The sequence below is a fragment of the Rhodoferax sp. genome, from assembly GCF_013297935.1.
Taxonomy (GTDB): Bacteria; Pseudomonadota; Gammaproteobacteria; order Burkholderiales; family Burkholderiaceae_C; genus Allorhodoferax.
The window spans coordinates 452,334-564,346 of the sequence record NZ_JAAFIX010000001.1 but is presented as its reverse complement, the minus strand read 5'-3'; the positions used below and the strand labels follow the sequence as shown (position 1 = coordinate 564,346).

Here is a 112,013-nt window from a genome sequence, read left to right as displayed (position 1 = left end):
ATCGACCGCCCCATCCGTCCTCTGTTCCCCGAAGGTTTCTTCAACGAAGTGCATGTGGTGATCCACACCGTGTCGTTGAACCCTGAAGTGGATGCTGACATTGCCGCCATGATCGCGGTGAGCGCGGCATTGTCCATCTCCGGTATCCCGTTCAATGGCCCGATCGGCGCTGCGCGCGTGGGTTATGTCAACGGCGAATACGTGTTGAACCCCGGCCAGACTGCCCGCAAAGACTCCATCATGGATCTGGTAGTGGCTGGCACCGAAGCTGCTGTGTTGATGGTGGAGTCCGAAGCTCAGCAGTTGTCCGAAGAAGTGATGTTGGGTGCTGTGGTCTACGGCCACGAGCAAGGCAAGATCGCTATCAACGCCATCCACGAACTGGTGCGCGACGCCGGCAAGCCCGTGTGGGATTGGAAGGCTCCTGCCCGTGACGAAGCGCTGATTGCCAAGGTCGAAGCCCACGGCAAAGACAAGCTGGTTGCTGCTTACCAGATCCGCAACAAGCAAGCCCGTACCCAAGCCTGCCGCACTGCCTACGCTGAAGTGTTCGCCGGCCTGAAGGCTGACGGCGCTGAGTTTGACAGCGTCAAGGTCGAAGGCATGCTGTTCGACATCGAAGCCAAGATCGTGCGCGGCCAGATTCTGGCAGGCGAGCCCCGTATTGACGGTCGCGACACACGCACTGTGCGCGCCATTGAGATCCGCAACGGCGTGCTGCCTCGCACCCACGGTTCTTCTTTGTTCACCCGTGGCGAAACCCAGGCTTTGGTGATCGCCACCTTGGGCACCGAGCGTGATGCACAGCGTATCGACGCCTTGAGCGGCGAGTACGAAGACCGTTTCATGCTGCACTACAACATGCCTCCGTTCGCCACCGGCGAAACCGGTCGCGTGGGTACGCCCAAGCGCCGCGAAATCGGCCACGGCCGTTTGGCTAAGCGCGCTCTGGTTGCTGTGTTGCCGACCAAAGAAGAGTTCCCTTACTCCCTGCGTGTGGTGTCGGAAATCACCGAGTCCAACGGCTCGTCTTCCATGGCTTCCGTGTGCGGCGGCTGCTTGTCCCTGATGGACGCCGGCGTGCCGTTGAAAGCTCACGTGGCCGGTATTGCCATGGGCCTGATCAAGGAAGAAAACCGCTTTGCGGTGTTGACCGACATCTTGGGTGACGAAGATCACCTGGGCGACATGGACTTCAAGGTTGCGGGTACCACCAACGGTATCACCGCCCTGCAGATGGACATCAAGATCCAAGGCATCACCAAGGAAATCATGCAAGTGGCGTTGGCACAGGCCAAGGAAGCGCGCGTGCATATCCTTGGCGAAATGCAAAAGTCCATGGCAGAAGCCCGCACCGAAGTGTCTAACTTCGCGCCACGTTTGTTCAGCTTCAAGATCAACCCCGAGAAGATCCGTGACGTGATCGGCAAGGGCGGCTCCGTGATCCGTGCGCTGACCGAAGAAACCGGCACCCAGATCAACATCGACGAAGACGGCACCATCACCATCGCGTCCAGCGATCCTGAAAAAGCCGAACTGGCCAAGAAGCGCATCGAGCAAATCACCGCTGAAGTCGAAATCGGCAAGGTGTACGAAGGCCCGATCACCAAGATTTTGGACTTCGGTGCTTTGGTGAACCTGTTGCCCGGCAAAGATGGCTTGTTGCACATCAGCCAGATCGCTCACGAGCGCGTCGAAAAGGTCACCGACTACCTGTCCGAAGGCCAGATCGTCAAGGTCAAGGTTCTGGAGACCGACGAGAAGGGCCGTATCAAGCTGTCCATGAAGGCTTTGATCGAGCGTCCTGCCCAGGAGTAATGAGCGTCTGCTATTAATTTGGTAGCTACTTGCGCATATTGCACGGGGGCTACCGGTTGATTTTGTATGCGAGCTTTTGAAATTGTCACTCCCGGTGCGCCGGACGTTTTGCGTCTGGTGGATCGCCCTGCGCCATCGCCGGGGGTAGGGGAGTTGCTGATTCGTGTAGCGGCCAGTGGGGTGAATCGCCCCGATGTGTTGCAGCGAATGGGTAAGTACCCTGCGCCTGCCGGAGCCTCGGATATTCCGGGTCTGGAAGTGGCCGGACACATCGTCGATGGAGACCGTCAGGCCTTGGCGCTGGCAGGTTTATCGGTCGGTGACCCGGTCTGTGCATTGGTGACAGGGGGGGGCTACGCGGAATGCTGTGTAGCACCGGTTTCGCAATGTCTTCCGGTGCCTGATGGATGGACGATGGTCGAGGCGGCCAGCTTGCCCGAAACACTCTTTACGGTATGGTCCAACGTGTTCGAGCGCGGGGCTTTGTTGTCAGGAGAGACCTTGTTGATCCAAGGTGGCAGCAGCGGGATCGGGGTGACAGCCATTCAACTGGCCAAAGCTCGCGGCGCCCTGGTGATAGTCACTGCCGGTTCGGACGAAAAATGCGCAGCCTGTCTTGCTTTGGGTGCTGACCATGCCATCAATTACCGGACAGCTGACTTCGAGGCGCAGGTGTCTGCCTTGACCCAAGGTCGAGGCGTGGATGTGATTTTGGACATGGTGGCGGGTCCCTACATTGCCAAAGAACTGAATTGCCTGGCAGACGACGGGCGCTTGGTCTTGATTGCAGTGCAGGGCGGGGTGCAGGCGGAGATCAATGCCGGCGCTGTCTTGCGTCGGCGATTGACGATTACAGGCTCCACGCTTCGGGCGCGTCCCGAAGCATTCAAGGCTGCCATAGCGCGCGCTCTGCGTCGTGAAGTCTGGCCTCTGTTGCGGCAAAAAGCCATCCGGCCCGTGGTGTACCGGGAGTTCGCTGTTGCAGGGAGCACTGCGGCTCGTGCAGCAGCATCGGCCCATGAGCTGATGGAAAGCAACGCGCATGTCGGGAAACTTGTATTGAATTGGGAATCTGCATGAAAAAGAAACTGATTGCCGGTAACTGGAAAATGAATGGCAGCTTGGCTGCCAATGTGGCGCTTTTGCAGGCGCTGCAGGCAGGTGGCGCGAATGCGTCGTCTGATATGGCGGTCTGTGTGCCGGGGGTGTATCTGTCTCAGGTCGCCCAGCTTTTGCAAGGGTCGACGATCAGCTTGGGAGCCCAAGACGTTTCCAGCTTTGACTCGGGGGCCTACACCGGCGAAACATCGGCGGGTATGTTGCGGGAGTTTGGTGTTCGCTATGCGATCGTGGGGCACTCCGAGCGACGCCAGTACCACGGGGAAACGGATGCCGTGGTCGCTATGAAGACGCAGAAAGCGCTGGCCGCTGGCATAACGCCCATCGTCTGTGTGGGAGAAACGCTTGCCGAGCGTGAAGCAGGTAAGACGGAAGAGGTCGTAAAGCGGCAACTTGCGGCTGTGATTCATGCCAACGGCCACTGCATCAGTGAAATAGTGGTCGCTTACGAACCGGTCTGGGCTATTGGAACCGGCAAAACCGCGACGCCTGCGCAGGCGCAGGAAGTGCATGCAGTGTTGCGTGCCCAGCTCCTGGCAGCAACACCCCAGGCGGACCGGGTCCACATTCTCTATGGCGGAAGCATGAACGCAGCGAACGCCGCAGAGTTGCTCGCCCAGAAAGACATCGATGGCGGCTTGGTGGGTGGCGCTTCATTGAAGGCACCGGACTTCCTCGCGATAGCCGCTGCTGCCTGAACTATTGATTGAATTTGATTTAAGGAGAGATTTATGAACGTTGTGATTACTATTGTGTTGACGATCCAGTTGTTGTCGGCAGTTGCCATGATTGGCTTGATTTTGGTTCAGCACGGCAAGGGCGCTGATATGGGTGCGGCTTTCGGCAGCGGTGGCTCTGGCAGCTTGTTCGGAGCCAGCGGAAGTGCCAACTTTTTGTCGCGCACTACTGCGGTCCTTGCCACTGTATTTTTTGTTGCAACATTGGCGCTGGCCTACTTCGGCAATCTACGTCCATCGAGCTCAGGCTCCGTGCTGGAAGCTGTTCCAGCTGTTGCACCCGCTGCTCCTGCAGCTGACGCAGCGCCTGCTGCACCCGCCTCCGGCGCGGCACAAATCCCTGCAAAATAAACCTGAGTTAATTCCCCGTTTGCGACCGCAAGCGGTTTAATTTCAGGGTAAACTCTAGGGCTGATGAACGAGCAAATGCCGCAAGGCTCCTCACGCAAATTCATCGGCTGAGAGCCGCCGTCGTGGTGAAATTGGTAGACACGCTATCTTGAGGGGGTAGTGGCGAAAGCTGTGCGAGTTCGAGTCTCGCCGACGGCACCAAAAAAAACAGTTTGCGCAGGTTCTACCCCTGTGGCAGGCATTTATGGTGATCAGAATCTCAAGATGAACCTCGACCAATATCTCCCCGTTTTGCTGTTCATCTTGGTCGGTATCGGCATTGGCGTTGTGCCTCAAGTGCTTGGATACATTCTCGGGCCCAACAAGCCCGATGCAGCCAAAAACTCCCCTTATGAATGTGGTTTCGAAGCGTTTGAAGACGCTCGAATGAAGTTTGACGTACGGTACTACCTCGTCGCTATCTTGTTTATTTTGTTTGACTTGGAAACCGCATTCCTGTTTCCTTGGGCGGTAGCCCTCAAGGACCTCGGGATGTTCGGGTTCTTGCTCGGTGTCGAATTTGTGGTCATTTTGACTATTGGATTCGTCTACATGTGGAAAAAAGGCGCATTGGACTGGGAGTAACGCAATGATTGAAGGCGTTTTGAAGGAAGGCTTCGTCACGACGAGTTACGACTCTGTAGTGAACTGGGCAAAGACCGGTTCTATCTGGCCAATGACATTCGGTTTGGCATGCTGTGCAGTCGAGATGATGCACGCTGCTGCGGCGCGCTATGACATCAGTCGGTTCGGGTCCGAGGTGTTTCGCGCCAGTCCCCGGCAGTCCGATCTCATGATTGTGGCGGGCACACTCTGCAACAAAATGGCCCCTGCTTTGCGCAAGGTTTACGATCAGATGTCAGAGCCGCGTTGGGTGATCAGCATGGGCTCCTGTGCCAACGGTGGTGGTTACTACCATTACAGTTATTCAGTGGTGCGCGGCTGTGATCGGATTGTTCCGGTAGACGTCTATGTTCCTGGCTGTCCACCCACTGCAGAGGCTCTGGTGTACGGAATTTTGCAGTTGCAGCACAAAATCCGCCGCACTGAAACGATTGCTAGGGCATAAGCGTTATGACAATTTACTCGGTTACCCCCGAAGCTACGCAAGCTGCAGTTCAGGCAGCGCTCGGTGACAAAGTTAAACACATTGCCATAGCTCTGGATGAGGTCACTGTACAAGTGGCGCCTGCCGATTACCTGGAAGCTGCCCAGCTGCTCCGTGACTCTGTGGGCTGTCAGTTCGAGCAGTTGATTGATCTCTGCGGCGTTGACTACTCGGAATACAAAGACGGTGCTTATGAAGGCCCCCGTTATGCGGTGGTTTGCCATTTGCTGTCGATTGCTTTGAATCAACGGCTTCGTCTTAAGGTTATGGCGTTAAGCGATGACATGCCTGTGGTCTCTTCGGTGAACTCGGTCTGGAACTCTGCCAACTGGTTCGAGCGCGAAGCTTTTGACCTGTTTGGTATTCTTTTTGATGGGCATGACGACTTGCGTCGTATCTTGACTGACTACGGATTTATCGGGCACCCCTTCCGCAAGGACTTCCCATTGAGTGGGCACGTTGAAATGCGTTACGACGCGGAGCAATCCCGCGTGGTGTACCAGCCAGTGACGATCGAAACCCGTGAAATCACGCCCCGCATCATCCGTGAAGACAATTACGGAGGCCTGCAATAAGCAGATCCAGCATGGCTGAAATTAAAAACTACACATTGAACTTCGGTCCGCAGCACCCTGCGGCGCACGGAGTTTTGCGCCTGGTCCTTGAGTTGGACGGAGAAGTGATCCAGCGCGCTGATCCTCACATCGGCTTGTTGCATCGTGCAACAGAGAAACTTGCCGAGAGCAAAACGTACATTCAATCTTTGCCGTATATGGATCGTCTGGACTATGTGTCCATGATGTGTAACGAGCATGCGTATTGCCTCGCCATCGAGAAGCTGCTGGGTATTGAGGTGCCAATCCGCGCACAGTACATCCGTGTGATGTATTCGGAAATCACGCGATTGCTGAATCACCTGATGTGGCTGGGATCGCACGGTAACGATTGCGGTAGCTCGACGATTCTCATCTACACCTTCCGTGAACGTGAAGATTTGTTCGACATGTACGAGGCAGCCAGTGGCGCCCGTATGCATGCAGCCTATTTCCGTCCCGGCGGTGTGTACCGTGATTTGCCGGACTCCATGCCGCAATTCAAGGCTAGTAAGGTTCGCAATGCCAAGGGAGTGGAGGAGCTGAATGCCAATCGCAAGGGCTCACTCCTTGATTTCATTGACGACTTCTCTCAGCGCTTTCCCGCTTGTTTGGAGGAGTACCACACACTCCTTACCGAGAACCGCATCTGGAAGCAACGTACCGTCAATATCGGGATCGTTTCTCCTGAACGTGCCCTGAATCTCGGTTTCTCCGGACCTATGTTGCGTGGCTCCGGCATTGCATGGGATCTGCGCAAGAAGCAGCCTTATGACGCCTACGACAAGGTCGACTTCGATATTCCTGTTGGCAAGACCGGTGATGTTTACGACCGTTACTTGGTGCGCATGGAAGAGATGAAGCAGTCCAATCGCATCATCAAGCAATGCGTGGATTGGTTGAAGGCCAATCCTGGCCCGGTTATCACGGATAACCACAAGGTTGCTCCTCCTTCCCGTGAGGCTATGAAGTCGAGCATGGAAGAGCTGATTCACCACTTCAAGCTGTTCACCGAAGGCTTCAGAGTTCCTGAAGGTGAGGCGTATGCCGCAGTTGAACATCCAAAGGGAGAGTTTGGTATTTACATTGTCAGTGATGGTGCTAACAAGCCTTATCGACTAAAGATACGGCCGCCAGGTTTTGTGCATCTGGCCAGTTTGAATGAGATGTCAAAGGGTCACATGATCGCTGACGCAGTTTCCATCATTGGGACCATGGACATTGTTTTTGGAGAGATTGATCGATGATCTCCGCTGAAATTAAATCGCGCTTTGATCGCGAAGTTGCGAAATACCCCGCGGAACAAAAACAGTCTGCGGTAATGGCTTGTTTGGCAATCGTCCAACAGGAGCTCGGTTTTGTAAATGCTGAGAGCGAGAAAGTAATCGCTGAACACCTCGCCATGGCCCCGATGGCGGTGCACGAAGTTACGACGTTTTACAACATGTACAACCAGCGCCCGGTTGGCAAGTTCAAGTTGAACGTGTGCACCAATTTGCCTTGCCAATTGCGTGATGGCCAAAAAGCGCTTCATCACTTGGAGGCCAAGCTCGGAATCCATATGGGGGAAACGACCCCGGACGGACTCTTCACACTCCAACAAAGCGAATGCCTAGGTGCGTGTGCTGATTCTCCTGTAATGCTGGTCAATGATCGTGCGATGTGTAGTTTCATGTCGAACGACAAGTTGGACCAGTTGGTTGACGAACTGCGTGCCTCGGAAGGACAAGCATGAGCGCAGATAGCATCCTGGCGAAATTCAGCGCGTCAGGCGTTGAAACCTGTTTCCACGATCGGCACATTGAGCCGCAAATCTACGCTGGCTTGAACGGCTCCAATTGGAGTCTGCAGGACTATGTGGCCCGTGGAGGTTATCAAGCACTGCGGAAGATTCTCGGTAAAGACGGTGGCGAAGGATTGACGCAAGATCAAGTCATCGCGACCGTCAAAGAGTCTGGCCTGCGGGGTCGGGGCGGCGCGGGATTCCCCACCGGTCTGAAGTGGAGTTTCATGCCACGTCAGTTTCCCGGTCAAAAGTATTTGGTTTGCAATTCTGACGAGGGCGAGCCCGGAACTTGCAAAGACCGCGATATTTTGCAATTTAACCCGCATATCGTGATTGAGGGCATGGCGATCGCTGCTTATGCCATGGGTATTTCTGTTGGGTACAACTACATCCACGGAGAAATCTTCGCGTCTTACGATCGATTCGAGGCTGCGCTTGAAGAGGCCCGTGCAGCGGGTTTCCTTGGCGACAGCATCATGGGCAGCGCCTTTAACTTCCAGCTGCATGCAGCCCATGGATTTGGTGCATATATCTGCGGCGAAGAAACTGCACTTCTTGAATCGCTGGAGGGCAAAAAAGGCCAGCCCCGTTTCAAGCCGCCATTCCCAGCTAGTTTCGGTCTTTACGGTAAGCCGACAACGATCAACAACACAGAGACTTTTGCGGCGGTACCTTGGATCATCCGAAATGGCGGCCAAGCGTATCTCGAATGCGGAAAGCCAAATAACGGTGGTACGAAAATTTACTCTGTGAGCGGAGATGTAGAGCGCCCAGGTAATTACGAAGTACCAATGGGGACTCCATTTGCCAAGCTACTCGAGCTTGCCGGTGGAGTACGCGCGGGACGGCAGCTTAAAGCGGTTATTCCCGGTGGATCTTCGTCGCCAGTACTGCCCGCTGCGATCATGATGGAATGCACGATGGACTACGACTCCATCGCTAAAGCGGGTTCCATGTTGGGTTCTGGCGCGGTGATTGTGTTGGATGACAGTCGTTGCATGGTGAAGGCGCTCCAGCGCTTGAGCTATTTCTATATGCATGAGTCCTGCGGTCAATGCACACCTTGCCGCGAAGGCACCGGTTGGCTTTCACGGATGGTGGATCGCATTGAGGGCGGCCAAGGGCGCCCTAGTGACATGGATTTGCTGGATAACGTGGCAGAAAACATTCAGGGTCGCACCATTTGCGCCCTGGGTGATGCCGCAGCCATGCCAGTGCGGGCCATGATCAAACATTTCAGGCATGAATTTGAATACCACGTAGCGAACAAGACCTGTATGGTCCCCGCTTACGTTTGAGCGAGTCCATAAGATGATTGAAATCGAACTCGACGGCAAAAAAGTTGAAATAGCAGAAGGCAGCATGGTGATGCATGCCGCTGACAAGGCCGGCACTTACATCCCTCACTTTTGTTATCACAAGAAACTAAGTATTGCGGCAAACTGCCGTATGTGCCTGGTCGATGTGGAGAAAATGCCTAAGCCGATGCCGGCGTGTGCAACACCGGTGACGAACGGCATGATCGTTCGCACAAAGAGCGACAAAGCCATCAAGGCGCAAAAATCCGTTATGGAATTTTTGCTGATCAATCACCCTTTGGACTGTCCAATCTGCGACCAGGGCGGCGAGTGCCAGTTGCAAGATCTTGCAGTTGGTTATGGTGGCTCGTCTTCACGTTATGAAGAAGAGAAACGCGTCGTCTTTCACAAAGATGTAGGCCCTCTGGTGTCCATGGAGGAAATGAGCCGTTGCATTCACTGCACACGGTGCGTACGTTTCGGACAAGAAGTTGCAGGCGTGATGGAGCTTGGCATGTCGCATCGCGGCGAACACGCTGAAATCGAAACCTTCATTGGTCAAAGCGTGGACTCTGAGCTTTCCGGCAACATGATCGACATCTGCCCCGTAGGTGCTCTGACTAGTAAGCCGTTCCGTTACAGTGCTCGCACTTGGGAGCTGTCACGTCGCAAGTCGGTCAGCCCCCATGACTCCACCGGCGCCAATTTGATTGTGCAAGTGAAAAACAATCAGGTGTTGCGCGTCGTTCCGTTGGAAAACGAAGCCGTCAACGAGTGCTGGATTGCCGACCGCGACCGTTTCTCCTATGAAGCATTGAACGGACCCGAGCGCTTGACGTCCCCCATGATTAAACAGGGTGGCGAGTGGAAGACGGTCGATTGGCAGACGGCGCTCGAATACGTCGCCAACGGATTGAAGCAAATCAAGACAAACCATGGCCCCAACTCTATAGGAGCATTGGTCAGCCCGCACAGCACCTTGGAAGAGATGGCACTTGCCAAAAAGCTCTTTGAAGGCCTTGGTTCTGGAAGTATGGACTTCCGTTTGCGCAACGCCGAGTTTTCGACAAGCGATAAGGTGCCCTATCTGGGGACCACAATCGCTTCCTTGAGCACTCTGCAAAGGGTGCTGGTTGTGGGATCGAACTTGCGTAAAGACCACCCTCTCTTTGCTCAGCGAATTCGCCAGGCAACCAAGACCGGTGCAAAGGTCCATGCGATTTCTGATTTCGAGCCGGACTGGGCTTTCCCGCTTGCCAGCCGACAGGTGATTGAGTCCTCCGTTTGGGTTCAATCCCTTGCTGATATCGCTGCTGCGATCGCCGAGATGAATGAGGTGGCTCCGCCGGCGAAAGGTAATGCCACAGAATTTGCGAAGAACGTTGCTAAATCACTCTTGACCGGTGAGAGAAAAGCAATTTTGCTGGGTAATGCGGCAGCCCACCACGCAAAAGCTGCAAGTCTGGTTTCCATTGCATCTTGGATTGCTGGGCAAACCGGTGCGACGCTCGGCTATCTGACGGAAGCCGCAAACACTGTTGGTGCCCATGCTGTCGGTGTGCTTCCCGGTGATGGAGGCTTCAACGCCGGCCAGATGTTGACAGGTGCACTCAAGGCGGCGATCTTGGTGAATGTTGAGCCCGAGTTCGATTCGGCGGTCGGAGCGGCGTCGAAGCAGGGCTTGATGAGCTCTGAAATGGTCGTGACACTAAGCCCGTTTAAATGCAACTTGGCGTTTAGCGACGTGCTGCTACCGATCGCACCATTCACTGAAACATCCGGATCTTTTGTCAATGCGGAAGGTCGGGTTCAAAGTTTTCACGCGGTTGTGAAACCACTCGGCGAAACGCGCCCCGCTTGGAAAATTTTACGGGTTTTGGGAAATCTCTTATCGATACCCGGTATGGAGTTCGAATCTAGCAACGAAATTCTCGCATCGCTCAAGGTGATTGGTATTGAAAACGGTGTAGTAGCGCAGGACAAGCTTGGGACCACTTCCAGTTCTACGATCGATCTGTCTCCTGCGGAGGTGCGGCCTGTGGTTGCTAGTATTTATCAGTTGGACGGACTCGTGCGTCGTTCTAGTGCGTTGCAGTTGACTGCAGATGCCCGCGCGGTACAGGGGGTGGCAGCATGATTGACACTATTTATGGCGCGGGGCTCGGACTTTTCACAGCGCCTATGTGGGCATCTGTTTTTTGGCCGGTGATTTGGACTCTTTTGAAAATTGTGGTTGTAGTCCTTCCCCTCATGGGGGCCGTCGCTTACCTGACACTGTGGGAGCGTAAGTTCCTTGGTTGGATGCAGGTTCGGGTGGGTCCGAACCGTGTCGGTCCTTGGGGTTTGCTTCAGCCTATCGCCGATGCATTGAAGTTGCTGACGAAGGAAATTTTGGTGCCCACGGCTGCCAACCGAGGTCTATTCTTCGTCGGTCCGATTTTGACAATCATGCCTGCGATGGCCGCATGGGCCGTGGTTCCATTCGGTCCCGACGTGGCACTGGCCAATATCAATGCGGGCTTGCTTTTCGTAATGGCCATCACCTCGATGGAGGTTTATGGTGTTGTGATCGCCGGTTGGGCTTCGAACTCGAAATATGCCTTCCTTGGGGCACTGCGTGCCTCTGCCCAGATGGTGAGTTATGAAATCGCCATGGGATTTTGCTTGGTGATTGTGTTGATGGTTTCATCCAGCATGAATCTGTCCGACATCGTTGCAGGCCAGGCTTCTGGGCAGTTCGCTGCTGCGGGTTTGAACTTCTTGTCGTGGAACTGGCTGCCACTTCTTCCGATTTTTGTCGTCTACATCATCTCCGGCCTCGCCGAGACCAATCGCCATCCATTTGATGTGGTGGAAGGTGAGGCGGAGATTGTTGCTGGTCACATGGTGGAGTATTCCGGCATGTCCTACGCGATGTTCTACCTGGCGGAATACGCGAATATGTGGCTTATCTCCATACTCGCAGCTCTCATGTTCCTCGGCGGATGGCTCTCGCCGTTCGACCATGCCTTGGTGAATTGGATTCCTGGCTGGATCTGGCTGGGTATCAAGACGTTTGCTATCGTGAGTTTGTTTATCTGGGTTCGTGCGACTTTCCCCCGCTTCCGATATGACCAGATCATGCGTTTGGGCTGGAAAGTATTTATTCCAGTAACGTTGGTTTGGTTGTTGGTGGTCGGTTTGTGGATGCAAACACCCCTGAATATTTGGAAATAAGGGGCAGCGCAATGTCTACTAACACTACTGTTCGCCAGCCTATCGCTTTTTCGCTCAAAGATTTCCTGTATAGCTTCCTCTTGGTCGAGTTGTTCAAGGGCATGGCCCTCACTGGTCGGTACCTGTTCCGGAAAAAGGTCACCGTCCAATTCCCTGAGGAGAAGACGCCTCTTTCGCCGCGTTTCCGGGGTCTGCATGCTTTACGCCGTTACGAAAACGGCGAAGAGCGATGCATCGCTTGTAAGCTCTGTGAAGCTGTTTGTCCCGCCATGGCAATCACGATTGAATCCGATGTGCGTGACGACGGCTCACGCAGGACTACGCGTTACGACATCGATCTGACCAAATGTATTTTCTGCGGTTTCTGTGAAGAGAGCTGCCCTGTTGACTCCATCGTAGAAACTCATATTTTGGAGTATCACGGCGAGAAGCGTGGAGATTTGTATTTCACCAAAGACATGTTGCTTGCAGTCGGTGACCGTTATGAAACTGAAATTGCCGCAAACAAGCAGGCGGACGCTAAGTACCGATGAATTGCAGTAAGAAAGCCCTTGAATCATGAATGTAACGACCGGACTTTTTTACGTCTTTGCCGCAGTACTTCTATTTGCAGCATTCCGTGTGATCACGGCGCGTAACCCTGTACACGCAGCCCTCTATTTGGTGCTGACCTTCTTTCAGGCAGCCATGATCTGGATGCTCCTGAAGGCTGAGTTCTTATCAATCACCCTGGTGCTTGTTTATGTGGGCGCTGTGATGGTTTTGTTCTTGTTCGTTGTGATGATGATGGACATTAATGTCGAGAATCTCCGGGTGGGCTTTTGGAAGCACTTTCCTCTAGCGGCAGTGGTGGGGGTAGTCATTGCTTTGGAAATGGCTGCGGTATTGATGGGCGGCTTTCGTGTAATGGATGACCCTGCAGCACTCGCGGCATCGGCCGCCGCCGAGCCAAGCAATGCCAAAGCATTGGGCAAATTGCTATTCACGCAGTACATAGTGCAACTTGAAGTAGCGGCCGCCATTTTGTTAGTCGCCATGATCGCGGCTATTGCACTTACGCTTCGTGCCCGAAAAGACAGCAAGTACGTATCTCCGGGTGATCAGGTTCGTGTGAAGTCCATAGACCGTATGACAGTTCTCAAGATGGATGCCACTAAAGCTGCACCTGAGACCGAACCAGTAGCTTCGGAGCAAAAAGTATGACTTTGACACTTGGACATTTCTTATCGTTAGGTGCGATGTTGTTCGCACTCTCGGTAGTCGGTATCTTTCTGAATCGCCGCAACCTGATTGTTTTATTGATGGCGATTGAATTGATGCTTTTGGCGGTGAATACCAACTTCGTTGCGTTCTCTCATTATCTGAACGACATGCACGGCCAAATCTTTGTTTTCTTTATCCTCACGGTTGCCGCCGCGGAGGCTGCAATTGGTCTCGCGATTTTGGTGCTGTTGTTCCGCAACAAGTCCAGCATCAGCGTGGATGAGCTCAATACTTTGAAGGGTTAATCTCATGAGTCAGACCCTTTCCGCGTCGACTTTGTTGGCGATACCGTTGGCTCCTTTGGCTGGCGCAATCCTCGCAGGCGTGTTTGGTACAAAGTTCGGTGGCAATTGGTTTGGCCGAAAAGCCAGCCATACACTGACCATTCTCGGTGTCTTGATTTCGTTTGTTCTGTCGGCCATGACATTGATGTCAGTCGTGAACGATGGTGCCCGTTTCAACGAAACCATTTACACATGGATGGTGGTTGGTGGTTTAAAGATGGAGGTCGGCTTCCTTGTGGACTCCCTGACCGCCATGATGATGTGCGTTGTGACCTTCGTTTCTTTGATGGTTCACTTGTACACCGTGGGCTATATGGAAGAGGATGAAGGCTACAACCGTTTCTTTGCCTATATCTCGCTCTTCACTTTCTCAATGTTGATGCTGGTCATGAGCAACAACTTGCTTCAGCTGTTCTTCGGCTGGGAAGCTGTAGGCCTTGTCTCTTACTTGCTAATCGGGTTCTGGTTTAACAAGCCAACGGCAATTTTTGCCAATATGAAGGCTTTCCTGGTTAACCGCGTCGGAGACTTTGGATTTATTTTGGGCATTGGGTTGATTGGTGCCTACACCGGTAGCTTGAACTACACAGAAATATTCGCCAAAAGTACTGATCTGTCTGCTTTGGTGTTTCCCGGCACAGATTGGATGCTTGTTACGGTTATCTGTATTTGCCTGTTCATCGGTGCGATGGGTAAATCTGCTCAGTTTCCATTGCACGTGTGGTTGCCGGATTCTATGGAAGGTCCCACCCCCATTTCCGCCCTGATTCATGCTGCCACTATGGTGACTGCAGGAATTTTTATGGTGTCGCGGATGTCGCCGTTGTTTGAATTGAGTGATACCGCGCTCAATCTGATCTTGGTGGTGGGTGCCATTACTGCTTTGTTCATGGGATTCCTTGGGATCATTCAGAACGATATCAAGCGGGTGGTCGCGTACTCCACACTTTCCCAACTTGGGTATATGACGGTTGCATTGGGCGTGTCAGCCTACTCGGTCGCGGTATTCCATTTGATGACGCACGCCTTCTTTAAAGCTCTGCTTTTCCTCGGTGCCGGTTCCGTAATCATGGGTGTTCATCACAACCAGGATATCCGTTGGATGGGTGGGCTGCGTAAGTACATGCCCATTACCTGGATCACATCGCTGTTGGGTTCTTTGGCGCTCATCGGCACACCTTTGTTTTCCGGTTTTTACTCCAAGGACAGCATTATTGAAGCTGTTCACGCCAGTAACCTCCCTGCGGCTGGCTTCGCGAATTTCGCGGTACTCGCTGGAGTTTTCGTGACTGCGTTTTACTCGTTCCGGATGTACTTTCTGGTATTCCACGGGAAAGAACGCTTCGATCAAAATCCAGACGCTCACCACGGCGACCACGGCGACCATGGCCATGGCGATGCACATCATGATTCGCACCCGCACGAGTCTCCATGGGTGGTGTGGGTACCCCTGGTACTCCTGGCAATCCCGTCTGTGTTGATTGGTTACTTCACCATTGGCCCGATGCTGCACGGCGACTTCTTCAAGGACGTGATCTACGTGAACCACGCATTGCACCCCGCCATGGAAGAAATTTCTTCTGCTTACCATGGTGCAGGCGCTATGGCTCTGCACTCACTGTCGACATTACCCCTGTGGTTGGCAGTGGCCGGCGTGGTTTCCTCTTATGTGCTTTACATGATGTTTCCAAGCATCCCTGCTGCGATTAAGCGGGTTGCTCAGCCAATTTATACGCTGCTCGAGAACAAGTACTACTTGGACTGGTTCAACGAGAACGTTCTTGCACGCGGTGCTCGTTTACTGGGTTCCGGCCTCTGGAAGGTCGGTGACCAAGCCATTATCGACGGCGCAGTGGTAAACGGCTCCTGGAAGCTCGTAGGCCTGTTTTCGGGACTTGTGCGGAAAGCACAATCCGGGTACCTCTATCACTATGCGTTGGTCATGATCCTTGGGGTCTTTGTACTGATGACGTATTTTGTTTGGCTCAAGTAGGAGAAAAATAATATGGGTTTGTTGAGCCTTTCTATCTGGGTGCCTATAGCGTTTGGTTGCCTACTTCTCGCTTTGGGGCGGGATGAGCAAGCTACCGCTGTCCGCTGGGTGGCTTTGGTCGGAGCGTTAGTCAGCTTTTTGCTGACTCTACCTCTGTACAGCCAGTTCGATAACGCGACTGCTGCTATGCAGTTTGTGGAGAATGTTCCTTGGATCGAGCGATTCAATGTGAACTACCACCTTGGCCTAGATGGCATTTCGTTTTGGTTTGTCCCCTTGACTGCTTTCATCACCGTGATCGTTGTTATCGCTGCGTGGGAAGTGATCACCGAGCGGGTAAACCAATACATGGGTGCCTTCCTCATCTTGAGTGGTCTCATGATCGGTGTGTTCTCAGCCCTTGATGGCATGCTCTTCTATGTGTTTTTTGAAGCAACCCTGATTCCGATGTACCTCATCATCGGCATATGGGGTGGCCCCAACAAGATTTATGCAGCGTTCAAGTTCTTCTTGTATACATTGCTGGGTTCCTTGCTGATGCTGGTAGCTTTGATCTACCTATATACGCAATCGGGAGGGAGCTTCGACCTTGCTAAGTGGCACGCTCTGCCCTTGGGTGAGACAGCCCAGACACTGCTCTTCTTTGCTTTTTTCGCAGCTTTTGCCGTCAAGGTACCAATGTGGCCGGTACACACTTGGTTGCCCGATGTGCACGTTGAAGCTCCTACGGGTGGGTCCGCTGTACTTGCTGCCATCATGTTGAAGCTAGGTGCTTACGGATTCTTGCGGTTTTCCATGCCTATCGCTCCCGACGCCGCCCATACATGGGGTAGTCTGATGGTGGGCTTGTCTCTAGTGGCGGTGGTCTATGTCGGGTTGGTCGCCATGGTGCAGCAAGACATGAAAAAGCTGGTGGCCTACTCGTCGGTGGCCCACATGGGATTCGTGACTTTGGGCTTCTTCATCTTTAACGACCTCGGTGTGTCCGGTGGCCTCGTTCAAATGATTGCGCATGGTTTTGTGTCGGGTGCGATGTTCCTGTCTATCGGTGTTTTGTATGACCGCGTGCATTCGCGTGAAATATCGAGCTATGGCGGCGTTGTTAACACCATGCCCAAGTTCGCTGCTTTCGGTCTGTTTTTTGCCATGGCAAATTGCGGCCTCCCGGGAACCGCAGGTTTTGTCGGTGAATGGATGGTTATCTTGGGTGCGGTGAAATTCAATTTCTGGGTGGGATTCGCTTCCGCTAGTGCCTTGATTTTTGGAGCCGCCTACACCTTGTGGATGTTCAAGCGCGTTTATCTCGGTCCGGTTGCGAACGATGATGTTAAGGGGCTGCAGGACATCAACGCACGTGAGTTTTTGATGTTGGGTTTGTTGGCTATTGCGGTCCTCGCCATGGGCTTGTACCCCAAGCCTTTCACAGATGTCATGGATGTCTCTGTCGCAGAGCTCTTGAAGCACGTAGCCATTACAAAATTGAACTGATCGAACTGAATTGAGAGAATGATGATGATTGACACAATCAGTTGGATCACGGTCTTTCCGGAAATTATCTTGATGGTGGCAGCCTGTGCCATCTTGTTGATAGACCTTGGTGTGAAAACGCCACTCCGGAATCTGACCTACGTGCTCACCATGCTGGCACTTGCGGTTGTGGCCTACGCGCAAGCCCAACTAGCTTTGGCGGGGCACACTTATTACGGCTTCGGGAACATGGTCGTGAGCGACGCCATGGGAAATTGGCTCAAATGTTTCGCTGCCATAGCCGTCATGGTTTCACTGGTCTACGCAAGGCCTTATGCCGGCCACCGTGACATGCTTCGCGGTGGTGAATTGTTTACATTGAACATGTTGGCCCTGCTGGGCATGTTCGTGATGATTTCCTCCAACAACCTGCTTCTCACCTACATGGGGCTGGAGTTGCTCACCTTGTCGAGCTATGCCTTGGTTGCACTTCGTCGTGACAATGCTTCTGCGACAGAAGCTGCCATGAAGTACTTTGTACTTGGAGCGATGGCGTCAGGATTTTTGCTCTACGGCATGTCCATGTTGTACGGAGCCACAGGTACCCTGGACATTACTCAATTGTTTAAATCGATTTCGAGTGGTCAAGTCCGGCCTGATGTCTTGGTTTTCGGTTTGGTGTTTATTGTTGCTGGCTTGGCGTTTAAGTTGGGAGTCGTGCCATTCCATATGTGGATCCCTGACGTCTACCAGGGTGCACCGACAGCGGTCACTTTGATGATCGGTGGAGCGCCCAAGCTGGCTGCCTTCGCCATCTGCATCCGCTTGTTGGTGGAAGGTTTGCGCCCCCTGGCCAGTGACTGGCAGCAAATGTTGATGGTTCTGTCTGTCGGCTCCCTGTTGATCGGGAATCTGGCAGCCATTGCCCAAACCAACCTCAAGCGCATGTTGGCGTTCTCCACCATTTCCCAAATGGGATTTGTACTTTTGGGTCTGATGTCCGGTGTTGTGCAAGGTGATGCTGTTACTTTCGCTGCGAACGCCTACAGCTCAGCCATGTTTTATGTCGTTACCTACGTTTTGACGACGCTTGCGACCTTCGGTGTGATTTTGTTGCTGTCGCGTGAAGGCTTCGAGAGTGAAGAGATCTCTGACTTCGCAGGCCTGAATCAGCGCAGCCCTTTGTACGCTGCAGTAATGGCTATCTGTGCTTTTTCCCTGGCCGGCATTCCACCGATGGTCGGGTTCTATGCAAAACTTTCCGTATTGCAGGCGTTGATCGTGCCTGGTGAGCCGGTCTACTTGGGTATGGCGATCTTCGCCGTACTGATGTCGTTGATCGGTGCGTTCTACTACTTGCGCCTGGTTAAGGTGATGTATTTCGATCAACCAATTACTGCGACCACGGTCACTGCCCCTGCTGACGTGCGTGTGGTCTTGTCGATTAACGGTGCGCTTGTGTTGCTCCTCGGACTGGCACCAGGCGGATTGATGGCGCTCTGTGCTGCCTCTGTTCGTCAAATGCTGGGAATGTGAGCCTAGGCGCTCCTGCTTTGGCAATGCTAAATGGGTAACTCTTCGGGTGTGTTTGCGCTGCTTCTCCTGGCAGTGGCAGCGGCAAACTTTCCATTCGTGACTCGCAAGCTCTTTGGGTTTATCGGGTCGCAGGAAAAAACATTGCCACTCCGCTTCATTGAGTTGGTGATCCTTTATTTTGTGGTGGGTGGGCTGGGTCTTTTTCTGGAGCGCAGTGTCGGCCAGATCGCGCCGCAAGGTTGGGAGTTTTACGCAGTCACCGGCACTTTGTTTGTGACCCTTGCTTTCCCGGGCTTTGTTTTCCGCTACCTCCTTAAGCGCCATGAGTGAGTGTGAGGCCGATGGGCACTTGCGTGAAGAGCTTCTCTCCAGTGCGCAGTGCTTTCAAGGCTCCTTTCTGAAGGTCTTGCGAGACACCGTGGCGCTGCCAGATGGGCAAGCAGCTACCCGGGAATATGTCGTTCATCCTGGCGCGGTGATGGTGATTCCCCTGCTGGAGTCAACCGATCGACCTGCAAGGGTTGTTTTAGAGCGTCAGTTCCGGTATCCAGTCCACTCTGTCATGGTGGAGTTTCCAGCCGGAAAACTTGATGCTGGTGAGTCAACTTTGGCGTGTGCTCAGCGCGAGCTGGCCGAAGAGACTGGCTATCAAGCTACAGAGTGGGCGCGTGCGGGTGTTATTCATCCTGTAATCGCTTATTCCACTGAGTTCATTGAGGTCTGGTTTGCACGCGGTTTGAAGCCCGGCCCACGGCAGTTAGATTCCGGCGAGTTTCTGGATGTCTTTGATTTGCCTGTTTCCGAGCTATTGCAATGGTGTCTGGATGGTCGGGTTACCGATGCGAAAACGATGGCGGGGGCGTTTTGGTTGCAGCACTTCACGTCAGGTGCGTGGTCGCCTGAGTGGCAGTCGGCTCGTTGATTGCGACTCCAGAGCTTTGGTATGAAAGTCTTGGATCTGTCCTGTGTCTCCGGCCATGTGTTTGAGGGTTGGTTTGCCTCAGAGGGTGCCTACCAAGAACAGCTGGAGAGGGGCCTCGTCGCTTGCCCTACTTGCTCTTCCATTCAAGTACACAAGAAATTGAGCGCTCCGCGGCTGAACCTCTCCGGGGCGTCCGCTCCCGTATCTGAGGTGACTCCAATGGCGGGTGAGTCCGGTAGCAAGAAGATGGCAGACTTGTCCAGAGAGAAGCCCTTGCCTGAGAGCGTTCACGCTGAATTGCAGAAGGTCATTTCTAAGGTCGTTGAGCATGTGCTCGCTCACACAGACGACGTTGGTGATCGCTTTGCCGAGGAAGCCCGTAGGATTCACTACGGAGAAACCCAGGAGCGAGCAATCCGCGGGCAGGCCACTATGGACGAGGCCAAAGAGCTGGTAGAGGAGGGGATCGAACTGGTGGCGATTCCCCTGCCTGCCCGGCGCAAGACAACGCTTCAATAAGTCCGCGCGTCCAGTTTCAGGGCCTGTTAAGGGTAAAGTCCGCGCAACTCACGGGCATGCAGAATGCGCTTGCAGGCAACAATAAAAGTAGCGGTGCGCAAGCTGACGCGGTGCTCACTCGCTACCTCCCAGACCGTTGCGAATGCGTCTTTCATGATGCGCACTAAGCGGGCATTGATTTCATCTTCACTCCAGAAGAAGCTGGAGAAATCCTGAACCCATTCAAAGTAGCTCACGGTCACGCCGCCCGCATTGGCAATCACATCCGGTACGACCAGGATATTGCGGTCCCGCAAAATATCATCGGCGGCTGGTGTCGTGGGGCCGTTGGCACCTTCAATGATTAACTTCGCCTGAATGCGGTGGGCGTTTGCTGCGGTGATCTGCTGTTCCAGTGCCGCCGGAATCAGGATGTCGCAAGGGACGTCCCAAAAAGCATTTGCGTCAATCGTCTCCACTCCGGCAAATCCCGCAACACTTCCCTGTCGTGCCACATGGGCGAGTAGGGCATTGGCGTCTATGCCGGCTTCCTGGTAGATCGTACCGCCGTGGTCCTGTACCGCCACAACCCGAGCGCCTGCTTGCGCAAACAATTTGGCAGCAATCCCGCCTACATTACCAAAGCCCTGTACTGCCACCCGAGCCTTGCTGATATCGAGGCCCAGGTGCTGAGCGGCTTCTACGCCTACGGTATAGACGCCACGGCCTGTTGCCTCACGCCGCCCCAGAGAGCCACCTAGATCAATCGGCTTGCCTGTCACCACGCCCGTCGCTGTGGCGCCCTCGTTCATGGAATAGGTGTCCATCATCCAGGCCATGATCTGCTCGTTCGTATTGACGTCAGGTGCCGGAATGTCTTTGGACGGTCCGATGATGATGCCGATCTCGCTGGTGTACCGACGGGTCAGTCGCTCAAGTTCGCCCATGGACAAAGTCTTGGGGTCTACGCGGATACCGCCTTTGGCGCCGCCATATGGCACGTTGACAGCGGCATTTTTCACCGACATCCAGGCCGAAAGAGCCATCACCTCGGAAAGGGTCACATCTTGGTGAAAGCGAACTCCCCCTTTGCCCGGGCCGCGTGATGTGTTGTGCTGGACGCGATAGCCCTCGAAGTGAGCCACAGTGCCGTTGTCCAGTTGGATGGGCACATCCACGATCAGCGCCCGCTTGGGGCGCTTGAGGGTTTCCGCCCAACGTGCCAAGTGGCCCAGATACGGGGTTACCCGGTCTACTTGCTGAAGATAAATGCCCCAAGGGCCAAGGTGGTCTGCTTGGAGATACGAAGGCAGCGCATGGGTAGGGGCTGCGGATTGGGCGGTGGGCGTCTGTTGAACGCCGGGCTGTTGCGACATGATTGCTCCTTGTAGTCGTCGTCAAGGTCCGCAATGTAGGCTGACCCCGCCCGCCTGTCCAAGGCCACTTAATATGCTAACTATGCAAAAAATTTATAGTTTCTCAGGCGGTGAGATCCACGATGCGCCCTGTCGATTGGCCCATGGTGTTGATGAATGGTCGGGCATTCAGGTTGTCGCGCAAGGCGTTGCCACTGGCGGCAAACTTCGCTGAGGTGGCGCTGTACATCCGCACCAGAAAGTCTTGGGTGGCAGGTGCTACCAAGGCCTTTGCTGCTCGGAGTTGGCCGATGTAGGTAGTATCTTCTTGAGTTTTACGGGACGTAAGCGCCTGTACTGCAGTTTGGCGGGTCTGCAGTTCCTGCTCAGCCTGCTCGGTCTGTTGCTGAAGAGTCTCGACTTTGCTCTCTGCGTTTTCAGCTTCCCGTTTGGCTTGTTCAAGGCGTGCGCGATTCAGCGTCGATTGAATCGACGGCGTTGCACTGTTGGTTGCACCGATAGCCACAGCCCGTTCCTGAGAGTCAGGCGCTCACATTGAGTCGGGTGCCGATGACCTGTCCTTGCCCGTTTACCACAGGCTTCTTCTCGGCTTCTTGTGCTTTGGGAGGCTTCAGCTCGGTCGCCGCTGCTTGGCGGACGGCTTCGCGCTGAATCGCTTCAGCGCGTTTAGTGGCTTGTACCTGCTCCGGCTGACGGACCTTGGTGCGACTGATTTCCATACAAGCCTCCGGAAGTGAAGGCTTGATTTTAGGTGTTTAGGTGCCTTTATTCAATCAACTGGCGCGCCGGAACACGGCTAGGGTTTTGGGGCAAATTGGTCTCAGGCATTGAATTGCAGGGCAGCCAGTCCTGCGTAGACACCGCCTTTGGCAACCAATTCCGCATGGGTGCCTTGCTCCACGAGGGTGCCGTGGTCAAGCACTACGATCAAATCCGCTTTCTGCACAGTTGCCAGCCGGTGCGCGATGACCAGCGTAGTGCGGTCACGCATTGCCGACTCCAGCGCTGCCTGCACCATGCGTTCGCTTTCAGCGTCCAAGGCGCTGGTGGCCTCGTCCAGCAAAAGCAGCGGCGGATTCTTCAGCATGGCGCGTGCAATGGCGATGCGTTGGCGCTGCCCCCCGGAGAGGCGCACTCCGCGTTCCCCGAGAAAAGTGTCGTAGCCCTCGGGCAATGCCTCAATAAACTCATGGGCAAAGGCAGCCCGTGCCGCGGCATGGACCTCTGCATCTGTAGCCTCTGGCTTTCCGTAGCGAATGTTTTCCAGGGCGCTGCTGGAGAAAATTACGGCATCCTGCGGAACAATGCCCACCCGCTGCCGCAGCCCGGCCAAAGCTTGTTGCCGTGTCTCCACGCCGTCCAGAACAATGCTGCCGCTCTGTGGATCGTAGTACCGCAGCAGCAACTGGAACACCGTGCTTTTGCCTGCGCCGCTCGGCCCGACGATCGCCACTGTTTGCCCCGGCAACACCTTCAGGCTGAAGTTGTTGAGCGCAAGCTGTTGGGGGCGTGAAGGATAGTGAAAATTCACTGCTTCAAAATGAATAGCACTCCCCGCAAGTGGCATAGCGGCTAGCACGGGATTTGATGGTGAAGTGATGGGCGACTGGGTGCCGAGCAGCTCCATCAAACGCTCTGTGGCGCCGGCAGCGCGCAGTAAATCGCCGTACACCTCACCCAAGACCGCAAAGGCGCTGGCCAGAATAATCACGTACACCACCGTCTGCCCCAAATGCCCGGCGGTAATCCGCCCTTCAGCAACGGCTTGGGTCCCTTGGTACAGGCCCCACAGCAGGGCGGCACTGGTAGCAATGATGATGAAGGCCACCAACGCAGAGCGCATCAGGCTGCGCTTGGTGGCGACGGCAAAGGCGTTGTCGGTGGAGTCGACAAACCTTTGAGTCTCCCGGCCTTCACCGTTGTAGCTTTGAACGACCGGAATGGCATTGAGCACCTCCGCCGCAATGGCGCTCGAATCCGCCACCCGGTCCTGTGAGGCGCGTGAGAGTTTGCGCACGCGGCGGCCGAACCACAAGCTCGGCAGAACAATCAGCACCAACACCACGAGCACCTGCAACATGACGACCGGGTTGGTCCAGACCAGAACCGCCAGTGCGCCCACACCCATGACCGCATTGCGCAGCCCCATCGACAACGAAGACCCGACGACGGTTTGCACCAGCGTCGTATCCGCCGACAGGCGAGACAGCACTTCGCCGGTCTGGGTGGTCTCAAAAAACTCCGGGCTCTGCTGAAGCACATGGCTGTACACCGCGTTGCGCAAGTCTGCGGTGACACGCTCGCCCAGCCAACTCACCATGTAAAAACGCGCTGCCGAAAACATTCCCAGCGCCACCGCCACGGCAAACAAGGCTGCAAAGTGATCCCGCAAAGCCATGACCTGCGCGCCCTTGTCGCTTTGCACCAGGCCCCCGTCAATCAGGCTGCGCAATGCCACTGGAAAAGCCAAGGTAGCCCCGGCAGCTAACACCAGAAACAGCAGCGCCATCGCGATCCGGCCCCGATAAGGCCTCAGAAAAGGCAAAAGCCCGCTCAGCGACTTGGGGTTGGTGGACTTGGGGCGATCGGATGTACTCATGAGAACTCAGGTGAGGGTAAGGGCCAAGGCTGCAAGGAGCGTGCGCGAAATAAACTCACCCGCCTGTGCTGGTTGCAAGTATTGCGCAAGCAGCTATGGGTTTGATAGCACCGTGTTTTCGATTTGTTTCATTTTGTTGCATTCCAGACGCTGTAAGCTCTCCAGAAAATCAGGAGGAACCATGCAGACCCGAAAAATGCCTATTCAAGGCATGGAGGTACAACTAGAAGGGCGTGGCTCGCGCACGGTGCTCATGCTGCACGGCTGGCCGGACACCCTGGACGTGTGGGACGGCACGGTCAAAGCCCTTCAGAATCAATACCGGTGCGTGCGCATGACGCTACCGGGCTTCGGCCCCGGGCAAGCTGAGCCGCCTGTCGTTCCTCGTCTCGACGATGTGGTGGACGCCCTGGTGGCCGTGATTCAAACCGTGAGCCCCGGCGCTCCCGTCACTTTGATGCTCCATGACTGGGGTTGCATCTTCGGCTATGAACTGGCCATGCGTCACCCGCAGCGGGTCGAAGCGGTGGTGGCAGTCGATATCGGCGATCACAATGCCGGCGCCTACCTGCAGTCCCTCACGGGGCGACAAAAAATGGCCATTGCCGGCTACCAGCTGTGGCTGGCCCAAGCCTGGTGGGTGGGGCGCTATGTGCATGCAGGGCTGGCCAACCGCATGACCCGCTGGATGTCACGCGTCATGCGCTGCCCCGTGACCCCGGACAAACTCAGCTGGACCATGAACTTTCCCTACGCCATGCGATGGCTGGGCATCCGCGGCGGTCTGTCCACGCAGCCCGTGCGTCTGGACTGCCCCGTGCTCTATGTCTACGGTGAGCGCAAGCCCTTCATGTTTCATTCGCCCCGCTGGCTTCACACCTTGCGCGCGTCTGAAGAGGGTGCTGCACACGGTTTACGTTGCGGCCACTGGGTCATGCTGGAGCAGCCGGAGGCATTTCATGCGCTGGTCTTGCGCTGGCTGGCAGGTCGCGAGCGGCGCAAGGTCAATAGGGCCTGAAGCCCTGGTTGAATATGCGCTATGCGCTCACAAATTAATAGCAATTGCTTCACATTTTGAGTGCACTGGCGTAGCCGGTCATTTCCAAGTAGCCCCTTCCTACCGGCCGGTTGCTGCTGTCAAAAACCTCGCACAGGCCCTCCCAGTAGATGGCGCCTGTGGAGCCACGGCTGTCGAGCTCCTGGTTGTCCAACAGCGCCCGCACGGTGTAAAAGTCCGCAGGTGTGCGCACGATCCACTCCACCGGATAGCTGGCTTTGCTCAGTGCACTGACCCAGCGCCGTGTGGGTTTAAACAGCACCTCGCCCCGGCTGAACACGTAGCGCTGCCCGGTCCCGCTGCGGAAAGAGCCGCCATCCCAAAGTGCTTGTCCGTTGGCTTCTCGCAGTTGGAAGGCCGTGAGTGCGCTGCCGTCAAAGAAGTTAATGCCTATCCAGTCCCAGCCCACCGCCTGGGGGTGCAGCACTTCCTGGCTCCACTCGTGATCCAGCCAGGCTGTGCTGCCCTTCGCAAGCGTGTGCTGCTGGTCCCGCAGGCGGATGCTGCCACTCACCCGCAGCTGGGGGAGGCTGTAGTAATAGCTCGCCTGGCGGCTATCCGGCCCTTTGCGGGACAGACCGTCTACCCCCTGGAGCAGGACCGGCTGGCTGGCTTGCAGCGTCAGGTCCAGCTTGAAATCGGCGGCTTGCACTGTGGCTTGCAGATGCGGGCCAGTGCGTTGTAGCGACCAGTCCCGCAGCACCACGCCGGTATCCGTGGTGTCGGCAAACCCCACATCGGCCGGGTTGCGGCCGCCGGGCTCGCCGGACCACCGGGCTATGCGCTGGTCGTGCCAGAGTTTGCGGCCCTCCACATCGGTGACAGCCGCATGGGCAAACAAAAGCTGGCGCGCAGCCAGGCGGGACTGCATGCCTTGGGTTGCGTCTACCCGGCTGCGGAAAAAGGTCACCTGAAAGCCGAGTAAGCGTGTGCCACTTGCGGTGGCGGCCGGCACCTCGGCATACCCGGTGACGTACCACCACTCCGTTTTGAAGTCGTTATGGCTGCCCGCATCCCGTGGAAACCTCAAGCGGGCAGGGGGCAGGGCCCAGGCGGTGGGTGCACAGGCCGCAGCCGCAGAGGCCAGCAGCAGACGGCGCTTCAGCGTGACGGGTGTCAACGGTGCCGTGCCTCAGCGCCCCACGCCGCGTGCGAGGCGCTGGGCGATAGTGAGAGACGGCGCGCCGCTGAAGGCGTCAAGCCGCTGTCCCATGGCTTGCTCCAGCTGCTCCAGGCGCACCTCGGTGGGCGGGTGGGTGCTGATTTGCAGGCTGAACATCGGGTTGTCCGGGGCTGCGGTGCGCAAGCCCTGCAGTACGGCCACCAGACCATAGGGATCAAAGCCCGCCCGTGCAGCCAAAGCCACACCGGTCCGGTCAGCCTCAAGCTCGTCCGACTGGTCCAGGCCCTTGGCGTACATGTCTTTGCCGACCAGGAGCAGCTGCCCCTGCAGTGCCCCTTGGGTTCGATCACTCAAACGTGCCGCTATGACGCTGGTGAGCAGCCCCGCTTGCGCCGTTTTGCGCATGGCCTTGAGGTGGTGCTTGCCCACCACGTGTTGAATTTCGTGCGCAAGAATACCCGCCAGCTCCGACTCGTCTTTCACCGCGTCTAACAGTCCTTTTGTGATGAACACATAGCCGCCCGGGGCCGCGAAGGCGTTGAACCCGGCGTCCTCCAGCACCCCGAAAGTCCATGGCAAATCAGGCCGGGTCGATTGCTGGGCCAGCCAGCGGCCCAGCCGGTTGACGTAGCGCTGCAAGGCCATATTGGGCGACAGAGGTTTGGCACCCAGCAAAATGGCAGCCAACTGCCTGCCGAGTTCCAGCTCCTTGGGCTCATCCACAGTGTCCAGCGATTGGTTGAGCAGGCTCAGCAAGTCGTTGGCTGACCCGGGCGCTGCGGCGTTGCCCGGCGTCATGGTCGCGCCACCGGCGCCCTTCATCAGGTTTTGTAGCAAGTTGCCCAGCGCTTTGGCAGGCTCGTCAGCGCGGGTTTGCAGCGGGAAACAGCTCAGGAGCGCGCAGAGGCTGAGCCATGTGGTGAGCCGGGCAACAACGTGGGCGGTCATCAGTTGCTCCCTTCTGCATTGCGCCTTCCGGGGGCCGGAGGGGGCGATGGCGGGGCGGGAACGGGCAAGGGCTCAACCTGCCGCACCTGTAATGCGGCACTGTCTGCAAAACGGCGGGCCTGGCTGGCATCCTGTCGCTGGCTTTCCATTTGCGCGAGTGCGGCAGGGTTGGGTTGGGCATTGGCAATGTCTTCTGCCCCCAATCCCCGGATGCCCACGGTCGTAGCGGCCGTGCTGTGGCTGGCCGGCGCTGTGCCGCGGCCGAAAAGGTTGCTCAATCCGCGCAAGGCCCCGGTAGCCGTGGCCGCCAGCGAGCTTTGTTCAGCCGGTGCAGCCAAATCAAACATATGCACCCAACCGCTTGCACCTTGTGCGGTGCGGACTTGCACATAGGCACCTTGCCGGGCAGGCAAGCGGGTGAGAGGTGTTTGGGCCGGCAACTGGGCCAGCGTGCTGGCTTGGTCCGTGGGCGATTCCCGCAGGCTGCTGGTGCGCTTGGTCACCATGGCATCGCTCTGGGCGAGGGCCGTTGTCGCCATGCCAGCCAGGGCCGCAGAAAGAAACAGGGCACGAATGAAGGGTGTGTGTGACATGCTGGCCATTGTCAGGCAAGGCCCCCGTGGCTGCAACGCAGCCGGCGTGTGCATCAGTCGGGGTGGGCCTGCAGGTCGGTGTCAGGCACTTCGCCGGTTGCTTGGCGGGTAATGGCAGCTTGCGCCTGCAGCCAATCGCAAAAGGCCCGGATTTCCGGCCGGTTGCTGTTTCGCGCCCCCACGAGCAGCCAGTACACCATGGGCGTATCGATACGCCCGCCGGGCAGCACTTCGACCAAGTCACCGCTGGCCAGACTATCGGCCACCAGGGGCATGCGCGCCAAGGCAATGCCTTGCCCGGTGAGGGCGGCTTGGGCGATCTGGTGGGCGTAGTTGAAGTACATCCAGCGCTTGGGCTCCAGACGGGGCTGCTGGTTGAGCTCCAGCCAGCGCCGCCACGTCAGCCACTCGATGTGCTGCACCCGGTGGGTGTCGCTGGCTTCCAGCAACGCAAAGCGGGCCAGGTCTGCGGGCTTGCGCAAGGGGGCTCCGCTTTTCAGCAGCCAAGGACTGGCCACTGGAGTGAGCTGCTCGCCAAACAGGCGCACCGCGTCCTGGCTCACGCTACCGGGTTGGGTGTAGCGGATTGCCAGGTCCACATCGCTGGTGTCCAGGTCCACCGGGTTGTCGGTGGCGTCGATGCGGATGTCGATATCGGGGTATTCGGCTTGAAAGGCCTCCAGCCGGGGTATCAGCCACATGGACGCGAACGAGGCCCAGGTTGAAATAGCCACACTTTTGCGCCCGGCCGTTCGCCGGATTTGCCGCACGGCCGCATCAATCCTTTCGAGGGACGGCAAGGCGGCGCGTAGCAAAATCCCCCCCGCTCCGGTGAGCTCGACGGCGCGGGTGTGGCGCAAAAACAGGGGCACACCGACTTCTTCTTCCAGCGACTGAATCTGCCGGCTGACTGCGCTTTGGGTCAATGCCAACTCCTCAGCTGCGGCGCGGAAGTTGAGGTGGCGGGCTACGGCCTCCAAGGCGCGCAAGTGCCCCATGGAAATCGGGCGCGTGCGCAAGCGGATCTCGGTGTTCGGCGCGATGGCATCAGACATGAGCTTGTAAGGACGGTAGTTTTAATTCATGCGAAAACGGAATGAATAGCATAGCCCGAAATCATTGGACGGTACAAGAGCGCAGGTGGATCATTCAAAGGCCCAACCACCACAAACTGGAGTTTTTATATGCCGTCCCGTCAGCTTGTTTCATCGTCGTCACCCCTGCAGTCCTGGTCCTTGCTACGGGGCCACGTTGTCACCATGACACCACGTACTGCCGGCGTACTGCAGGTGATAAGCGGCCGGGCCTGGGCCACGTTTGATGTGTCCCGGCATATGCCGGTCGCTGAGGCCGGTGACCATTTCGTGGCCTTGGGGCACGACCTCAGGCTACGCGCGGTGCAGCGAGTGGTGGTGGAGGCCTGGCCCTACCACGGGCAGGATGGAATTCGCTTGCAATGGGTGCCCCTGCCGGAGTGCACTACGGCCAGCCGTTGGCAGGCAACGGTGGCGGAGCCTGCCCGGGACATGGGCCACGGGCTGGCGCTTGTAGCGCGGTCGCTGGTGCGTTTGCTGGCGGGGCTTGCGGGCTATTCAGATTACCTGACTGCCGGGCGCGGCAAGGTGCTGCAGGGCCTGGAATCCAACGCCCCCTGAGCACTGCTGCGGCACACGCCGCTCAGGTGCTGTGCCGCACCTGGAGGGTGTAGCCGAGGTCCATGGCATCGCTCTCCAAAGGTTCTCCCTGCATGAGCCCGATCAGCATGCGGGCCGCAGCGTGACCGATTTCGGCACGCGGCGTGCGCACGGTGGTCAGGGGCGGCACCATCTGGTCGCTCCCGGTCAGGTCGTTAAACCCTGCGATGGCCACCCGCTGGGGCACCGCTACACCGGTGCGCATGGCCGCCAGTAGCGCACCCTGTGCCAGGTCATCGTTACAGAAAAAGATGGCGTCTACCGGGGGCGTTTGCCCCATGATTTGCTCAAACATGCGCGCGCCGAGCCCCAGGGAGGAGGGGGCAGGGTGGAGCCACTCCAGCACCTCGTCGTACATGCCCAGTTCCTGCAGTGCGCTGCGCCAACCGGCCAGACGCTGGAGGGTGCGCGGGTCCAGCTGAGCTGCGGCAAACGCGATCCGCCGGTAACCCCGGTCGAGCAGATGGCGGGTCATATCGCGCCCGGCATCGAACTGGGAGAAACCCACGCAGTGCCCGCCGGAGGGGGCATCGGTCGTCATTAGGTGCACGCAGGGCACGCCACTCTGCGCGATCAACTGGCGCGTCGCCTCATGGCGTTCCAGCCCGGTCACGATCAGGCCGGCCGGCCGGTGCAGCAACTGTTCGCGCAGCAGCGTTTCTTCTTCACTGGCGTCGTAATGGGTAATGCCGATCAGGGTCTGAAAACCCGACTGGCGCAGGGTGTGTTGCAGGGCCTCCAGCAAATCGACAAACAAGGCGTTGGACAACATGGGAATCAACACCGCCACATGGCTGCTCTGGCCGGACGCCAGGGCCCGCGCAGCCGGGTTGGGCACGTAGCCCAGCGTGTCCGCGGCTGCGCGCACCTTGGCGACAAGGTCTGACGCGACAGCGCGCTCGCCGCGCAGTGCCCGCGACACAGTAATCGGACTGACACCGGCTAATTTGGCCACGTCGGACAAGGTCACACGACCGGTGGCCCGGGGGCGGATAGGGGAGTTCATGGGCTAGGGGAAACTACTGAATGGCGAATTGAAATCTTCTCATAGGATAGCGCTATCCGACGATGTGGGGGCAAGGTAGTAACCCGTATCGCTAGTTGCCGCAGCCAGAAACTAAAAATTTGTTCTGTGCGGCCATTTTTTTAAGAAGTTTGGATAGCGCTATCCAAGCAACAGAGTTGTATGAATTCAATTGTCATCATGGGAGTCGCCGGTTGCGGTAAGTCCAGTGTCGGGGCCCGGGTTGCCGGTGCCATGGGCTGGGCCTTGGTGGAGGGCGATGACCACCACAGCGAAGCCAACCGCCAGAAAATGCAAGCCGGTGTCGCGCTGACCGATGCCGACCGCCAAGGTTGGCTCGCCACCCTGGCACTGCAGATTGCCGGGCTGCCCCAAGGCAGTGTGGTGACCTGCAGTGCCCTCAAACGCAGCTATCGCGACCGGTTGCGGCAAGCCAGCCCGGGCTTGCGCTTTGCCTTTTTGCAGATTTCCCCCGCCGAAGCCCAGGCCCGCGTCACGGCCCGGGCGGCCCACCATTTTTTCAACACCTCGCTGGTGGACAACCAATTTGCCACCTTGGAGTCGCCAGATGGTGAGCCCGGCGTCCTGACCCAGGATGCCACCCTGTCGCTGGATGCGCTGCAAGCTGACATCTGTGCGTGGCTCACTTCGACCAAGGAGCCGGCATGACACAGCCCCGCGACGACGCGCGCCCAGTGCGCCCCTCCGCCTTTGTACGGCTGACCCAAGTCCTTATGGCCACCTGCCTCGGGGTCATGGCGATCTCTGTTTTTGTGAACGTGGTGCTGCGCTATGGCTTCGGTAGCGGCGTGGCTGCCAGCGAGGAGTTGTCCAGGCTGTTGTTTGTCTGGATGGTGTTCATTGGCGCAACGGCGGCCTATCCTGCCGGCGAGCACATGGCGTTCACCAGCGTGGTGGCCCTCTTGAAAGACCACCCGGTGCGCCTGGGCCTGGCTACCGCGTTCATCCGCCTGCTGGTGCTGCTGGCCTGCGGCCTGTTGGCGTGGGGCGCATGGCAACAAATCGTGGTGGGCTTGGACAGCTACTCCGTGGTCTTGCGCTACCCGACCGCCTTGCTCCCCATGCCCGCTTTCTTGTGCTCCTTGTCCATCGGTTCGATGGCGTTGTGGGAGTTGATTCATCGCACACCGCTGGACCTGGGTCACGCGGCAGACGTGGAGTAAGGCCATGAGTAACGAAGCCTTGGCATTTATTGTTTTTTCTGTGGGAATGCTCACCCTGATGGGCATTGGCATGAATATGGGCCTGGCATTGGTGCTCACCGGCGCCGGCATGGCCTGGGTGCTGGACTTCTGGGACACCCAGTTACTGGCCCAGAACCTGGTGGCGGGGGTGGATAGCTTTCCCCTGCTGGCGGTGCCATTTTTTATACTGGCCGGTGAGTTGATGAACTCTGGTGGTATCAGCCGCCGCATCATCACCATGGCGCAGGCTTGGGTCGGGCACATTCGCGGGGGCCTCGGGTTTGTGGCCATTGGCGCGGCGGTGCTCATGGCCAGCATGAGCGGCTCGGCGCTGGCAGATACCGCCGCGTTGGCCACCATCCTCATGCCCATGATGCGCCAACAGGGCTACCCCATGCACACCTCGGCCGGGCTCATTGCGTCGGGCGGCATTATTGCCCCCATCATTCCCCCCAGCATGCCGTTTGTGATTTACGGCGTCACCACCAACACCTCCATCTCGGCCTTGTTTTTGTCGGGCATCGTGCCGGGCCTCATCATGGGTGCCGGGCTGATCGTGGCCTGGAAGCTGGTGTTGCGCAACCTCGATTTGCCCGAGGGGCAACCCCTGCCGATGCGGGATCGCCTGCAGGCCACCGTGAAGGCTTTCTGGGCCATGTTGATGCCCGTGATCATCATCGGCGGCATGAAAACCGGGGTGTTCACCCCCACCGAGGCCGCAGTGGTTGCCGCCTTCTATGCGCTGGTCGTAGCCTTGTTCATCCACCGTGAAATGCCCGTCTCTGCGGTCTACGGGGTGCTGGTCCGCGCGGCCAAAACCACGGCCATCGTCATGTTCTTGTGTGCCGGTGCTCAGGTCGCCAGCTACATGATCACGCTGGCTGATTTGCCCAGTGTGCTGACCGGATGGCTCGGGCCATTGGTCGAGAGCCCCCGCCTGCTGATGTTGGTGATGATGCTGGTCCTGGTGCTGGTAGGTACCGCGCTGGACCTCACCCCCACTATTTTGATTTTTGCCCCGGTGATGCTGCCTATTGCTGTGAAGGCAGGCATCGACCCGGTCTACTTCGGGCTGATGTTTGTGCTCAATGGCGCCATTGGCCTGATCACGCCGCCCGTCGGCACCGTGCTCAACGTGGTGGCCGGCGTGGGGCGCTTGCCGCTGCACCGCGTGATTAAGGGCGTGAACCCGTTCCTCATCACCTACACGCTGATTCTGTTTCTCTTCGTCCTGTTTCCGCAGATCGTGACCGCGCCGGTGGCGTGGATGCGGTGAGCCCTTCTTGCGACCTTTCCCATTTTTAACAACAAGCCTTTAACCGGAGACACACCATGAAAGCTTCTTCCACCCTCATCCGCCGCGCCGTCCTGGCCCTGGCCGGAGCCGCCGTGTTCAGCGCTGCATTGCCAGCGCTGGCGCAAGATATCAAGCCCCGCCTGATCCGCTTCGGCTACGGCCTCAACGAACAGAGCAACCAGGGCCGGGCCGCCAAAGTATTTGCCGAGGCCGTTGACAAAGCATCGGGCGGCAAAATGAAGGTGCGCGCCATTGGTGCCGCAGCCTTGGGCCCCGATGTGCAGATGCAAAACTCCCTGATCGGTGGCGCCCAGGAAATGATGGTCGGATCCACCGCCACCCTGGTGGGCATCACCAAAGAAATGGCCCTCTGGGATACCCCTTTCCTGATCAGCAATACCCGCGAAGCAGACGCGATGCTCGACGGCCCCGTGGGCGACAAAATCCGCAACAAGCTGCAAGAAAAAGGGCTGGTCGGCTTGGTGTACTGGGAAAACGGTTTCCGCAACCTGACCAATAGCAAGCGCGCGATCAACAAGGTGGAAGACATGGAAGGCATCAAGCTGCGCGTGATGCAAAACAATGTCTACCTCAACAGCTTCAAGACCCTGGGCGCCAATGCCGTGCCTATGGCGTTCTCGGAGTTGTTCAGTGCGCTGGAAACCAATACGGTCGATGGTCAGGAGAACCCCTTCAACACTATCTTGTCGAGCAAGTTTTACGAAGTCCAGAAATACGTCACCGTGACCAACCACGTGTATGCGCCCTGGATCGTGCTGGTGAGCAAGAAGTGGTGGGACCAACTGTCCAAAGACGAGCAGAAAATCCTGAGTGACGCCGCCAAGCTGAGCCGCGACTTTGAGCGCAAAGACACCCGCGAAGAGGCCGCCCGCGCCTTGGCCGACCTCAAGGCCAAAGGCATGCAGATCAACGAGCTGCCACCGGCTGAAGCGGCCCGCATGCGCGACAAGCTGACCCGTGTGTATGCCTCGATCGGTGCGGATATCGGTATGGACTTGTGGAACGAAGCGCAGGCCGAGTTGGCCAAAATCCGCGCTAAAAAGTAAGCCCGGCGGCCTGAGGGGGCTGGCTTACCAGTCTTCCTTCACCGCCATCACGGCATCGCGCCCGGCGGCCGCCCGACCTGCGAGCCACGCGGTCACGGTGCCTGCCAGCACCACGGCGGCGGCAAGCGCTGCCAGCCTGGTCCATGGCAGGGCAAGCTCCATGGTCCAGTGGAAGCTTTGCGGGTTGACCACATGCACCAACACCACCGCGACCGCCAACCCGAGCGCAACACCGGCCAGTGCGCCCAAACTGGTCCACGCCGCACCTTCTAAGGCCAGCACCCGCAGAATTTGCCGTCGCGTCAGCCCCAGGTGCACCAGCAGCCCGAACTCTTTGCGCCGCGCCAGCACCTGCGCACTGAAGCTGGCCGCGACCCCGAACAGGCCGATCCCGATGGCCACAGCCTGCAACCAGTACGTGACCGCAAAGCTGCGGTCAAAAATTCTCAGGCTGGTGGCCCGTATCTCACGTGCCGAGCCGAATTCAAGTAGTCCCCCAGCCTCGCCCCCGGGCGTGCCGGCGAGCTGGTCGGCCACGGCGCGCATGCGGGTTTGCAGGAGGGTGGCGTCGGCACCTTCCTCGAGCCAGAATGCCATGTCGTTGACACGCGTGTCGCCGCTCAGGGTCACAAAATCTGCCTGGTCGAGGGTGATGGCACCGGTTTGGCGCGCATAGTCGCGCCACACGCCTGCTATAAAAAAAGGAGCTGCTTGCGCAGACTTTACCTGGGCTAGAGGCTCATTTGACCTAAAAACCTGCGACAAGGCCGGAAAAGTAGCCCCGACCCGCGCGCCATACAGGTCGACCATGGCCTCGCTCACATACACCCCGATGTGACCGGCTGGCACCTCCCGTAGCTCACCCACCAAGGGCAGGTTCAGGTTGCCGCCAGGTGTGTCGCGCAGTGGCCGCGCAATCAGGGTCACTGGGGGCAGGGTGGCACTGAGCGACAGGCTCAAGGTCCGCTGGGTGGTGGCCCGTGCCACCCCGGAAAGGGCGGCTGCCTGGCTGGCAAAGGCCGGGTCCAGGAAGGCGGTTTCCATGGCGCTGCCACTCCCGGCGGTGCGCAAGTACAAGTCGGCAGGGAGAACTTGGTCCAGCCAATCCATGACCGAGCCCCGGAAGCTGGCCACCATGACGGTGAGTGCCACCGCCAGACTCAGCGCCGCCACCACGCCACTCACGGCGACTGCCGCGCTCTCCCGCACGCGGCGGGCCCGTTCCACCGCCAGCAAGGGCAGTAGATGGTCTGCCACATGCGGTGCAACCCGGTTCAGCACGCCGCCCACCAGGGCCGGCAAGGCCAATATGCCGCCCAGCAACAGCGCTGCCACACTGAAGTAGGCCGCCAGTGGCATCCCCGCAATAGGGGGCAAAAGTGCCAGCCCGACGCCGGACACCATCAACACACCTCCCCAGCGCACGGCGTGGCTGCGGGCGCTGGCATGGCCCAGACCTTTGAGGGTTTGGGAGGGCGGCAGGTGCCGGGCCAGACGCGCGGGTCCCCAGGCTCCCGACAGAGCGGCGACCGTGCCCAAGCCACCAAAAATCAGTGCCGCGAGCGGGCTCCATTGCAGAGCCGGCGCGGCACCGCTGAAATAGCCGCCACCTAAGTCGCCCCCCAGTAGCCGCAGCGCCAGCGCTGCCAGGCCGGTACCCAGCAACAAGCCCAGAGCACTGCCCACCAAGCCCAGCACCGCAGCCTCGGCCAGCACGAGGCGTAAGCGCTGGTTCCCGGTCAGGCCGAGCACTGCGAGCAGGGCAAACTGCTGCGACCGCCGGCTCACGCTGAGCGCCAACACCGAATACACCAGGAACCCCCCGGTGAACAAGGCCACCAGCGCCAGCACGGTCAAATTGACCCGGTAGGCGCGCGACAGGTTGCTGATGCGGCTGACCGCATCGCCGGGCTCCCGCAGGCTCAGCCCGGCAGGCCAGTCGGCGGCAGCTTGCAGCCGCTGCTGCACGGCTTGGCGGTTGGCGCCGGTGCGCAGCCGCAGGTCCACCCGGCTGATGCGTTCGCCCACCCCGAACAGGTCTTGGACTGCGGCGATGTCCATCACCGCCAGCGGCCCACCCCCGGCCTGCACCTGGCCTGCCACCCGCACCGGGCGCAGCCGCAGGCCCAGTTGCAGTTGCACGGTGTCACCGGGGAGTTGTTGCTGCGCCGCGGGGTTCAAGAACACTGCATCCGGAGCAAAAAACGCGAGCCGCTCCGGTGCGGAGTCATCTCTTTGGGCGTCATTGCGCCCGGCCGGTGCCTGCGGCCGGGGCAGCAAGTCCGGAGCCACGGCTGCTACCTGCAAGGTGTCTACCCCCACCACACGCAGCAACACGCGGGGTTTGCCACTCGTCGAGTTGGGGATGATGGCGTAAGTGCTGAGCTCCAGCACCGGGGAGGCCAGCGCAATGTCCGGGTCACGCAGCAAGCGGCCCCACAGCGCCAGGGGCACACCGGTTTGCGGGTTGGCAGCGCGCAGCTCCAGGTCCGGCTGCCCCCCCACAGAGCGCACGGCCTGCGAAAACTCGTCCAATGCCGACGCGTTGATCAGGTGCACCGAAAACGCCAGTGCCACGCCCAGCATCACCGACACCACGGCCGCGGCATTGCGCCACGGGTGGTGGCGCAGCTCCTGCCACGAGAAGCTGCGGAGCAAGGGCCACAGGGGCCCAGTGGGGCGTTGGGTGGTTTGGGGCATGGGGGGATTGTGCTTGCGCCGGTGCACGGTTGCCTGCGCCCTTTACAATCACCACTTCCACCGGGGGTGTCCGTCACAGGACTGAGAAATACCCCATGTACCTGATCTGGGTTATGCCAGCGTAGGAAGCGTGAGAAGCCTGATCCCGTTGTGCGGGTGCCGGTTTTTGAATGCGACCTTTGCCGGCGCATTGAAAGAAAGCGCACCATGCCACACGGGATTTTTTCGTTTCTCAAGACCAATCTGGGCACCGCCCTGCTGGCCGCCGGCCTGAGCGCCGCCCACGCGGCCGACTTGCGGGTACTCACCCACAGCTCGTTTTCTGTGCCCAAGCCTTTGCTGGCCCAGTTTGAAAAGGACAACGGGGTCAAACTCCGCATCACCAAAGGCGGCGACGCCGGTGAAATGCTCAACAAGCTGATTCTGACCAAAGCCGATCCGATTGCCGATGTGGTCTACGGTATCGACAACGCGCTCGCTCCCAAGGCGCTGGCAGCCGGTGTGCTCGACACCAGCAGCGCTGCCTCCGCCGGTCGCAAACCGGTGGCTGAGTTGCCGGCGCCGCTGGTTCCGGTGGACTACGGTTTTGTCACCCTGAATTACGACAAAGCCTGGTTCGCCAAGAGCGGCCTGGCCTTGCCTAAAACACTGGAAGACTTGGCCCAGCCGGCCTATGCCAAATTACTGGTCGTGCAAAACCCCGCTACTAGCAGCCCGGGCTATGCGTTTTTGCTCTCCACTATCGGCGCCATGGGCGAAGAAAAAGCCTTTGATTTCTGGGCCAAGTTGCGCGCCAACGGCCTGAAGGTCGCCAAGGGCTGGACCGAGGCCTACTACACCGAGTTCAGCCAGAACGGCGGCAAGCACCCCATCGTGGTCAGCTACGCCACCAGCCCTGCGGCCGAAGTTTTCTACAGCAAAACCAAGCTGGGCGAGCCGCCCACCGGCTCCCTGAGCCTTCCCGGTGCAGTGTTCCGCCAAGTGGAAGGCGTGGCTTTGGTCAAGGGCGGCAAAGAGCGCGCTGCAGCGGAAAAGTTTGTGGACTTCATGCGCTCGGCCGCCGTGCAAACCGCCATGCAGACCGAGATGTGGATGTACCCCGCGGAGGCCGGTGTGGCCAAAGTAGACGCCTTCCGCTTCGCCCCCGAGCCGACCGCCTTCAGCGCCCCGAGCGAAGCAGACATCGCGGCCAAGGGCGCCGACTGGGTGGCCCGCTGGACCAAGGTGGTACTGAAGTAAACGGCAGCTTTGTCGGTGGTGCTCGGCATCGTGCGTTGTACCCAGTCACGCTCCTTTTTGGGAGGGCGCTGGGCGCTGGGCGCGGTGCCGCTTTTGTTTTTGCTGGTGATGCTGGTCGCGCCCGCAGTGCGCCTGTTGATGGAAGGCGGGAGCGCTGATCCGTGGGCACCGTGGCAAGACGCCTACCTGCGAGGGCGTTTGCTGTGGTCGTTGGCGCAGGCCTTCATCACCTGCGCGCTGGTCTTGCTCATGGGGTTGCCCATGGCGTGGGTGCTGGCGCGCTTGGAGTTTCCGGGGCGCGGGCTGCTGTTGCGCAGCTTGATGCTGCCTTTTGTGGTGCCCACACTGGTGGCCGCCATGGGGGTAATGGCGCTCATGGGGCCACGCGGTTTGTTGGCCCAGTGGGGTGGACCGGACTTGCAAGGCACGCCTTGGCTGCTGCTGTATGGCAATCTTTTTTTCAACCTCTGCGTGTTGGTGCGGGCTGCGGTAGATGCCCTTTCCCAGGTGAGTGCTGCGCGGGTTGCCGCCGCGCGCAGTTTGGGGGCCACGCCCTGGCGGGCCTTCTGGCGGGTGGAGTGGCCCGCTATTGCCCCATGGTTGGCATCGGCCCTGTGCCTGGTTTTTTTGTACTGCTTTTCCGGCTTTGGTCTGGCCCTGGTGCTGGGCGGGCAGGACTACGCCACGGTGGAGGTAGAAATCTACACCCTGGTCGCCCACGAGCTGCAGTTGGGGCAGGCGGGGGTGCTCTCGGTGTGGATGTTGGTGCTGACCGGCACAGTGGCATGGGCCTACGCTGCGGTGGAGCGGCGTATGGCAGCGCCGGCGCGCGCTGACACTGTGCCGCGCAAGCCCGTGCAGGGCCTGCGGGCCTGGTCTGCTGTGTTGCTCACAGCCTGTGTTTGGGTGCTTATTTGTGCTGCGCCCCTTGTAGCTATTGCGCATGGCGCTATGGTTTCAGGAGCGACTGCCTGGCGTGTCCTCGGCGAAGAAGACACCTTGCTGGCCCTCTACAACACGGCACGCTTTTCGTGCGCAGCATTGGTGGTGGCCACTGGCTTGGGCGTGGCCCATGCCCTGGCGGCGCAGCGGGTGTTGTGGCTGCGCACGCTGGTTTTTTTGCCGTTCATCGTGTCACCGGTCATGGTGGCGTTTGGCTTGCTATTGCTCTATCCGCAGGCCAGTGGCAGCTTCTGGGTATTGGTGGGGGCGTATGCCTTGTTGGCCTACCCTTTTGTTGCCAAAAGTGTGGCGGCCCGGCTCGACAGTTTGCCTGCCCACTACCAGGAGGCTGCCCGTAGCCTGGGTGCCAGCCCTTGGCGGAGTTTCTGGCGGGTGACCCTGCCTCTGCTGGCGCCCGCGCTGCGCCGGGGCATGGCGTTTGCCGCAGCCACGGCAGTCGGTGAGTTTGCAGCGAGTCTGTTTTTATCGCGACCCGAGTGGGTCACACTCACCACCCTGATGTACCAGCATCTGGGTAAGCCGGGGGCCGCCAATCTGGCTGCGGCCCATGTGCTGGCCTGTGTGTTGATGGGCTTGGCTTTGTTGGCGTTTCTATTGATCGAGTGGCCGGCCCGAGAGGAAGATTCCCGTGCTTGAGTTGTGCAATATTTCTAAACAATGGACACCGCTCCACGGCAGCCCCAAAGCCTTGCTGCGCGATGTGTCGGTGGCCGTGGCAGCGGGGGAAACCGTGGCCTTGTTGGGTTCGAGCGGCAGTGGGAAAAGCACCTTGCTGCGCATTGCGGCCGGCCTTGAGCCCGCGGATGCAGGGCGGGTGTGCATGGACGGGGCCGATATCTCGCAACTCCCGCCCGAGCGGCGCGGGTTCGCGCTGATGTTTCAAGACTTTGCCCTGTTTCCACATCTCCATGTGCAGGACAACGTGGCCTTTGGTCTGGTGGAGCAAGGCGTAGCCCGGCAAGCCGCCCGCGAGCAGGCTAGCGCCATGCTCGCGCGCTTCGGGTTGGCGGCTTACGCCGGCTCCAAGGTCTGGCAACTCTCCGGCGGCGAGCAGCAACGGGTGGCGCTGGCCCGCGCCCTCATTACCCGGCCGCGCGCCTTGCTGTTGGATGAACCGTTTTCCGCCCTGGATGCGGACTTGCGCCTCCAACTCCGGGAAGAGTTCAAAGCCCACATTGCCGAACACCGCATGGCCACCCTCTGGGTCACCCACGACGAAGCCGAAGCCCGCGCCATGGCGATGCGCGGTTACCGCTTGCAAAACGGTGATTTATTGCAGATTTGGTGAAAAAAGTCACATTGCCTAGTCCAACCGGCCTATCGCACGAGTCGCGCAACCCCTGTATCTTCCAGTTACAAATTATCGGGAGTGATTCATGTCATTTTTTTCATTGAAAACCTGCGCCGCGGCGCTGTTGGTTTTTTCCGGTTTGACGGCCCAGGCGACGTCGGTCACCGTACTGTCCAAGCCCAACACGTTTGACACTATTTACGGTGTGAATTTTGGTACAGGATCCAGCTACCACACCAGTTTTCTGGGCGGCGTGACTGCAGATTTTTCTGCTTTGGTAGAGAAAAATTCCACATACACACCCGGCAAATTCACATTCAAGAACCCCCAAGACGGTTACCAAGGGGTAGGCGTGTCGCCTAAATCGGGTGGTGAGCGCACCCCGGGAGAAATCGACATCGGCGAGGTCATCAAAGGTTCTTTCTCTCAAGCCGTTCAGGTCAAAAGCTTCAGCCTCGGCTTGCTGTTCAATGGCCCAGAGTACGACGACGTGAAAGAAAAGGCGATTGTGTCGGTGGTCTATGCTGACAATTCCAAAGCGTCTTTCAGCTTGATTGCGAGCGGGGACACCACCGCGACTTGGAGTACAGGCGGCGTCACCGTGAACAACCTCAGCCCTGCGACCTACGGCATGGGAGGTGCTTGGTCTGTCCTGAACCCGTTTGGCAACAAACTGGTCAAGAGTATTGCTTTCGGTGCCGCCACAGGCGAAAAAGGTCTGGGCAAGGGAACCAACCAGTCGGACTACACCTTGATGAGCATCACCGCTGCAGTTCCTGAGCCAGAGACCTATGCCATGCTGTTGGCAGGCTTGGCGGCCATTGGTGCCGTAGCGCGGCGCAAGAAGAAAGCTTGAGTCTTAGCGCTTGAGCTCAGGCCCCTGTGTTGCACAGGGGCTTTTTTTATGGGCCTTTGCCGAGCGGCTTGATGCTGTCCTTGAGCAGCGCAGTCGGGTAGTGGGCCAAGAAACCTTTGTGAACGGTGGCGCTTTGGCCGGCACGCAGCAGCGAAGTCTGCAGGAATTGGAACAGCGCCGGCTCCAGAGATGACTTAGAGAGATAAACGCCGCTCTCGCCCCAAGGAATGTCATCTAGAGGTTCTACACGCAAGCGGTCGAGTTGATCTACCAGACGAGGGTCTTCTTGAACGGCGGTGTAAAAAATCGTGGGCACCATGATGGTGACGTTCCCTGGATGGGCCTTCATCAGCCGAGCTACAGCGCTCGGATCTGACTCCATGAGCAAACGATTGTCTTTGCCCATAGCTTCGATGAGTGCGAAGTAGGCGCTGCCGTAGTCATAGCCGCGCACCACGACCAGTCTGGTGTCCTTGCTCCCGAGCAATTCTTGGGTGGTTTTGAAGGGTGTCCGTTCTGCGTCGTCCAGCGCGATGAGCGTGGCACGGCTGCGTACCATCGGAATGAAGATGCCGAACTCATCACGCCGCACGGAGCGGGTGCTGGCCACAATCATGTCGGCCTTGCCGGTCTCAAAGAGCTTCTCCAGCCGTGCTCGTGGAACCTCTGTGAATACGAAGCGGCATTTTTCCTTGGCGCCCAATGCGCGCAGCATGTCCGGGTAGATTCCGATGATGCTGTTGCCTTTGATCAACACACTGTGGCCGGTGGCTGAGACCGGAACCTGCACTGGCCGGTTGCAGTGCGCATGCGCCGCCGGAACAGCGGCGAGGCAAGTGGAGATTGCCAAGACGTGAAGGGCAAGCCGCCGGTGGGGCTTCACTGTGGCTTCTCCGGAGAGGGGTTTGCGTGCATGCAGATCAGTCTAGCCCAGCTGCACCGGTTTGTCAGTCCCTCGCGGCGCGCATGCCGTCGTGGTGCAGGTGGAGCACCCGGTCCGCCTGTTCGGTCGCGGCCAGCGAGTGGGTGACCAGCACCAGTGCGCTACCGTGCTGCCGCGCCTGCGTGACGAGGGCCTGCATGACCTTGGCGGCTGTGGCGGGGTCGAGGTTGCCGGTGGGTTCGTCGGCCAATATCAAAGCTGGTTGGTGGACCAGGGCGCGGGCAATAGCGACCCGTTGCAATTGCCCGCCGCTGAGCTGCTGCGGCAAGCGCGTGCCCAGGGAGCCCAGCCCCACGGCCTCCAGCAGGGCCTGAACCCGCTCGGGTTCACGGCGGCCCAGCAACATCAGGGGCAGGGCCACGTTTTGGTTCACGTCGAGATGCGGCAACACATGGAAGGCCTGAAACACGAAGCCCACCTTGTCGCGGCGGAGCAGGGCGCGCTCGTCGTCGCTCAGGCGGCTCAGGTCTTGCCCGGCCAGGTGCACGGCACCCGTGTCCCAGGTGTCCAGCCCGGCCATGCAGTTCAGCAGGGTGGACTTGCCGACACCCGACTCCCCGACGATGGCCACAAACTCACCCGCCGCCACGTCCAGCGAGACATTGGAAAAGACCGGTGTAATGCCATAGTGTTTGCCAAGGCCTTGCAGGTGCAGTGTCATCAGGCAACTCTCTGGTGGAGGGTGGTACGCACGGCCTGCAGCAAGGCATCTTGCGCGCCGGGCTGGTCGCAGGCAATGACCTGGCGCTGGGGCATGGAGCGCAACCAGGTGATCTGGCGTTTGGCCAGTTGGCGCGTGGCAAAAATTCCTTTGTCGCGCAGCTCGGTCAGGGGTGCGGTGCCGGCCAGCGCCTCCCACGCTTGCCGGTAGCCCACGCAGCGCATGCTGGGCAGGTCGGGGTGCAGGTCGCCGCGGGCCATCAGGGCTTTGACTTCGTCCAGAAAACCGCCTTGCAGCATCAGGTCAAAGCGCTGGGCGATGCGGCCATGTAGCCAGAGGCGGTCGGCTGGTTCTAAGGAAAAAATGGCGCTAGCCCCCGTATTATCTGCGCGAGCAGCTTCTTTTTTGATAGCGTCTTGCTGCGCGTGAAAGTACGACATGGGCTTGCCGGACACCCGGTACACCTCCAGCGCACGCTGGATGCGCTGGCTGTCTGCCGGTGCCAGCCGCGCTGCGGTGACCGGGTCTACGGCGGCCAGTTGGGCGTGCATAGCCGGCCAGCCCAGCGAGGCGGCTTCGGCCTCCAAGGCGGCCCGAATGTTGGGGCTGGCTGCGGGCATGTCGTCGAGCCCGTCGAACAAGGCCTTGAAATACAGCATGGTTCCGCCCACCAGCAGGGGGAGCTTGCCGCGTGCGCTGATGTCGGTGATCAGCGCCTTGGCGTCTTTAACAAACTCCGCCGCGCTGTAGGTGTGCAGCGGGTCGCGGATGTTGATGAGGTGGTGCGGCACCGCGGCCAGCTCGTGCGCCTCGGGTTTGGCCGTGCCGATGTCCATGCCCCGGTACACCAAGGCGGAGTCGACACTGATGATTTCGGCCGAGTGCTCCGCAGCAATAGCCAGTGCGGCGGCGGTTTTACCCGCAGCGGTGGGGCCGGCCAGGCACAGGTAAAAAGGCAGTGCGGTGCTCATGGGTGCGCTCCGGCGTGCAGGTGCGTGCGGGTGACCCGGCGCAAGAGGAGCAGCAGCCCCGCCGCGGCGACCGTGAGCCCGACCACCAACGCGATCCAGAAACCCTGTGCGCCCATGCCTTGCGCCGGGCGCCATGGCAGCCACTCCGGGGCCAGACCGAGCACGCAGCCCAGCGGCAGCGAGAAACCCCAGAACGCCGTCAGGTGGATCACCATGGGGCTGCGGGTGACCTTGTAGCCCCGGATGGCGCTGCTGATGACCACCTGCGCCGAATCCGACAGCTGAAACACCGCTGCCAGAAACAGTAGCTGTGCCGCCACAGCGGCTACTGCCGCGTCGTTGGTGTAGAGCCAGGCGATCTGGTGCGCGCCCGCGGCCATGCCGATGGCCGACAAGAGGCCGAACCCCAGCCCGGCCTTCACGCCCACCCAGGCCCTGAAACGGGCGGCCACCGGGTCTCCGGCTCCCAGGCTTTGGCCCACCCGGGTGAGCAAGGCAATGCCCATGCTCAGCGGAATCATGAACACCAGGGACGTGAAGTTGAGCGCAATCTGGTGGGCGGCAACTTCGCGGCTGCCGAAACCGGCAATCAGCAGGGCGATCAGCCCGAAAGCGCTGGTTTCTGCAAAATAGGTCACGCCGATCGGAAAGCCCAGCTTCCACAGTGCCATCAACTTGGCCGGGTGGGGGCCTTCCCACTCCGCAAACGGCCAGGTGCAGCGGTAGGCGGGCGCGAAGCGCATCCACAGCAGCAAGCCCAGAAAGTTGAACCACACGCAAATCAGCGTGGCCCAGGCACAACCCAGGCCCCCTAAGCGAGGAAAGGGCCCCACGCCAAACACCAGCAGCCAGTTCACCACGATGTTGAGCAGCAGGGCGGCTACCGACATCACCATCAGCGGCTTGGTCTGGTTCAGGCTGGCGCTGTAGCCATAGAGCACGCGGTAGCAGGCAAACGCGGGCAGCGCGAAGCTGATGATCAGCACAAAACCGGTCGCCACCTCGTGTACATGGGGCTCAATGTCCATGTGGTCAAACACTTTGGTCGACAACTGGGCCAGCAGCATGGCGACCAAGCCAACGCCCAATGCCTTCCACATGCCTTGGCGGACCAGGTGTGGCACTCGGCTGAACTCACGGGCCCCCACATGGTGGGCGACCAGGGGTGCGACCGACATCATCAGCCCCATGAGGGTGATGATGATGATGTTCCAGATCGACACCCCGAGCGAAATGCCTGCCAGGTCGTGCGCCGAGGCGTGACCGGCCATGGCCACATCGACCACCGACATGCCCACATTGGCGAGCTGCCCGATCAGGATGGGCCAGGCCAGCGCCCACAGGGCGGCCAATTCGGTGCGGGTGTTGGTGCGGTGGAGGGCCGAGGATGGCGGAAGGGGGCTTGCAGCAGGAGCGGTCATGTGGCGCCCATTTTACGGGCCACCCCCTGCTACGGTGCGGCCACACTAAGTGGCCTTGCGGCCCGTTGGCCCCGGTTGTGACAGTGCCAAAAAAAACAGCGCCTAAGCGCTGTTTTTGGCAAAGGCAGGAGCCTTTTACTTGCTGTCGCGGGCGGCTACGGCGGTGTCGGGGAAGTCGCTGAACAAGCCATCTACACCCAAAGCATAGAAACGCTTGTATTCAGCTTTGGGGTCGCCTTTGTAGTCCGACAGCAGGCCGGGAGCCTCGCTGCGGAAGGTGTAGGCGTGCACAAACAGGCCGGCGGCGTGGGCGTTTTTCACCACGTCGGTCGGGGGCAGGGCTACGCGGTCGTTGTCGGTGATTTTGCCGTCGCCATTCAGATCGCGCGGCTTGCCGTCAGCACCGAGCATATGGGCGGCGCTGGCGAGGTAGGGCTTCCAGGGGCCGATGCCGTCGGCATAGGTTTTAACTTCTGCCAGGCCCTTGGGGGTCAGCAGGTCGGGGAAGGTGCGGCTGTCTTTGGCTACCGCAAAGTCATAAGGCTTGTCGAACGGAGCCACCAGGGTCACATTGCCTTTGGAGTCCACATCGTCCGCGTCCACCAACTGCACCAGGCGCACCTGGGTGAGCTTGCGCAGGGCTTTGAGGTTGGACACTTCAAACGACTGGATGATGACCGGGGAATCTTTGTTGGTGTACCCGTATTCGGCCAGCAGGGCGAGCAAGCGCGGCTCAATGGGCAGGCCGGCATCTACGTGGTAGGTGGGGTGCTTGGTTTCGGGGTACACGCCGATGGTGCGACCGGTGCGGGCGGACTCGGTCTTGGCAAGGTCCAGAATTTCGCGGAAGGTGGGGACTTGGAACTGGCCGTCAAACGACTTGTCGCGCGCGGCATTGGGCTGCTTGGCGCGCAAGGTGCGCAGCTCGGCCAGGGTGAAGTCGGTGGCGAACCAGCCGGTCTCGTTCACACCGTCGACTTTGCGGGTGGTTTTGCGGCTGGCGAACTCGGCGCGTGTGGAGACGTCGGTGGTGGCAGTGATGTTGGGTTCGTGGCGGGCGACCAGTTCCCCGTCTTTGGTGACCACCAAATCAGGCTCAATGAAATCGGCACCCATTTCAATGGCCTTTTTGTAAGACGCCAGTGTGTGCTCGGGCAGGTAGCCGCTGGCACCGCGGTGGCCAATGACCAAGGGCTTGGCGCCATTCAGGGTGGGGTAGGCCGAGGTTGGGGTGCCGAGCGTGCTGCAAGCAGCGAGCAAGGTTGCAATCGAAACAGCCACCGCAGTGGAAGCAAAACGCATGATTTTCATAAGGTCCCTCATGGTGAAAATAAGCAACCCGTGATCATGGTGAGCCTGGATGACTGTTACGTGACAACATTCAGGGTTTGGTATTGGCCAGGTCGAGCCAGCGTTGCAGGGGGTTGAAGCCGGTAATGAGTGCGCTGGCCAGCAACACTAGGCTGCCGCCCACCAGCAAGCCGTGGCCCAGCTCTTCGCCCAAAAACAAGTGCCCCCACAGCACCCCGAACACGGGCACCATAAAGATGGGGCTCATGGCGGCCACGGGCGTCACATGGCGCAAGATGCGCAGGTGGGCCCAGTAGGCCAAGCCCGAGGTCACGATGCCCATGGCAGCCACGGCCGCGAGCGCGCCCCAGGTGAAGTGCGCCGAGGGCACGCTGTAAACCGCTCCCGGGAGCACCATCAGCAGGGACATGGCGTGAATGCCGGCTGCAATTTGCACCGGTTGCAATTGGCCCACTGCCCGCTTGGTGATGGGAGCTGACAAGCCATAGCAGGCTGAGGCTGCAACGCAGGCCATCACGGCCATCACTACCTTGAAAGAAGGCTCCACCGGCCCCAGGCTCACGATAAGTGCCACCCCGGCAAAGCCGCACGCGCAACCTAGAAGCTTTTTGAAAGTGATGGTGTCTTCGCCCATGCGGGCCGAGGCAAACATGCCAAAAATGACCGCAGTGGAGTTGAGCAAAGCGCTGTAGCCCGCCGGCAGCTGCAGGCCGGCCCAGGCGAACAATAAAAACGGCATCGCCACCGACAGGGCGCCAATCACCACCAGGGTGCGCCACTGGCGCCATGCCCAGCGCTGCCCCAAAGCCCGCATCAACACGGCCAGGGTCAGGGTCGCCAAGGTCACCCGCAAAAAGGCCAGCACATTGGGCCCGAACACCGGACTGGCAATGCGGATGAACAAAAACGAAGCGCCCCACAAAGCAGAGAGTCCGACAAGTTGAATGAAATAAGTGGCTAGCATGGATGCGGTGATCGTGAATCTGTTGATGTGGGTCAAATGCGCTGCACGCGACATCCCGACCCTCGCCAAGATAATTTCCGCATGACCCTTGCTGCACCTGTTTCCCCTCATCATCGCACCCCTGAGTTGCTGGCGCCTGCGGGCTCGCTGGCGATGTTGCGCACTGCCTTGGCATTCGGCGCGACCGCCGTGTACGCCGGCCAACCGCGCTACAGCCTGCGCGTGCGCAACAACGACTTCGGCAGCCTCGAGGTGCTGCGCGCCGGCATTGAGCACACCCACGCGCAGGGCAAAAAGTTTTACCTGGTGTCCAACATCTTCCCGCACGGCAACAAGACGCAGAGCTATGTGAAGAACATGCAGCCGGTGATTGACCTGAAGCCCGACGCGATGATCATGTCCGACCCCGGCCTCATCATGCTGGCGCGCCAGGCCTGGCCGGAGATTGAGATTCACCTCTCGGTGCAGGCCAACACAGTGAATGCCGCGGCGGTGAAGTTCTGGAGCCGGGTGGGCATTAGCCGCGTGATCTTGTCGCGTGAGTTGTCGCTGGACCAGGTGGCGCAAATCCGCCAGGACTGCCCGGACACCGAGCTGGAGGTGTTTGTGCACGGCGCGCTGTGCATAGCCTACTCGGGCCGCTGCCTGCTGTCGGGCTATTTCAACCACCGCGATGCCAACCAGGGCAGCTGCACCAACTCCTGCCGCTGGGACTACGAGACCCACACCGCGCAGTTGGATGCGAGTGGCGATGTGCTGTCGCCCACCCACAGCAGCCACGCCTGCGGGCAGGGAAGCCAGGTGCCCGCCGAGGCCCACCCATCCATAGCCTACCTGCTCGAAGAAAGCCAGCGGCCCGGAGAGTACATGCCGATTGAAGAAGACGAGCACGGCACCTACGTGATGAACTCCAAGGACCTGCGCGCCATCGAGCATGTGCAGCGCCTGGTGGAAATCGGGGTGGACTCGCTCAAGATCGAAGGCCGCACCAAAAGCCCGTATTACGTGGCTCGTACCGCGCAGGCCTACCGCGCAGCCATTGACGACGCCGTGGCCGGCCGCGCGCTCAACCCGGAGCTGCTGGGCCAGCTCGAGGGCCTGGCCAACCGGGGCTACACCAGTGGCTTCTTCCAGCGCCATACGCCCGAGGCGACCCAAAACTACCTGCGCGGATACTCCGAGAGCGGGCGCAGCCTGTATGTGGGCGATGTGCTGGCCTTTGATGCAGCGCGCGGCTTGGCGCAGGTGAATGTGCGCAACAAGTTTGCTGTGGGCGACCGGCTGGAAATCATCCACCCCGCAGGCAATGTCGACGTGACCCTGACCCGCATGGAAAACGCAGAAGGTGCCGCGATGGACGTGGCCCCCGGCAGCGGGCACACAGTGTGGGTGAGCCTGCCTGAGACTGCCGTGGGTGGGTTTGTTGCGCGCTATGTGGCTGACGCTGTGCCAGCTGCAACGGATCGGGCGGGTGCGACGTTGCACGGATAGCCGCAGTTTAAAAGGGACCTAGCCCTCTCTGAGTCAGGCAGGGCATGTGGTCATATGGCAGAGGTCAAGACATCATCCGCTTAGCAAACTGCGGGAGGTCGAGGTGCTGAAAAGTATTCTAGGTCGATGGGAATCGAACGGTAATTTGTTGGGCTACATTTGTGCCCGGCGCGGAGAGATGGCTGCAATTTGTGGCTGATCCGTTGCTGATTTTTTCCATCAAGGGAGTGAGTCATTAATGAATAAGATGATTTTTTTGCCGGTAGCGCTTGCCGTTTTGGCTACGCTGGGCGGCTGTGTGCAAGAGGGGGCCCGCACCCTGCCCATTCAGAAAGTGGAGTCGGCCGCGCAAACCTACAGCGGCAAGCGCACTCCGGTGTCGATCGGTAAGTTTGACAACCGCTCGTCCTTTATGCGCGGTGTATTTTCGGACAATGTGGACCGCTTGGGCAGCCAAGCGCAGACCATCTTGGTCACGCATTTGCAGCAGAGCAACCGCTTCAGTGTGCTGGACCGTTCCAACATGAGCGAGATCAAGGAAGAAGCTGCGCTGAAGAAACAGGTTCAAACACTCAAAGGTGCCGACTATGTGGTCACCGGTGATGTGACCGAGTTTGGCCGCAAGGAAGTGGGCGACAAGCAGCTATTTGGAATATTGGGGCGTGGCAGAACGCAGATTGCTTACGCCAAAGTCAACCTCAACATCGTCAACACGCTGACATCGGAAGTGGTTTTTTCGTCCCAAGGGGCTGGTGAGTACAGCTTGTCGGAGCGCGAAGTCATCGGTTTCGGCGGTGCATCCGGCTATGACTCTACCCTCAACGGCAAGGTGCTGGACTTGGCGATCCGTGACGCGGTGAACAACCTGGTGTCAGGTATTGACGGTGGCGCATGGCGCCCCAACCCCTGATTTTCCACTTCATTCCTTAAGAGTTTTTTATGACTATTCGATGGATGTCGGTCGCTGCTGCGGCCGCGTTAGGTTTAGCCCTGTCAGGGTGCGCCACCAAGCCCACAACCCTCTATCAGTGGCAGGCTTACCAAGCCAACGTAGACCAGTACTTCCGTGGAGACGGCCAGAGCTTGGATGCGCAAGTGCAATCCATGGAGACGGATCTGCAGAAGATCCGAGCCAGCGGCGCTGCGGTACCCCCGGGCTACCACGCCCATTTGGGCTTGCTCTACGGCAAGCAAGGCAAGCCTGACCAGTTCATGGCGCAAGTGCAGACCGAGAAGAAGCTGTTTCCCGAGTCGGAAACCTATGTCGACTTTTTGCTGCGCAATTTCAAGAAATAAGGGGGAGAACGTATGCAATGGAAACTAACCTACCGCTTGCTGGCGGTTGCCTGTGCAGCTGTGGTGATGGCTGGCTGTGCAACAGCGCCTCCTTTTGACTACACCGCGTACAAGGAAAGCCGTCCACGCTCCATTTTGGTGTTACCGCCGCTGAACAGCACGCCGGAGGTCTATGCGCCTTACAGCGTTTTGTCGCAAGCGACATTCCCATTGGCAGAGTCTGGCTATTACGTCTTGCCGGTGACCTTGGTAACTGAAACATTCCGTGAAAACGGCATGACCCAACCTGCTGAAATGCATGGCGTTTCGCGTGAAAAGCTGAGGCAAATATTCGGCGCGGATGCTGCGCTTTACGTCAACATCAGCAAATACGGGTCAAGTTTTCAAGTCGTCAACAGTGTGACGGTGGTCACAGCTGATGCGAAGTTAGTAGACTTGAAAACCGGCAAGCAGCTTTGGACGGGAAGCGCCACTGCTTCCAGTGAGGAGGGGCAGAACAACCAGCAACAAGGCGGCCTGGCCGGTTTGTTGATCGCTGCCATCGTCAAGCAAGTGATTGCAAGCACTACGGACCAAAGCCACAAGATTGCCGGAATGGCGGCCAATCGACTGATGTCTGCGGGCCAGAAAAATGGCATGCTGTACGGTCCCCGTTCGCCGAACTACGGCAAGGACTGAGCCAGGCTTTGTTCAATGCATCGGAAAGTCACCCTTGAGCAATGCGCTGCGCTGCTGGGGGGTGAACTTTTCAATCGCGTAGCGCAGCGTGGTGCGGGGCAGGTCGGCATAGTGGGTTTCCAGAAACGCCAATAGCCGTGCCGTATCGCGCTTGCCCAGCTCGCGCAGCATCCAGCCGCAGGCCTTGTGCATGAGTTCGTGCGGGTCGGAGAGTAGCTGGGCGTAGAGCTTGAGCGCGTCATCAAAATCACCCGCGCGAATAAAGGCAAAAGTGCTGAGCACGGCCAAGCGGCGGTCCCACAACACCGGGGATTTCGCCAGCTCCCAGATCACGCTGCGATCGCGCTGCAGAAGGTAGGGGCCGGTGATGTAAGGCCCCACGCCATCCACCAGGTTCCAGTTATTGATGCGGTCGCGGTGCTGCAGCACGCAGTCAACCACCGCGGTCTGCACATCCGCCTTGCCCTTGGCAAAGCGGCGTGTGAGGATGTCGAGCGCCAGCAGGCGCACCTCGTTGTAGGGAGATTGCAGCAGGGCCGCGCAATCACCAAGGGTCAGGGTGTTGAACTGCCTGGCCGTTTCGCGGATGTCCGGCACGCGGATGCCCAAAAATTGATCGCCTTCTCCGTACTGCCCAGGGCCGCTTTGGAAATAGCGGGCTGCGGTGGCGGCTTTGGCTGGGTTAGCTTTGGCGAACAAGGCCTGCTCGGCCTCGCGCGCTTCGCGACTGAGATCGGGCAGGCACAGGTGAGCTGCAGGTGGCATGGCGCTCAGCGCCCGCGCAGAAACAGCCCATCCAGCTCTTTGAGTGTCACCTGGCGCCAGGTGGGGCGGCCGTGGTTGCACTGGTCGCTGCGCTCGGTGGCTTCCATGTCGCGCAAGAGCGCGTTCATTTCTTCGAGGGTGAGTTTGCGGTTGGCGCGCACGGCGCCATGGCAGGCCATGGTGCCCAGAATCTCGTTTTGTGCGCGCTGGATGACGGTGCTGGCGTCGTGTTGCGCCAGCTCGGCCAGCACGCTGCGGGCCAGTTCCACCGCGTCGCCTTGTGCCAGGGTGGTGGGCACGGCGCGCACGGCCAGGGTTTTGGGGGAGAAGGGGCTGATTTCCAGGCCCAGGGTGTTGAGGGTCGCGACGTGAGCCTCGGCGGTGGCGACTTCGTCGGGGGTGGCGGCAAAGGTGGCGGGGATCAGCAGGGGCTGGCTGGCCAGTGGGTGCACGCTGCCGTCGGGGGCGGTGAGGTTGATTTGGTTTTTCAGCCGTTCGTAGACGATGCGTTCGTGGGCGGCGTGCATGTCGACGACGACTAGGCCTTGGGCGTTTTCGGCCAGGATGTAGACGCCTTGCAGCTGGGCAATCGCGCGGCCCAGGGGCCAAGCGTTTTCGTTGCCATCGCGGCCGGTAGGCCAGGCTTCTTCGCTGGCTAGACGGCTGAGTGGCTGCGCGCTCTGCTCCGTGTCCTCCGCCCGCTGCGCGGGCTCCCCCTTGACCTGCGCAGAGCCCGCAGCCACCCAGCCGTCTTGGGTGGCTGGGTTGCGCTGCCAGAGCTGGCTCATGTCGTTGACGCGGTGGCCTATCAGGCCCTCGTTTGATTCAAATTTAATAGCGGGTTGCGCACTGTACATGGGGGCTACAGGCCTATTTGGCACATAAATGCCGGGGGAGGGCAGTGCGCCGGTTTCGCTGGTGGTGCCAAACAGGCTGGGCGCTTGGGCTTGGCCGGCCACGGTGCCGGCGGCGGTAATGGCGCGGGGGGCGGCCAGGGTGTCTTCTACGGCGTGGCGCACGGCTTGGTGGACTTCGCGGCTGTCGCGGAAGCGCACTTCGATTTTGGTGGGGTGCACGTTCACGTCCACCCGCGTGGGGTCCATGGCCACATACAGGGCGTAGACCGGCTGGCGGTTGCCGTGCAGCACGTCTTCATAGGCGCTGCGGGCGGCGTGGGTCAGCACTTTGTCGCGCACAAAGCGGCCGTTCACGTAGCAAAACTGTTGGTCGCCGCGCGAGCGGGCAGCGTCGGGCACGCCGGCGCGGCCCCAGACCCGCAGGGCGGGTTGGCCGAATTCATTGGCTTGGCTGCTGTGCCAGTCCACCCGCACGCTCTGGGCTAGAAACTCGGGGCCCAGCACGTCGCTGAGGCGCTGGTCCAGTGCGGCGAGAGCTGCGTCCAGGGGGGCGTCTGCCAAGGGCATGTCGAGGCAGCGGCGCCATTGCTCTATCAACTTGCCTTCGTGCCAGATGGCAAAGCCCACGTCAGGGCGGGCCAGCGCGTGGCGGCGCACGGATTCGATGCAGTGCGCGAGCTCGGTGGCGTCCGTTTTGAGGAACTTGCGGCGCGCGGGGGTGCTGTAGAACAGCTCTTTCACTTCTACCGTGGTGCCGGTGTTGCGGGCCACCGGGCGCAGCTCGCCGGTGCGGCCGTCGAGCAAATAGGCATCATTCAGGCCGCTAGCCCTCGACAATATCGCGCAGTCAGCTATTGAATTGATAGCGGCTAGCGCCTCACCCCGAAAGCCCATAGTGCCCACGCTCTCCAGGTCGCGCAGGTTGCCGATCTTGCTGGTGGCGTGGCGTTTGAAGGCAATGGGCAGCTCGTCGCGCAAGATACCTTGGCCGTCGTCTTCCACGCTGATGAGGCGCACACCACCGGCCAGCAAGCGCAGGGTGACTTGGGTGGCACCGGCGTCGAGCGCGTTGTCCACCAGCTCGCGCACCACACTGGCGGGGCGCTCCACAACCTCACCGGCCGCAATCTGGCTGATGAGTTCGTCGGGGAGTTCACGGATGGGGCGGCGGGGGGCGGGGGAGAGTGGTGCGTTCACAAAAGCATTTTAGGCGGGCAGCATAATCTCACCCATGGAACTAATTGCTGTACTCATCGATTTCATTTTGCACGTGGACAAGCACCTTGAAGTGTTTGTCCAGACCTACGGGGCCTGGGTTTATGCCCTGCTGTTCGTGATTATTTTTGTGGAAACCGGCGTGGTGGTTATGCCGTTTTTGCCGGGGGATTCGCTCCTGTTTGTCGTTGGCGCCATGTGCGGTGCCGGCTTGATGAGCTACCCCCTCGCGGTGGGTTTGCTGCTGGTGGCGGCTGTGTTGGGAGACCAGTGCAACTACAGCATCGGGCGCTACTTCGGGCCCAAAGTGTTTCAGTGGGAGCAGAGCCGTTTTTTCAACAAAGCTGCTTTTGACAAGGCCCACAACTTTTACGAAACCTACGGCGGATTCACCATCATCGCAGCGCGCTTCATGCCGTTTTTGCGCACCTTTGTTCCCTTCGTGGGAGGAGTAGCCCAGATGAACCGCGCCAAGTTCACCCTGTTCAATGTGATCGGCGCGGTTTTGTGGGTGGTGGGTATTTGTTCCGCCGGTTACTTTTTGGGCAGTATTCCGTGGGTGAAAATGAATTTGGACAAGATTATTTGGGCGATGATCCTGATCCCCGGCTTGATCGTCGTGGCGGGAGCACTGAAGAGCCGAACCAAGCGGCCAGCTTAAAGATTTACTTCCTGTGCAAAAAATTGTTGGAACCCTGCTGGAGCGACTGACGACTTTTGTTTTTCCGGTCGCTGCACTTCTACTGACACTGGGTCTATGGTGGGGTTTTCAGAATACAGCGCCACTGGCTAGCGGAACCGCGCTTTCACTCAAGGTGTGGGAGCAGGCCGACGCGGTGGCGTATGCAGGGCCTAAGCCGCCGAACGATCGTTTGATTTTTCGGGGTGAGGCCAACATCATCGACACACAGCGGTCGACGGCGCCTTTCTGGATGGAGTTTTCGGCACCTTCCAGCGCACAGGGGCAAGCCATGGTGGTTGACTTTCCTTCCCGGCACTCCATGGGCATGGCGTGTTGGGCAGCAGACTCGGGGCAAGCGCTCGGCAGCGCAGACCTGAGTGGTGCCCACGGGTTTATGGCCAAAAGCCGTGGCGGGTTTGCATTGCAGGTTCCTGCCGCATTGGCGCAGGCGCGTGTGGCTTGCCGTGCGACCTTCAGAGGCCCAGCCAAATTTACTGCGAACGCATGGAGCAGTGAAGCCTTGAGTCAGGCGCAGCTCTTGCACAAAAAGACAGGAGTGGCCATAGAAGCGGCTATCGGGGTGTTGGCAGTGTTCATGCTCTTGACAGCCTTTGTCAATTTCAATGCACTCTATTTGGCATTTGTAGGAGGGCTGATCCTCAATATGCGTATGGCCGCGCTATCGGTTGGTACCGACTTCAGCTTTCTAGGCCTGCAGATCCCGCCGGAGTATTTGATTCCGATGCGGCAGTGGACGCTGTGCCTTTATTTCGCAAACAGCGTTGGTTTGTTTTGTGTATTGTTCAAAAAAGAGCTGTTCGGAATCAAACGACAGTGGCCACTGGTGGCGCTTCAGGTGCTGTCTTTGGGCTTTTTGTTTGCCGCACTGTTTGTTTCCTATGAGAGCTTGCTGCCGTCACTGTGGGTAGGTACGTTTTTAGGCTCACTCGTTATCGCTGCCTATCTGGGATGTTTCTTGTGGAAAACAGAATCCCGTGTTGCCGCATGGTACGGCGCGTCGACGTTTCTGACCTTGATAGCTACCTTGAATGAAGTGCTGATCGCCTCCACTGGGCAACGGTTTTTTGAGTACGGGTTGAACAGTGTGACCGCGGCCATTGGTTCTGCTCTCCTGGCATCAGCAGCGGTTGCCGAGCATATGCGGACCCATCGTCTGCAAAATGTGAAGGCCCAGCTTTTGCTGGAGGCGGCTTACCAAGACTCTCCTATTGGATTGTTTTCGGTAACCGAGGGTACTCACATATCAAAAACGAACCCGGCCTTTGAGGGAATGCTCGCTCCCCTGGGTAAACAGGGCACATCGGAGCTGGCTGATCTTTTTGATCTGACAGTTCAAAGGCGAATCTTCGCGTTGCGGGCAGCGCGACAGGCCGGAATTCTGGAGTTGCAGACACGCGTCGAGTCGGCAAATCAATCCGATTACCGGTGGTTTGCTGTGCGGGCATCCACGGCGGATGGCGCCATTGTGGAGTGCTCCTTGCAAGACATTACTGCGCAGGTGTTGGCGACGGCGAGTTTGGAAGAGCTCGCGAGCCACGACCCGCTGACTGGTTGTTTGAACTTGCGGGGCCTTGGACTTGAAACTGAGCGTAGTTCGAGACGGCCCTCCGCACTTGCGTACTTTGATCTGGACCGTTTTAAGCTGATCAACGACCTCTATGGTCACAGTGCCGGTGATGAGGTGCTGAAGCAAGTGACACAGCGGATGCGAAGCGTCTTGCGCCCGGCGGATGTTTTGGCCCGTATTGGTGGCGATGAGTTTGTCATTGTTTTCTACGACGGTGCGATATCGGAGTGTGAACATCTTTGCAATACGATCACAACGCTGATCGGTGCGGCTCCGTTTCAGATTGAAACTCAGAGTTTCGCGCTCGATATATCTACAGGACTCGTCGGCGCTGACCAATGCCAAGCGATGGATTTAAAAGGGCTGATATCTGCGGCAGACATGCTGTGCCGCATGGCAAAGAAGCGCCCGCAACAGAGGATGTTCGTTATGACATCCGGTGACCGATTTTTGCAGCAGCATCAGGACGAGTTGGAACTGATCGATTGTTTTGAGCGAGGCCAAACACCCGAGGGTTTGTTTTTGCTGATGCAACCCGAGGTGTCTCTCAGTAGACCGTTTGATTCATTGAATTTCGAAGTGCTGATCCGACTCCTCAAGGCGAATGGCGAGGTGGTGGGGGCGGGGACCATTATTGAAGCTGCAGAGGCACACGGAAAAACCGCCATCATCGACCGCTGGGTGCTTGGCACCACAGTCCGTTGGATTGAGGAGAACGCCGACAAGCTTCAGGCTACGCGGTTTGTGGGGGTGAACCTGTCCGGTGGCTCGTTGAATGACGAAGCATTCACGCAAGAGCTTTTCACCTTGTTTGAGCAGCATCCGGTAGCACTGGAAAAACTGTGTATTGAAATCACAGAGACAGTCGCGATCACCGACATGAAGAATATGCAGCACTTCATTGATCGGGTCCGGTCCATGGGCGGCAAAGTTGCGCTCGACGATTTCGGGGCCGGGTATTCCTCGTTCGGCTACCTCAAACAACTGTCAGTGGACTCACTGAAGTTGGATGGTTCATTGGTCCGGGATGCCGTGCGCATTTATGCCGGCCAAGCCATCATCGTTGCTATTGGTGGCTTGGTGCGCAGCCTGGGTATGAAGTCCGTCGGCGAGTTTGCAGAAGACTTGCCAACCATCAAGGTCTTGTTCGATGCGGGTATTGACTACGCGCAGGGCTATGGCATCAGCAGGCCGGTGACACCGGAGCAAATTCTGGCCGCTTCGAGTGGTGCAGATTTCATTCAAGACCCTGAGATCCGCGCATTTTTCGAAGCTATTCAAGAGGAGGGGTCGGTCTCCATGCCCTTATTCCGCGACTCTCGTCGCGATTGAGCCAAGAAGGCTGACCCGGCAATTTCAAGCGCGCAGTCAGCCTGTTGGCTGCCCACTGCACAGTTACTTCAAAGACATGGCGGCGGCACTTGTGGGGGCTGGTGCCTTCCAGTTTCCTGGCTGATGATCTGGGCACATCCAAAGGGACTCCGCAAGGTGCTTGGCCCCGGAGATATCGATGTCCGGATGAACTTTTTCAAAGAAGAAATCAGTGTGGGGGTGCTGGGCGCCCACATAGAGTCTCTGCGCCCGTTGCGGGTCCAGGTACATCACGCGATGTGGCACACCGCCTGTAAACGTCATGGGATAGAAAACTCCTGCCGGCCCGACGTCGGTAAAGAGCAAGCTGTCATAAATCCGGTCTACAGGCCGTCGACCGGTCGCCATCATGAAATCTACGTTCTGTGCCAGGCAGTAGCGATGAAAAGCCTTGAACAATGCGGCCCGCACGAGGGACGAGCCCGAAGTGCCCTTGATGCACAGCCGCGTAGATTCCACCATTCGTTGGCCCTGAAAATCGCTGGAGAGCGCCAAAGACATTTGCAGCGGCAACGGCTCCATCACATTGGAATGGGTCCTTAAGGTCCCTAGCACGGTGCCGTCGAGCTTAGAGGTGGCAACAAACACTTCGCACCCATAGGCAAAGTCGGCGGCTTCAGGCTCTCGCAGCTTGGCACCCAGTTCCGGCAGGTGTTTGCCATAGGAGGCAGCGCGTAGCTGGATCACGCCGTCCATCTGCGCCTCGGTGGCAACTTCTACCTTGAATGGCAGTATTTCGGTGCGTGCAACCGCTGCTTGAATTCTCTCCACCAGAGCCATGACAACCTCCTTCCAGTCCGTGAATGAAAGGACCAGTCTAGGGTTGCTACCTAGTTCTAATGGATCAATGAGGCCGGGTTTGGGCCTGCATTTCCACGCCAAAAACACAAATATCGGCTTCGGCAAAACCGAATATGGCGTTTTAGCTGGTGGTGCGGTTGCGGGCCAGCGGCGGGTTTTTGGCGAAGTAGCTTTCAATACCGCGCATCAGGGCGTCGGCCAGCTGGTTCTGGTAGGCCTCGCTATTGAGCTTGGCCTCTTCGCTGGGGTTGCTGATGAAGGCTGCCTCCACCAGCACGCTCGGAATATCGGGCGCCTTGAGCACCGCAAAAGCGGCTTGCTCAACCCGTGGTTTGTGCAGCTTGCCCACGCGCTTGATTTCGCCCAGCAGGTTGCCACCCAGTTTCAAGCTGTCGTTAATTTGAGCCGTGGTGCTCATGTCGAGCAAAGCCCGCTGGACGGTGGCATCTTTGGCTTTGACATTGAGGCCGCCAATCAAATCGGCCTTGTTTTCTTTGGCTGCCATCCAGCGCGCCGCACTGCTGGTGGCTCCGCCCTGGCTCAGCGCAAAGACGCTGGCACCCTGGGGGTCGGGCGTAAAAAATGCATCGGCATGGATGCTGATGAACAAGTCTGCTTGCACCCGCCGCGCCTTTTGAACCCGGGTGCCGAGGGGCACAAAAAAGTCCGCATCCCGCGTCAGGAACGCCCGCATGGCATTGCCATTCACACTGGCGGCATTGATGCGCTCGCGCAGCAGGTGCGCCAGCTTCAGGACCACATCTTTTTCACGGGTGCCGCCGGGGCCGATGGCGCCGGGGTCCTCGCCGCCGTGGCCGGGGTCCAGGGCAATGATGATCAGCCGGTCGGTGCTGGTGCCCGATTTATCCGGTGTTTGAGCATCTTTTGTGCCGCTAGCCCCTGCAGAATCTGCGCGAGCAGCTCCTGTTTTGATAGCGTCACCCGGCCGGACACTGGCGCTGGCCGCAGGGGCCGGAGCGGCAGGGCGCTGCGTGTGCTGTGCGATCAGCGCCTCCAGCGGGTCTTGCGCCACCGGCTTAGCGGGCTGGGCCGCTTTGGCTTCGTTGGCGCGATCGGCAATCAGGGTGTCGAGCGGGTCGACTTCGGCCACCGGGTAGAGGTCCAGAACCAACCGGTGCTGGTAGGCCGCCACGGGTGCCAGGCTAAACACCTGCGGCCGGATGGGGTGCTTCAGGTCCACCACCAGGCGCACGATGTCCGGGGTGAACTGCCCGACCCGGATGCCCGCAATATTCGGGTCATCAGCCTTGACCTTGGCCACCAGCTCTTTGAGCGCAGGGTTCAGGGTAATGCCCTGAATATCCACCGCCAGCCGGGGCGGGTTGGGCACAAACAGCTGCTTGGCGCTGAGCGCGGAGTCGGACTCAATGGTCACCCGCGAATACTCAGGCGCAGGCCACACTCGCACGGTCATGATGGCAGCGCCCTTGGCCAGCTCGGCAGCACCCAGCGTCAACACCAGGCTACCAGCTTGCAGCAGGGTGCGGCGCTTCAAGCCCCGGCTCCTTGGGCCGCTTCCACGAGTTGCTGGCCCGCAGGCGTGGTGGCGACGAGGCGTACCCGGCGCCGGTGGTCGTCCAGGGTGTGCAAATACAGGTTCACATCGGCGGGCGGCAACATGCCGGCGGCCTTCTCGGGCCACTCGGCCAGCTTGAGACCGGGGCTGGCAAAAATGTCGCGGAAACCGGCTTCCTCCCACTCGCGCGGGTCGTTGAAGCGGTAAAAGTCAAAGTGCCAGATATTCAGCGCGGGCAGTTCGTAGGGCTCCACCACCGCATAGGTCGGGCTTTTGATGCGGCCCGTCACGCCCAAGGCTTGGAGCAGATGCCGCACCAGGGTGGTCTTGCCGGCTCCGAGGTCGCCATGCAGGGCCACGAAGGCATTGGCCAGGGCTGGCGTGCCGGCCCACCGGGCCGCAAAGGCGGCGGTGTCAGATTCATCGGCCCACTCCAGCAAGATGCCGGGGGCCGCGCTTTCTACAATCGGGTCGTGACGATCAACAGCACTCAAATCAAAGCTCAATTCGATGGCGACCACATGGTCGCTCAGATACAGGGCTGGGCCCGGGAACTCGGATTCTCCCAAATTGGCGTGGCCGGTGTGGATTTGTCCTCTGCCGAGGCCGGTTTATTGGCCTGGTTGTCGCACGGTTTCCACGGTGGCATGGGCTACATGGCCCACCACGGCCTCAAACGGGCCCGCCCGGCAGAGCTGGTGCCCGGCACCGTGAGCGTGATTACGGCGCGCATGGACTACCTGCCGCGCGGCACCGAAGACGGTTGGGCCGACGCCGAGCTGGCGCGACTGCAACGCCCGGGCGAGGGCATTGTGTCTGTCTACGCGCGCGGCCGGGATTACCACAAGGTGCTGCGAAACCGGTTGCAGCAACTGGCAGACCGCATGTCAGCGCACATGGGGCCGCTGGGCTACCGGGTGTTTACTGACAGTGCGCCGGTGCTGGAGGCGGAGCTGGCCAGCCGCAGTGGTCAGGGCTGGCGGGGCAAGCACACGCTGCTGCTCAACCGCGAGGCGGGCTCCATGTTTTTTCTGGGCGAGGTCTATCTCGACGTTGCCTTGCCGCACAGTGCGCCGGTGGAGGCGCATTGCGGCAGCTGCAGTGCTTGCATCAGCGCCTGCCCGACGCAGGCCATCATTGCTCCGCACCGTCTGGATGCAAGGCGCTGTGTGTCGTATCTCACGATCGAGCACGACGGCCCGATTCCCCTTGAGATGCGCCCCCTGATCGGCAACCGCATTTACGGCTGCGACGACTGTCAGCTCGTCTGCCCGTGGAACAAGTTTGCCAAGCGCAGCACCTTGCCCGATTTCGATGCGCGCCACGGGCTCGCCGGCAGCGCGCTCGCCACCCTGATGGACTGGACCGAAGATACGTTTTTGCGCCACACCGAGGGCAGCCCGATACGGCGCATCGGCCATGTGCGCTGGTTGCGCAACCTTGCGGTCGCCATGGGCAATGCACTGCATGGCCAGGCGCTGGACGCTACGGAGCGTGGGCTCTTGGTCCAATCCTTGCAACGCCGCGCCACCCATACCGACCCGCTGGTGCAAGAGCATGTGCTGTGGGCACTGCAGCCACCGGCTCCCCTCTGACACCCTCCAAGGCTTCACCATGAACCTGTACGACCTGCTCATCATCGATCCGCAAAACGATTTTCTGGATATTCCCGGCGCTGCGTTGCCGGTGCCCGGTGCCGCTGCCGATATGCAGCGTCTGGCCGATTGGCTGGTGCCGCATGCCGCCCAGGTGCGCAGCATCACGGTGACTCTGGATTCTCACGCCAGTGTGGGCGTGGAGCGCACCACGTTCTGGCTGCGGGCTGACGGCGCGGCGGTGGCGCCGTTCACCGTCATCACGGCAGCGGAGCTGGCGCGCGGCGACTACCGGCCCCGCAACCCGGCTTTGCTTGGCGAAGTGCACGCCTATTTGCAGGCCCTGGAGGCGAGCGGTCAGCGCCAGTTGGTGGTCTGGCCGGTGCACTGTGTGCTGGGGACTTGGGGCCACAACATTCACAGCGGTTTGAGCGAGGCGCTGGCCGCTTGGGAGCTCGCGACTGGCCAAATAGTGAACAAGGTGCTCAAAGGCCAGAACCCGTTGACCGAGCAGTACAGCGCCTTCAAAGCCGAGGTACCGCGTGCGGATGATGCCCGTTCATTGCTCAATAAGCCCTTGATCCAAGCTTTATCTGCGCAAGGCGCTACTCTTTTGATAGCGGGCGAGGCCTCCAGTCACTGCGTGGCAGCCTCGGTCGCGGACCTGATCGACACGCTGCCTGCAGCCCGCCTGCAGGGTACCGTGCTGTTGACCGATTGCATGAGCCCGGTGACGGGTTTCGAAACCGCAGTACAAGAGTTTCTGGCCCGCGCCAGTGCGGCGGGTATCAAGGCGGGCCGTGTGGCCAGCCTAGCCTGACTCAGCGCGGCAGGCCGTCGAATACATCCATCGGCGTCCATGCTGCGGGGAGGCGGATGTTGACGCCGTCTGCCTCGCCTTGCTGCCGCAGAAAGTCCATCGACGTTTCAAAGTCATCCAGGGGGCGGGGCATGGGCTGCATGGGCAGGGTAGACGGTATCCAGAAGTCGTCCCAGTGAAGGGGGATCACCCGCCGGGCGCCTACGGTGTGCACGGTTTCATTCCAGTAGCGGAGCTTGTGTTCGGCGCTGCGAGGTCCCATGGCGCCGATGCCGAGCAGCACCACGTCCGCCTTCACACCCTGTAGCGCGCCGGGCACAAAGCCTGCCGTTCCGGTTATCAGGAGGGTGCGGTTCCCGTGCGCGATGTGCATGGCGTAGCTCTGGCCTTCCAGATAGTCGGTGGCCCGCACGGGTGGAACCAGAGGCTGCGCGATGACCCCGCCAGTAAAACCAGTGGGCGTGTGCAGGGCCGGGTACAGGGTGACGGTGAACCGGCCGAAGCGATAGGGTGTGCGCAACTGCGCCAGCTGCATGCGCTCCGGCGGCAAGCCCCAGCCTTGCCCCACCATCAGGGTGGAGCTGGAGCCCAGCAGCAGGGCGCCGGTTTGACGGGCCACCTCGGGCGCGTCCATGGCATGGTCGTAATGGGAGTGCAAGGGAATCACCGCTGCCAGTCGGCTGGCTCCGGGCTGGGATCCGGCGCGTTGCAGGCCTTGGGTGATGGCCGGCACATCAGGCGCCACTTTGCGCAAGAACACGGTGAGTTTGTCGGGCCGGGAGAAAAAGCCGTCGGTCATCAGGGCGGTCTCCCCGTCGTCGAGCACCACGGTGGACACGCCCAGAAACCGGACGGTGATGTCTGTCGCCCGGCCGGCCTCGGCAGGCCAGCGCAAGGTTTGCACACCCTCCATTCCCGGCGGGTGGGTCAGCCACCAGGCAAGTGTGCCCACACCGGCAGCCAGTGCCAGCAGCAAGGTGCGAATGATCCAGGTAATGCGCATGCGCACAGTCTAGGCGCGCTGCGCCGTGAACTCTATCGGGGGTTTCGCTGCAAGGCCCACCATTCAGCAGCGCCTTGGAAGGCGGCGACCGTCAAGGCGAACCCAAACATCGCACGCCGGCGCCAGGCGGAGGTGCCGCGCATTGTCATAGCTCGACCAGCGCGATGGGGGCCAGCCACTCATCGTCAAACAAGTCGTCTAAAAGTCGTTGCAAACCCAGCAGTTTGAGAATCATGACAGCTCCCGGTTACGTTTTGCTGAAATGACTTTAGGCCCCCTGTGTGACGGTTTGATGGCACTGTGGCGGCCTCGCTGCAGGGCTTTGAAACCGCCTCCGGGAGCGCTAAGCTGGCTGAAAACTGGAGACTCTGTGCCCTTCACTGCCTTGCCTGCGTTGGCTGAACTTGAGCGGATATTGCAACTTGCCGGAGACCGCGTTGAGGCGCGTGTGGTGCATGAAGTCGGCACTGAGGGCGGCGTGCTGCCGGTGTATGCCATTGCCATGGGCAACCCCGCTCCCGACGTGCCTGCGATCGGTTTTTTCGGGGGTGTGCACGGCCTGGAGCGCATCGGTACCGAGGTAGTGCTGGCCTTTCTGGGCAGCTTGGTGCAGCGCATGGCGTGGGACCACACCTTGCACCAGCAACTGCAAACCATGCGCATGGTGTTCATGCCCCTGGTCAACCCCGGCGGCATGCAGCGCGGCACACGCGCCAACCCGCAGGGGGTGGATCTGATGCGCAATGCACCGATTGACGCGCAGGAGCCGGTGCCCCCCTGGGTGGGCGGGCAGCGGGTGAGTGCCCGCATCCCGTGGTACCGTGGTGCGGTCGATTCACCGATGCAGCCGGAGTCGCAAGCGCTGTGCGACGTGGTGGAGGCTGAACTCACCCACCGGGCCTTCAGCATCTCCGTGGACTGTCATTCAGGCTTCGGCGTGCGGGACCGGCTGTGGTTTCCTTATGCGCACACGCGCCAACCCATATGCCATTTGGCGGAGATGTATGTGCTGCGGCGCATGTACCGGCAGAGCTACAGCCACCACCCTTATCTTTTTGAGCCCCAGAGCTTGCAGTACCTGACCCATGGTGACTTGTGGGATTACCTGCATACGCGTCTGCAGGATCCGGCCCGCCAGGTTTTCTTGCCCCTGACACTGGAGATGGGCTCGTGGCTCTGGATCAAGAAAAATCCGAGGCAGCTGTTCAGCCGCTACGGCATCTTCAACCCGCTGATCGGGCACCGCCAGGAGCGGGTGTTGCGGCGTCACATCACCTTGTTGGACTTCGTCTCACGGGCCGCGTGCAGTGCGACCAGCTGGCTGCCGCAGGGTGCCTACCGGCACGCTATGCACGCAGAGGCATTGGAGCGCTGGTACGGCTAGTTAGAGGCTGCGCAACAGCCCCAAGGCAAACGGCAGGCTCACGACTCCCAGCACGGTCGACAGGGTGACCAGCCCTGCGACGTAGGCTCCGTCGTACCCCATGCGGGCCGCCAGCACATAGCAGCTGGAGGCAGTGGGCAAGGCAGAAAACGCGAGAAGGACGGTGGTCTGGGCAGGGTCCAGACCGAAAACCCGCGACACCCCCCACGCGATGGCCGGTGCAATGGCATGGCGGATGGCCAGTACCGACACGGCCAGCGTCTTGGCGCGGGCGAGTGCCCCGAACTGCATGCCGGCGCCGGCTGCCATCAGCCCCATGGCGAGGGATGCCGCGCCCAACCGGGACACCGTGGGCTCCAGCCACACAGGTACCTGAAAGCCCAGCAGGTTGCTGGTGAGGCCGGCGACGGTGGCAATGATGAGCGGATTGCGGATCAACTCCCCCAAAAAGCCCCGCTGCGCATGCCGTGCCATAGGCCAAACGGCGGCCACGTTGAACAGCGGAACGCACACACCGATGAGCACCGCAATGTGTTGCAGCCCTTGGGGGCCAGCGATCCGCTCCGCGATGGCCAGGCCGATGAAGGAATTAAAACGGAAGGCCACCTGCGCACTGGCCGCGTGATCTCGCCCGTCGATGTAACGCCGCAGGCCCGGGAGGTAAGGCAACACATAAGCCAGGCCGATAGTCGCCAGGCCCAGCACCCACCCGGCACCAATGAGTCGCGAGGCGAGTTGCAGGTCCAGAGGGCTTTTCACAATGGAGTGAAACAGCAAGACCGGAAACAGCAGGTAATACACCAGAGCCTCGACCTTCTCCCAGAGGGGGCGGTTGAGCTGGGTGTAACGGCACACCAGGTAGCCGAGAAGAATGAGCGAAAAGTCGGGGAAGAGAAGCTGGGCGTAATTCACGCCGGTGAGCATATCAGCAGCCTTATGGTTCCTCCGCATAGACCGGGCGTCGTTTCACGCATTACCATGCGGTCAAGGCAAGCCTGTCGGATTTGCTTTGTTATTTTTGGAGACAACATGATGAAACGTCGTTTGATTCTGGCCTGCAGCCTGGTGGCGGCCTCCGGTGTGAGCATGGCGCAGACCTATCCCAACAAGCTGATCAAGTTGCAGGTGCCGTTTGCGCCCGGCGGTACCACCGACATCATTGCCCGCATCATTGCCGACCCTTTGGGCAAAGTGCTAGGGCAGAGCGTGGTGGTGGAAAACAAAGCGGGTGGCGGTGGCGTTGTCGGTGCTAACGAGACCGCCAAAGCCGTACCGGATGGCTATTCCCTGGGCATTGCCACGGTGTCCACGGTGGCCGCCAACCCGGCCATCAACCCGAAAAACCCCTACAATCCGCTCACCGACTTTTCGCCCATCATCAACATTGCAGCCACGCCCAACGTGATCGCGGTACACCCTAGTTTTCCCGCCAAGGATTACAAGGAATTTCTGGCCGAAATCAAGAAAAGTCCGGGCAAATACTCCTACGCCTCATCGGGCACCGGCGGTATCGGACACATGCAGACCGAGTTGTTCAAAAACCTGACGGGCGTGTTTATCACCCACATCCCCTACCGGGGTGCGGGTCCTGCACTGAACGACACCGTAGGCGGGCAGGTGCCTTTGATTTTTGACAACTTGCCCTCGGCATTGCCGTTCATCAATTCCAGCAAGCTGGTGCCCATTGTGGTGGCGGCGCCGCAGCGTTTGAGCCAGATGCCCAACGTGCCCACTTTCAAAGAGGTGGGGCTGGAGCCGGTGAACCGCATGGCGTTTTATGGCATTTACGGTCCCAAGGGCTTGCCCAAAGAGGTTGTCGACAAAATCAATGCGGGTGTGCGCAAGGTCTTGGAAGATCCCGCAGTCCGCAAGCGCATTGAAGACACGGGCTCCCTGGTCGTAGGCAACACGCCTGAGCAGTTCACGGCACAAATCAAAGCGGAGTTCGAGGTCTACAAAAAAGTGGTTGATTCCGCGAAGCTTCGCCTCGACTGATGGAGGGGGACGTTGCATCGGTAGATGCGTTTATCGATGCTTTGTGGCTGGAGGAGGGGCTCTCCAAGAATACCTTGGAGGCCTACCGCCGGGACCTGACCCTGTTCGCAGCGTCTTTGCCCGGCCGACCGTTGACGGACGCGCGCGAGTTGGACCTGCAGTCGTACTTTGCGGCGACCCACGCGCAAACCAAAGCCAGCACGGCGAACCGCCGCCTGACCGTTTTCAAAAGATACTTCCGCTGGGCGCTGCGTGAGAGATACATCGATCAGGACCCTACGCTGAAGCTGCAGCCTGCCAAGCAGGCGCTCAGGGTTCCCAAGACCCTCACGGAAGCACAAGTGGAAGCCCTCTTGAATGCGCCGGATGCCAACACTCCTTTGGGCGTGCGGGACAGAGCCATGTTGGAACTGATGTACGCCAGCGGCCTGCGGGTGAGCGAACTAGTGACCTTGCGGATGGTTCAATTGGGCCTGAACGAAGGGGTGCTAAGGGTCTCCGGAAAGGGCGGAAAAGAGCGCCTGGTTCCTTTTGGTGAGGTGGCGGGGCTATGGTTGCAGCGCTATCTGACGGGGTCCCGTGCCGAGCTTCTGGCCGGGCGACAGAGTGACGATGTCTTTGTGACTGTGCGTGGTGCCAAGTCGGGGAGTGCCATGTCACGCATCATGTTTTGGGGCATCGTCAAGCGCTATGCCTTGCAGGCTGGCGTGCGGGTTCCACTGTCTCCCCACACCTTGCGGCACGCGTTTGCCACGCATTTGTTGAACCATGGCGCCGACTTGCGTTCGGTGCAGATGCTGCTCGGGCATGCCGACATTTCGACCACCACGATTTACACCCATATCGCAAGGGACCGACTGGCAGCTTTGCATGCCAGGCACCACCCGCGCGGTTAGTGGGCGGGCTAGACGCTGCCCAAGGTGTCTGCCCACGCCATAGCTTGCAGGTGGGCCCAATTGATTTGTTTCTCCGTGAGTTGCAGTGTTTGCGCACAACGCGCAAAAGTGGCGTCGTCTCCGGTCTCGCAAGCCAGCACAAGCTGCAGGTAATCCGCCATGGGGCCCGATTGCTTGAGCAGCGCATCGGTCACGGATTCGGGTAAAGACAGGTTGGCCAGCGCTGAGTGCATAGGCATTCCCAGCAAGCTGTCCAGCAGGGAAAAAATCCCAATCACGAAGGCGTTGTCGCAGTCCTCCGGCGGTAGGGTTTCTGCCGCCAGCAATTCCATGAGCCGACCGCGAATGACTGCCGTGGTGCCGATAGCAGGAGCCTGTCCATTGCCTGTGGAGGTCGTCATCAGCAGGGCGGCCCATTTGAAAAGCCGATTGAGGCCCAGCAACATCACCGCGTGCTTGAACGAGGTGACCTCGGTGCGCAGTCCAAAACCTGCGGAGTTGATAAAACGCAATAGATTGAACGAGAGGGATGGATCCCGCTTCAAAACGTCTTCAATCTCGGCGGTGCTGGCTTGCTTGCGCACCAGATTGATCAATTGAAGGATGGCCGCCTGACCCGGCCGCATGCTCTGCCCTTCGATGAGAGTGGGCCTTGCGAACCAGTAGCCTTGAAAGAGGCCGACGCCCATTTCTTTGAGTTGTAAGTACTGTGACTCTGTCTCCACTTTTTCTGCAATTAGTTTCACCTTCGGGTTCTTGGCTTGCGCCAGACGCACAAAAGATTGAATGGAGGAAGGCTTCAGAGTGCTCAGGTCGAATTTGATATACGTGGCAAGCGGTAGCCATTCTTGATAGGAGTGGGTCAGTACCGAGTAGTCAAAAGCGAGTTTGAAGCCCCGCGCGTGCAGGCTTTGTAAGGTGGGTAATCGAAGCGATATCTGGTTCAACTGCGATGCTGGAATAGAAGGAATCTCCAGGACACAGTGCTCCGGCGCCACGAGATCTAAATGGCCGCCGGCCAGACTATCGTGGGTGCAATTGATGAAGAGCAGAGTTTTTCCAACCCATGTTTCGCCTTCTGCGAGAGACAACAGATTGAACAACATCTGGGCATCTGACGAAGCGGTGTGTTCCCTGTTGTGCACGCTGCGATCAAAGAGCTCATACCCTGCGATGGATCGGCTGATGTCGACGATGGCCTGTCGGGCTAGCGAAATCGTTGCAGTTCCGGCAGAAACGAGAGTTTGATCAGTGGAATGCATGGGTGAGTCTCTTGGCAGTCGTATAGGCAGAAAAGTCCATTCTAGGTGGGCTGCAGGCGGTGGGCTGGAGGGAAATTGAGGCCCGCATCATGGTCCAGCTTCTGGAGCTCTGCGGCGGTAAAGCCGGCGGCTTTGCGCGCTACATAGTTGAAGGGGGGCTTGGGGCGCGGTGCGGCATATTGCAACGCTGCCTGTGCGTAGAAGGCGTCTGCATCGAGCTGATCACGGGTGCACAGCCAGCGGTACCAATGGTTGCCAATGGCCACATGGCCGACTTCTTCGCTCAGGATGATGTCGAGAATGGCGTACGCCTCTAAGGCCGCGGTTGTACCTACTTTTTTGAGTTTGGCTTGCACCAATGGAGTGGCATCCAGGCCACGGGCTTCCATGGTGCGGGGCACCAGTGCCATGCGGGCCACGATGTCTTCCGCCGTGTTGCGACAGACGGTCCACAGGCCTGTATGGGCCGGAAAATCTCCATAACGGTGGCCGAGGCCTTCCAAGTGCCCGGAAAGCAGCGTGAAGTGTCGGGCCTCTTCTGCGGCGACCTTAGCCCAGTCCAGGTAAAACTGTTCCGGCATCCGGGGGTAGCGCCATATGCAGTCCAATGCGAGGTTGATGGCGTTGAACTCAATGTGCGCAATCGAGTGCATCAGGGCCGCATGCCCCAAGGGCGTGAATGGCGAACGTCGCGGAACTTCTTTGGGGTCCACCAGGTCCGGTCGCTCCGGTCGGCCCGGCTGATCGGGCGCGACGAATTGCCGTTCCGGATCCACCTGCATGGCGGTTTGCGATGACTGCAGCGCTAATGCAAGTTGCGCTTTTTGCTTCGGCAAGTCCGCCTGAAAGGCCTTGAGGGCGCGTTCTCTGAGTTCCATACTTACAATTCTAGTTTTTTGCAGAGTGAGGTTCCGGATGGCGGTCTATGAGCTCGAAGGCAAATCGCCTGCGCTTTCCACGGGTGTCTGGATCGCCGACAGTGCCGAAGTGATCGGCGCAGTTGAAATTGGCGAAGATGCCAATATATGGTTTGGTGCGGTGGTGCGGGGCGACACGGAAACTATCCGTATCGGCGCTGGCACCAACATCCAGGATGCCAGCGTATTGCATGCCGACGTGGGCAAGCCGCTCAAGATCGGTGACAACGTCACCGTAGGACATCAGGTGATGTTGCATGGTTGCACTATCGGCGATGGATCCCTCATCGGAATCGGTGCAGTCGTGCTGAATGGAGCCCGTATCGGCAAAGGTTGCCTGGTGGGGGCTGGCGCGCTCGTCACGGAAGGCAAGGAATTTCCTGACGGCAGCATGATTATTGGTAGCCCGGCCAAAGCGGTGCGGGAGTTGACGCAAGAACAGCAGCAAGGGCTGGTGGCCAGCGCCAAACACTACGTCGAAAATGCGCGACGTTTCAGGAACAGCCTGAAGAAAATCGCCTAGTGACCTGCCCCGCAAGGGGCTTATTTTTTTGGAGAAGGTGCATGTCTGAACTGCACAAGTTTTTATTTGATGGTTTGCCGGTGCGCGGAGCCATTGTGCGTCTGACAGATACCTGGCAGGAGATATTGCGTCGTCGCGCCTCAAGCACCGAGCACGGGGCTTATCCAGAGCCGGTGCAGCGCTTGTTAGGCGAGATCACCGCTGCAGCGACACTGATGCAATCCAACATCAAATTCGATGGTGCCTTGATTTTGCAGATTTTTGGCGATGGCCCGGTGAAGCTGGCTGTCACAGAAATCCAGCCTGATTTCAAAATCCGCTCGACCGCCACCGTCGCGGGGGAGATTGCCCCCGGCTTGCCATTGAGCCAGATGGTGAACGCCCACAACGAGGGGCGTTGCGCAATTACCTTGGACCCTACGACCAAGTTCCCCGGTCAGCAGCCCTACCAGGGTGTAGTTCCCCTGTTTGACGATACCGGCAAACCGCTTGAACACATCAGCGAAGTGCTGGAGCACTACATGCTGCAAAGTGAACAGCTAGACACCACGCTGGTGCTGGCTGCCAATGACAAGTTGGCGGCGGGTTTATTGATTCAGCGCCTGCCGATGCAAGGCGAGGGCAATCTTTCCGGAAGCATGGTGTCCAGAGAAAATGAAGATGAAATCGGGCTCAACGAGCACTACAACCGCATCGCTATTCTGGCCAAGAGCTTGAAGACCGAAGAGCTGCTGGAGCTGGATGTCGACACCATTTTGCGCCGCCTTTTCTGGGAAGAAACCATAGTCCGATTTGAGCCACTGAGTGGTGAGACTGCCCCACGCTTCAGCTGCAACTGCAGCCGCGAGCGTGTCGGCAAAATGATTGTCGGGCTCGGACGTGAAGAGGCCGAGAGCATTCTCGCGGAACGCAGCGATATTGAGGTCGCTTGTGAGTTTTGTGGCGTGCAGTACCGGTTTGACCCTGTGGACGCTGCGCAATTGTTCACAGAGGCCGTGCATCTGCAGCACGGCCCCGCCGGGTCGCACTAGCCGGCCAGCAGCGACCTGAAGAGTTGGTGCTCGCAGGTCGCGTCAGAGCATTTTTCGCAGCGCCCCAGCCAGCGGGCGTATTGCTCTGCGGCTTGCCCATCGTCTGCCTTGTGGTCGGGGTGCACGATCCGCAAGGCTGCCTCTAAGCGCAAGGGTCCGGTGCCCCACACCATGGAGTATCGGATGTTGTGCTCCTGAAGCACGGATTGCAGCCGCTGATGAAACGCTTGTTGACCTTCGGGGCTATCACGTTGGTGGCCATCGGCAACCCATGGCAAGTCCAAGCCCGTGACGAGCACATGGGTGAAAGTGCGGAGGTCATCCAGTGCATCCGGATACAAGCTGGTGTCTTGGAACAGCAGGTCGCTGTAGATGGCGGTTATCAGCGCGGTGGTGTCTGTCACGACCACTGGGCCGCTGGCCGCGCCAATGCGCCGAGTTTGCTCATGGGCAATTCGGGCTTGCTCATCTGGCCGCGGCGTCCTTTGGTGCAGATCGCACCATTCCCGTAAAAATTCAGAGATGGCAATGCAAGGTGTCCCGGCTGCTTGTAGTGCCTGGGTCAGGCTTTGCACGAGGGTGCTCTTGCCGGTGGATTCTGCGCCGAGAACCGCTATCTTCATACCCATGACCTTCCGGTTCATCGGGCGATTTGAACGTAGATTTCGTTCGTTTTGACCATGCCCAATTCAGACCGGGCTTTTTCTTCCACGATTTCCAGACCCTCTTTCAGGTCGTGGATTTCAGCTTCCAGCCGCTCATTGGCTTGCGAGGCCTGGGCATTGAGCTGCTTTTGCTCTTCAAGTTGCTTGGATAGACGGGCTACGTCCGGAATGCTTCCACGACCGAACCACAGCTGTCCATGCAGGATCAGCAGAAGTGAAATCAACATGACAGGGACCCAGCGGTTTCCCATGGCGGTGGTTCGGTCGCAGAGAGCTGCTTAGCGCAGGTTATAGAACGCAGCGCGGCCGGGGTACACGGCAACATCACCCAAGTCTTCTTCGATCCGAAGCAATTGGTTGTACTTGGCCATGCGGTCGGAACGGCTCAGGGAGCCGGTCTTGATTTGACCCGCATTGGTGCCCACAGCGATGTCAGAGATGGTGGAGTCTTCTGTCTCACCGGAGCGGTGGCTGATGACGGCGGTGTAACCGGCGCGCTTTGCCATTTCGATGGCCGCAAAGGTTTCAGACAAAGTGCCGATCTGGTTGATCTTGATCAGGATCGAGTTGGCAATGCCTTTGTCGATGCCTTCTTTCAAAATCTTGGTGTTGGTCACGAACAAGTCGTCACCCACGATCTGAACCTTGGCGCCCAAGCGGTCGGTCAGAACTTTCCAGCCATCCCAGTCGCCTTCGGCCATGCCGTCTTCTATGCTGATGATGGGGTACTTGTCGACCCAGGTAGCCAGCATGTCGGTCCATTCCTGGGCGGTCAGGCTCAGGCCTTCGCCTTCCAGCTCGTACTTGCCGTCTTTGTAGAACTCGGAAGCTGCGCAGTCCAGACCCAGAGCGATTTGTTCACCTGCGACATAGCCGGCTTTGTCGATCGCTTGCAGGATCATCTGGATGGCTGCTTCGTGGTTGGCTACGTTGGGAGCAAAGCCGCCTTCGTCGCCCACCGCAGTGCTGATGCCCTGGTCGTGCAGAATTTTCTTCAGCGCGTGGAACACTTCGGCACCCCAGCGCAGGGCTTCGCGGAAGCTGGGCGCGCCTACGGGGATGATCATCAACTCTTGCAAGTCCAAGTTGTTGTTAGCGTGTTCGCCGCCGTTCATGACGTTCATCATCGGAACGGGCATCTGAACGCTGCCCATGCCGCCGAAATAGCGGTACAAAGGCAGGCCGGCTTCTTCCGCGGCTGCGCGGGCAACCGCCATGGAGACTGCCAGCATCGCGTTCGCGCCGAGGCGGGACTTGTTTTCAGTACCGTCCAAGTCAATCAATGTTTTGTCGAGGAAGGCTTGTTCAGAAGCATCCAGGCCCAAAACGGCCTCAGAGATTTCGGTATTGATGTGTTCAACAGCCTTGAGCACGCCCTTGCCGAGATAGCGCTTTTTGTCGCCATCACGCAGCTCAATCGCTTCGCGGGATCCGGTGGAAGCGCCGGATGGCACGGCCGCGCGGCCCATGGTGCCGGATTCCAGCAGAACGTCGCACTCAACGGTGGGGTTGCCGCGGGAGTCCAGAATTTCCCGGCCGACGATGTCAACAATTGCGCTCATTAGTTTCTTTCCAGTTCAAAAACACACAAACAAAAAACGTCAAATCCCATCTTGCCGCCAATTACTCAAAATTGGCTTCGAGTAATGGGGTTTTTTTGGTTACGGAATCCAACGCCACCAAGGTTTCCAGCAACGCTTTCATGTGCCGCAAGGGCACTGCATTGGGGCCATCGGACCATGCTTCGGCCGGGCGCGGATGGGTTTCCATAAACAGACCGGCAACACCGGCTGCAACACCGGCACGCGCCAGCACCGGCACCATGTCGCGCGCACCACCACTGCTGCCACCGAGACCGCCCGGTTTTTGGACCGAATGCGTAACGTCGAAAACCACGGGGGCGCCGGACTTGCGCATCTCGGCCAGGCTGGTCATATCTGCTACCAGATTGTTGTATCCGAAGCTCACGCCCCGTTCACAGGCCAGAAAGCTGTCGGGCGACAATCCGGCTTCTTCTGCGGCAGCGCGGGCTTTGTCGATCACGTTCTTCATGTCCCAAGGGGCCAAGAACTGGCCCTTCTTGATATTGACGGGCTTGCCGGACTGGGCCACAGCCCGAATGAAATCCGTCTGGCGGCACAGAAATGCCGGCGTTTGCAACACGTCTACCACGCTAGCGACTTCTGCAATGTGGGATTCATCGTGGACATCGGTCAAAATGGGCAACTGGAGTTGCTTGCGGACCTCATCCAGAATCTTCAAACCTGCGTCGATTCCGACACCGCGTTTACTGGTGCCGGAGGAGCGATTGGCCTTGTCGAACGAGCCCTTGTAGATCAAGGGAATGCCGAGGCCGGAGCACGCTTCCTTGAGCTTGCCTGCCACCTCGATGGACATTTCCAGCCCTTCAATCGAGCAAGTGCCCGCAATCAAAAAGAATGGCCGGTCTAGACCGATTTCAAAGCCGCAGAGTTTCATTAAGCAACCGCTTTCAAATTCTTACCGCCGTTCTGATGCTCCACCGCTGCTTTGATAAATGCATTGAACAAAGGATGACCGTCCCACGGTGTGGACTTGAACTCGGGGTGGAACTGAACGCCCACGTACCAAGGGTGAACGTTTTGCGGCAACTCCACAATTTCGGTCAACTGCTCACGCTGGGTCAGCGCGGAGATCACGAGTCCGGAGGCCCGCAATGCGTCGAGGTAGTTCACGTTGGCTTCATAACGGTGGCGATGGCGCTCGGTCACCACGTCTCCGTAGATCTTGTGTGCCAGCGTGTTTTGCGCCACGTCGGAGCTTTGAGCTCCCAAACGCATGGTTCCGCCGAGGTCTGAGTTGGCATCCCTAGTTTTGATGGTGCCGTCGGCGTCTTTCCACTCGGTAATCAGGGCGATCACTGGATAGGGGCAGTCGGGCTCAAACTCGGTGCTGTTGGCTTCTTTCAAGCCAGCGACATGACGGGCAAATTCAATCGTAGCGACCTGCATTCCCAAGCAAATGCCGAGGTAGGGCACTTTGTTTTCGCGGGCAAAGCGTGCGGTGCTGATCTTGCCTTCAATACCGCGCTTACCGAAGCCTCCGGGGACCAGAATCGCGTCGTACTTGGCTAGTTGGTTGGCAGTGCTGGACTCGATGGTTTCTGAGTCCACGTGCTCGATCTTGACTCGCACGTGGTTCTTCATGCCCGCGTGGCGCAAGGCTTCGTTGACAGACTTGTAGCTGTCCGTGAGGTCCACGTACTTACCCACCATGGCAATGGTGACTTCGCCTTGTGGATTCGCAGTTTCGTGGACAAGGTCGTCCCAGCGCTTGAGGTTGGCCGGTGGGGTGTTCAGGCGCAGCTTGTCACAAATGAGGCCATCCAAGCCTTGTTCGTGCAGCATGCGGGGGACTTTGTAGATGGTGTCTACGTCCCACATGGAGATCACGCCCCACTCTGGTACGTTGGAGAACAGGGAGATTTTGGCGCGTTCTTCGTCGGGAATGGGCCGGTCAGCACGGCACAGCAAGGCATCTGCCTGGATGCCGATTTCACGCAATTGCTTGGCAGTGTGCTGGGTAGGTTTGGTTTTCAGCTCGCCAGCTGCCGCAATCCAAGGCAAGTAGCTCAGGTGCACAAAGGCGCTGTTGTTCGGGCCGAGTTTCAAACTCATTTGGCGAACGGCTTCCAAGAACGGCAGGGATTCAATGTCGCCGACGGTGCCGCCGATTTCGACAATGGCTACATCCACCGCGTCGGGTTCTCCGAAGCGCGCGCCACGTTTGACGAACTCTTGGATCTCGTTGGTGACGTGCGGAATGACCTGCACTGTTTTGCCGAGGTAGTCGCCGCGCCGCTCTTTGTCGAGCACGCTCTTGTAAATCTGACCGGTGGTGAAGTTGTTGGTCTTGCGCATGCGCGTTTCAATGAAACGCTCATAGTGGCCGAGATCCAAGTCCGTTTCCGCGCCGTCGTCGGTGACGAACACCTCGCCGTGTTGCAGGGGAGACATGGTCCCGGGGTCAACGTTGAGGTAGGGGTCCAGCTTGATGAGGGTGACTGTCAGGCCCCGCGATTCCAAGATCGCAGCAAGGGAGGCTGAGGCGATTCCCTTTCCAAGGGAAGACACCACACCGCCGGTGACGAAGACAAATTTGGTCATGTCAGGGGCGAACTCGAGGGTTCGATGAGGTGGTAAAGCGAGATTATAGGCGTCTGCTACATTGCGGCGGTCTGCGACAGTGCCGTTGTGCTGTGCGCCATCAAGAAATGAGTACGACATGGACCTTACCGGTAAGCATATTGTTCTGGGTTTGACCGGCGGAATCGCCTGCTACAAGGCGGCTGAACTTTGCCGTGCGCTGATTAAGCAAGGCGCGACGGTGCAGGTCGTAATGACCGAGGCTGCGGCGCAATTCATCACGCCGGTGACCATGCAGGCGCTGAGCAACCGCCCGGTGTTTGATTCGCAGTGGGATGCCCGCGAACGCAACAACATGCCGCACATCAATTTAAGCCGCGAGGCGGATGCGATTCTGATAGCCCCTTGCAGTGCCGACTTTATGGCCAAACTCTTGCATGGGCGTGCCGACGATTTGCTAAGCTTGATGTGCCTAGCCAGACCCATAGACATTGTCCCACTCATCGTCGCTCCCGCCATGAACCGGGAGATGTGGAGCCACCCGGCCACACAACGCAACTTAAAGCAGCTTCGCGAAGATGGAACCCATGTTCTCGGGGTCGGCAATGGAGACCAAGCCTGCGGAGAGACGGGCGATGGTCGGATGCTGGAGCCGGAAGAATTGCTGCAAGATGTGATTGCATTTTTCCAACCCAAACTCCTGGCAGGGCACAAGGTCGTAGTGACTGCGGGTCCTACGTTTGAGGCTATCGATCCGGTGCGGGGCATCACCAATCTATCGAGTGGAAAAATGGGGTTCGCGATTGCCCGTGCAGCACAGGAAGCCGGTGCGGAGGTAACACTTGTAGCGGGACCGGTTGCTCAGGCAACACCGCGCGGTGTTGCGCGTGTCGATGTGAGATCTGCATTAAATATGCGTTCAGCCCTTATGGAAATTGCGAATGATGCTACTATTTTTATAGCAACCGCTGCCGTTGCGGACTGGCGGCCTGCGACAGCCGCTGATCAGAAACTCAAGAAAGACGGCTCGGGGACTACCCCGCAGTTGGAGTTTGTCGAGAACCCGGACATCTTGGCAGAGGTGGCCTCCAGCGCGCGCGCGGTGGATGGGGCTTTGTTTTGCGTGGGGTTTGCTGCTGAGAGTCACGACCTGTTGGCCCATGCAAGCGCGAAGCGCCTGCGTAAAAAAGTGCCTCTGCTGGTGGGCAACATCGGCCCCGCAACCTTCGGCCAGGACGACAATGCGCTGCTGCTGGTAGATGCCGAAGGCGCTACCGAACTACCGCGAAATAACAAACTTCAGCTGGCGCGCCAGTTGGTGGCAGAAATTGCCAAGCGCCTTCATTCCCATTGAAAGACTTTCATGAAAATCGACGTCAAGATCATTGACTCCCGCTTGCAGGACAACCTGCCTACTTACGCGACACCCGGCAGCGCCGGCCTTGATTTGCGAGCCTGCCTGGATGCGCCTCTGACGCTTGCGCCTAACGCTTGGCAACTCGTGCCGACCGGCATGGCTATTTATCTTGAAGATCCGGCCTATGCCGCTTTAATCTTGCCTCGCTCCGGCTTGGGGCATAAGCACGGTATCGTGCTGGGCAATCTGGTGGGTTTGATCGATAGCGATTACCAAGGGCAGCTCATGGTGAGTGCCTGGAATCGCAGCGAAGTGCCATTTACGATCGAGCCGATGGAGCGCATCGCCCAGCTCATGATCGTCCCGGTAGTGCAGGCCCAATTCAATGTGGTGACCGAATTCCCCGCGTCACAGCGCGGGGAGGGCGGCTACGGTTCTACCGGAAAAGCTTGATCGACTCAGTGCAGGTGTCCGCTCCCGGGCCCTTGCTCGTGCAGGGGCTGAATGCGGAAAAAGCCGGTACCCAGCGTTCCGGAACCGATTTCTTCCTCAGTGGCTTCGCGCACTGACTCCACCTTCATCTGGATGCGGATGGCGATGCCTGCCAGCGGGTGATTGCCGTCCAGTACCACGTGCTCAGGGTAAATGTCGGTGATGGTATAGAGCGCATCTTTGGGGGCATCAGGGTTGCAGCCCTCAGGCAAGGCATAGCCCTCCAATGTCAGGCCCTCCTGCAAGTCGGCCGGGAAGAGTGTCCTTGGCTCCAGAAAAATCAGTTGGTCATTGAAGTCGCCAAACGCTTGTTCAGGCTCAATTTGCAATTGCAGCTTGTCCCCGGCAACATGGCCTTGGAGCGCCTCTTCGATCGGAGGCAGCAAATCGTTTCCGCCCAACAAAAACTCAACCGGCTCGTCCAAAACGTCCAGCTCTTCGCCCAAAGTGTCTTTCAGCGTCCATGTCAGGGCAACGACGCATTGTGTGGTGATTTCCATAGGCGAGAATTGTCCCATGAACATCCAAACCCCTCTCCAGCTGCTAGGCGGCATCAGCCCGGAAACCTTTATGCAGCGCTACTGGCACAAAAAGCCGCTGGTGATCCGTCAGGCAATACCCGGTTTTGAGCCATTGCTCGAACGTATTGAGTTACTGGAACTCGCCGCCCAGGAAGAAGTGGAGTCGCGTCTGGTCGTTCAGGGTGCCCCGGGGAAAAGTGACGCCTGGAAATTCAAGCATGGTCCCTTTGCCCGCAAGTCCCTCCCTCCTCTCAAACAAGCCGGCTGGACCCTGCTGGTTCAGGGTGTCGATGCCCATGACGAGCGGGTGCATGCCTTGATCAACCAATTCCGTTTCGTGCCGGATGCCCGCCTGGACGACCTGATGATCAGTTACGCCACCGACCAAGGCGGCGTCGGGCCCCATTTCGATAGCTACGACGTGTTTCTGTTGCAGGCTCAGGGTCGTCGCCGGTGGAGGATCGGTCGACAAAAAGACCTGTCCCTGGTGCCGGATATGCCACTCAAAATTCTTGCTAACTTTGAACCTGAGGAGGAGTTCGTGCTGGAGCCTGGGGACATGTTGTACCTGCCGCCAAAATACGCCCACGATGGCATAGCCGAAGTGGAGTGCATGACGTATTCCATCGGTTTTCGCTCACCATCTCAGGCTGAGTTAGCTCAAGAGGTTTTGCAGCGTATTGCAGAGCAGGCCATGGATGACCTTCCGGCCAGCCTCTACGCCGACCCGAAGCAGGCCGCGGTTGAGGCTCATGGTGAGCTGCCACCGGCCATGCTCGACTTTGCCCAAGCCGCTGTGCAGTCTGCGCTAAAAGACCCGAAAGCCATCTCCAGGGCCTTAGGGGAATACCTCAGTGAGCCCAAGTCCAACGTGTGGTTCGATGGCGAAGGCCAGGAGGTCGAAGCTGCAGTGCGCCTAGACCGGCGTACACGCATGCTCTACGACGAACACCACGTCTTTATCAACGGCGAGAGCTTCAATGCAGCAGGGCGTGATGCCCAGCTCATGAAGCGGCTGGCCGATACACGACTGCTTGACTGGAAGGATGTACAGCGCTTGAGCGAAGGCGCGCGCGACCTCGTGCAAGAGTGGTGCGATGCGGGTTGGCTGCATGTTGAGTCATGAAGGCGCATTCCCTCTGGAGGGGCGCTTTGAAGGTCCCTCGGAGTTTGCGCAAGCCTTGCGCGGCGGCATCCAGCTTGCCCGGGCCCAGCAATGGAAGCACATGGTCTGGTGCGATGTGGATTTTGTGAATTGGCCACTGCGCGAAAAGGCCGTGGTGGAAGCGCTGCACGAATGGGCGGGCGCGGGGCGTACCCTGACACTTTTGGCCAAGCGCTACCAGCAGGTCACACTGCTTCACCCGCGTTTTGTGCAGTGGCGGGTCACCTGGAGTCATTTGGTGGACGCGCGGGTGGTCAAGCATCTTGATGATGCGGAACTCCCCAGCGCTTTCTTGGGCCCGCAGTGGTATTTGCACCGGAGAGACCCTGTCCGATCAGTAGGGGTTTGGGGGCAGGAGCCCCGCAGCCGGGTCGAATTGAAAGAAACGTTAGACGAGTGCTTTCGCCAAAGTTCGCCGGGGTTTCCTGCAAGCACTTTAGGGCTTTGAGTTCAAAGAGGGTTTACCCGAGTGCACTGTTTTGGGTCTTGTATAATTTCAAGCTCTGATGGAAAGAGACCGAATGCTTTACGTCAGGGCTGGGTGGCTTGCCACTCAGACAATTTCCGGAAATTGTTTCGTTAACTCACTGAAGTCTTTAAAAATGAACAAGTCTCTCGTTTTGGCAGCTCTGATCGCTGCTGCTGCCCTGGCTGCTTGCGGTAAGAAAGAAGAAGCTCCTGCTGCTGCTCCTGCCGCCGCTCCTGCTGCTGTTGAAGCTCCTGCTGCTGCTGCATCCGCTCCAGCTGCCGAAGCTCCTGCTGCTGCTCCTGCAGCCGCTGCTTCCGAGCCAGCTAAGCAGTAATCTGCTTGCAGACGAAAAAAAACCACCTTCCGGTGGTTTTTTTTCGTCTGTACATCGCCTCGCGACGATGTACTTGACTATTACTTGATGTCGTCAGCAATGACTTTCACAATCTTCTGCGCCACACCCGAAGTTTCCGGGTTACCACTGGCATCCAGCACACTGACGGTCGACTTTTCGCCGGTGCTACGTACTGCAATTTGATACTTCACGGCGTCAATGGCCTTCTTGGAGCCGCTGAACATTTTTGCAAAAAAGCCAGGTTCTGCCTTGTCGGAAGTCAGCTCTTGGTAGCGGACAAAGTAAATGCCTTGCTTGCGGTCACGGTCCTCTACCGTGAATCCGGTACGGTCCAATGCCAAGCCGGTACGGCGCCATGCGCGGTCAAAACCCTCGTCCAGTTGGACCACGGCTTGACCGTTCAGGTTGCTCACCGTCGCAATTTGTTTGGGCGCGCTGTTAGCCACCAAAGCCTTGGATTGCTCTTGCGAAACACCCAGCTTTACCATCAGGCGGCGCAAGAACTCCGCTTCCAGTTCGGGGTCCGCAGCGCGAGGTTGCCAGACCGTTTCACTGGTGCGGTCTGTGGTGTAGACCTCCACCATGCCGCGGTGGCTGATGAAAATTTCTGTGTTGCCGTTGGCATCGCGCTCCAGGCGTGTACGGAATTTGTCCCGCTCCGGGGTGGAGTAGAAGGAGTCCAGCAGTTTGCCCAATGAAGCACGGATGATGTCTTGTGGGATCTTGGCGCGATTTTCAGCCCAATCCGTTTCCATGATGCCCAGCTTGTCCTGGTCCATCGCCAGCAAAAAACCGTTGTCCTGCCAGAAATCTTTTACCGGCTCCCACAACTTCTCGGCAGGCCGGTTGACGACCAGCCAACGCTGATTTCCTGAGCGCTCAATGCGCACATCACCCACCGCAGTCGCAGCAATGGCAGTTTTTGACGTCTCAGTCGGGACGACCTTTGAAGCGTTCGCAGAAACTGCGCCGCCCACCACGGTGTAAGGCGTGTCTTTGCTCAGCTGGGTCAAGTCCGGCGGAACGTCGAGCTTGGGGGCCTTGGCGGCAGAGCGGTAGTCCACTTTGTCGGTTTCAAGCGATGAGCAAGCACCCAAACCCAGGGTTGCACTCAGCAGAATAACTTTAGAAATGGAATTCACGAAAATCCTCAAAAATAGCAACGCGCTTAAATCAGGCCGACGGTCTGCATGGCCTTTTCAAGGGCGGGTTGACTTGCTTCTGTCAACGGTGTCAGGGGCAATCGCAATGCGGGTTTGCTCAGTCCCATGCGGGAAACTGCCCACTTCACCGGAATCGGATTCGACTCGATGAATAGAGCCTTGTGCACCGGCAAAAGTTTCAACTGAATTTCCATGGCCCGTGCGACATCGCCGGCAATGGCTGCTTGGCAGAGTTCATGCATGAGGCGTGGTGCCACGTTGGCTGTCACACTCACATTGCCATGACCACCGCACAGCATGAGTGCGACTGCGGTCGGGTCATCTCCACTGTAGATCGAGAACTCTTTGGGGGCATCTTTGATGAGCCACTGGGCCCGCTCGATGTTTCCGGTGGCTTCCTTGATGCCGACAATGCCGGGAACTTGTGTCAAGCGCAACACGGTGTCGTGGGCCATATCAGCCACCGAGCGTCCGGGCACGTTGTACAAAATAACGGGCAGATCCACGGCTTCCGCAATTGCCTTGAAGTGTTGGAACTGGCCTTCTTGGGTCGGCTTGTTGTAGTAAGGCACCACTTGCAGTTGGCAGTCTGCGCCCACGTTTTTGGCGAACTTGGCCAACGCAATGGCTTCACGGGTGGAGTTGCCACCGCAGCCGGCCATGATCGGCACCCGCCCAGCGGCTTGCTCGACGGACACGCGGATGATCTCGCAATGCTCTTCCACGCTCACCGTGGGGGACTCGCCAGTGGTGCCTACGACGCCAATGCAATCAGTACCTTCGGCAATATGCCAATCGATAAGTTTTCGCAGCGCCGGGTAGTCCACGGAACCATCGTCAAGCATCGGAGTGATAAGGGCTACGATGCTGCCCCGGATTGGACCTTTAGAAGCGTTCATGTCGAGTGTTGAATCTGTAAACGAACATTTTAACTAGAGTGCATAGCGCGTCGGAGCGCCATTGTGTGCACCGGGGGTAAAGAAATTCACCGCGGCAATCCGCTGCACAAACCGGGCGGGTGCGTCCAGAAAGCCGTTTTCATAGGCTACGGTGTGTAAACCACTGCACATATGCAGCAATTCGTGCGCTTGCAACAAAAAATCGGGCCGGGCTGGCCGGCCTACGGTTTCGTTGCCTGCGGCAAAAGTTTCATACAAGAGCAGTCCGCCGGGTGCCAGACTCGCCAGCAGGGTGGGCATCAGCGGTCGCCAGAGATAGTTGGTGACCACCACCACATCAAACTGCGTTGGTTCTCCACTGGCCTGACGCAGCGGCCAAGGCCCGTTTTCAATATCAGCTTGCACGAGGTGGGCTGTAGGCACCGCCTGGGCTGCGGCGCGGGTGTCGATATCCACCCCCGTGACCGCACAGCCCCGCTCTGCAAACCAGTGCAAATGGCGCCCATTGCCGCAGGCCACGTCTAACACGGTGGCACCGGGGGCGATCAGGTGAGACCAGCGAGCGATCCAACCCGACGGGCCGGATAGGGTTGCGTGGGTTGGCGGCATCAGCGGGGTTTCACTTCATCTTTGAGCGCAGCGAGGGCCATGCGCTCCACGAGCCCGGGCAGCACAAGCTTCAAAAAGCGGCCGAGCTTGCCTTGGGCTGTCATCACTACTTCACGCTGGCGCTTTTGCATTCCGGTGGCGATGAGATAGGCACACTCCGCCACGGTCATGGCTTTGTCCTCCTTGAGGCCGCTGGAACCAGCGACTTTCCCTTGCGCATTGAGACCATGTGCCCGGATGTCCGTCAACACCACGCCTGGATAGGCCGTGGTCACGCTCACGCCCGTGGGTTTCAGTTCTGCCCGGAGCGCCTCAAAGAAGCCCGTCATGGCGAATTTGGAGGCGCTGTAGGCAGTGCGTCCGGGCACGCCAATCAGCCCCGCCAGCGAGGAGATCGCCACAATTCGCCCCCTGCTCGCCTTGAGGTGGGGCAGTGCTGCGTGGGTGCACCACACGCTGCCCCACAGGTTGACACGCATCAGGTCTTCGTACCAATGAAGGTCCGCGGCCTCTACGTCTTGCAGCAGCGCTTGGGCCGAAATGCCGGCGTTATTCACCAGTGTGTCAATGCGGCCGAAATGCTCCATGGTGGTGTCTACCAAAGCGCGGCATTGGCCTGGGTCAGAGACATCGGTCGCCACGACCAGCACCTCCGCACCGCGTGCCCGGCACTGAATGGCCACGGCTTCCAGGGCGTCGAGTTTGCGTGCTGCCAGCACCAGGCGCAGGCCTGCGCCATAGCGCGCTGCCAGTTGGCGTGCCAACTCGGCGCCAATGCCTTCTGAAGCGCCGGTGATGATGGTGACAGAGGTAGTCTCAGTCATGTCAGTTCATATTTAGAAGCAGGCCCAGACCTGGTTGGCCATCTGGACCATGAAATCCGGTTGGGCGTAGAGCGCGAACACGCCGCCCAGCGTCAGACAGACAGCAACCGTGAGCAGAGTCTTTTGCAGCATGCTGAGGCGTCAGGCCGCTTGGGGCAGGGGCTGGCCCCGGTGAATAGGTGCCTCGCGCACCGGCAGATTTACCAAGCCGGCAAACACCCCCAGCGCTATCGCGATGTACCAAACCATGTCGTAGCTGCCCGTCTTGTCATACAGGTAGCCACCCAGCCAAACGCCCATGAAAGAGCCGATCTGGTGGCTGAAAAACACAAAGCCTCCCAGCATGGATAAATGCGCCACACCAAAAATCTGCGCGATGGTGGCATTGGTCGGCGGCACCGTGGAGAGCCACAAGAACCCCATAACCGACGAAAACACATACACGCTGACGGGCGACAGAGGCACGATCAAGAAAACACTGATGGCAACCGCCCGGGCAAAGTAAATGAACGCGAGGATGTGCTTCTTCGCCATCTTCTGCCCCAGTGCTCCGGCCGCGTAGGTGCCGAACACATTGAACAGCCCGATCAGGGCCAAGGCGTAGCTCGCCACTTGCGGGGAGAGCCCGTTGTCTTTCAGGTAGCTGGGCATGTGCACGCCGATAAATACAACCTGAAAACCGCATACAAAGTAGCCGGCCATCAGAAGCTGAAAGCTCGGGTATTTAAAAGCCTCACGCAGCGCCTGCCCAATGCTTTGTTTGTGGGTGCCTGGGGCTGCGTGGCCCAAGGAGTGCTCTTTGAGGCCCCGAGCCAACGGCATCATCAGCAGCGATGCTGCAGCTAGGATCAGTAGTGCCTCTTGCCAGCCGAAGTGGCTGATTAAAAAGCCCTCGGTGGGCACCATCAAAAACTGCCCGAACGAACCCGCCGCTGCCGCGACGCCCATGGCCCATGAGCGCTTTTCAGCGGGCACATTGCGGCCAATGACGCCGTAAATCACAGCGTAGGTGGTACCCGCCTGGGCCATGCCGATCAAGGCGCCGGTTGCGAGGGTAAAGGTCAGCGGCGTGGTCGCCAGTGCCATGCCGGCCAGGCCCAGCGCATACAGCACCGCGCCGATCAAAATCACCCGGAAGGCGCCAAAGCGGTCCGCCGCCATGCCGGCAAAAATGCCGCTGACACCCCAGGCAAGGTTTTGAATGGCAATGGCAAACGCAAAAGTCTCGCGGGTCCAGTCTTGGGCCTGGGTAATAGGCTGAAGCCACAGTCCGAAGCCATGGCGAATGCCCATGGACAAGGTCACGATGGTGGCGCCACAGACCAAAACCTGGGCCATGGAAAGAGGGCGGTGTTGAGAACTCATCCACCAACTGTAGCCCGATTCGGCGCGGGGCGCGGCCACAGGTGGGACACGGCGGCAAGCTTGCCGGGGCAAAGGGGCTTAAGCCTGTATGTATGCATATACAGTGGATTGCCCTGTTTCCCCTACAATCCGCCGCTATGGCTGTCAAACCCACCCCCGAATATTCCGAATCATCGATCCGCGTGCTCAAGGGCCTGGAGCCCGTCAAACAGCGCCCGGGCATGTACACCCGCACCGACAACCCGCTGCACATCATTCAAGAAGTGCTGGACAACGCCGCTGACGAAGCGCTGGCCGGTCATGGCAAAAAAATCAAGGTCATCCTGCACGCCGACGGCTCGGTGAGCATTGAGGACGACGGCCGCGGCATTCCCTTCGGCATGCACCCGGAAGAAAAAGCCCCAGTGATTGAGCTGGTGTTCACCCGCTTGCACGCGGGTGGCAAGTTCGACAAGGGCAAGGGCGGCGCCTACAGCTTCTCCGGCGGCCTGCACGGCGTAGGCGTGTCGGTGACCAACGCCCTGGGCAAGCGCCTGGAAGCCACCAGCTACCGCGAAGGCTCCGTGGCGCACTTGGTGTTTGAAGGCGGCGACGTGACCGAGGCCCTTCAAGTGCGCAAGGCCGGTGAGGGCGACCGCAAGCAAGGCACGACCGTGCGCGTGTGGCCGGACGCCAAGTATTTTGAATCCGCCGTCCTGCCCATGGGCGAGCTGACCCACCTGCTGCGCAGCAAAGCGGTGCTGATGCCCGGCGTGAGCGTGACGCTGGTGAACGAAAAAACCAGGGAAAGCCAGAACTGGCTCTACAAGGGCGGCCTAAAAGATTACTTGGGTCAAACGCTCAATGCAGACCCGGTTATCCCCATGTTTGATGGCGAAGGTTTTGCCGACGGCAACAACGACACCTTCGCCGAAGGCGAGGGAGCCACCTGGTGCGTGGCGTTTACCGAAGACGGCGCTCCGGTGCGCGAGAGCTATGTGAACCTGATTCCCACCAGCGCGGGCGGCACCCACGAAAGCGGCTTGCGCGATGGCTTGTTTCAGGCGGTCAAAAGCTTTATCGAGTTTCACAGCCTGTTGCCCAAGGGCGTGAAGCTCATGCCCGAAGACGTGTTCGCCCGCGCCAGCTATGTGCTGAGCGCCAAGGTGCTGGACCCGCAGTTTCAAGGCCAAATCAAAGAGCGGCTGAACTCGCGCGACGCGGTGCGCCTCGTCAGCAGCTTTGTGCGCCCCGCGCTGGAGCTTTGGCTGAACCAGCACGTGGACTATGGCAAAAAGCTGGCCGAGCTGGCCATCAAGGCTGCGCAAACCCGCCAGAAGGCCGGCCAGAAGGTTGAAAAGCGCAAGAGCAGCGGCGTGGCCGTGCTGCCCGGCAAGCTCACCGACTGCGAGAGCCGCGATATTGCCTACAACGAGGTGTTTCTGGTTGAGGGCGATTCCGCAGGCGGCAGCGCCAAAATGGGCCGCGACAAAGAAAACCAGGCCATCCTGCCCCTGCGCGGCAAGGTGCTCAACACCTGGGAGGTGGACCGCGACCGCCTGTTTGCCAACACCGAAATCCACGACATCTCAGTCGCCATCGGTGTGGATCCGCATGGCCCCAACGACACGCCCGACTTGAGTGGCCTGCGCTACGGCAAGGTCTGCATTTTGAGTGATGCGGATGTGGACGGCTCGCACATTCAAGTGCTGCTGCTCACGCTCTTCTTTCGCCATTTCCCCAAGCTCATTGAGACCGGCCATGTGTTTGTGGCGCGCCCACCGCTGTTCCGGGTAGATGCGCCGGCCCGTGGCAAAAAGCCGGCGAGTAAGGCCTACGCGCTGGACGAAGGCGAGCTCACCGCGATTCTGGACAAGCTGCGCAAAGAGGGTGTGCGCGAAGGCGCTTGGTCCATCAGCCGCTTCAAAGGCTTGGGCGAGATGAACGCCGAGCAGCTGTGGGACACCACGCTCAACCCCGACACCCGCCGCCTGTTGCCGGTGGAGCTGGGCGCGGTGGACTTTAGTGCCACCGAGGCGCTCATTACCAAGCTCATGGGCAAGGGCGAGGCCGCGTCCCGGCGCGAGCTGATGGAGCTGCATGGCGATTCGGTGGAGATCGACGTTTAACCATGTCGTCTCGCGCCCGGTTTTCTTTTGCTATGAAAATAGTAGCTGCTTGCGCAATATTGGCGGGGGCTACTGCTGCTTTTGATGCAAAAGCAGACGTCTGGGTGTATGTGGACCCGCAGGGGCAGACGCATTTTTCCGCCGAGCAAACTGACGAGCGCTACACCCTGTTTTTTCGCGCCTCTATCCGTGGCTTGAGGTCAGGGGCCGAGGCCGCTGCCCCGCAAGCAGCGGCACCCGAGGCAGCGGAGGTGTCGCCCGAGCTGTCCCCCAAGTTGGCAGCTTTTTTTGACAACTCGTCGCGCTACCGCAAAGCCCATCCCTTGCTGCAAGAGGCCGCGCGCAAATACCGGTTGGACTACGAGCTGCTCAAGGCGCTGGTCACCACCGAGTCCGGCTTTGAGCCTACCGCAGTGTCGCCCAAAGGCGCTATCGGGCTCATGCAGGTCATGCCCGACACGGCCCGCCGCTTCGGTGTGGACAGCGACCGCTGGATGTCGGTAGAAGCCAAGCTGGCGGACCCCAAGATCAACGTCGGCATTGGTGCGCGCTATCTGCGCTTGTTGCTCGACATGTTCCCCGGCCGCACCGATTTGGCACTTGCGGCTTACAACGCAGGCGAGGGTGCGGTGCAAAAGGCGGGCAACAAAGTGCCCAACTACAAAGAAACCCAGAACTACGTGGCTACCGTTACCGAGCTCTACGCCGCGCTCAAACCACCGGTGCCCGCCAAACCGTTCACATCGCAAGCAGCGGGCCCCAAGCCGGTGCTCAAGCCCTATGGCGATGGCTATGTGCTGTCCGGCGCCCGCACGGCCTATGTGCTGGCGCCTGGCGCCATGCCCGGCGGGGCGCTCGGCCGCGGCAACATGATCACCCCGGCCCTGCCGGTGGCCCTCCAAGAAACCCGGATTGCAGTGGACTGAACTGAAGAAACATGACTGACCAAACCACGCTCGACCTGATCCCCGAACCCGTTGACCCGGTGGGCCCGACCCCACCCGGAGACGACAGCGAACTCAACCTCGCCACCTACGCCCAGCGCGCTTACTTGGAGTACGCCCTGAGCGTGGTCAAAGGCCGTGCTTTGCCCGACGTGTGCGATGGCCTCAAGCCCGTGCAGCGCCGCATTTTGTACAGCATGGGCCGCATGGGCCTGAGCTTTGGCGGTGCCAACGGCAACGCCGGGGCCAAGCCGGTCAAGAGCGCCCGTGTGGTGGGCGATGTGCTGGGCCGCTTTCACCCGCACGGCGACCAGTCGGCCTACGACGCGCTGGTGCGCATGGCGCAAGACTTTTCGCAGCGCTACCCGCTGGTCGACGGCCAAGGCAACTTCGGCAGCCGGGACGGCGACGGCGCCGCCGCCATGCGCTACACCGAAGCCCGCTTGGCCAAAATCACCACGCTGCTGCTCGATGAGATCGACATGGGCACCGTGGACTTTCAGCCCAACTACGACGGTTCCACCGAAGAGCCCCGCCAGCTGCCCGCGCGCCTGCCGTTCAGTTTGCTCAACGGCGCCAGCGGCATTGCCGTGGGTTTGGCCACTGAGATTCCCAGCCACAACCTGCGCGAAGTGGCCGATGCCTGCGTGGCGCTCATCAAGAACGACAAGCTCTCCGACGACGAGTTGTTTGCCTTGGTGCCCGGCCCCGACTTCCCCGGTGGCGGCCAGATCATCAGCAGCGCCAGCGATATTGCCGACGCTTATCGCAGCGGCCGCGGCAGCCTCAAGGTGCGCGCCCGCTGGAAGATTGAAGACCTGGCTCGCGGCCAATGGCAGCTGGTCGTCACCGAGCTGCCACCCGGCGTGAGCAGCCAGCGCGTGCTGGAAGAAATTGAAGAACTCACCAACCCCAAGGTCAAGGCCGGCAAAAAAGCCTTGAGCCAAGACCAGACCCAACTCAAGGCCAGCATCCTGAGCGTGCTCGATGTGGTGCGCGATGAGTCCAACAAAGACGCCCTGGTGCGCCTGGTGTTCGAGCCCAAGAGCCGCACCGTGGAGCAGCAGGAGCTGATCACCGCGCTCCTGGCCCACACCAGCCTGGAAACCTCGTCGCCCATCAACCTCACCATGGTGGGGCTGGACGGAAAGCCGGTGCAAAAGTCGCTGCGCCAGATGTTTGTTGAGTGGATTGCCTTCCGCCAGACCACCATCGAGCGCCGCAGCCGCCACCGCCTGAACAAGGTGCTGGACCGCATCCATATTCTTGAAGGCCGCCAGACGGTGTTGCTCAACATTGACGAGGTGATTGCCATCATCCGCAACAGCGACGAGCCCAAGGCCGCGCTGATCGAACGCTTCAAACTCAGCGACCGTCAAGCTGAAGATATTTTGGAAATCCGCCTGCGCCAACTGGCGCGGCTGGAGGCTATCAAGATCGAGCAAGAGCTCTCTGAGCTGCGCACCGAGCAAGGCAAGCTGGAAGAAATTCTGGGCAGCCCCGCTGCGCTGCGCCGTCTGATGGTGAAAGAAATTGAGGCGGACGCCAAAGTGTTTGCCGATGCGCGCCGCACCCTGATCCAGGCAGAGAAAAAGGCGGTTGCTGAGGTGAAGGTGGTGGACGAGCCGGTGACCGTGGTGGTGTCCGAAAAAGGCTGGGTGCGAGCCCGCACCGGCCATGGGCACGAGGCGTCTACCTTTGCCTTCAAGGCGGGGGACGGCCTGTACGGCACCTTTGAGTGCCGCACGGTGGACACGCTGCTGGTGTTCGGCTCCAACGGGCGCATCTACACCGTGCCGGTGTCCGCGCTGCCCGGAGGGCGGGGCGACGGCCAACCGGTCACCACGCTCTTGGAGCTGGAGAGCGGCACCCAAATCTTGTATTACTTCGCCGGCCCGGCCAGCGCGCAGTTGCTGCTATCGGGCAGCGGCGGCTACGGCTTTATAGCCAGCGTCGAGAACATGACCTCGCGCCAGAAAGCCGGCAAGGCCTTTGTGGGCGTGGGCGAGGGCGAAACCCTGTGCGCGCCGTCTGTCGTGTCAGGCGCGCAAGGCAAGGTCACCGTGGCGGGCACGCCTGCCGCAGTGGTGGCCCCTGCGACTCACGTGGCCTGCGCGTCCACCGGCGGCCGCATCCTGACCTTTGAGATCACTGAACTCAAAACCATGACCAACGGCGGCCGTGGCCTGATGCTGATTGACCTGGAAGATAAAGACGCCCTGGCAGGCGCTGCCGCCTACACCCGCAGCATCCGCATCGACGGCATAGGCCGCGGCGGCAAAGAGCGTGATGAAACCCTGGAAATCCGCAGCCTCAACAACGCCCGCGCAGCCCGTGGCCGCAAGGGCAAGGCGGCGGACTTGGGCTTCAAGCCGAACCGGATTACGCGGGTGGAGTGATGGAATTGGATTCACTTCTCCCAGATTGGGAGTAAAATTAATGCGTGTGATTGCGAAAAGTACGCTGGTCAATTTTTGGAGTCAACCCGGGCGGGCTGATTCCAAAGGCGCATTGCAAAGTTGGCATGACGAAGCGCTGAAAGCGGATTGGCAGACCCCGCAAGACATTAAGGACCAGTACAGCAGTGCAAGCATCTGCGGCAACAACCGGGTGGTGTTCAATATCGCAGGAAACAAGTACCGCTTGGTCGTGGAAATGCAATACCGGGCGGGTATCGCGTGGGTGAAGTTCGTTGGAACCCATGCCCAGTACGACCAGATCAACGTGGAGACCGTCAATGACTATAAAGCCGATTCGCAACGACGATGACTTGCGTGCTGCGTTCAAGCAGCTGGAACTGGTGTTTCAGGCCCCTGAGGGCTCGGAGCAAGCCGATGAAATGGAAATATGGGTCACGCTCATTGAGGCCTATGAGCGCAAGCACTTTCCAATTGGCCCGGCAGACCCGGTAGAGGCTATCAAGTTCAGGATGGAGCAGCAAAACCTGACGCCCAAAGATTTGGAGCCTTTTTTGGGTTCTAGCGGCAGGGTTTCTGAAATTCTCAACCGCAAACGCCGCTTGAGTTTGCAGATGGTGCGCAAGCTACACGATGGGTTGCATATTCCTTTTGAGAGCTTGCTGTCTGGGACCTAGGATTGGAGCCACTGCTGATTGCATTGCCGATCCAGAAGACACTGCGTAAACGTGCAGAGTCGCCATTTACATATTCCACCCATAAACAAAAACAGCTCCTAAATTAGGAGCTGTTTGCGCAGTATCTACGGGGGCTAGGCCCCGATTTGACTATTATTTTGGCTCTGCAGCTGTTTCCGTCCACCCGCCACCCAGCACCTTGTACAGGGTCACCAGGTTCTGCAGTTGCTGGGTTTGCACCTGCACTTGTGCCTGTTGGGCTGCGAACAAAGAGCGTTGAGCCTCCAGCACATCAAACGAGCTGGCTGCACCGGCTTTGAAGCGCAGGTCGGTCAGTTGCATGGTGGTCTGGGTAGCGGCGAGCTGGGCGGTCTGGGCTTGCAGTTGGTCGCCCAGGGTGGCGCGGCCGGCCAGTGCATCGGCCACTTCCTTGAAGCCGGTTTGAATGGCCTTTTCGTACTGGGCGATGGCAATGTCTTTGTTCACCTTGGCTGCTTCCAAGTTGGCTTTGTTGCGGCCCGCATCGAAGATGGGCATCAGCAACTGGGGCACAAAGGTCCAGGCGCTGGTGCCGTTGCTAAACAGTTGCTCCAGGTCGTTGCTGGCAACCCCTGCGCTGGCGGTGAGCGTGATGCGCGGGAAGAAGGCCGCACGTGCTGCACCGATGTTGGCGTTCAGAGCCAGCAGGTTTTGCTCGGCCTGGCGCACATCAGGGCGGCGCACCAGCAACTCCGACGGCACACCGGCGGGCAAGTCGCTCAAAAAGCCTTGTTCCGCGAGGCTCAGGCCGGCAGGCAGATCGGCCGGCAAAGCCTGACCCACCAGCAGCCCCAGCGAGCTCTCGTCTTGTGCGCGTTGGCGGGTTTGCTGGGCCAGCGATACCTTGGCAGCTTCAAGCTGGCTCTGGGCGGTGCTCAGGTCCAGTTTGGAGGCGGCTTCGTTGTCGTACTTGAGCTGCATCAGGCGCAGGCTCTCTTGCCGAGTCTTGAGGGTCTCGCGGGTCACGCGCAGCAGCTCGTCGTCGGCCAAGAGCGTGAGGTAGGTGTTGGCTACCGACGCAATCAGGCTGATCTGCACGGTCTTGCGGGCTTCTTCGGTCGCCAGCAGTTGCGACTGGGCCGCTTGGCTGAGCGCGCGCACACGGCCAAAAAAGTCCAGCTCATAGGAGGTCACGCTCAGGCCTGCGGTGTAGCTGCTGGTGATGGCGCCGCTGGCAGCCGGGCCACGGCTGCCGTTGATGCCGGCGTTCACCGTGGGCAGCTGGTCGGCGCGCGCCACTTGCAGTTTGGCGCGGGTGGCGTCGATGTTGAGGGCCGCCACGCGCAGGTCGCGGTTGTTTTCCAAAGACAGTTCAATCAGGCGCTTGAGGCGCGCGTCTTTGAAGAAGCTTTGCCACTCAATATCTGCAGCAGCGCGCGCGCCGGCCGGCGCTGCCGGCACATCGGCAAAGGTAGCGGGCACCGGCGCCGCCGGGCGGCTCATGGTCGGGATAAAACTGCAACCCACCAGCCACAGGGCCGCCGACAGGGTGGCCAGGCGCAGGGCCGGGCGTGCAAAAGAGTGCTTACTCATGGGATTCGGCTCCGATCTGGTGTCCGTGTTGTACGTCGAACTGGTGTTGGCGTTCGCTGCCTTTGAAGATGCTGCGCACCACCACAAAGAAGATGGGCACAAAGAACACCGCGAGGATGGTGCCCGCCACCATGCCGCCGATCACGCCGGTGCCGATGGCACGTTGGCTGGCCGAGCCGGCGCCGCTGGAAATGGCCAAGGGCAGCACGCCCAAGATGAAGGCCAGCGAGGTCATGACGATGGGGCGGAAGCGCAGATGCGCTGCCATCAAAGCGGCCTGAACGGCCGTCTTACCCTGAGCTTGCAAGTCTTTGGCGAACTCGATAATCAAGATCGCGTTCTTGGCCGACAAGCCGATGATGGTGATCAGGCCCACCTGGAAATACACATCATTGGCGTAGCCGCGGAACAGGGTTGCGAGTACCACACCGAGCACGCCCAGTGGCACCACCAGAATCACCGACAGCGGGATCGACCAGCTCTCGTAGAGCGCGGCCAGGCACAAGAAGACCGCCAGGATGGCAAACGCATAAAGAATAGTGGCTTGCGAGCCAGCCAGCTTTTCTTCGCGGGACTGGCCGGTCCACTCAAAGCCAAAGCCCGGGGGCAGCTGGCTGGCGAGTTTTTCCATCTCGGCCATGGCCTCACCCGTGCTGAAGCCGGGCGCTGCACTGCCGCTGATGCGGATGGCCGAGTAGCCGTTGTAGCGCACGGTCTGCATGGCACCGTTGGCCCAACGGGTGGAGGCAAATGCCGACAAAGGCACGGCCTTGCCGCTGGTGTTGATGACGTTGAACTTCAAGATGTCATCGGGCTGCATACGCGCGGTGGCGTCGGCTTGCACCACCACCCGTTGCAGACGGCCCTGGTTGGGGAAGTCGTTCACGTAGCTGGAGCCCAGCGCGGTCGAAATCGTGTTGTTGATCGCGCTAAAGCTCACGCCCAAGGCACTGGCTTTGTCGCGGTCAATGTCGATTTGCAGTTGCGGCGCGTCTTCCAGGCCGTCCGGGCGCACCTGGGTGAGCACCTTGCTCTTCGACGCCATGCCCAGCATTTGGTTGCGAGCGGCCAACAGGGCGTCGCGGCCCTTGCCGGAGCGGTCTTGCAGGCGGAAGGTAAAGCCCGATGCATTGCCCAGCTCAGGGATGGGGGGCGGGCTCAAGGGGAAAATGAACGCATCGCGAATACCCATCAGCGCGCCGAACGCGCGGCCGGCTAAGGCTTGAGCCGATTGGCCGGGGCCCTGGCGCTCAGACCAGTCTTTCAGCGTCACAAAGCCTAGCGCAGCGTTCTGGCCCTGGCCGGAGAAGCTGAAGCCAATCACGGCCACCATGCTCTCCACATCGGGCTGCTTGAGGATGAAGCCTTCGACCTGCTCCATCACGCTGGTGGTGCGCTGCTGGGTAGCACCGGGTGGCAACTGCACGTTGACGATGATGTTGCCCTGGTCTTCTGCCGGCAAAAACGAGGTGGGCAAGCGCATGTACACCACGGCCACAGCGCCGATGATGGCGACATACACCACCAGATAGCGGCCTGCCTTTTTCAGCAAGCGCTGGACCACGCTTTCATAGCCCTTGGCGGTGCTAGTGAAGCGGCGGTTGAACCAGCCGAAGAAGCCTGTGCTGGCGTGGGCATGGCCGGCCACCACCGGTTTGAGCAGGGTTGCGCACAGTGCCGGGGTGAGCGACAGGGCCAGGAAGGCCGAGAACGCGATCGACGCCACCATGACCGTGGAGAACTGGCGGTAGATGTTGCCCACCGAGCCGGCAAAGAATGCCAGCGGCACAAACACGGCAATCAGCACCACGGTCACACCGATGATGGCGCCCGAAATCTGGCCCATGGCCTTTTTGGTGGCTTCCAGCGGCGGCAAGCCTTCTTCGCTCATGATGCGTTCGACGTTTTCGACCACCACAATGGCGTCATCCACCACGATACCGATCACCAGCACCATGCCGAACATGGTGAGCACGTTGATGGACATGCCCAGCGCCAACAGCGTGCCGAAGGTACCGAGCAGCGCGATAGGCACCACGATGGTCGGGATCACGGTGTAGCGCCAGTTCTGCAAGAACAGGAACATCACCAAAAACACCAGCACCACGGCCTCGACCAGCGTCTGCGCCACTTGCTTGATAGAGATATTGACGAAGCGCGAGCTGTCATAAGGAATGCTCCACTTCATGCCCTGCGGGAAGTAGGCTTCCAGCTCGGTCATGCGGGCACGCACCGCCTTGGCAGCAGCCATGGCGTTACCGCTGGGAGACAACTGCACGCCGATACCAATGGCGGGCTTGCCGTTCAGGCGGGCGGAGGTGCTGTAGGCCTGGGCACCCAATTCGATGCGGGCCACGTCTTTCAGGCGCACGGCCGAGCCGTCTGCGTTGGAGCGCAGGGCAATATTGCCGAACTGCGCCACGCTGCCGAGCTGGCCGCTCACCACCACCGTGGCAGCAATGCCTTGGCCGGTGATGTTGGGCAGGTCGCCAATGGCGCCTGCAGACACTTGCGCGTTTTGCGCGCTGATGGCGGCATTCACTTCAGCCGTCGATAAGTTGAACGAGGCCAGCTTGGCCGGGTCCAGCCAGATGCGCATGGCACGCTCGGTACCAAACAGCTGAGCTTGGCCGATGCCGGGCAGGCGTTGCAGCTCGGGCACGATGTTGCGCGACGCATAGTCACCCAGCTCGATGGTGCTGGTGTCCGGGTTGTCGGTGGCCAGCATGGTAAAGAGCAAGAAGTTGGAGCGCGACTTGTCAACCCGCACGCCTTGCTGCGTCACAGCCGCAGGCAGGCGCGGTGTGGCGCGCGCCAAGCGGTTTTGCACATCCACCTGGGCCAGGTCGGCATTGGTGCCGGTCTCAAAGGTCAGGGTAAGGGTGCCGGAGCCGTTGGCCTGCGACACCGATTCCATGTAGATCAGGCCGGAGGCTCCATTCATTTCGCGCTCGATCACGCTCAGCACACTGTCTTCCAGTGCCTGGGCCGAAGCGCCGGGATAGGCTACGTTGACCACAATGGCCGGTGGAGCCACCGGCGGGTATTGCGAGATGGGCAGCTGGGTAATAGCGACGCCGCCCATCACCATGATGAACAGCGAAAGCACCCACGCGAAGATGGGGCGGTTGATAAAAAACTGAGCCATAAGGGGTTGCCTCGTAATGATTTACTTGCCGGCCGCCGAGGCGGCTGCAGCGGGGGCGGGGGCGGCAGCAGGCGCACCACCATTCCAAGGCACGGGCTTCACAGGTGCGCCGGGCACCATCATTTTCTGGAAGCCGTCCACAATGACCTGGTCGCCTTCTTTCAGGCCGTCCAGAATCACCCACTGGTTGTCCTGCGCGTTGCCCACCTTGACCGGGCGTGGGCCGGGCTTGCCGCCTTCACCCACCACCAGCACGGTGTCGCCCTGGTTGGTGCGGGTCACGGCTTGCTGTGGCAACAAAATGCCCGATGGCAGCTCGGCTTGCGACAGGCGCACGCGCACATACTGGCCGGGCAAGAGCAGGCCATCGCCATTGGGCACTTCAGCGCGCAGGGTGATATGGCCGCTGGTGGCGTCTACCGTCAGGTCGCTAAACAGCAACTTGCCGGCTTTGGGCAGCTCGCTGCCGTCTTCCAGCACGATGCGCACCGGCACCGAGCCATCGCCCGAGGCGCGCAGTTGTTTGGAGGCAATAGCTTTGCGCAGGCGCAGCACTTCGGTGCTGGACTGGGTGAAGTTCACATACACCGAGCCGGTTTGCTGAATCGTGGCCAACGCGGCTGCGTCTGCCGCACCCACCAAGGCACCTTCGGTCACCGAAGACTGGCCGATACGGCCCGAAATCGGGGCGGTAATAGTGGCGTAGGCCAGATTGATGCGGACCGTTTCTGCGGCAGCTTTGGCCACACCGACATCGGCTTCAGCTTGGCGCTGGGTGGTCTGCAGGGTGGTGAATTCTTGTTTGCTGATGGCGTTGGCCTCTGCCAGGGGCTTGTTGCGCTCCACTTGCGCGGTGGCCTGAGCCAGGGTGGCCTGGGCTTTGCCGACTGTGGCCTGGGCGCTCTCAAAGGCGGCGCGGTAGGGGGCAGCGTCCAGCTGGTACAGCACCTGACCGGCTTTGACCTCGCTACCTTCGCGGAACATGCGCTGCAGCACCACACCGCTCACACGGGCACGCACTTGGGCCACCCGCAAGGCGCTCACGCGGCCGGGCAACTCGCTTTGCAGAGCGACCGATTGGGGGGCCACCGTAACTACACCCACTTGGGCCGGCGGCATGCCGCCGCCGGGGGCGCCGCCACCTTGCGCGCTGTCTTTGGCGCCACAAGCGGCCAGAACAACAGCCAAAGGAATCGCCAGCAAGGCAAAGCGGCCGGAGGAGAAGGCGGGCGCAAAGCCCTGGGTCTGACTGAGCAGCGACATACAGATTTCCCTTGTGACAAAGGTGGTTGGGGAGGCAATCGGGGTGAGGGGCTCGCCAGCGGTTTGATTTAGGGCAAACCCTCGATAAAAACAGAACTAACCCGCGGCAATGGGGGTTAGTATACATACATGCACGAATGTATGTTTAAGAAAAACTACAATTCCCACACATTTCTATGAGGTCAAACCATGGCCCGCAAAACCAAAGAAGACGCCCTCGCCACCCGTGAATTGATACTTGACGCTGCTGAACGTGTGTTTCACCAGCGCGGGGTGTCGCGCACCTCGCTGCAAGAAATTGCCAAAGACGCGGGCCTGACCCGTGGTGCCATTTACTGGCATTTCGAAAACAAAGGCGAGCTTTTTCACGCCATGATGGAGCGGGTCACCCTGCCCATGATGGCCCGCATGACCGAGATCACCCCGCAGGACGAAGAGCGCCCGATGGAGAAGATTCGCCGCAACACCGCGGCCGCTTTGCACACCATTGCCAACGACCCCCAGGTGCGCCGCGTGTTTGAGATTGCCACCCAAAAGGTGGAATATGTCGACGAGCTACAAAACCTGCGCGAGCGACAAATCGCCGGCCGCAATGAGTGCATCGACGATATGCACCGCCTGATGCAGATCGCCAAAGACAAAGGCTACATGCGCCGCGAGATGGACATACGCACCGCCACTCTGGGCATGTTTGCCCTGATCGGCGGGCTCAAATACAACTGGCTGCTGGACCCGCAGGCCTTTGACCTCGAAGCCGTAGGCTTGGCCGCGCTGGACGCCTACCTGGATGGTCTGAAGACACCCGCAGCAAGTTGATTGCTCCTATTTTTATAGCTGCTGGCACAATCAATACAAGGGCTAGAGCATGGTTTTATTCAAATGCCTCACACCCTAGCCGCACCGGCGCACAGCGAACTACTGATTAAAAAGAGCCGCTTCCTCGGCTGTGTACAACCGGTGGCGGACCGCGTTGCGGCGCAAAAAGTGGTGGCGGACTTGTGGGCTGCCCACCCGACGGCCACGCATGTGTGCTGGGCCTTGATGGCGGGCGGCCACTCCGCGGCGGTGGACGATGGCGAGCCCAGTGGCACCGCCGGGCGCCCCATGCTCGATGTATTGCGCCACCAGGATCTGGAAGGCGTGCTCGCAACGGTAGTGCGCTACTACGGCGGGGTGAACCTGGGTGCGGGCGGGCTGGTGCGGGCCTATACCGACACGGTGGCACAGGCTTTGTTGCAGGTCGAAAAGGTGGCTATTGTGAAAATGCTGGCGCTTCAATGCGCGGTGCCATACCCGCTGGAAGGCCGGGTGCGCCGAGAACTCGAAGCCGCCGGTGCTACCTTGGGCGAGGTGCAACACGGTGAGCGGGTGGAGCTGGCGTTTGCGCTGCCTGCCCATGCTGCCCCCGCTCTGGTGGCTCGCTTGAACGACGCCGGCAGCGGGCAAGTCGTCTGGATAGACCTTGCAGATGCCGCACCGGCAGACTGACCTGCCGGCAGGCCGCGGCGCTTAAGCCGCCATGAACACGCCTGCAATGACCGCGACCAGCAAACCCAACAGCGGAAAGGCGCTGAGTGCATAGCCCAAGGAGCGGGTTTTGGGGTCAGAGACATAGGCGCGCAAATAGATGAAACGGCCCACCACGTAGACGGCGCCAGCCGCTGCCACCCATGTCGGCGACCAGTAGCGAGCGGCCAGGTACATGGCAGGCACGATGGCAACCAAGAGCTCCAAGGTGTTCATGTGCACCCGGTAGTAACGCTCGAAGATATCGTGCCCGCTCACGGCCGGCGCATGAATGCCGTAGCGCCCACGGGCCTGCCCCACCAGCACTCCGAACCAGATGTACTGCGCAATCGCCAGCACGGTGACCAGATCCAACCAATTCATATCGAGCTCCTCTATCAAAGAGGCCCGAGCCTACAGCACGGCCGCTTGCACCCACAACTGGTAGGCAATGTGGCCCATCATGGCGGCCACCAGCAAGTCCAGCACCCGCCAGGCTACCGGGCGCTCAAACAGCGGCCTGAGCAGGCGCGCACCGAACCCGAGGGTGACGAACCAGAGCGCGCTTGCGCCGCCCGCGCCCAGCAAAAACCAGCCTTGCAGGCCTTCGGCTTGCCGGGCCCCCACGGCCCCCACCAGAATCACCGCGTCCAGGTAGACATGGGGGTTGAGCAGGCTGATACCCAGCACCTGTGCCACGGTTTTGCGCAGACTCTGGGGCGCGCCTTGCAGCTCGGCCTGCATAGCGTGGGGCGACAGTGCGCGGCGCAGGGCCATAGCGCCGTACCAGGCCACCACGGCAGCGCCGCCCAGTGCCAGGGCATTGAGCGCGCGGGGGTAGTTGCCCAGGGCACTTGCCAGCCCGCTCACACCCAGCGTCATGAGCGCAATGTCGAGCAAGGCGCAGGTGGCCACCACAGCCGCCACATGTTCGCGGCGCAGCCCTTGGCGCAGCACAAAGGTGTTTTGCGCACCGATAGCCATGATGAGCGACAGGCTCAACGACAGGCCGGTCATGACAGTCGGCAAAGCGGGCAGGGCGGTGTACAACAGGTTAGAGGTGTCTTGCATAGGCCCGCAGTATGCAGGTGCAAGTGGCTCGCGGGGCCTGAAATCTGCTACGCTGAGATTAGCCAAACTTCATCCGGACTGCTATGTTGGAATCTACTTTGCTCGCGACGGTGGCCGCTGTAGTGCGCGAGGGCAGCTTTGAGCGGGCTGCGCGGCAGCTGCACATTACGCCCTCGGCGGTGTCGCAGCGCATCCGCCAGATGGAAGAGCGGGTGGGCGCGGTGCTAGTGGTGCGCGGCCAGCCTTGCACCGCCACCGAGGCGGGTGCGCGCATTTGCCGCCATGCGGACTCGGTGGCCATGTTGGAGCACGATTTGCGGCGCGACCTGCCCGCACTGGCCCCGGCCGATGCGCCGCTGGCGCGCAGCACCATCCGCGTAGCTATCAATGCCGACACGCTCAGCACCTGGTTTGTGCATGCCATGCGCGAGTTTTGCGCGCAGAGTAGCGTGCTGCTCGATGTGGCGGTGGACGACCAGGACCAGACCAGCGAATGGCTGCGCCGCGGGCAGGTGCTGGCGGCTGTGACCTCGCACGCCAAGGCAGTGCAGGGCTGCAAGGTGCGCAAGCTGGGCACCCTGCGCTACTGCGCGACCGCCTCACCGGCATTCGTGCAAACACACTTTGCCGGCGGCGTCACCGCAGACGCGCTGACGCGGGCGCCCAGTATTGTGTTTGACCGCAACGACCGGCTGCAGGAGCGCTGGGTGCGCCGTCAGGTGCGGCGAGATGTGTCTTTGCCCGCGCACCGGCTACCCTCATCGCAGGCCTTTGTGGATGCTGCCTTGGCTGACGTGGGTTGGGGCATGAACCCGCTGTTGTCGGTGCAAGAGCACCTGAGCAAACGCAGGCTTGTGGAGTTGGTGCCGGGCCGCACCTTGGATGTGCCCCTGTATTGGCAGGTGGCCCTGCAACCTTTGCCGGAGCTGGAGCGGCTCACCCAGTGTGTGGTGCGCGCCGCAGGGCAAGCCCTGCTCTAGCAGCCCACTCAGGCCGTAGCGGCTGGCTCCATGGTGATGGCCACGCCGCCCAGCACCGCATTGCCCGAGAGCGGGTCGCGCAGTTGGTCGTCCAGCAGGGCATTGATGTTGGCGCCGGGGCGCTCCGCCGCCACCCGCAGTTGCGCGCCCGGCAGGTTGTGGCCCCAACCGTGCGGCAAGCTGACCACGCCGGGCATCATGTCGGTGCTGAACTGCACTTGGGCTTGCACACTGCGGTGACCGTTGCGCAGGGTGGCCATGGCACCGTCTTGCACACCGTGGCGTGCGGCATCGGCCGGGTGAACCAGCGCGGAGCAGCGGAAGGGGCCTTTGGCGAGCGTGGGCAGGTTGTGCATCCAGCTGTTGTTGGTGCGCACATCACGCCGGCCGATAATGACCAAATCGGGCGCTAGCCCTTGTAGATCCTGCGCAGCGCGCTCTAAATCTTGTAGCAAAAGGGGTGGTGCAAGCTCTACCTTGCCGCTGGGGGTGCGCAGCATTTCGGGAATGCGGGGCTGCAGGTCACCCAGGTCAATGCCGCCGCTGTCGCTGGCGGCCATCACTTTCTGCAGGTTCAGACCCTTGGGCTTCAAGCCGAACTGGTCGCCGTAGGGGCCACTGCGCAGCGCTACATCCAGGCCGCGCTGCGGGCCGCGTAAGCCATTAGTTGCCGCTATCACCGCAGCTGCATGCGGGCCGAACAGGCGGTCGGCGTCGTCGGCAAACTGCTGGTCGTCCAGCAGGTTGGCATCCTGCCCGGCGCCTTGGCCTTGCACGATGGCGGTGAGCTTGAGCAGGGTTTGCCACTCTTCAGGTTGGCCCTCGGGGCGGGGCAACACCGGTGCGCTGTAGCGCGCGTGGTTGCGCCACGAGAGCTGGGGGAAGGCCACGTCGTAGTGCAAGTCTTCGAGCGGCGAGAGGCCGGGCAAGATCACGTCTGCATGGCGGGTGGTTTCGTTCAGGTAAATGTCCAGGCTCACCATAAAGTCCAGCGAGTCCAGCGCCTTGGCGAGGCGCGGGCCGTCCGGGCTGGAGAGCACAGGGTTGGTGGCCACGGTAATCAAGGCACGCACCTGGCCTTCGCCAGGTGTTTCTATTTCTTCGGCCATGCAGGTCATGGGCAACTCACCATACACCTCGGGTGCACCGCTCACGCGGGCATGGTGGCGGCCGGTGCTCACGCCTTTGCCCACGCCCGGTTTGCCCACGGTGTTGCTGGCAAAGGCGGCCGACTTGGCAAACAGCATGCCGCCTTCCATGTCGAGGTGGCCGGTCAGGGTGTTGAGCACATCCACCAGCCAGCTGGCCAATGTGCCGTACTGCTGGGTGCAAGTGCCTATGCGGGCATACACCGCCGCTTTGGGCGTGCTGGCAATCTGGCGCGCTAGCGCGCGGATGGTGTCGGCCGGCATGCCGCAACGAGACGCCGCAGCTTCAGGCGTGAAGCCGGCCACCGCTGTGCGCACCTCTTCAACGCCTTGCACCCATGGCGCCACGCGTCCCAGGTTCACCAGGTTTTCGGCAAACAGCACCTGCACCATGGCCGCCAGCAAAAACACGTCGGCCCCCGGGCGGATGAAGTGGTGCGCATCGGCCACGGCCGCCGTTTCGGTGCGGCGCGGGTCAATCACGATGAGCTGGCCGCCCCGGGCCTGCAGCGCTTTGGCTTTGCCCTTGAAGTCGGGCACGGTCCACATGCTGCCGTTGCTGGCCAGCGGGTTGGCGCCTATGACTACCAGCAAATCGGTGCGGCTGATGTCGGGCAGGGCGGTGGAGAGCCAGTGGCCAAACATCAGGCCGCTAGCTAGCTGCTTGGGCATCTGGTCCAGAGTGGAGGCTGAAAACACATTGCGGCTGCCGATGGCGCGCGCCAGCTTGCCGAAATAGGTGAGCAGGCCGATTTTGTGGGCAGAAGGGTTACCCACCGCCATGGCGACCGCGTGTTTGCCGTGGGTTGCCATCAGGGGCGGGAGGCGCTTCTCGATCTCGGCAAAGGCTTCTTCCCAGGTCGCGGGTTCGTGTTGGCCATTGCGCTTGATCAGCGGGGCGCGCAGGCGGTCGGGGTCTTCGTGCAGGTCTTTGAGGGCAATCGCCTTGGGACAGATGTAGCCCCGGCTCAGCACATCAGCCTCGTGGCCGCGGATGCTGATGACCTTTTGGTCTTGCACCTTGATCTCCAGCCCGCAGCAGGCTTCGCACAAGGGGCAAATACGGTGGTGGGTCTGCACGGGGTGGCTTGTCTCGCTCATGGTTCTGGTGCTTTTTGGTTGCAATAAGGGCTTTATTGCCGCAGTGCGCCTGCTTGTCCAGCACCAGGGCGACAAGTGCGACCCCGGCAGCCGCGCGGTCTTCAGAGCTTGCTGAAGTAGTCCGCCAGCAGGGTGAGCGCGTGCCGCACCTTGGCCGGCTGCTCGCCACGCCGCGGAGTCACGGCATGGATCACGAACTCGGGCAGCTTCCAGTCGGGTAGCACCTGCACGAGGCGGCCATCGGCCATGGCGCGGCGGTCGTCTTCGGTCACCGTCACACTGATGCCCCAGCCGGCCACGCACAGCGAATGCAGCACGGTGACCTGCGAAGCCCGCACCCGCCCCATCACTTGCACGCGCTCCACCTCGCCCTGCGGCCCCCGGAGCAGCAAGCTCTCTTCCCCGGTGCCCGCGGGGCGCCCGCCCAGCCAGGCGTGGCGCGCCAGATCGCGCGGGTGCTGAGGCCAGCCGTGTTGAGCCAGGTAGGCGGGCGAGGCGCACATTTGCGCCTCCATGGTGCCCAACCTGCGCGACACCAGGCTGGAGTCGGGCAGGCTGCCGGTGCGCAGCGCAATGTCGACGCGTTCGTCAATCAAGTCCAGCACCGCATCGTCCAGCAACAGGCTGATGCGCAACTTGGCGTGGTCTTTCAGCGGCAGCAGAGCCTGCGCCAGCAGCGCCCCCATGCCGATGGGGGCCGTGATGCGCAGCTCGCCTTCGGGCTCATCGCGGTGCAACACCAGGGCCTGGTCGGCGGCCCGCGCCGCAGCCACCATGGCCGTGCAGCCTTCCACATAGCGCGCCCCGGCCTCGGTGAGGGTGAGCTTGCGGGTGGAGCGGTGCAGCAGTGCCAGGCCCAAGGCCTCTTCCAACTGGCGCAGGTGCTGGCTGACAGCCGAGGGCGTCATGCCCAGTTGGCGCGCTGCGGCGCTCAGGCTGCCGGCAGCCACGACTTCGGCAAACACCGCCATGCGTTTGAGTTGGTCCATAGAAATACCGTCAATTGTTAAGTTTTACTTCATCTAGAAGGCGAAATTTACCGTCTATTCAAGAGCTTGTGAAGTAATCAAACTAGCGGCTTCTGTTTCAACCCGTTCACCCAGGAGTTTTTTATGAAAATCGCTTTGATTGGCGCCACCGGTTTTGTGGGCACCCCCGTACTCGCCGAGTTTCTGGCCCGTGGCCACCAAGTCACCGTGCTGGCCCGCAACCCGGACAAGCTGGCCGCGCAGCACGGCCTGACCGTGGTGGCTGCCGATGCCCTGGACGCCGCCCAGATTGCCCAAGCCGCCGCCGGCCACGACGCCGTGGTCAGCGCCTACAACCCCGGCTGGACCGAGCCCAAGATTGCCGAAATCTTCTTGCAAGCCACCCACGCCATTTTTGAAGGCGTGAAGCAATCCGGCGTGAAACGCTTCTTGATGGTGGGCGGCGCAGGCAGCTTGTTCGTAGCGCCCGGTGTGCAGCTGGTGGACACGCCTGAGTTTCCGGCAGAAATCAAACTGGCTGCCTCTGCCGCCCGCGATGCGTTGACCCTGATCCAGAAAGAAACCACACTGGACTGGACCTTCCTGTCCCCCGCCATGCTGCTCAACCCCGGCGTGCGCACCGGCCAGTACCGTGTGGGTGCTGATGCACCGTTGTGGGCCGAAGGCGGCGCGCCCGGCAGCATTTCGGTGGAAGACATGGCTGTGGCCATCGTCGATGAAATCGAGAAGCCCGCACACATCCAGAAGCGCTTTACCGTAGCCAGCTAAGCCTGCAACTCACGGCGCGCCTGGCGCCACACCTGCCAGCCGCCTTGCAGCGCCAGCGCGGCCATGCCCACGGCCACCAGCAAGTCCGGCCAGCCGCTGCCGGTGCCCAGCACGCCCAGGGCGGCCAGCATCACGGCGATGTTGCCAATGGCGTCATTGCGGGAGCAGAGCCACACGCTGCGCATATTGGCATCGCCCTCGCGAAACGCATAGAGCATCCAGGCCACGGCCACATTGGCCGCCAGCGCCATAAAGCCCACCACGCCCATGGTGGTGGCGTCGGGCACGCTACCGTGCCACAGGCTCCAGGCCGCGCGGCCCAGCACCAGCAGGCCAAAGCCCATCATGCTGAGCGCCTTGAGTAGCGCTGCACGCGCACGCCAGGCCAGCGCGGCAGACAGCACGGCCAGGGACACGCCGTAGTTCAGCGCGTCGCCGGCAAAGTCAATGGAGTCGGCCAGCAAGGAGAGCGAGCCGGCGTGCCAGCTGCTGAGCAGCTCGATGCCGAACATCAGCGCATTGATGATCAGCGCTGTCCAGAGCACTCTGCGGTAGCGGGGCAGGTCGGTGAGGGTGCTGGCAGCGGGGGTGTGGTGTTCGCAGGCGTGAGACATGGTGATTTCCTTGAGTTGCCTCTATTAAAAACCCTGAAGTAACTCCAGAGTCAAGCGCTACACTGCCGATCTACAGAGCGAGGTGCAGCATGAAAATCGGCGAGTTGGCCCGGGCCACATCCACAGCGGTCGAAACCATCCGTTACTACGAGCGGGAAGGCCTGTTGCCCGCTGCCGCCCGCACAGATGCCAACTACCGGCACTACACCGAAGCCCACACCCGACGCTTGCAGTTTGTGCGGCATTGCCGCAGTCTGGATATGAGCTTGCAAGAGATCCGGACGCTGTTGGCGTTTCAAGACGCGCCGGGTGGGCCGTGTGCCGGCGTCAATGCGGTGTTGGATACGCACATCGATCACGTGGTGAAGCGGATCCGGGAGCTGCGGGCGCTGGAAAAGCAACTCAAGGACTTGCGGGCCCTGTGCGAAGGCACGGCCGATGCGGAGCACTGCCGCATTCTCGACGGCTTGTCGCACGCCGGCCCTGCGGCAGCCGGTGCGGCCCATGTGCAGGGCGCACACCGCTGACCGCAGGCAACGCGGCGGGCCTCGTGCCCGGCCGAGAGGGGATGTTGATGGGCATATCCAGGCGGCTCCTATCTCGCGCGGTATTTATCGCATCACCGGTTGGGCTGGTACGGCCACTCCCTTCGAACAGAGTTTTGCGTTGGCGCAGGCGGGCCACTCGCGCAAGGCGGCAAAATCCCGTGCATGGAACACAACATGGTGATCGTGGGCGGGGGGATTGGTGGCTTGGCAGCTGCGCTGGCTTGCGGGCGGCAGGGCTGCTTTGGCCTTCAAGGCGAGGGTCTGCGCCTGATCGAGCAGGCGCCGGCTTTCACCGAGGTGGGGGCGGGCATTCAGCTCGGCCCCAACGTCACCCGCATCCTCCAAGGCTGGGGTCTGGAGCAGGGCTTGGCAGAGGTGGCTTCTTTCCCCGAGCGGCTGGAAATACGCAGTGCCCTGACGACTCGCTTGCTGGGAATGCTGCCCCTGGGCGCCAGAGCCCAAGCCACTTATGGCGCACCCTACGCCACGATTGCCCGGCAGGACTTGCACACGCTGTTGCGCAAGGCGGTGGAGCAACTGGGCGGCGTGGACATGGAGCTCAACACCCGGATTGCCAGTGCAAGCCCGGCAGGCCAGCGGGTGCAACTCCGCAGTGAGGACGGCAGCGAGCAGTCTGCCGCCTGCGTGCTGGCGGCAGATGGTGTATGGAGCAAGCTGCGCAGCCAATGGCTCAACGATGGTGCGCCCCGCGTTACCGGGCACTTGGCTTTCCGGGCGATGGTGCCGCAGTTTGCCTTGCCGGAAGCCCTGCGCTCAGAGGTGGTCACCGCGTGGTTGGGGCCGGATTTTCACGCGGTGCAGTACCCGGTGCGCGGCGGCGAGTGGCTGAACGTGGTGGTCATCGTTCATGGCAGTATCGTGGGTGACCCCGCGGCATGGGACCACAGCGCCAACGCCGGGGAGTTGCGGGCGCGGCTGGCCTACGCGGGGAGTGGGCTGCTGGATCTGGTTCACGCCATTGACGACTGGCGCCTGTGGCCTTTGAGTGACCGGCCTCCTTTGCAGGGCCCCCATCAAATGGCCATAGGCCGGCTGGCCTTGTTGGGCGACGCAGCGCACCCCATGCGCCCCTACCTCGCTCAGGGCGCCGGCATGGCGATTGAAGATGCGCAGCAACTCGCGTTGTCATTGCAAGCGCATACGGCCGACCTGCCTGCTGCACTGGCCCACTATGCCGCTGCGCGGTGGCAGCGCAACGCGCGGGTGCAAGCCCGGGCTATCCGCAACGGCCGGATTTTTCACCTGCAAGGCCCAATGCGGGTAGCCCGCGATGTGTCGATGAAGTTGCTGGGCGAAAAGTTGTTGGATGTGCCTTGGCTGTATGGCTACGGCATTCAGTAATACCTCTCGCGCTTAGTTGTGAAAAATTACAACTATTAACAATCTAATTGTGGAAATCACTCTTTTGGGTGGTGTCTATATGGACTGTGTCCAGCTACAGTCCGCGCTCTTTTTGCGTACTCTTCCATCGTTGGTGGGTGCCTCATGAGCCTTCAATTTCCACACTCCTCACATGCCCACCGACTCCCCGCTGCAGCGGCCGACTAGATGTCTCCAGCTCGCCACTTTCTTTCTGTTAATTTCGCTGGGGGCGCATGCACAAAACTTGACCAATGCGCAGCGGGATGCCGCAGAGCAGCGCCGCATCCAGGAACGTGATGCGCAATTGCGCGATCAGCAAGAGCGCGGCCGCGATGTACGCACCGATGCGCAAAGCCCCAGTGCGCTGCGTTTGCCGGCGCAAGAGTCACCATGTTTTCCGGTGCGCCAGATTGAGCTGAGCGGCAAGGACGCGGGGGCCTTCTCTTGGGTGTTGGACCAGCTGTCCGGCTCCGCCAAAGACGACAGCCCCTTGCGCAAATGCATAGGCGCCCAAGGGGTGGGCATCTTGCAGCAACGTGCGCAAGAGGCCCTGGTGGCACGTGGTTTTGTCACCAGCCGCATCCTGGTGCAGCCTCAAGACTTGAGTACAGGCAATCTGGTGTTTACCGTGCTGCCCGGTACCCTCCATGGCGTCCAGTCCGATGCTGGCATTCCCCCGCGCACTCTGCGCAGCGCCTTGCCTATGCGCGAGGGCGACATCCTCAACCTGCGTGACATCGAGCAGGCTCTGGAAAACTTTCAGCGCGCTCCCACCGCCCAGGCCGATATCCAGATCGCCCCCGCCAGCACACCCGATCAAAGCGACCTGCTCATCCGCCAGCAAAGTAGCTTTCCGTTGCGGGCCAGCTTCAGCTTCGACGACAGCGGCTCCAAATCAACGGGCAAATACCAAGGAAGTGCCACCTTGTCTTGGGACAACCCGCTGGGTTTGAATGACCTGCTCTACATCAGCCAGGGCAACGACGCCCAAGGCGGCGACCCCGGGCCCCGGGGTAACCAGAGCAACACCCTGCACTATTCTCTTCCCTGGGGGTACTGGGCCTTTGGCCTCACGGCCAGCGACAGCAGCTACTACCAAACCGTTACCGGCAGTACCAGCGGCTACATCTATAGCGGCGGCAGTGGCAGCACCGAACTCAAGGCCAGCCGCGTGGTGTACCGGGATGCCACGAGCAAAGACACGGCCTACCTCAAAGCCACAGAGCGCCACGCACGCAACTACATCAACGGCACCGAGGTATTGGTTCAGCGCAGAGCCAGCGCCCTGTGGGAACTGGGCCTGGAGCGCAAGGTATTCCTAGGCCAAGGCACCCTGCAGGCCAATGTGGCCTACAAGCGCGGCACGCGCGACTTTGAAGCCATTGATGCGCCCGAAGAGTCCAGCAACACCGGCACCGCCCGCCCCACTTTCTACACCGCAGACTTGAGCTGGAACACTCCGTGGACTCCCTGGGCGCTGCCCCTGGGCTACCAGGCCAATCTTCGTCTGCAAGCCACGGATGTGGCACTGGCCTCGCCAGACCGCTTCAACCTGGGTGGTCGCTACACCATTCGGGGCTTCGATGGAGAAAGCACTCTCAGCGGCGATGCGGGCTGGTTGCTGCGGCAAGACCTGCAGTGGAACCTGGGCGCCAGCGCCGGCCAACTCTATGTGGCCGTGGATATGGGTGAAGTGGACGGCCCAAGCGCCAATGGCCTGTCTGATCGTTTTATGGCGGGTACCGCTTTGGGTTGGCGCATTCAGTACAAAAAACTGCAATTCGACGCTTTCGTAGGCCACCCCTTGCGCACGCCATCGACGGTTCGCACGCCTCCATCAACGGCAGGCTTTTCTTTGAACTACGCGCTTTAGGAACTGGGAATTCAGCATGAATAAAGACTTGTATCGCCTCGTCTTCAACGCAGCCAGAGGCTTTAGTGTGGCGGTGTCGGAGGTGTCCAGCAGCCACAGTGGCGGCCCAGGCCAGAATGAAGGTACAGCCACCCGCGGAGCTGGTGTTTCAGCATCCAATCACCCTCCAGCCCAGATAGACATTGCGCGAGCAGCTATCAAATCCATAGTAGTGGCAATAGCCATCCTGGCGCCCCCGGCCTGGCTTACTCCGGCCGCATGGGCGCAAACAACACCAGCCACCACCACCATCGTCGTCAATGGCGCAGCACCGGCGGCCCAGCGGCCCAATTTGACCAACACCGCCAGCGGCGTCACGCAGGTCAACATCACAGGCGCGGTCAATGGTGTCAGCCGCAACCGCTACACCCAGTTCGACGTAGGCAGCAGCGGCCTCATCCTCAACAACGCCGCCGTCAACAGCAACACCCAGCTGGGCGGCTGGGTGGCAGGCAACCCCAATCTGGCCTCGGGCAGTGCGGGCATCATCCTCAACGAAGTCAGCTCCACCAATCCCAGCCAGCTGCGCGGCTACATTGAAGTTGCCGGCCAGAAGGCCGAAGTCGTCATCGCCAACCCGGCAGGCATCAGCGTGAACGGCGGCGGCTTCATCAACGCCAGCGGCGCCACGCTGACGACCGGCACCCCCCAGTTCAGCGGCAACACCCTCACCGGTTACCAGGTGAACGGCGGCACCCTCACTGTCAGCGGCAGCGGGCTGGACACGGCCACCACCGGCATCACCAAGCTCCAGGCACAAAAAATCATCCTGCAAGGGGCGGTCCACGCCCAGGACCTGCGCGTGACTGCAGACAACAGCAGCGGCAGTGCAGGGGCTGTGGCCATTGATGTCGCAGCCATAGGCGGCATGTATGCCAACAAAATCACCATCCTGGCCACAGGGCAGGGTGCAGGCGTCAACAACGCAGGCAGCCTGCAAGCCAACGCAGGCAGTTTCACCCTGAGTGCTGACGGCCAACTCACCAACACCGGCACGCTCAACAGCACGGCCACCACCCGCATCAACGCTGCCACGGTCAACAACAGCACGGGTGGAGCCATCTATGGCGGCAGCGTGGCCATTGCCGCCACCACCCTGAATAACGCCGCAGCGAGTGCCACGGACACGGCCCCCGCCATCGCCGCACGCGACAGCGCAGGCCGGGTGGATATTGGCGTGACCACGCTCAACAACCAAGAAGGCGCGCTGATCTACAGCGCCGGCGCGCTGGCCATTGGCGGCGCCTTGGATGCAAACGGCCAGGCCACAGGCCGCGCCACTACCGTGACCAACAACAGTGCCACGCTGGAGGCCGCAGGCAACGTCACGGTTAGCACACAGACCCTTGCCAACACCTACAGCAGCCTGAGCTACCGGACCGAGGTGGACCCCAACACCCCTGCCACCAATGGCAGTGCAGACTGTGGGGGCGATTGCACCCACACGTGGGTGGACACCTACTACCGGGCAGTCGCCATTGCCGGGCCCAATGGCGAAGCCATCATCCGCTCTGGCGCAGACATGGTGCTGGACGCCAGCACCAGCGCGCTCAACAGCAGCAGCAAAATCCTCGCCGCAGGTACCGTCAACGCCACTGGCAGCGCCGCGCTGCAAAACCGGGGCATAGACCTGACAGACCAGGTCGCCACCCGCCGTGCCAACACCGTTGTGGTGACCTACATGGAAAACGGTCTGGATTGCCCCTGGAATTGCCACTCTGAACGCCGCTGGCGCACCACCACCAGCACCGACCTCATCGCCCGCAACCAGACCATAGGCCCGGCTGTGACGCAAAGCCGCAGCACCACCCCCAGCACCACTACCACGCCCAACTCCGCCCTGTTTGCCGCCAGCAGCAATGCCAGCTACCTGATCGAGACCAATCCCGCCTTCACCAACAAACAAATCTGGCTGAGCTCGGACTTCATGCTGCAAGCCCTGAGCGCAGACCCCGACATCACCCAAAAACGCATGGGAGACGGCTTCTACGAGCAGCGCCTGGTCAACGAACAAGTGGCGCGCCTGACCGGGTATGCCCGCCTGGCTAATTACAGCTCTGACGAACAGCAATACCAGGCCCTGATGACCGCCGGCGTCACCCTGGCGCAGCCCCTGAACCTGCGCGTAGGCATCGCGCTGACCGCCGAACAAGTCGCCAGCCTCACCAGCGACATCGTCTGGCTGGTGCAACAAGAAGTCACGCTGGCGGACGGCAGTACCCAAAAGGTCTTGGTGCCCCAGGTGTATGCCGTGGCCCGCAGCGGCGACCTGGCCGCCAACGGCGCGCTCTTGGGCGGTGTCATGTCAGGCAACATCGTCAACCTCAGCACCACCGGCGACATCAGCAACAGCAGCGCCACGATCCAAGGCCGCGAACTCGTAACCCTGAACGCCACCAACGTGCGCAACCTGGCGGGCCGCATCGAAGGCAAGGAAGTCAACCTCACCGCCACCCAGGACATTGAGAACATCGGCGGCGCCGTCATCGCCAAAACCAGCCTCTCGGCCACCGCCGGGCGCGACATCTTGGTGCAAACCACCACGCTGGAGAGCCGCAGCGGCGCGCCAGCCCAGGCCAGCGCACCCGCTGCATCGGGCGGTGGCATGCTGGGCTCGGTCGGGGGCGCGGGTGGCGGCACTGGCCTGCAAACCCACTCCACCGACATCAGCCGGGTCGCGGGCCTGTACGTCACGGGGGATGCCGGCACCCTGGTCGCCAGCGCCGGGCGCGACGTAGAACTCATGGGCGCCCTGGTGCAAAGCGCAGGCAGCACCCGCGTCAATGCTGCACGCAGCCTGAATCTGAGCACGGTGACT

107 protein-coding genes, 1 tRNA gene and 1 riboswitch (1 of these 109 only partly in view) are annotated in these 112,013 nt (G+C 60.0%); of the genes, 63 read left to right on the top strand and 45 right to left on the bottom strand.

What is annotated here, in order from left to right:
* The 22 genes from pnp to QZW03_RS02590 form a co-directional block, all read left to right on the top strand.
* Positions 1-1,818: the 3' portion of a polyribonucleotide nucleotidyltransferase gene (gene pnp, locus QZW03_RS02695; RefSeq protein ID WP_296508076.1), read on the top strand. It extends 288 nt beyond the left edge of the window; the window shows 1,818 of its 2,106 coding nt (coding positions 289-2,106); its start codon lies off the left edge, out of view; the stop codon is at positions 1,816-1,818.
* Positions 1,819-1,884: 66 nt separating this feature from the next.
* Entirely contained in the window at positions 1,885-2,898 is a 1,014-nt protein-coding gene (locus QZW03_RS02690) for an NAD(P)H-quinone oxidoreductase (RefSeq protein WP_296508074.1), read from the top strand.
* On the top strand, positions 2,895-3,635 hold the full coding sequence (gene tpiA / locus QZW03_RS02685; protein WP_296508072.1) for a triose-phosphate isomerase: 741 nt from the start codon (positions 2,895-2,897) through the stop codon (positions 3,633-3,635). Before QZW03_RS02690 ends, tpiA begins: the two co-directional genes overlap by 4 nt.
* Positions 3,636-3,668: 33 nt before the next feature.
* Positions 3,669-4,025 (top strand): preprotein translocase subunit SecG, encoded by a 357-nt coding sequence (secG, locus tag QZW03_RS02680; RefSeq protein WP_296508070.1) that lies wholly within the window; start codon positions 3,669-3,671, stop codon positions 4,023-4,025.
* A gap of 116 nt (positions 4,026-4,141) precedes the next feature.
* Positions 4,142-4,226, top strand: a tRNA-Leu gene (locus QZW03_RS02675).
* Between the two features lie 63 nt (positions 4,227-4,289).
* The gene (locus QZW03_RS02670; protein ID WP_296508068.1) at positions 4,290-4,649 is read left to right on the top strand and encodes an NADH-quinone oxidoreductase subunit A; all 360 of its coding nucleotides are present in this window, start codon (positions 4,290-4,292) and stop codon (positions 4,647-4,649) included.
* 4 nt (positions 4,650-4,653) lie between these two features.
* The gene (locus tag QZW03_RS02665) at positions 4,654-5,133 is read left to right on the top strand and encodes an NADH-quinone oxidoreductase subunit B (RefSeq protein ID WP_296508066.1); all 480 of its coding nucleotides are present in this window, start codon (positions 4,654-4,656) and stop codon (positions 5,131-5,133) included.
* Between the two features lie 5 nt (positions 5,134-5,138).
* Positions 5,139-5,747 carry an NADH-quinone oxidoreductase subunit C gene (locus QZW03_RS02660; protein WP_296508064.1) on the top strand — a complete coding sequence of 203 codons (609 nt, stop codon included), beginning with the start codon at positions 5,139-5,141 and terminating at the stop codon, positions 5,745-5,747.
* An 11-nt stretch (positions 5,748-5,758) separates the two neighbouring features.
* Entirely contained in the window at positions 5,759-7,012 is a 1,254-nt protein-coding gene (locus QZW03_RS02655; protein WP_296508062.1) for an NADH-quinone oxidoreductase subunit D, read from the top strand.
* Entirely contained in the window at positions 7,009-7,500 is a 492-nt protein-coding gene (nuoE, locus tag QZW03_RS02650) for an NADH-quinone oxidoreductase subunit NuoE (RefSeq protein WP_296508060.1), read from the top strand. The genes QZW03_RS02655 and nuoE overlap by 4 nt, the downstream gene beginning before the upstream one ends.
* Complete coding sequence (gene nuoF / locus QZW03_RS02645) at positions 7,497-8,849, top strand: NADH-quinone oxidoreductase subunit NuoF (protein ID WP_296508058.1); 1,353 nt, start codon at positions 7,497-7,499, stop codon at positions 8,847-8,849. The genes nuoE and nuoF overlap by 4 nt, the downstream gene beginning before the upstream one ends.
* Positions 8,850-8,862: 13 nt before the next feature.
* Positions 8,863-10,986, top strand: coding sequence for an NADH-quinone oxidoreductase subunit NuoG (gene nuoG / locus QZW03_RS02640; protein WP_296508056.1), 2,124 nt, complete (start codon positions 8,863-8,865; stop codon positions 10,984-10,986).
* Positions 10,983-12,065: an NADH-quinone oxidoreductase subunit NuoH gene (gene nuoH, locus QZW03_RS02635; RefSeq protein ID WP_296508055.1), complete on the top strand. Its 1,083-nt coding sequence runs from the start codon at positions 10,983-10,985 to the stop codon at positions 12,063-12,065. Before nuoG ends, nuoH begins: the two co-directional genes overlap by 4 nt.
* Before the next feature lie 11 nt (positions 12,066-12,076).
* Positions 12,077-12,598, top strand: coding sequence for an NADH-quinone oxidoreductase subunit NuoI (nuoI, locus tag QZW03_RS02630; RefSeq protein WP_296508053.1), 522 nt, complete (start codon positions 12,077-12,079; stop codon positions 12,596-12,598).
* Positions 12,599-12,623: 25 nt separating this feature from the next.
* Positions 12,624-13,268, top strand: coding sequence for an NADH-quinone oxidoreductase subunit J (locus QZW03_RS02625; RefSeq protein WP_296508050.1), 645 nt, complete (start codon positions 12,624-12,626; stop codon positions 13,266-13,268).
* Positions 13,265-13,573 carry an NADH-quinone oxidoreductase subunit NuoK gene (nuoK, locus tag QZW03_RS02620; RefSeq protein WP_296508048.1) on the top strand — a complete coding sequence of 103 codons (309 nt, stop codon included), beginning with the start codon at positions 13,265-13,267 and terminating at the stop codon, positions 13,571-13,573. Before QZW03_RS02625 ends, nuoK begins: the two co-directional genes overlap by 4 nt.
* Positions 13,574-13,577: 4 nt before the next feature.
* Positions 13,578-15,605, top strand: a complete 2,028-nt coding sequence (nuoL, locus tag QZW03_RS02615; RefSeq protein WP_296508047.1) for an NADH-quinone oxidoreductase subunit L — start codon at positions 13,578-13,580, stop codon at positions 15,603-15,605.
* Positions 15,606-15,617: 12 nt separating this feature from the next.
* The gene (locus QZW03_RS02610; RefSeq protein WP_296508044.1) at positions 15,618-17,093 is read left to right on the top strand and encodes an NADH-quinone oxidoreductase subunit M; all 1,476 of its coding nucleotides are present in this window, start codon (positions 15,618-15,620) and stop codon (positions 17,091-17,093) included.
* Positions 17,094-17,117: 24 nt separating this feature from the next.
* A complete protein-coding gene (gene nuoN, locus QZW03_RS02605; RefSeq protein WP_296508313.1) occupies positions 17,118-18,608 on the top strand; it encodes an NADH-quinone oxidoreductase subunit NuoN in 1,491 nt (496 codons plus the stop codon).
* Positions 18,609-18,638: 30 nt separating this feature from the next.
* Complete coding sequence (locus QZW03_RS02600; RefSeq protein WP_296508042.1) at positions 18,639-18,938, top strand: DUF2818 family protein; 300 nt, start codon at positions 18,639-18,641, stop codon at positions 18,936-18,938.
* Entirely contained in the window at positions 18,931-19,530 is a 600-nt protein-coding gene (locus tag QZW03_RS02595) for an NUDIX hydrolase (protein ID WP_296508041.1), read from the top strand. The genes QZW03_RS02600 and QZW03_RS02595 overlap by 8 nt, the downstream gene beginning before the upstream one ends.
* A gap of 21 nt (positions 19,531-19,551) precedes the next feature.
* Complete coding sequence (locus QZW03_RS02590) at positions 19,552-20,049, top strand: DUF1178 family protein (protein WP_296508040.1); 498 nt, start codon at positions 19,552-19,554, stop codon at positions 20,047-20,049.
* Positions 20,050-20,075: 26 nt separating this feature from the next.
* Here QZW03_RS02590 and QZW03_RS02585 read toward each other — a convergent pair whose 3' ends face one another.
* From QZW03_RS02585 to QZW03_RS02570, 4 genes are all read right to left on the bottom strand, one after another.
* Entirely contained in the window at positions 20,076-21,404 is a 1,329-nt protein-coding gene (locus tag QZW03_RS02585; protein WP_296508039.1) for a Glu/Leu/Phe/Val dehydrogenase, read from the bottom strand.
* A gap of 103 nt (positions 21,405-21,507) precedes the next feature.
* A complete protein-coding gene (locus QZW03_RS02580) occupies positions 21,508-21,909 on the bottom strand; it encodes a hypothetical protein (RefSeq protein WP_296508038.1) in 402 nt (133 codons plus the stop codon).
* A 16-nt stretch (positions 21,910-21,925) separates the two neighbouring features.
* On the bottom strand, positions 21,926-22,123 hold the full coding sequence (locus QZW03_RS02575; protein ID WP_296508036.1) for a hypothetical protein: 198 nt from the start codon (positions 22,121-22,123) through the stop codon (positions 21,926-21,928).
* A 101-nt stretch (positions 22,124-22,224) separates the two neighbouring features.
* Complete coding sequence (locus QZW03_RS02570; protein ID WP_296508035.1) at positions 22,225-24,003, bottom strand: ABC transporter transmembrane domain-containing protein; 1,779 nt, start codon at positions 24,001-24,003, stop codon at positions 22,225-22,227.
* 181 nt (positions 24,004-24,184) lie between these two features.
* Between QZW03_RS02570 and QZW03_RS02565 the strand changes: the two genes are divergently transcribed.
* Positions 24,185-25,021: an alpha/beta hydrolase gene (locus tag QZW03_RS02565; protein WP_296508033.1), complete on the top strand. Its 837-nt coding sequence runs from the start codon at positions 24,185-24,187 to the stop codon at positions 25,019-25,021.
* A 49-nt stretch (positions 25,022-25,070) separates the two neighbouring features.
* Here QZW03_RS02565 and QZW03_RS02560 read toward each other — a convergent pair whose 3' ends face one another.
* From QZW03_RS02560 to QZW03_RS02545, 4 genes are read right to left on the bottom strand one after another with little or no spacing between them, the layout of a single operon-like run.
* On the bottom strand, positions 25,071-26,180 hold the full coding sequence (locus QZW03_RS02560) for a carotenoid 1,2-hydratase (RefSeq protein WP_296508031.1): 1,110 nt from the start codon (positions 26,178-26,180) through the stop codon (positions 25,071-25,073).
* A gap of 12 nt (positions 26,181-26,192) precedes the next feature.
* The gene (locus QZW03_RS02555; RefSeq protein ID WP_296508029.1) at positions 26,193-27,131 is read right to left on the bottom strand and encodes a M48 family metalloprotease; all 939 of its coding nucleotides are present in this window, start codon (positions 27,129-27,131) and stop codon (positions 26,193-26,195) included.
* Positions 27,131-27,724 (bottom strand): SH3 domain-containing protein, encoded by a 594-nt coding sequence (locus QZW03_RS02550; RefSeq protein ID WP_296508028.1) that lies wholly within the window; start codon positions 27,722-27,724, stop codon positions 27,131-27,133. Before QZW03_RS02550 ends, QZW03_RS02555 begins: the two co-directional genes overlap by 1 nt.
* 53 nt (positions 27,725-27,777) lie before the next feature.
* Complete coding sequence (locus QZW03_RS02545; protein WP_296508026.1) at positions 27,778-28,779, bottom strand: LysR substrate-binding domain-containing protein; 1,002 nt, start codon at positions 28,777-28,779, stop codon at positions 27,778-27,780.
* A gap of 129 nt (positions 28,780-28,908) precedes the next feature.
* Between QZW03_RS02545 and QZW03_RS02540 the strand changes: the two genes are divergently transcribed.
* Positions 28,909-29,379, top strand: a complete 471-nt coding sequence (locus QZW03_RS02540) for a DUF2917 domain-containing protein (RefSeq protein WP_296508024.1) — start codon at positions 28,909-28,911, stop codon at positions 29,377-29,379.
* 22 nt (positions 29,380-29,401) lie between these two features.
* Here QZW03_RS02540 and QZW03_RS02535 read toward each other — a convergent pair whose 3' ends face one another.
* The gene (locus QZW03_RS02535) at positions 29,402-30,424 is read right to left on the bottom strand and encodes a LacI family DNA-binding transcriptional regulator (RefSeq protein ID WP_296508022.1); all 1,023 of its coding nucleotides are present in this window, start codon (positions 30,422-30,424) and stop codon (positions 29,402-29,404) included.
* Between the two features lie 180 nt (positions 30,425-30,604).
* Between QZW03_RS02535 and QZW03_RS02530 the strand changes: the two genes are divergently transcribed.
* From QZW03_RS02530 to QZW03_RS02515, 4 genes are read left to right on the top strand one after another with little or no spacing between them, the layout of a single operon-like run.
* Positions 30,605-31,111, top strand: coding sequence for a gluconokinase (locus tag QZW03_RS02530; RefSeq protein ID WP_296508020.1), 507 nt, complete (start codon positions 30,605-30,607; stop codon positions 31,109-31,111).
* Positions 31,108-31,626: a TRAP transporter small permease subunit gene (locus QZW03_RS02525; protein WP_296508018.1), complete on the top strand. Its 519-nt coding sequence runs from the start codon at positions 31,108-31,110 to the stop codon at positions 31,624-31,626. The genes QZW03_RS02530 and QZW03_RS02525 overlap by 4 nt, the downstream gene beginning before the upstream one ends.
* A gap of 4 nt (positions 31,627-31,630) precedes the next feature.
* The gene (locus tag QZW03_RS02520) at positions 31,631-32,923 is read left to right on the top strand and encodes a TRAP transporter large permease subunit (protein ID WP_296508016.1); all 1,293 of its coding nucleotides are present in this window, start codon (positions 31,631-31,633) and stop codon (positions 32,921-32,923) included.
* A 56-nt stretch (positions 32,924-32,979) separates the two neighbouring features.
* Positions 32,980-34,011, top strand: a complete 1,032-nt coding sequence (locus QZW03_RS02515; protein ID WP_296508015.1) for a TRAP transporter substrate-binding protein — start codon at positions 32,980-32,982, stop codon at positions 34,009-34,011.
* 24 nt (positions 34,012-34,035) lie between these two features.
* On the opposite strand, the gene QZW03_RS02510 is transcribed toward QZW03_RS02515, so the two are convergent.
* Entirely contained in the window at positions 34,036-36,711 is a 2,676-nt protein-coding gene (locus tag QZW03_RS02510) for an ABC transporter permease (protein WP_296508012.1), read from the bottom strand.
* A 52-nt stretch (positions 36,712-36,763) separates the two neighbouring features.
* Positions 36,764-36,857, top strand: a riboswitch (TPP riboswitch).
* 61 nt (positions 36,858-36,918) lie between these two features.
* On the opposite strand from QZW03_RS02510, the gene QZW03_RS02505 reads away from it, so the two are divergent.
* The 4 genes from QZW03_RS02505 (at position 36,919) to QZW03_RS02490 (ending at position 41,060) form a co-directional block, all read left to right on the top strand.
* The gene (locus QZW03_RS02505; RefSeq protein WP_296508010.1) at positions 36,919-37,950 is read left to right on the top strand and encodes a thiamine ABC transporter substrate-binding protein; all 1,032 of its coding nucleotides are present in this window, start codon (positions 36,919-36,921) and stop codon (positions 37,948-37,950) included.
* Between the two features lie 15 nt (positions 37,951-37,965).
* Positions 37,966-39,549 carry an iron ABC transporter permease gene (locus QZW03_RS02500; protein ID WP_296508311.1) on the top strand — a complete coding sequence of 528 codons (1,584 nt, stop codon included), beginning with the start codon at positions 37,966-37,968 and terminating at the stop codon, positions 39,547-39,549.
* Entirely contained in the window at positions 39,542-40,201 is a 660-nt protein-coding gene (locus QZW03_RS02495) for an ABC transporter ATP-binding protein (RefSeq protein ID WP_296508008.1), read from the top strand. Before QZW03_RS02500 ends, QZW03_RS02495 begins: the two co-directional genes overlap by 8 nt.
* 88 nt (positions 40,202-40,289) lie before the next feature.
* Positions 40,290-41,060 (top strand): PEP-CTERM sorting domain-containing protein, encoded by a 771-nt coding sequence (locus QZW03_RS02490; RefSeq protein ID WP_296508006.1) that lies wholly within the window; start codon positions 40,290-40,292, stop codon positions 41,058-41,060.
* A 46-nt stretch (positions 41,061-41,106) separates the two neighbouring features.
* Here the strand turns inward: QZW03_RS02490 and QZW03_RS02485 are convergent, their stop codons facing one another.
* The 6 genes from QZW03_RS02485 to QZW03_RS02460 all read right to left on the bottom strand — a co-directional run bounded on the left by QZW03_RS02485 (position 41,107) and on the right by QZW03_RS02460 (position 47,331).
* Positions 41,107-41,910 (bottom strand): transporter substrate-binding domain-containing protein, encoded by an 804-nt coding sequence (locus QZW03_RS02485; protein ID WP_296508004.1) that lies wholly within the window; start codon positions 41,908-41,910, stop codon positions 41,107-41,109.
* Positions 41,911-42,007: 97 nt separating this feature from the next.
* Positions 42,008-42,664: an ABC transporter ATP-binding protein gene (locus QZW03_RS02480; RefSeq protein ID WP_296508002.1), complete on the bottom strand. Its 657-nt coding sequence runs from the start codon at positions 42,662-42,664 to the stop codon at positions 42,008-42,010.
* Positions 42,664-43,635 carry a tRNA (adenosine(37)-N6)-dimethylallyltransferase MiaA gene (gene miaA, locus QZW03_RS02475; RefSeq protein ID WP_296507998.1) on the bottom strand — a complete coding sequence of 324 codons (972 nt, stop codon included), beginning with the start codon at positions 43,633-43,635 and terminating at the stop codon, positions 42,664-42,666. Before miaA ends, QZW03_RS02480 begins: the two co-directional genes overlap by 1 nt.
* Complete coding sequence (locus tag QZW03_RS02470) at positions 43,632-45,056, bottom strand: MATE family efflux transporter (protein WP_296507997.1); 1,425 nt, start codon at positions 45,054-45,056, stop codon at positions 43,632-43,634. Before QZW03_RS02470 ends, miaA begins: the two co-directional genes overlap by 4 nt.
* 135 nt (positions 45,057-45,191) lie before the next feature.
* On the bottom strand, positions 45,192-46,367 hold the full coding sequence (locus QZW03_RS02465; RefSeq protein WP_296507995.1) for a glycerophosphodiester phosphodiesterase: 1,176 nt from the start codon (positions 46,365-46,367) through the stop codon (positions 45,192-45,194).
* Between the two features lie 70 nt (positions 46,368-46,437).
* Positions 46,438-47,331 carry a DMT family transporter gene (locus QZW03_RS02460; protein WP_296507993.1) on the bottom strand — a complete coding sequence of 298 codons (894 nt, stop codon included), beginning with the start codon at positions 47,329-47,331 and terminating at the stop codon, positions 46,438-46,440.
* Between the two features lie 81 nt (positions 47,332-47,412).
* On the opposite strand from QZW03_RS02460, the gene yegQ reads away from it, so the two are divergent.
* The 4 genes from yegQ to QZW03_RS02440 all read left to right on the top strand — a co-directional run bounded on the left by yegQ (position 47,413) and on the right by QZW03_RS02440 (position 50,796).
* Positions 47,413-48,822, top strand: a complete 1,410-nt coding sequence (yegQ, locus tag QZW03_RS02455; protein WP_296507991.1) for a tRNA 5-hydroxyuridine modification protein YegQ — start codon at positions 47,413-47,415, stop codon at positions 48,820-48,822.
* 238 nt (positions 48,823-49,060) lie between these two features.
* Complete coding sequence (locus tag QZW03_RS02450) at positions 49,061-49,732, top strand: CsgG/HfaB family protein (RefSeq protein ID WP_296507989.1); 672 nt, start codon at positions 49,061-49,063, stop codon at positions 49,730-49,732.
* A 29-nt stretch (positions 49,733-49,761) separates the two neighbouring features.
* A complete protein-coding gene (locus QZW03_RS02445) occupies positions 49,762-50,118 on the top strand; it encodes a DUF4810 domain-containing protein (RefSeq protein ID WP_296507988.1) in 357 nt (118 codons plus the stop codon).
* A gap of 12 nt (positions 50,119-50,130) precedes the next feature.
* Positions 50,131-50,796 (top strand): DUF799 domain-containing protein, encoded by a 666-nt coding sequence (locus QZW03_RS02440; protein ID WP_296507986.1) that lies wholly within the window; start codon positions 50,131-50,133, stop codon positions 50,794-50,796.
* Positions 50,797-50,808: 12 nt separating this feature from the next.
* Here QZW03_RS02440 and QZW03_RS02435 read toward each other — a convergent pair whose 3' ends face one another.
* Together QZW03_RS02435 and mutL are read right to left on the bottom strand one after the other, a co-directional pair.
* Entirely contained in the window at positions 50,809-51,561 is a 753-nt protein-coding gene (locus QZW03_RS02435) for a DNA alkylation repair protein (RefSeq protein ID WP_296507984.1), read from the bottom strand.
* 5 nt (positions 51,562-51,566) lie between these two features.
* Positions 51,567-53,615, bottom strand: a complete 2,049-nt coding sequence (gene mutL / locus QZW03_RS02430) for a DNA mismatch repair endonuclease MutL (protein ID WP_296507983.1) — start codon at positions 53,613-53,615, stop codon at positions 51,567-51,569.
* A gap of 34 nt (positions 53,616-53,649) precedes the next feature.
* Here mutL and QZW03_RS02425 point away from each other — a divergent pair, with 34 nt between their 5' ends.
* Positions 53,650-54,294, top strand: a complete 645-nt coding sequence (locus tag QZW03_RS02425) for a VTT domain-containing protein (RefSeq protein WP_296507980.1) — start codon at positions 53,650-53,652, stop codon at positions 54,292-54,294.
* A 108-nt stretch (positions 54,295-54,402) separates the two neighbouring features.
* Here QZW03_RS02425 and QZW03_RS02420 read toward each other — a convergent pair whose 3' ends face one another.
* Complete coding sequence (locus QZW03_RS02420; RefSeq protein ID WP_296507978.1) at positions 54,403-54,606, bottom strand: hypothetical protein; 204 nt, start codon at positions 54,604-54,606, stop codon at positions 54,403-54,405.
* A gap of 103 nt (positions 54,607-54,709) precedes the next feature.
* Between QZW03_RS02420 and QZW03_RS02415 the strand changes: the two genes are divergently transcribed.
* Complete coding sequence (locus QZW03_RS02415) at positions 54,710-57,235, top strand: EAL domain-containing protein (protein WP_296507977.1); 2,526 nt, start codon at positions 54,710-54,712, stop codon at positions 57,233-57,235.
* 63 nt (positions 57,236-57,298) lie between these two features.
* Here the strand turns inward: QZW03_RS02415 and QZW03_RS02410 are convergent, their stop codons facing one another.
* From QZW03_RS02410 to tsaE, 3 genes are all read right to left on the bottom strand, one after another.
* Positions 57,299-58,054, bottom strand: a complete 756-nt coding sequence (locus QZW03_RS02410; RefSeq protein WP_296507975.1) for a hypothetical protein — start codon at positions 58,052-58,054, stop codon at positions 57,299-57,301.
* 142 nt (positions 58,055-58,196) lie between these two features.
* Positions 58,197-59,591, bottom strand: a complete 1,395-nt coding sequence (locus tag QZW03_RS02405) for an N-acetylmuramoyl-L-alanine amidase (RefSeq protein WP_296507973.1) — start codon at positions 59,589-59,591, stop codon at positions 58,197-58,199.
* Complete coding sequence (tsaE, locus tag QZW03_RS02400) at positions 59,588-60,079, bottom strand: tRNA (adenosine(37)-N6)-threonylcarbamoyltransferase complex ATPase subunit type 1 TsaE (RefSeq protein WP_296508309.1); 492 nt, start codon at positions 60,077-60,079, stop codon at positions 59,588-59,590. Before tsaE ends, QZW03_RS02405 begins: the two co-directional genes overlap by 4 nt.
* A 54-nt stretch (positions 60,080-60,133) precedes the next feature.
* On the opposite strand from tsaE, the gene queG reads away from it, so the two are divergent.
* On the top strand, positions 60,134-61,207 hold the full coding sequence (queG, locus tag QZW03_RS02395) for a tRNA epoxyqueuosine(34) reductase QueG (protein WP_296507971.1): 1,074 nt from the start codon (positions 60,134-60,136) through the stop codon (positions 61,205-61,207).
* A gap of 19 nt (positions 61,208-61,226) precedes the next feature.
* A complete protein-coding gene (locus QZW03_RS02390; protein WP_296507969.1) occupies positions 61,227-62,027 on the top strand; it encodes an isochorismatase family protein in 801 nt (266 codons plus the stop codon).
* 1 nt (position 62,028) lies between these two features.
* Here QZW03_RS02390 and QZW03_RS02385 read toward each other — a convergent pair whose 3' ends face one another.
* Positions 62,029-63,030, bottom strand: coding sequence for an MBL fold metallo-hydrolase (locus QZW03_RS02385; RefSeq protein ID WP_296507967.1), 1,002 nt, complete (start codon positions 63,028-63,030; stop codon positions 62,029-62,031).
* Between the two features lie 370 nt (positions 63,031-63,400).
* Here QZW03_RS02385 and QZW03_RS02380 point away from each other — a divergent pair, with 370 nt between their 5' ends.
* Entirely contained in the window at positions 63,401-64,414 is a 1,014-nt protein-coding gene (locus QZW03_RS02380; RefSeq protein WP_296507965.1) for a M14 family zinc carboxypeptidase, read from the top strand.
* Here the strand turns inward: QZW03_RS02380 and QZW03_RS02375 are convergent, their stop codons facing one another.
* Positions 64,415-65,338, bottom strand: coding sequence for an AEC family transporter (locus QZW03_RS02375; RefSeq protein WP_296507964.1), 924 nt, complete (start codon positions 65,336-65,338; stop codon positions 64,415-64,417).
* 108 nt (positions 65,339-65,446) lie between these two features.
* On the opposite strand from QZW03_RS02375, the gene QZW03_RS02370 reads away from it, so the two are divergent.
* Together QZW03_RS02370 and xerD are read left to right on the top strand one after the other, a co-directional pair.
* Complete coding sequence (locus tag QZW03_RS02370; RefSeq protein ID WP_296508307.1) at positions 65,447-66,409, top strand: tripartite tricarboxylate transporter substrate binding protein BugE; 963 nt, start codon at positions 65,447-65,449, stop codon at positions 66,407-66,409.
* Positions 66,409-67,305, top strand: a complete 897-nt coding sequence (gene xerD / locus QZW03_RS02365; protein WP_296507963.1) for a site-specific tyrosine recombinase XerD — start codon at positions 66,409-66,411, stop codon at positions 67,303-67,305. Before QZW03_RS02370 ends, xerD begins: the two co-directional genes overlap by 1 nt.
* An 8-nt stretch (positions 67,306-67,313) precedes the next feature.
* On the opposite strand, the gene QZW03_RS02360 is transcribed toward xerD, so the two are convergent.
* Both QZW03_RS02360 and QZW03_RS02355 read right to left on the bottom strand, forming a co-directional pair.
* Positions 67,314-68,567, bottom strand: coding sequence for an HDOD domain-containing protein (locus QZW03_RS02360; protein WP_296507962.1), 1,254 nt, complete (start codon positions 68,565-68,567; stop codon positions 67,314-67,316).
* Positions 68,568-68,608: 41 nt separating this feature from the next.
* Entirely contained in the window at positions 68,609-69,445 is an 837-nt protein-coding gene (locus QZW03_RS02355) for a ferritin-like domain-containing protein (protein ID WP_296507961.1), read from the bottom strand.
* Between the two features lie 37 nt (positions 69,446-69,482).
* Between QZW03_RS02355 and QZW03_RS02350 the strand changes: the two genes are divergently transcribed.
* Together QZW03_RS02350 and QZW03_RS02345 are read left to right on the top strand one after the other, a co-directional pair.
* Complete coding sequence (locus tag QZW03_RS02350; RefSeq protein WP_296507960.1) at positions 69,483-70,007, top strand: gamma carbonic anhydrase family protein; 525 nt, start codon at positions 69,483-69,485, stop codon at positions 70,005-70,007.
* Between the two features lie 41 nt (positions 70,008-70,048).
* The gene (locus QZW03_RS02345; protein WP_296507959.1) at positions 70,049-71,038 is read left to right on the top strand and encodes an Hsp33 family molecular chaperone HslO; all 990 of its coding nucleotides are present in this window, start codon (positions 70,049-70,051) and stop codon (positions 71,036-71,038) included.
* On the opposite strand, the gene QZW03_RS02340 is transcribed toward QZW03_RS02345, so the two are convergent.
* The 5 genes from QZW03_RS02340 to QZW03_RS02320 form a co-directional block, all read right to left on the bottom strand.
* Entirely contained in the window at positions 71,035-71,682 is a 648-nt protein-coding gene (locus tag QZW03_RS02340) for an ATP-binding protein (RefSeq protein ID WP_296507958.1), read from the bottom strand. The genes QZW03_RS02345 and QZW03_RS02340 overlap by 4 nt on opposite strands.
* A complete protein-coding gene (locus tag QZW03_RS02335) occupies positions 71,679-71,954 on the bottom strand; it encodes a septum formation initiator family protein (protein WP_296507957.1) in 276 nt (91 codons plus the stop codon). Before QZW03_RS02335 ends, QZW03_RS02340 begins: the two co-directional genes overlap by 4 nt.
* A gap of 27 nt (positions 71,955-71,981) precedes the next feature.
* Positions 71,982-73,265 carry a phosphopyruvate hydratase gene (gene eno / locus QZW03_RS02330; RefSeq protein ID WP_296507956.1) on the bottom strand — a complete coding sequence of 428 codons (1,284 nt, stop codon included), beginning with the start codon at positions 73,263-73,265 and terminating at the stop codon, positions 71,982-71,984.
* Positions 73,266-73,326: 61 nt separating this feature from the next.
* Complete coding sequence (gene kdsA / locus QZW03_RS02325) at positions 73,327-74,181, bottom strand: 3-deoxy-8-phosphooctulonate synthase (RefSeq protein WP_296507955.1); 855 nt, start codon at positions 74,179-74,181, stop codon at positions 73,327-73,329.
* Entirely contained in the window at positions 74,181-75,848 is a 1,668-nt protein-coding gene (locus tag QZW03_RS02320) for a CTP synthase (protein WP_296507954.1), read from the bottom strand. The genes kdsA and QZW03_RS02320 overlap by 1 nt, the downstream gene beginning before the upstream one ends.
* A 118-nt stretch (positions 75,849-75,966) precedes the next feature.
* Here QZW03_RS02320 and coaBC point away from each other — a divergent pair, with 118 nt between their 5' ends.
* Both coaBC and dut read left to right on the top strand, forming a co-directional pair.
* Entirely contained in the window at positions 75,967-77,181 is a 1,215-nt protein-coding gene (gene coaBC / locus QZW03_RS02315; RefSeq protein WP_296507953.1) for a bifunctional phosphopantothenoylcysteine decarboxylase/phosphopantothenate--cysteine ligase CoaBC, read from the top strand.
* A 9-nt stretch (positions 77,182-77,190) separates the two neighbouring features.
* Positions 77,191-77,637, top strand: a complete 447-nt coding sequence (dut, locus tag QZW03_RS02310) for a dUTP diphosphatase (RefSeq protein ID WP_296507951.1) — start codon at positions 77,191-77,193, stop codon at positions 77,635-77,637.
* A gap of 5 nt (positions 77,638-77,642) precedes the next feature.
* Here the strand turns inward: dut and QZW03_RS02305 are convergent, their stop codons facing one another.
* On the bottom strand, positions 77,643-78,176 hold the full coding sequence (locus QZW03_RS02305) for an FKBP-type peptidyl-prolyl cis-trans isomerase (protein ID WP_296507948.1): 534 nt from the start codon (positions 78,174-78,176) through the stop codon (positions 77,643-77,645).
* Positions 78,177-78,192: 16 nt separating this feature from the next.
* On the opposite strand from QZW03_RS02305, the gene QZW03_RS02300 reads away from it, so the two are divergent.
* From QZW03_RS02300 to QZW03_RS02290, 3 genes are all read left to right on the top strand, one after another.
* The gene (locus QZW03_RS02300) at positions 78,193-79,323 is read left to right on the top strand and encodes a cupin domain-containing protein (protein ID WP_296507946.1); all 1,131 of its coding nucleotides are present in this window, start codon (positions 78,193-78,195) and stop codon (positions 79,321-79,323) included.
* Complete coding sequence (locus QZW03_RS02295) at positions 79,310-79,810, top strand: hypothetical protein (protein ID WP_296507943.1); 501 nt, start codon at positions 79,310-79,312, stop codon at positions 79,808-79,810. The genes QZW03_RS02300 and QZW03_RS02295 overlap by 14 nt, the downstream gene beginning before the upstream one ends.
* A 154-nt stretch (positions 79,811-79,964) precedes the next feature.
* A complete protein-coding gene (locus QZW03_RS02290) occupies positions 79,965-80,165 on the top strand; it encodes a hypothetical protein (protein ID WP_296507942.1) in 201 nt (66 codons plus the stop codon).
* 80 nt (positions 80,166-80,245) lie between these two features.
* On the opposite strand, the gene bamC is transcribed toward QZW03_RS02290, so the two are convergent.
* The 5 genes from bamC to QZW03_RS02265 form a co-directional block, all read right to left on the bottom strand.
* Positions 80,246-81,328 (bottom strand): outer membrane protein assembly factor BamC, encoded by a 1,083-nt coding sequence (gene bamC, locus QZW03_RS02285; protein WP_296507941.1) that lies wholly within the window; start codon positions 81,326-81,328, stop codon positions 80,246-80,248.
* Between the two features lie 26 nt (positions 81,329-81,354).
* A complete protein-coding gene (gene dapA / locus QZW03_RS02280) occupies positions 81,355-82,248 on the bottom strand; it encodes a 4-hydroxy-tetrahydrodipicolinate synthase (RefSeq protein WP_296507939.1) in 894 nt (297 codons plus the stop codon).
* 33 nt (positions 82,249-82,281) lie between these two features.
* On the bottom strand, positions 82,282-82,857 hold the full coding sequence (locus QZW03_RS02275) for a class I SAM-dependent methyltransferase (RefSeq protein ID WP_296507937.1): 576 nt from the start codon (positions 82,855-82,857) through the stop codon (positions 82,282-82,284).
* A complete protein-coding gene (locus QZW03_RS02270; RefSeq protein WP_296507935.1) occupies positions 82,857-83,681 on the bottom strand; it encodes an SDR family oxidoreductase in 825 nt (274 codons plus the stop codon). The genes QZW03_RS02275 and QZW03_RS02270 overlap by 1 nt, the downstream gene beginning before the upstream one ends.
* 141 nt (positions 83,682-83,822) lie before the next feature.
* Positions 83,823-85,046 (bottom strand): MFS transporter, encoded by a 1,224-nt coding sequence (locus QZW03_RS02265; protein ID WP_296507933.1) that lies wholly within the window; start codon positions 85,044-85,046, stop codon positions 83,823-83,825.
* 137 nt (positions 85,047-85,183) lie between these two features.
* Here QZW03_RS02265 and QZW03_RS02260 point away from each other — a divergent pair, with 137 nt between their 5' ends.
* From QZW03_RS02260 to QZW03_RS02240, 5 genes are read left to right on the top strand one after another with little or no spacing between them, the layout of a single operon-like run.
* Positions 85,184-87,154 carry a DNA topoisomerase IV subunit B gene (locus tag QZW03_RS02260; protein ID WP_296507931.1) on the top strand — a complete coding sequence of 657 codons (1,971 nt, stop codon included), beginning with the start codon at positions 85,184-85,186 and terminating at the stop codon, positions 87,152-87,154.
* Between the two features lie 32 nt (positions 87,155-87,186).
* Positions 87,187-88,080: a lytic transglycosylase domain-containing protein gene (locus QZW03_RS02255; RefSeq protein WP_296507929.1), complete on the top strand. Its 894-nt coding sequence runs from the start codon at positions 87,187-87,189 to the stop codon at positions 88,078-88,080.
* A gap of 11 nt (positions 88,081-88,091) precedes the next feature.
* Entirely contained in the window at positions 88,092-90,497 is a 2,406-nt protein-coding gene (gene parC / locus QZW03_RS02250; RefSeq protein ID WP_296507926.1) for a DNA topoisomerase IV subunit A, read from the top strand.
* Between the two features lie 40 nt (positions 90,498-90,537).
* Positions 90,538-90,867 (top strand): type II toxin-antitoxin system HigB family toxin, encoded by a 330-nt coding sequence (locus tag QZW03_RS02245; protein WP_296507924.1) that lies wholly within the window; start codon positions 90,538-90,540, stop codon positions 90,865-90,867.
* Positions 90,836-91,192 carry a transcriptional regulator gene (locus tag QZW03_RS02240; protein WP_296507922.1) on the top strand — a complete coding sequence of 119 codons (357 nt, stop codon included), beginning with the start codon at positions 90,836-90,838 and terminating at the stop codon, positions 91,190-91,192. The genes QZW03_RS02245 and QZW03_RS02240 overlap by 32 nt, the downstream gene beginning before the upstream one ends.
* A 153-nt stretch (positions 91,193-91,345) precedes the next feature.
* Here QZW03_RS02240 and QZW03_RS02235 read toward each other — a convergent pair whose 3' ends face one another.
* Genes QZW03_RS02235 through QZW03_RS02225 form a run of 3 tightly spaced genes read right to left on the bottom strand, consistent with a single transcriptional unit; the run spans position 91,346 to position 97,175 of the window.
* Complete coding sequence (locus tag QZW03_RS02235; RefSeq protein ID WP_296507919.1) at positions 91,346-92,764, bottom strand: efflux transporter outer membrane subunit; 1,419 nt, start codon at positions 92,762-92,764, stop codon at positions 91,346-91,348.
* Positions 92,757-95,912, bottom strand: a complete 3,156-nt coding sequence (locus QZW03_RS02230; protein WP_296507917.1) for an efflux RND transporter permease subunit — start codon at positions 95,910-95,912, stop codon at positions 92,757-92,759. The genes QZW03_RS02235 and QZW03_RS02230 overlap by 8 nt, the downstream gene beginning before the upstream one ends.
* A 21-nt stretch (positions 95,913-95,933) precedes the next feature.
* Positions 95,934-97,175 (bottom strand): efflux RND transporter periplasmic adaptor subunit, encoded by a 1,242-nt coding sequence (locus QZW03_RS02225; RefSeq protein WP_296507915.1) that lies wholly within the window; start codon positions 97,173-97,175, stop codon positions 95,934-95,936.
* Between the two features lie 189 nt (positions 97,176-97,364).
* Here QZW03_RS02225 and QZW03_RS02220 point away from each other — a divergent pair, with 189 nt between their 5' ends.
* The gene (locus tag QZW03_RS02220) at positions 97,365-97,991 is read left to right on the top strand and encodes a TetR family transcriptional regulator (RefSeq protein ID WP_296507912.1); all 627 of its coding nucleotides are present in this window, start codon (positions 97,365-97,367) and stop codon (positions 97,989-97,991) included.
* A gap of 63 nt (positions 97,992-98,054) precedes the next feature.
* Positions 98,055-98,663, top strand: coding sequence for a YigZ family protein (locus QZW03_RS02215; RefSeq protein WP_296507910.1), 609 nt, complete (start codon positions 98,055-98,057; stop codon positions 98,661-98,663).
* A gap of 21 nt (positions 98,664-98,684) precedes the next feature.
* Here QZW03_RS02215 and QZW03_RS02210 read toward each other — a convergent pair whose 3' ends face one another.
* A complete protein-coding gene (locus QZW03_RS02210) occupies positions 98,685-99,065 on the bottom strand; it encodes an MAPEG family protein (RefSeq protein WP_296507908.1) in 381 nt (126 codons plus the stop codon).
* A gap of 30 nt (positions 99,066-99,095) precedes the next feature.
* Entirely contained in the window at positions 99,096-99,752 is a 657-nt protein-coding gene (locus tag QZW03_RS02205) for a LysE/ArgO family amino acid transporter (RefSeq protein ID WP_296507906.1), read from the bottom strand.
* A gap of 83 nt (positions 99,753-99,835) precedes the next feature.
* Between QZW03_RS02205 and QZW03_RS02200 the strand changes: the two genes are divergently transcribed.
* The gene (locus tag QZW03_RS02200) at positions 99,836-100,732 is read left to right on the top strand and encodes a LysR family transcriptional regulator ArgP (protein WP_296507904.1); all 897 of its coding nucleotides are present in this window, start codon (positions 99,836-99,838) and stop codon (positions 100,730-100,732) included.
* Positions 100,733-100,740: 8 nt separating this feature from the next.
* Here QZW03_RS02200 and QZW03_RS02195 read toward each other — a convergent pair whose 3' ends face one another.
* Together QZW03_RS02195 and QZW03_RS02190 are read right to left on the bottom strand one after the other, a co-directional pair.
* Entirely contained in the window at positions 100,741-102,981 is a 2,241-nt protein-coding gene (locus QZW03_RS02195) for a molybdopterin-dependent oxidoreductase (RefSeq protein WP_296507903.1), read from the bottom strand.
* A 101-nt stretch (positions 102,982-103,082) separates the two neighbouring features.
* On the bottom strand, positions 103,083-103,970 hold the full coding sequence (locus QZW03_RS02190; protein ID WP_296507901.1) for a LysR family transcriptional regulator: 888 nt from the start codon (positions 103,968-103,970) through the stop codon (positions 103,083-103,085).
* 123 nt (positions 103,971-104,093) lie between these two features.
* Between QZW03_RS02190 and QZW03_RS02185 the strand changes: the two genes are divergently transcribed.
* The gene (locus QZW03_RS02185) at positions 104,094-104,738 is read left to right on the top strand and encodes an NAD(P)-dependent oxidoreductase (RefSeq protein ID WP_296507899.1); all 645 of its coding nucleotides are present in this window, start codon (positions 104,094-104,096) and stop codon (positions 104,736-104,738) included.
* Here QZW03_RS02185 and QZW03_RS02180 read toward each other — a convergent pair.
* Entirely contained in the window at positions 104,735-105,352 is a 618-nt protein-coding gene (locus QZW03_RS02180; protein ID WP_296507897.1) for a cation transporter, read from the bottom strand. The two genes, QZW03_RS02185 and QZW03_RS02180, sit on opposite strands and share 4 nt — an antisense overlap.
* Before the next feature lie 89 nt (positions 105,353-105,441).
* Here QZW03_RS02180 and cadR point away from each other — a divergent pair, with 89 nt between their 5' ends.
* The 4 genes from cadR to QZW03_RS02160 form a co-directional block, all read left to right on the top strand.
* Positions 105,442-105,879 (top strand): Cd(II)/Pb(II)-responsive transcriptional regulator, encoded by a 438-nt coding sequence (gene cadR / locus QZW03_RS02175; RefSeq protein WP_296507896.1) that lies wholly within the window; start codon positions 105,442-105,444, stop codon positions 105,877-105,879.
* Positions 105,880-106,062: 183 nt separating this feature from the next.
* Positions 106,063-107,262: an FAD-dependent monooxygenase gene (locus QZW03_RS02170; RefSeq protein ID WP_296507895.1), complete on the top strand. Its 1,200-nt coding sequence runs from the start codon at positions 106,063-106,065 to the stop codon at positions 107,260-107,262.
* 172 nt (positions 107,263-107,434) lie between these two features.
* Complete coding sequence (locus QZW03_RS02165) at positions 107,435-109,156, top strand: ShlB/FhaC/HecB family hemolysin secretion/activation protein (protein WP_296507894.1); 1,722 nt, start codon at positions 107,435-107,437, stop codon at positions 109,154-109,156.
* 16 nt (positions 109,157-109,172) lie between these two features.
* Positions 109,173-112,013: filamentous hemagglutinin N-terminal domain-containing protein (locus QZW03_RS02160; protein ID WP_296507892.1), on the top strand; the 2,841-nt coding region annotated here is incomplete at its 3' end.

Excerpts from the sequence above, each read along its gene's own strand:
- QZW03_RS02190 (WP_296507901.1), bottom strand. The coding sequence starts at position 103,970 with ATGGACCAACTCAAACGCATGGCGGTGTTTGCCGAAGTCGTGGCTGCC.
- nuoL (WP_296508047.1), top strand. The coding sequence starts at position 13,578 with ATGAGTCAGACCCTTTCCGCGTCGACTTTGTTGGCGATACCGTTGGCT.
- tpiA (WP_296508072.1), top strand. The coding sequence starts at position 2,895 with ATGAAAAAGAAACTGATTGCCGGTAACTGGAAAATGAATGGCAGCTTG.
- QZW03_RS02670 (WP_296508068.1), top strand. The coding sequence starts at position 4,290 with ATGAACCTCGACCAATATCTCCCCGTTTTGCTGTTCATCTTGGTCGGT.
- QZW03_RS02450 (WP_296507989.1), top strand. The coding sequence starts at position 49,061 with ATGAATAAGATGATTTTTTTGCCGGTAGCGCTTGCCGTTTTGGCTACG.
- QZW03_RS02555 (WP_296508029.1), bottom strand. The coding sequence starts at position 27,131 with ATGACCGCCCACGTTGTTGCCCGGCTCACCACATGGCTCAGCCTCTGC.
- nuoK (WP_296508048.1), top strand. The coding sequence starts at position 13,265 with ATGACTTTGACACTTGGACATTTCTTATCGTTAGGTGCGATGTTGTTC.
- cadR (WP_296507896.1), top strand. The coding sequence starts at position 105,442 with ATGAAAATCGGCGAGTTGGCCCGGGCCACATCCACAGCGGTCGAAACC.
- miaA (WP_296507998.1), bottom strand. The coding sequence starts at position 43,635 with ATGAGCACCGCACTGCCTTTTTACCTGTGCCTGGCCGGCCCCACCGCT.
- nuoI (WP_296508053.1), top strand. The coding sequence starts at position 12,077 with ATGTCTACTAACACTACTGTTCGCCAGCCTATCGCTTTTTCGCTCAAA.
- QZW03_RS02590 (WP_296508040.1), top strand. The coding sequence starts at position 19,552 with ATGAAAGTCTTGGATCTGTCCTGTGTCTCCGGCCATGTGTTTGAGGGT.
- QZW03_RS02665 (WP_296508066.1), top strand. The coding sequence starts at position 4,654 with ATGATTGAAGGCGTTTTGAAGGAAGGCTTCGTCACGACGAGTTACGAC.
- QZW03_RS02340 (WP_296507958.1), bottom strand. The coding sequence starts at position 71,682 with ATGAACCGGAAGGTCATGGGTATGAAGATAGCGGTTCTCGGCGCAGAA.
- QZW03_RS02170 (WP_296507895.1), top strand. The coding sequence starts at position 106,063 with ATGGAACACAACATGGTGATCGTGGGCGGGGGGATTGGTGGCTTGGCA.
- QZW03_RS02355 (WP_296507961.1), bottom strand. The coding sequence starts at position 69,445 with ATGGAACTCAGAGAACGCGCCCTCAAGGCCTTTCAGGCGGACTTGCCG.
- kdsA (WP_296507955.1), bottom strand. The coding sequence starts at position 74,181 with ATGAAACTCTGCGGCTTTGAAATCGGTCTAGACCGGCCATTCTTTTTG.
- coaBC (WP_296507953.1), top strand. The coding sequence starts at position 75,967 with ATGGACCTTACCGGTAAGCATATTGTTCTGGGTTTGACCGGCGGAATC.
- QZW03_RS02165 (WP_296507894.1), top strand. The coding sequence starts at position 107,435 with ATGCCCACCGACTCCCCGCTGCAGCGGCCGACTAGATGTCTCCAGCTC.
- yegQ (WP_296507991.1), top strand. The coding sequence starts at position 47,413 with ATGACCCTTGCTGCACCTGTTTCCCCTCATCATCGCACCCCTGAGTTG.
- secG (WP_296508070.1), top strand. The coding sequence starts at position 3,669 with ATGAACGTTGTGATTACTATTGTGTTGACGATCCAGTTGTTGTCGGCA.
- QZW03_RS02300 (WP_296507946.1), top strand. The coding sequence starts at position 78,193 with ATGAACATCCAAACCCCTCTCCAGCTGCTAGGCGGCATCAGCCCGGAA.
- QZW03_RS02625 (WP_296508050.1), top strand. The coding sequence starts at position 12,624 with ATGAATGTAACGACCGGACTTTTTTACGTCTTTGCCGCAGTACTTCTA.
- QZW03_RS02565 (WP_296508033.1), top strand. The coding sequence starts at position 24,185 with ATGCAGACCCGAAAAATGCCTATTCAAGGCATGGAGGTACAACTAGAA.
- QZW03_RS02385 (WP_296507967.1), bottom strand. The coding sequence starts at position 63,030 with ATGCGCATTACCTGGATCATTCGCACCTTGCTGCTGGCACTGGCTGCC.
- nuoH (WP_296508055.1), top strand. The coding sequence starts at position 10,983 with ATGATTGACACTATTTATGGCGCGGGGCTCGGACTTTTCACAGCGCCT.
- QZW03_RS02445 (WP_296507988.1), top strand. The coding sequence starts at position 49,762 with ATGACTATTCGATGGATGTCGGTCGCTGCTGCGGCCGCGTTAGGTTTA.
- nuoN (WP_296508313.1), top strand. The coding sequence starts at position 17,118 with ATGATTGACACAATCAGTTGGATCACGGTCTTTCCGGAAATTATCTTG.
- QZW03_RS02290 (WP_296507942.1), top strand. The coding sequence starts at position 79,965 with ATGAACAAGTCTCTCGTTTTGGCAGCTCTGATCGCTGCTGCTGCCCTG.
- QZW03_RS02370 (WP_296508307.1), top strand. The coding sequence starts at position 65,447 with ATGAAACGTCGTTTGATTCTGGCCTGCAGCCTGGTGGCGGCCTCCGGT.
- nuoE (WP_296508060.1), top strand. The coding sequence starts at position 7,009 with ATGATCTCCGCTGAAATTAAATCGCGCTTTGATCGCGAAGTTGCGAAA.
- QZW03_RS02440 (WP_296507986.1), top strand. The coding sequence starts at position 50,131 with ATGCAATGGAAACTAACCTACCGCTTGCTGGCGGTTGCCTGTGCAGCT.
- QZW03_RS02320 (WP_296507954.1), bottom strand. The coding sequence starts at position 75,848 with ATGACCAAATTTGTCTTCGTCACCGGCGGTGTGGTGTCTTCCCTTGGA.
- QZW03_RS02420 (WP_296507978.1), bottom strand. The coding sequence starts at position 54,606 with ATGGCTTGCCCCTGTGCGCTGGAAGGTGCCGAAAACTCCATCCAGAAA.
- QZW03_RS02360 (WP_296507962.1), bottom strand. The coding sequence starts at position 68,567 with ATGCATTCCACTGATCAAACTCTCGTTTCTGCCGGAACTGCAACGATT.
- QZW03_RS02230 (WP_296507917.1), bottom strand. The coding sequence starts at position 95,912 with ATGGCTCAGTTTTTTATCAACCGCCCCATCTTCGCGTGGGTGCTTTCG.
- parC (WP_296507926.1), top strand. The coding sequence starts at position 88,092 with ATGACTGACCAAACCACGCTCGACCTGATCCCCGAACCCGTTGACCCG.
- QZW03_RS02375 (WP_296507964.1), bottom strand. The coding sequence starts at position 65,338 with ATGCTCACCGGCGTGAATTACGCCCAGCTTCTCTTCCCCGACTTTTCG.
- QZW03_RS02265 (WP_296507933.1), bottom strand. The coding sequence starts at position 85,046 with ATGAGTTCTCAACACCGCCCTCTTTCCATGGCCCAGGTTTTGGTCTGT.
- nuoG (WP_296508056.1), top strand. The coding sequence starts at position 8,863 with ATGATTGAAATCGAACTCGACGGCAAAAAAGTTGAAATAGCAGAAGGC.
- QZW03_RS02575 (WP_296508036.1), bottom strand. The coding sequence starts at position 22,123 with ATGGAAATCAGTCGCACCAAGGTCCGTCAGCCGGAGCAGGTACAAGCC.
- QZW03_RS02260 (WP_296507931.1), top strand. The coding sequence starts at position 85,184 with ATGGCTGTCAAACCCACCCCCGAATATTCCGAATCATCGATCCGCGTG.
- QZW03_RS02415 (WP_296507977.1), top strand. The coding sequence starts at position 54,710 with ATGGCCAAAAGCCGTGGCGGGTTTGCATTGCAGGTTCCTGCCGCATTG.
- QZW03_RS02535 (WP_296508022.1), bottom strand. The coding sequence starts at position 30,424 with ATGAACTCCCCTATCCGCCCCCGGGCCACCGGTCGTGTGACCTTGTCC.
- QZW03_RS02245 (WP_296507924.1), top strand. The coding sequence starts at position 90,538 with ATGCGTGTGATTGCGAAAAGTACGCTGGTCAATTTTTGGAGTCAACCC.
- QZW03_RS02425 (WP_296507980.1), top strand. The coding sequence starts at position 53,650 with ATGGAACTAATTGCTGTACTCATCGATTTCATTTTGCACGTGGACAAG.
- QZW03_RS02350 (WP_296507960.1), top strand. The coding sequence starts at position 69,483 with ATGGCGGTCTATGAGCTCGAAGGCAAATCGCCTGCGCTTTCCACGGGT.
- QZW03_RS02465 (WP_296507995.1), bottom strand. The coding sequence starts at position 46,367 with ATGAAAATCATGCGTTTTGCTTCCACTGCGGTGGCTGTTTCGATTGCA.
- QZW03_RS02215 (WP_296507910.1), top strand. The coding sequence starts at position 98,055 with ATGCCTCACACCCTAGCCGCACCGGCGCACAGCGAACTACTGATTAAA.
- QZW03_RS02270 (WP_296507935.1), bottom strand. The coding sequence starts at position 83,681 with ATGACTGAGACTACCTCTGTCACCATCATCACCGGCGCTTCAGAAGGC.
- QZW03_RS02345 (WP_296507959.1), top strand. The coding sequence starts at position 70,049 with ATGTCTGAACTGCACAAGTTTTTATTTGATGGTTTGCCGGTGCGCGGA.
- QZW03_RS02600 (WP_296508042.1), top strand. The coding sequence starts at position 18,639 with ATGGGTAACTCTTCGGGTGTGTTTGCGCTGCTTCTCCTGGCAGTGGCA.
- QZW03_RS02660 (WP_296508064.1), top strand. The coding sequence starts at position 5,139 with ATGACAATTTACTCGGTTACCCCCGAAGCTACGCAAGCTGCAGTTCAG.
- QZW03_RS02540 (WP_296508024.1), top strand. The coding sequence starts at position 28,909 with ATGCCGTCCCGTCAGCTTGTTTCATCGTCGTCACCCCTGCAGTCCTGG.
- QZW03_RS02255 (WP_296507929.1), top strand. The coding sequence starts at position 87,187 with ATGAAAATAGTAGCTGCTTGCGCAATATTGGCGGGGGCTACTGCTGCT.
- xerD (WP_296507963.1), top strand. The coding sequence starts at position 66,409 with ATGGAGGGGGACGTTGCATCGGTAGATGCGTTTATCGATGCTTTGTGG.
- QZW03_RS02305 (WP_296507948.1), bottom strand. The coding sequence starts at position 78,176 with ATGGAAATCACCACACAATGCGTCGTTGCCCTGACATGGACGCTGAAA.
- QZW03_RS02595 (WP_296508041.1), top strand. The coding sequence starts at position 18,931 with ATGAGTGAGTGTGAGGCCGATGGGCACTTGCGTGAAGAGCTTCTCTCC.
- QZW03_RS02180 (WP_296507897.1), bottom strand. The coding sequence starts at position 105,352 with ATGTCTCACGCCTGCGAACACCACACCCCCGCTGCCAGCACCCTCACC.
- QZW03_RS02480 (WP_296508002.1), bottom strand. The coding sequence starts at position 42,664 with ATGACACTGCACCTGCAAGGCCTTGGCAAACACTATGGCATTACACCG.
- QZW03_RS02275 (WP_296507937.1), bottom strand. The coding sequence starts at position 82,857 with ATGCCGCCAACCCACGCAACCCTATCCGGCCCGTCGGGTTGGATCGCT.
- QZW03_RS02235 (WP_296507919.1), bottom strand. The coding sequence starts at position 92,764 with ATGAGTAAGCACTCTTTTGCACGCCCGGCCCTGCGCCTGGCCACCCTG.
- nuoF (WP_296508058.1), top strand. The coding sequence starts at position 7,497 with ATGAGCGCAGATAGCATCCTGGCGAAATTCAGCGCGTCAGGCGTTGAA.
- QZW03_RS02520 (WP_296508016.1), top strand. The coding sequence starts at position 31,631 with ATGAGTAACGAAGCCTTGGCATTTATTGTTTTTTCTGTGGGAATGCTC.
- QZW03_RS02570 (WP_296508035.1), bottom strand. The coding sequence starts at position 24,003 with ATGAGTACATCCGATCGCCCCAAGTCCACCAACCCCAAGTCGCTGAGC.
- QZW03_RS02460 (WP_296507993.1), bottom strand. The coding sequence starts at position 47,331 with ATGCTAGCCACTTATTTCATTCAACTTGTCGGACTCTCTGCTTTGTGG.
- QZW03_RS02220 (WP_296507912.1), top strand. The coding sequence starts at position 97,365 with ATGGCCCGCAAAACCAAAGAAGACGCCCTCGCCACCCGTGAATTGATA.
- QZW03_RS02205 (WP_296507906.1), bottom strand. The coding sequence starts at position 99,752 with ATGCAAGACACCTCTAACCTGTTGTACACCGCCCTGCCCGCTTTGCCG.
- QZW03_RS02435 (WP_296507984.1), bottom strand. The coding sequence starts at position 51,561 with ATGCCACCTGCAGCTCACCTGTGCCTGCCCGATCTCAGTCGCGAAGCG.
- QZW03_RS02225 (WP_296507915.1), bottom strand. The coding sequence starts at position 97,175 with ATGTCGCTGCTCAGTCAGACCCAGGGCTTTGCGCCCGCCTTCTCCTCC.
- QZW03_RS02490 (WP_296508006.1), top strand. The coding sequence starts at position 40,290 with ATGTCATTTTTTTCATTGAAAACCTGCGCCGCGGCGCTGTTGGTTTTT.
- QZW03_RS02550 (WP_296508028.1), bottom strand. The coding sequence starts at position 27,724 with ATGTCACACACACCCTTCATTCGTGCCCTGTTTCTTTCTGCGGCCCTG.
- QZW03_RS02470 (WP_296507997.1), bottom strand. The coding sequence starts at position 45,056 with ATGACCGCTCCTGCTGCAAGCCCCCTTCCGCCATCCTCGGCCCTCCAC.
- dut (WP_296507951.1), top strand. The coding sequence starts at position 77,191 with ATGAAAATCGACGTCAAGATCATTGACTCCCGCTTGCAGGACAACCTG.
- QZW03_RS02655 (WP_296508062.1), top strand. The coding sequence starts at position 5,759 with ATGGCTGAAATTAAAAACTACACATTGAACTTCGGTCCGCAGCACCCT.
- QZW03_RS02690 (WP_296508074.1), top strand. The coding sequence starts at position 1,885 with ATGCGAGCTTTTGAAATTGTCACTCCCGGTGCGCCGGACGTTTTGCGT.
- QZW03_RS02545 (WP_296508026.1), bottom strand. The coding sequence starts at position 28,779 with ATGTCTGATGCCATCGCGCCGAACACCGAGATCCGCTTGCGCACGCGC.
- QZW03_RS02295 (WP_296507943.1), top strand. The coding sequence starts at position 79,310 with ATGTTGAGTCATGAAGGCGCATTCCCTCTGGAGGGGCGCTTTGAAGGT.
- QZW03_RS02210 (WP_296507908.1), bottom strand. The coding sequence starts at position 99,065 with ATGAATTGGTTGGATCTGGTCACCGTGCTGGCGATTGCGCAGTACATC.
- queG (WP_296507971.1), top strand. The coding sequence starts at position 60,134 with ATGGTCGCTCAGATACAGGGCTGGGCCCGGGAACTCGGATTCTCCCAA.
- QZW03_RS02525 (WP_296508018.1), top strand. The coding sequence starts at position 31,108 with ATGACACAGCCCCGCGACGACGCGCGCCCAGTGCGCCCCTCCGCCTTT.
- QZW03_RS02510 (WP_296508012.1), bottom strand. The coding sequence starts at position 36,711 with ATGCCCCAAACCACCCAACGCCCCACTGGGCCCCTGTGGCCCTTGCTC.
- QZW03_RS02185 (WP_296507899.1), top strand. The coding sequence starts at position 104,094 with ATGAAAATCGCTTTGATTGGCGCCACCGGTTTTGTGGGCACCCCCGTA.
- QZW03_RS02530 (WP_296508020.1), top strand. The coding sequence starts at position 30,605 with ATGAATTCAATTGTCATCATGGGAGTCGCCGGTTGCGGTAAGTCCAGT.
- QZW03_RS02200 (WP_296507904.1), top strand. The coding sequence starts at position 99,836 with ATGTTGGAATCTACTTTGCTCGCGACGGTGGCCGCTGTAGTGCGCGAG.
- QZW03_RS02610 (WP_296508044.1), top strand. The coding sequence starts at position 15,618 with ATGGGTTTGTTGAGCCTTTCTATCTGGGTGCCTATAGCGTTTGGTTGC.
- QZW03_RS02195 (WP_296507903.1), bottom strand. The coding sequence starts at position 102,981 with ATGAGCGAGACAAGCCACCCCGTGCAGACCCACCACCGTATTTGCCCC.
- QZW03_RS02410 (WP_296507975.1), bottom strand. The coding sequence starts at position 58,054 with ATGGCTCTGGTGGAGAGAATTCAAGCAGCGGTTGCACGCACCGAAATA.
- QZW03_RS02390 (WP_296507969.1), top strand. The coding sequence starts at position 61,227 with ATGAACCTGTACGACCTGCTCATCATCGATCCGCAAAACGATTTTCTG.
- QZW03_RS02240 (WP_296507922.1), top strand. The coding sequence starts at position 90,836 with ATGACTATAAAGCCGATTCGCAACGACGATGACTTGCGTGCTGCGTTC.
- QZW03_RS02585 (WP_296508039.1), bottom strand. The coding sequence starts at position 21,404 with ATGTCGCAACAGCCCGGCGTTCAACAGACGCCCACCGCCCAATCCGCA.
- eno (WP_296507956.1), bottom strand. The coding sequence starts at position 73,265 with ATGAGCGCAATTGTTGACATCGTCGGCCGGGAAATTCTGGACTCCCGC.
- QZW03_RS02505 (WP_296508010.1), top strand. The coding sequence starts at position 36,919 with ATGCCACACGGGATTTTTTCGTTTCTCAAGACCAATCTGGGCACCGCC.
- QZW03_RS02515 (WP_296508015.1), top strand. The coding sequence starts at position 32,980 with ATGAAAGCTTCTTCCACCCTCATCCGCCGCGCCGTCCTGGCCCTGGCC.
- QZW03_RS02335 (WP_296507957.1), bottom strand. The coding sequence starts at position 71,954 with ATGGGAAACCGCTGGGTCCCTGTCATGTTGATTTCACTTCTGCTGATC.
- dapA (WP_296507939.1), bottom strand. The coding sequence starts at position 82,248 with ATGAACGCTTCTAAAGGTCCAATCCGGGGCAGCATCGTAGCCCTTATC.